80 protein-coding genes (2 of these 80 only partly in view) are annotated in these 115,343 nt (G+C 73.6%); 40 read left to right on the top strand and 40 right to left on the bottom strand.

The features are described from left to right. A protein-coding gene (locus Vau01_RS11460) for a helix-turn-helix transcriptional regulator (protein WP_203990461.1) crosses the window boundary here: on the top strand, nt 1-98 show its end. 856 nt of this gene lie to the left of the window's left edge; 98 of the gene's 954 nt are visible here — the last part of the coding sequence; its start codon lies off the left edge, out of view; the stop codon is at nt 96-98. On the opposite strand, the gene Vau01_RS11465 is transcribed toward Vau01_RS11460, so the two are convergent. Genes Vau01_RS11465 through Vau01_RS11510 form a run of 10 tightly spaced genes read right to left on the bottom strand, consistent with a single transcriptional unit; the run spans nt 71 to nt 26,929 of the window. Beyond that, nucleotides 71-865 carry a thioesterase II family protein gene (locus tag Vau01_RS11465; protein ID WP_203990463.1) on the bottom strand — a complete coding sequence of 265 codons (795 nt, stop codon included), beginning with the start codon at nt 863-865 and terminating at the stop codon, nt 71-73. The genes Vau01_RS11460 and Vau01_RS11465 overlap by 28 nt on opposite strands. Then, nucleotides 862-2,124, bottom strand: coding sequence for a beta-ketoacyl synthase N-terminal-like domain-containing protein (locus Vau01_RS11470; protein ID WP_203990465.1), 1,263 nt, complete (start codon nt 2,122-2,124; stop codon nt 862-864). The genes Vau01_RS11465 and Vau01_RS11470 overlap by 4 nt, the downstream gene beginning before the upstream one ends. Further along, nucleotides 2,121-2,357 (bottom strand): phosphopantetheine-binding protein, encoded by a 237-nt coding sequence (locus Vau01_RS11475; protein ID WP_203990467.1) that lies wholly within the window; start codon nt 2,355-2,357, stop codon nt 2,121-2,123. Before Vau01_RS11475 ends, Vau01_RS11470 begins: the two co-directional genes overlap by 4 nt. Before the next feature lie 26 nt (nt 2,358-2,383). Next, the gene (locus tag Vau01_RS11480; RefSeq protein WP_203990469.1) at nt 2,384-3,604 is read right to left on the bottom strand and encodes a hydroxymethylglutaryl-CoA synthase family protein; all 1,221 of its coding nucleotides are present in this window, start codon (nt 3,602-3,604) and stop codon (nt 2,384-2,386) included. Then, nucleotides 3,604-3,855: a phosphopantetheine-binding protein gene (locus Vau01_RS11485; protein ID WP_239151494.1), complete on the bottom strand. Its 252-nt coding sequence runs from the start codon at nt 3,853-3,855 to the stop codon at nt 3,604-3,606. The genes Vau01_RS11480 and Vau01_RS11485 overlap by 1 nt, the downstream gene beginning before the upstream one ends. Continuing rightward, nucleotides 3,852-4,757 (bottom strand): LnmK family bifunctional acyltransferase/decarboxylase, encoded by a 906-nt coding sequence (locus Vau01_RS11490; RefSeq protein ID WP_203990471.1) that lies wholly within the window; start codon nt 4,755-4,757, stop codon nt 3,852-3,854. Before Vau01_RS11490 ends, Vau01_RS11485 begins: the two co-directional genes overlap by 4 nt. A gap of 10 nt (nt 4,758-4,767) precedes the next feature. Beyond that, entirely contained in the window at nt 4,768-24,483 is a 19,716-nt protein-coding gene (locus Vau01_RS11495) for an SDR family NAD(P)-dependent oxidoreductase (protein WP_203990478.1), read from the bottom strand. Nucleotides 24,484-24,504: 21 nt separating this feature from the next. Further along, on the bottom strand, nt 24,505-25,692 hold the full coding sequence (locus Vau01_RS11500) for an alpha/beta fold hydrolase (protein WP_203990480.1): 1,188 nt from the start codon (nt 25,690-25,692) through the stop codon (nt 24,505-24,507). Nucleotides 25,693-25,705: 13 nt separating this feature from the next. Beyond that, nucleotides 25,706-26,677, bottom strand: a complete 972-nt coding sequence (locus Vau01_RS11505; RefSeq protein ID WP_203990487.1) for a chlorinating enzyme — start codon at nt 26,675-26,677, stop codon at nt 25,706-25,708. A gap of 3 nt (nt 26,678-26,680) precedes the next feature. Further along, nucleotides 26,681-26,929: an acyl carrier protein gene (locus Vau01_RS11510; protein WP_203990489.1), complete on the bottom strand. Its 249-nt coding sequence runs from the start codon at nt 26,927-26,929 to the stop codon at nt 26,681-26,683. Nucleotides 26,930-27,097: 168 nt separating this feature from the next. Here Vau01_RS11510 and Vau01_RS11515 point away from each other — a divergent pair, with 168 nt between their 5' ends. Genes Vau01_RS11515 through Vau01_RS11535 form a run of 5 tightly spaced genes read left to right on the top strand, consistent with a single transcriptional unit; the run spans nt 27,098 to nt 34,917 of the window. Then, the gene (locus tag Vau01_RS11515) at nt 27,098-28,162 is read left to right on the top strand and encodes a cysteine synthase family protein (protein ID WP_203990491.1); all 1,065 of its coding nucleotides are present in this window, start codon (nt 27,098-27,100) and stop codon (nt 28,160-28,162) included. Further along, on the top strand, nt 28,159-29,637 hold the full coding sequence (locus Vau01_RS11520) for an argininosuccinate lyase (RefSeq protein WP_203990493.1): 1,479 nt from the start codon (nt 28,159-28,161) through the stop codon (nt 29,635-29,637). The genes Vau01_RS11515 and Vau01_RS11520 overlap by 4 nt, the downstream gene beginning before the upstream one ends. Next, nucleotides 29,634-30,869 carry an ATP-grasp domain-containing protein gene (locus Vau01_RS11525; protein ID WP_203990495.1) on the top strand — a complete coding sequence of 412 codons (1,236 nt, stop codon included), beginning with the start codon at nt 29,634-29,636 and terminating at the stop codon, nt 30,867-30,869. The genes Vau01_RS11520 and Vau01_RS11525 overlap by 4 nt, the downstream gene beginning before the upstream one ends. Further along, nucleotides 30,866-34,000: a non-ribosomal peptide synthetase gene (locus tag Vau01_RS11530; RefSeq protein ID WP_203990497.1), complete on the top strand. Its 3,135-nt coding sequence runs from the start codon at nt 30,866-30,868 to the stop codon at nt 33,998-34,000. Before Vau01_RS11525 ends, Vau01_RS11530 begins: the two co-directional genes overlap by 4 nt. Then, complete coding sequence (locus tag Vau01_RS11535; RefSeq protein ID WP_203990499.1) at nt 34,000-34,917, top strand: GHMP family kinase ATP-binding protein; 918 nt, start codon at nt 34,000-34,002, stop codon at nt 34,915-34,917. The genes Vau01_RS11530 and Vau01_RS11535 overlap by 1 nt, the downstream gene beginning before the upstream one ends. A 10-nt stretch (nt 34,918-34,927) precedes the next feature. Here the strand turns inward: Vau01_RS11535 and Vau01_RS11540 are convergent, their stop codons facing one another. The 5 genes from Vau01_RS11540 to Vau01_RS11560 are packed head-to-tail and all read right to left on the bottom strand — an operon-like array spanning nt 34,928 to nt 52,111. Beyond that, complete coding sequence (locus Vau01_RS11540) at nt 34,928-35,872, bottom strand: TauD/TfdA family dioxygenase (protein ID WP_203990500.1); 945 nt, start codon at nt 35,870-35,872, stop codon at nt 34,928-34,930. Continuing rightward, on the bottom strand, nt 35,869-47,859 hold the full coding sequence (locus Vau01_RS11545) for an amino acid adenylation domain-containing protein (RefSeq protein ID WP_203990510.1): 11,991 nt from the start codon (nt 47,857-47,859) through the stop codon (nt 35,869-35,871). Before Vau01_RS11545 ends, Vau01_RS11540 begins: the two co-directional genes overlap by 4 nt. A 5-nt stretch (nt 47,860-47,864) precedes the next feature. Beyond that, nucleotides 47,865-50,111, bottom strand: coding sequence for an ACP S-malonyltransferase (gene fabD / locus Vau01_RS11550; protein ID WP_203990517.1), 2,247 nt, complete (start codon nt 50,109-50,111; stop codon nt 47,865-47,867). Next, the gene (locus Vau01_RS11555) at nt 50,108-50,881 is read right to left on the bottom strand and encodes an enoyl-CoA hydratase-related protein (RefSeq protein ID WP_203990519.1); all 774 of its coding nucleotides are present in this window, start codon (nt 50,879-50,881) and stop codon (nt 50,108-50,110) included. Before Vau01_RS11555 ends, fabD begins: the two co-directional genes overlap by 4 nt. Nucleotides 50,882-50,884: 3 nt before the next feature. Beyond that, complete coding sequence (locus Vau01_RS11560; RefSeq protein WP_203990521.1) at nt 50,885-52,111, bottom strand: hydroxymethylglutaryl-CoA synthase family protein; 1,227 nt, start codon at nt 52,109-52,111, stop codon at nt 50,885-50,887. Nucleotides 52,112-52,306: 195 nt separating this feature from the next. Here Vau01_RS11560 and Vau01_RS11565 point away from each other — a divergent pair, with 195 nt between their 5' ends. From Vau01_RS11565 to Vau01_RS11635, 16 genes are all read left to right on the top strand, one after another. Then, complete coding sequence (locus Vau01_RS11565) at nt 52,307-52,636, top strand: hydrogenase maturation nickel metallochaperone HypA/HybF (RefSeq protein ID WP_203990523.1); 330 nt, start codon at nt 52,307-52,309, stop codon at nt 52,634-52,636. Between the two features lie 2 nt (nt 52,637-52,638). Beyond that, nucleotides 52,639-53,340, top strand: a complete 702-nt coding sequence (hypB, locus tag Vau01_RS11570; protein ID WP_203990525.1) for a hydrogenase nickel incorporation protein HypB — start codon at nt 52,639-52,641, stop codon at nt 53,338-53,340. Between the two features lie 58 nt (nt 53,341-53,398). Continuing rightward, on the top strand, nt 53,399-54,454 hold the full coding sequence (locus Vau01_RS11575) for an NADH-quinone oxidoreductase subunit B family protein (RefSeq protein ID WP_239151495.1): 1,056 nt from the start codon (nt 53,399-53,401) through the stop codon (nt 54,452-54,454). A 27-nt stretch (nt 54,455-54,481) separates the two neighbouring features. Next, complete coding sequence (locus Vau01_RS11580; protein ID WP_203990527.1) at nt 54,482-56,278, top strand: nickel-dependent hydrogenase large subunit; 1,797 nt, start codon at nt 54,482-54,484, stop codon at nt 56,276-56,278. Next, nucleotides 56,271-56,813, top strand: a complete 543-nt coding sequence (locus Vau01_RS11585; protein WP_203990529.1) for a NifU family protein — start codon at nt 56,271-56,273, stop codon at nt 56,811-56,813. Before Vau01_RS11580 ends, Vau01_RS11585 begins: the two co-directional genes overlap by 8 nt. Beyond that, complete coding sequence (locus Vau01_RS11590) at nt 56,810-57,451, top strand: DUF5947 family protein (RefSeq protein ID WP_203990531.1); 642 nt, start codon at nt 56,810-56,812, stop codon at nt 57,449-57,451. The genes Vau01_RS11585 and Vau01_RS11590 overlap by 4 nt, the downstream gene beginning before the upstream one ends. Beyond that, nucleotides 57,448-58,089 (top strand): DUF6084 family protein, encoded by a 642-nt coding sequence (locus Vau01_RS11595; RefSeq protein ID WP_203990533.1) that lies wholly within the window; start codon nt 57,448-57,450, stop codon nt 58,087-58,089. The genes Vau01_RS11590 and Vau01_RS11595 overlap by 4 nt, the downstream gene beginning before the upstream one ends. A gap of 199 nt (nt 58,090-58,288) precedes the next feature. Next, nucleotides 58,289-59,797 carry a hypothetical protein gene (locus tag Vau01_RS11600; protein ID WP_203990535.1) on the top strand — a complete coding sequence of 503 codons (1,509 nt, stop codon included), beginning with the start codon at nt 58,289-58,291 and terminating at the stop codon, nt 59,795-59,797. Next, entirely contained in the window at nt 59,776-59,895 is a 120-nt protein-coding gene (locus Vau01_RS65220) for a DUF6893 family small protein (RefSeq protein ID WP_373320219.1), read from the top strand. The genes Vau01_RS11600 and Vau01_RS65220 overlap by 22 nt, the downstream gene beginning before the upstream one ends. Further along, nucleotides 59,892-60,362 (top strand): hydrogenase maturation protease, encoded by a 471-nt coding sequence (locus Vau01_RS11605; protein ID WP_203990536.1) that lies wholly within the window; start codon nt 59,892-59,894, stop codon nt 60,360-60,362. The genes Vau01_RS65220 and Vau01_RS11605 overlap by 4 nt, the downstream gene beginning before the upstream one ends. 6 nt (nt 60,363-60,368) lie before the next feature. Further along, nucleotides 60,369-60,626: a HypC/HybG/HupF family hydrogenase formation chaperone gene (locus Vau01_RS11610; RefSeq protein WP_203990538.1), complete on the top strand. Its 258-nt coding sequence runs from the start codon at nt 60,369-60,371 to the stop codon at nt 60,624-60,626. Then, nucleotides 60,623-62,968, top strand: coding sequence for a carbamoyltransferase HypF (gene hypF / locus Vau01_RS11615; protein WP_203990540.1), 2,346 nt, complete (start codon nt 60,623-60,625; stop codon nt 62,966-62,968). The genes Vau01_RS11610 and hypF overlap by 4 nt, the downstream gene beginning before the upstream one ends. 16 nt (nt 62,969-62,984) lie before the next feature. After that, the gene (locus tag Vau01_RS11620) at nt 62,985-63,230 is read left to right on the top strand and encodes a HypC/HybG/HupF family hydrogenase formation chaperone (RefSeq protein ID WP_203990541.1); all 246 of its coding nucleotides are present in this window, start codon (nt 62,985-62,987) and stop codon (nt 63,228-63,230) included. Continuing rightward, entirely contained in the window at nt 63,227-64,336 is a 1,110-nt protein-coding gene (gene hypD, locus Vau01_RS11625) for a hydrogenase formation protein HypD (protein ID WP_203990543.1), read from the top strand. Before Vau01_RS11620 ends, hypD begins: the two co-directional genes overlap by 4 nt. After that, nucleotides 64,329-65,402 carry a hydrogenase expression/formation protein HypE gene (hypE, locus tag Vau01_RS11630; protein WP_239151496.1) on the top strand — a complete coding sequence of 358 codons (1,074 nt, stop codon included), beginning with the start codon at nt 64,329-64,331 and terminating at the stop codon, nt 65,400-65,402. Before hypD ends, hypE begins: the two co-directional genes overlap by 8 nt. Further along, the gene (locus Vau01_RS11635) at nt 65,402-66,196 is read left to right on the top strand and encodes a DUF6390 family protein (RefSeq protein ID WP_203990545.1); all 795 of its coding nucleotides are present in this window, start codon (nt 65,402-65,404) and stop codon (nt 66,194-66,196) included. Before hypE ends, Vau01_RS11635 begins: the two co-directional genes overlap by 1 nt. Nucleotide 66,197: 1 nt before the next feature. Here the strand turns inward: Vau01_RS11635 and Vau01_RS11640 are convergent, their stop codons facing one another. Beyond that, complete coding sequence (locus Vau01_RS11640) at nt 66,198-66,782, bottom strand: helix-turn-helix domain-containing protein (RefSeq protein WP_203990547.1); 585 nt, start codon at nt 66,780-66,782, stop codon at nt 66,198-66,200. 146 nt (nt 66,783-66,928) lie between these two features. Here Vau01_RS11640 and Vau01_RS11645 point away from each other — a divergent pair, with 146 nt between their 5' ends. The 4 genes from Vau01_RS11645 (at nt 66,929) to Vau01_RS11660 (ending at nt 70,098) form a co-directional block, all read left to right on the top strand. Beyond that, the gene (locus tag Vau01_RS11645) at nt 66,929-67,936 is read left to right on the top strand and encodes an NADH-quinone oxidoreductase subunit B family protein (protein ID WP_203990549.1); all 1,008 of its coding nucleotides are present in this window, start codon (nt 66,929-66,931) and stop codon (nt 67,934-67,936) included. Nucleotides 67,937-67,950: 14 nt separating this feature from the next. Beyond that, complete coding sequence (locus Vau01_RS11650) at nt 67,951-68,472, top strand: NifU family protein (protein ID WP_203990551.1); 522 nt, start codon at nt 67,951-67,953, stop codon at nt 68,470-68,472. After that, the gene (locus tag Vau01_RS11655) at nt 68,469-69,113 is read left to right on the top strand and encodes a DUF5947 family protein (protein ID WP_203990553.1); all 645 of its coding nucleotides are present in this window, start codon (nt 68,469-68,471) and stop codon (nt 69,111-69,113) included. The genes Vau01_RS11650 and Vau01_RS11655 overlap by 4 nt, the downstream gene beginning before the upstream one ends. A gap of 256 nt (nt 69,114-69,369) precedes the next feature. Further along, nucleotides 69,370-70,098, top strand: a complete 729-nt coding sequence (locus Vau01_RS11660; protein WP_203990556.1) for a hypothetical protein — start codon at nt 69,370-69,372, stop codon at nt 70,096-70,098. A gap of 112 nt (nt 70,099-70,210) precedes the next feature. Here the strand turns inward: Vau01_RS11660 and Vau01_RS11665 are convergent, their stop codons facing one another. Beyond that, nucleotides 70,211-71,608, bottom strand: coding sequence for a diguanylate cyclase domain-containing protein (locus Vau01_RS11665; RefSeq protein ID WP_203990570.1), 1,398 nt, complete (start codon nt 71,606-71,608; stop codon nt 70,211-70,213). Between the two features lie 118 nt (nt 71,609-71,726). Between Vau01_RS11665 and Vau01_RS11670 the strand changes: the two genes are divergently transcribed. After that, nucleotides 71,727-72,152, top strand: coding sequence for a hypothetical protein (locus Vau01_RS11670; RefSeq protein WP_203990573.1), 426 nt, complete (start codon nt 71,727-71,729; stop codon nt 72,150-72,152). 30 nt (nt 72,153-72,182) lie between these two features. On the opposite strand, the gene Vau01_RS11675 is transcribed toward Vau01_RS11670, so the two are convergent. From Vau01_RS11675 to Vau01_RS11690, 4 genes are all read right to left on the bottom strand, one after another. Then, nucleotides 72,183-72,371, bottom strand: coding sequence for a hypothetical protein (locus tag Vau01_RS11675; RefSeq protein ID WP_203990576.1), 189 nt, complete (start codon nt 72,369-72,371; stop codon nt 72,183-72,185). Between the two features lie 63 nt (nt 72,372-72,434). Then, nucleotides 72,435-73,376: a nucleoside hydrolase gene (locus Vau01_RS11680; RefSeq protein WP_203990579.1), complete on the bottom strand. Its 942-nt coding sequence runs from the start codon at nt 73,374-73,376 to the stop codon at nt 72,435-72,437. A 259-nt stretch (nt 73,377-73,635) separates the two neighbouring features. Next, nucleotides 73,636-74,469, bottom strand: coding sequence for a hypothetical protein (locus Vau01_RS11685; protein ID WP_203990582.1), 834 nt, complete (start codon nt 74,467-74,469; stop codon nt 73,636-73,638). A 4-nt stretch (nt 74,470-74,473) separates the two neighbouring features. Continuing rightward, entirely contained in the window at nt 74,474-75,067 is a 594-nt protein-coding gene (locus Vau01_RS11690) for an RNA polymerase sigma factor (RefSeq protein ID WP_239151497.1), read from the bottom strand. A 112-nt stretch (nt 75,068-75,179) separates the two neighbouring features. On the opposite strand from Vau01_RS11690, the gene Vau01_RS11695 reads away from it, so the two are divergent. The 3 genes from Vau01_RS11695 (at nt 75,180) to Vau01_RS11705 (ending at nt 76,583) form a co-directional block, all read left to right on the top strand. Beyond that, nucleotides 75,180-75,515, top strand: coding sequence for an STAS domain-containing protein (locus tag Vau01_RS11695; RefSeq protein ID WP_239151529.1), 336 nt, complete (start codon nt 75,180-75,182; stop codon nt 75,513-75,515). Nucleotides 75,516-75,573: 58 nt separating this feature from the next. Then, complete coding sequence (locus tag Vau01_RS11700; RefSeq protein ID WP_203990591.1) at nt 75,574-76,074, top strand: GNAT family N-acetyltransferase; 501 nt, start codon at nt 75,574-75,576, stop codon at nt 76,072-76,074. Between the two features lie 92 nt (nt 76,075-76,166). Further along, nucleotides 76,167-76,583 carry a hypothetical protein gene (locus Vau01_RS11705; RefSeq protein WP_203990594.1) on the top strand — a complete coding sequence of 139 codons (417 nt, stop codon included), beginning with the start codon at nt 76,167-76,169 and terminating at the stop codon, nt 76,581-76,583. Here the strand turns inward: Vau01_RS11705 and Vau01_RS11710 are convergent. The 4 genes from Vau01_RS11710 to Vau01_RS11725 form a co-directional block, all read right to left on the bottom strand. Continuing rightward, complete coding sequence (locus Vau01_RS11710) at nt 76,526-77,509, bottom strand: endonuclease/exonuclease/phosphatase family protein (RefSeq protein WP_239151498.1); 984 nt, start codon at nt 77,507-77,509, stop codon at nt 76,526-76,528. The genes Vau01_RS11705 and Vau01_RS11710 overlap by 58 nt on opposite strands. Nucleotides 77,510-77,540: 31 nt before the next feature. Then, nucleotides 77,541-82,916, bottom strand: a complete 5,376-nt coding sequence (locus Vau01_RS11715) for a diguanylate cyclase (RefSeq protein WP_239151499.1) — start codon at nt 82,914-82,916, stop codon at nt 77,541-77,543. A 69-nt stretch (nt 82,917-82,985) separates the two neighbouring features. Then, nucleotides 82,986-84,077, bottom strand: a complete 1,092-nt coding sequence (locus Vau01_RS11720) for a Gfo/Idh/MocA family protein (RefSeq protein WP_203990612.1) — start codon at nt 84,075-84,077, stop codon at nt 82,986-82,988. Between the two features lies 1 nt (nt 84,078). Next, a complete protein-coding gene (locus Vau01_RS11725) occupies nt 84,079-86,946 on the bottom strand; it encodes an AfsR/SARP family transcriptional regulator (protein ID WP_203990615.1) in 2,868 nt (955 codons plus the stop codon). Nucleotides 86,947-87,065: 119 nt separating this feature from the next. Between Vau01_RS11725 and Vau01_RS11730 the strand changes: the two genes are divergently transcribed. Further along, the gene (locus Vau01_RS11730; protein ID WP_203990618.1) at nt 87,066-89,000 is read left to right on the top strand and encodes a hypothetical protein; all 1,935 of its coding nucleotides are present in this window, start codon (nt 87,066-87,068) and stop codon (nt 88,998-89,000) included. Here the strand turns inward: Vau01_RS11730 and Vau01_RS11735 are convergent. Beyond that, complete coding sequence (locus Vau01_RS11735) at nt 88,985-91,807, bottom strand: AfsR/SARP family transcriptional regulator (RefSeq protein ID WP_203990620.1); 2,823 nt, start codon at nt 91,805-91,807, stop codon at nt 88,985-88,987. The genes Vau01_RS11730 and Vau01_RS11735 overlap by 16 nt on opposite strands. Nucleotides 91,808-91,857: 50 nt before the next feature. Next, complete coding sequence (locus Vau01_RS11740) at nt 91,858-92,865, bottom strand: FUSC family protein (RefSeq protein WP_203990622.1); 1,008 nt, start codon at nt 92,863-92,865, stop codon at nt 91,858-91,860. A gap of 50 nt (nt 92,866-92,915) precedes the next feature. Between Vau01_RS11740 and Vau01_RS11745 the strand changes: the two genes are divergently transcribed. Beyond that, entirely contained in the window at nt 92,916-93,356 is a 441-nt protein-coding gene (locus Vau01_RS11745; protein ID WP_239151500.1) for a MarR family winged helix-turn-helix transcriptional regulator, read from the top strand. On the opposite strand, the gene Vau01_RS11750 is transcribed toward Vau01_RS11745, so the two are convergent. Beyond that, nucleotides 93,333-93,731: a DUF6069 family protein gene (locus Vau01_RS11750; RefSeq protein WP_203990623.1), complete on the bottom strand. Its 399-nt coding sequence runs from the start codon at nt 93,729-93,731 to the stop codon at nt 93,333-93,335. The two genes, Vau01_RS11745 and Vau01_RS11750, sit on opposite strands and share 24 nt — an antisense overlap. A gap of 93 nt (nt 93,732-93,824) precedes the next feature. Between Vau01_RS11750 and Vau01_RS11755 the strand changes: the two genes are divergently transcribed. The 6 genes from Vau01_RS11755 (at nt 93,825) to Vau01_RS11780 (ending at nt 102,146) form a co-directional block, all read left to right on the top strand. After that, nucleotides 93,825-94,514 (top strand): hypothetical protein, encoded by a 690-nt coding sequence (locus tag Vau01_RS11755; RefSeq protein WP_203990625.1) that lies wholly within the window; start codon nt 93,825-93,827, stop codon nt 94,512-94,514. A 14-nt stretch (nt 94,515-94,528) separates the two neighbouring features. Further along, a complete protein-coding gene (locus tag Vau01_RS11760; RefSeq protein ID WP_239151501.1) occupies nt 94,529-97,054 on the top strand; it encodes a glycoside hydrolase family 2 protein in 2,526 nt (841 codons plus the stop codon). Between the two features lie 138 nt (nt 97,055-97,192). Beyond that, a complete protein-coding gene (locus Vau01_RS11765; RefSeq protein WP_239151502.1) occupies nt 97,193-98,779 on the top strand; it encodes an ABC transporter substrate-binding protein in 1,587 nt (528 codons plus the stop codon). A gap of 6 nt (nt 98,780-98,785) precedes the next feature. Further along, nucleotides 98,786-99,727, top strand: a complete 942-nt coding sequence (locus Vau01_RS11770; protein ID WP_203990629.1) for an ABC transporter permease — start codon at nt 98,786-98,788, stop codon at nt 99,725-99,727. Then, nucleotides 99,724-100,584 (top strand): ABC transporter permease, encoded by an 861-nt coding sequence (locus tag Vau01_RS11775; protein WP_203990631.1) that lies wholly within the window; start codon nt 99,724-99,726, stop codon nt 100,582-100,584. Before Vau01_RS11770 ends, Vau01_RS11775 begins: the two co-directional genes overlap by 4 nt. Before the next feature lie 26 nt (nt 100,585-100,610). Further along, nucleotides 100,611-102,146 (top strand): dipeptide ABC transporter ATP-binding protein, encoded by a 1,536-nt coding sequence (locus Vau01_RS11780; RefSeq protein ID WP_308440451.1) that lies wholly within the window; start codon nt 100,611-100,613, stop codon nt 102,144-102,146. A 4-nt stretch (nt 102,147-102,150) separates the two neighbouring features. Here Vau01_RS11780 and Vau01_RS11785 read toward each other — a convergent pair whose 3' ends face one another. Then, nucleotides 102,151-103,356, bottom strand: a complete 1,206-nt coding sequence (locus Vau01_RS11785) for a hypothetical protein (RefSeq protein WP_203990649.1) — start codon at nt 103,354-103,356, stop codon at nt 102,151-102,153. 107 nt (nt 103,357-103,463) lie between these two features. Here Vau01_RS11785 and Vau01_RS11790 point away from each other — a divergent pair, with 107 nt between their 5' ends. Then, nucleotides 103,464-104,012 carry a CHAT domain-containing protein gene (locus Vau01_RS11790; protein WP_239151530.1) on the top strand — a complete coding sequence of 183 codons (549 nt, stop codon included), beginning with the start codon at nt 103,464-103,466 and terminating at the stop codon, nt 104,010-104,012. A 4-nt stretch (nt 104,013-104,016) separates the two neighbouring features. On the opposite strand, the gene Vau01_RS11795 is transcribed toward Vau01_RS11790, so the two are convergent. From Vau01_RS11795 to Vau01_RS11820, 6 genes are read right to left on the bottom strand one after another with little or no spacing between them, the layout of a single operon-like run. Next, a complete protein-coding gene (locus Vau01_RS11795) occupies nt 104,017-104,865 on the bottom strand; it encodes a phosphogluconate dehydrogenase C-terminal domain-containing protein (protein ID WP_239151504.1) in 849 nt (282 codons plus the stop codon). Continuing rightward, nucleotides 104,862-105,647 (bottom strand): sugar phosphate isomerase/epimerase family protein, encoded by a 786-nt coding sequence (locus tag Vau01_RS11800; protein ID WP_203990655.1) that lies wholly within the window; start codon nt 105,645-105,647, stop codon nt 104,862-104,864. Before Vau01_RS11800 ends, Vau01_RS11795 begins: the two co-directional genes overlap by 4 nt. Beyond that, nucleotides 105,644-106,381 carry a triose-phosphate isomerase family protein gene (locus Vau01_RS11805; protein ID WP_239151531.1) on the bottom strand — a complete coding sequence of 246 codons (738 nt, stop codon included), beginning with the start codon at nt 106,379-106,381 and terminating at the stop codon, nt 105,644-105,646. Before Vau01_RS11805 ends, Vau01_RS11800 begins: the two co-directional genes overlap by 4 nt. A gap of 5 nt (nt 106,382-106,386) precedes the next feature. Continuing rightward, nucleotides 106,387-106,869 (bottom strand): ribose-5-phosphate isomerase, encoded by a 483-nt coding sequence (locus Vau01_RS11810; protein WP_203990666.1) that lies wholly within the window; start codon nt 106,867-106,869, stop codon nt 106,387-106,389. Then, nucleotides 106,866-108,644 (bottom strand): dihydroxyacetone kinase family protein, encoded by a 1,779-nt coding sequence (locus Vau01_RS11815; RefSeq protein WP_203990668.1) that lies wholly within the window; start codon nt 108,642-108,644, stop codon nt 106,866-106,868. Before Vau01_RS11815 ends, Vau01_RS11810 begins: the two co-directional genes overlap by 4 nt. An 11-nt stretch (nt 108,645-108,655) precedes the next feature. Continuing rightward, nucleotides 108,656-110,026 (bottom strand): MFS transporter, encoded by a 1,371-nt coding sequence (locus tag Vau01_RS11820; RefSeq protein ID WP_203990671.1) that lies wholly within the window; start codon nt 110,024-110,026, stop codon nt 108,656-108,658. A 117-nt stretch (nt 110,027-110,143) separates the two neighbouring features. Between Vau01_RS11820 and Vau01_RS11825 the strand changes: the two genes are divergently transcribed. Continuing rightward, nucleotides 110,144-110,878, top strand: a complete 735-nt coding sequence (locus tag Vau01_RS11825; RefSeq protein WP_203990674.1) for a FadR/GntR family transcriptional regulator — start codon at nt 110,144-110,146, stop codon at nt 110,876-110,878. Between the two features lie 10 nt (nt 110,879-110,888). Here the strand turns inward: Vau01_RS11825 and Vau01_RS11830 are convergent, their stop codons facing one another. The 5 genes in view from Vau01_RS11830 to Vau01_RS11850 are tightly spaced (at most 26 nt apart) and all read right to left on the bottom strand, a layout consistent with a single transcriptional unit that may run on beyond the window. Continuing rightward, a complete protein-coding gene (locus Vau01_RS11830) occupies nt 110,889-111,989 on the bottom strand; it encodes an LLM class flavin-dependent oxidoreductase (RefSeq protein WP_203990679.1) in 1,101 nt (366 codons plus the stop codon). A gap of 21 nt (nt 111,990-112,010) precedes the next feature. Then, complete coding sequence (locus tag Vau01_RS11835; RefSeq protein ID WP_203990690.1) at nt 112,011-112,877, bottom strand: TauD/TfdA dioxygenase family protein; 867 nt, start codon at nt 112,875-112,877, stop codon at nt 112,011-112,013. A 10-nt stretch (nt 112,878-112,887) separates the two neighbouring features. Beyond that, nucleotides 112,888-113,697, bottom strand: a complete 810-nt coding sequence (locus Vau01_RS11840; RefSeq protein ID WP_203990702.1) for an ABC transporter ATP-binding protein — start codon at nt 113,695-113,697, stop codon at nt 112,888-112,890. Continuing rightward, on the bottom strand, nt 113,678-114,718 hold the full coding sequence (locus Vau01_RS11845) for a taurine ABC transporter substrate-binding protein (RefSeq protein ID WP_203990704.1): 1,041 nt from the start codon (nt 114,716-114,718) through the stop codon (nt 113,678-113,680). Before Vau01_RS11845 ends, Vau01_RS11840 begins: the two co-directional genes overlap by 20 nt. Before the next feature lie 26 nt (nt 114,719-114,744). Next, a protein-coding gene (locus Vau01_RS11850; protein WP_239151505.1) for an ABC transporter permease crosses the window boundary here: on the bottom strand, nt 114,745-115,343 show its 3' portion. The gene runs 259 nt beyond the window's last position; the window shows 599 of its 858 coding nt (coding positions 260-858); the start codon falls outside the window, past its right edge; the stop codon is at nt 114,745-114,747.

The raw sequence follows: 115,343 nt of genomic DNA on the forward strand, positions 1-115,343 counted from the left end.
GCACCGTGCGGCGCATCGTCGCCGACATCATGGTCCGGGCGGAGGTCGATTCCCGGTTCGCGCTCGGTGCCTACGCCACGGCGCACAACTGGATCTGACCCGCGGCGCGCTGCACGTCCTGTCGCACCGCGGCGAGCACGTCGGCGCGCCCGTCCTTGAGATAGAAGTGGTCGCCGTCGAAGACCCGCATCGTGAACTCGCCGCCGGTCTCCTCGTGCCAGCCGAGCAGTTCGCGGTGGTTCACCTCCGGGTCGGCGGCGCCCATGTAGGCCGCCACCGGGCAGTGCAACCGCGGCCCCGGAAGCGGTTGGTACCACTCGTTCAGCTCGAAGTCGGCCCGCAACGGCGGCAGCAGCGCGCGCAGCAACGCCGACTCCTGCAACACCTCCGGCGGCGTCCCGCCGAGCCCGCCGATCTCGCGGAGGAACTCGGCGTCGGGCAGCGTCGAGAAGAGACGCCGGTTGGTCGGCAGGCGGGGCGCGCGGCGTCCCGACACGAGAACCGCCGCCGGGCCTTCGGCAAAACCCATATGGGACGCACGTGAGCGCGCGAGCCGCCGGCCCACCTCGTACGCGAGCACCGCTCCCATGCTGTGCCCGAAGAGGACGTAGGGCCGGTCGAGGTGGGGCAGCAGGGCCGCGCACAGGGGGTCCAGCACCTGCTCGATCCGCCGCGCCGGCGCTTCCCGGATGCGCGACTCGCGACCCGGCAGCAGCACCGGTCGCACGTCGATCTCCGGCGCGAGAGCGGCCCGCCAGCGCCGGAAGAACGCCGGCCCGCCGCCGGCGTGCGCGAAGCAGAACAGCCGCACGGCCGGATCGGCAAGGGCCGGCACCGGCTCGACGATCCACCGTTCCCCGGTCATGACGGTGCTCCGTTTCTCGCCACCACGACGCTCGTGTTGAAGCCGCCGAAGCCGAACGCGTTCGACAGCGCGAAGTCCACGTCGGTGTCCCGCGCCACCGGGCCGACGAACCGGCTGGTGTCGTCGAGCGGGCGGGTCAGGCCGGCGTTGGGATGCAGGAAGCCGTGCCGCAGCTGGACGAGCGTCGCCACCGCCTCCACGACGCCGGCCGCGCACAGGCAGTGCCCGACGAGTCCCTTGGTGGAGTTCAGCCACGGCGTCGCCGCGCCGAACACCTCGCGGATCGCGCGCGCCTCGGTCTCGTCGCCGATCCGCGAGCCGGTCCCGTGGGTGTTGACGTAGCCGACGCGGTCCGGGGCGAGCCGGGCGTGGCGCAGCGCCGCGGCCATCACGGTCGCCTCGGCCGCGACGCTCGGCTCGGCGAGCCGGGTGGCGTCGAGCCGTTGGGCGTAGCCGGCGATGTGGCCCAGCGCCGGCACGCCGCGCTCGGCGGCCGACTCCGGGCTCTCCAGGACGAGACAGGCGGCGGCCTGACCGGGCACGAACCCCTCCCGGTCGACGTCGAACGGCCGGCACGTCGTGGTCGCCATCGCGCCGAGGTTGTAGAAGCTCTGCCGCTCCATGCCCGACAGGTCGGTGAGCGCGCCGAGCACGAGGCACACGTCGACGGCGCCGGACGTCACCAGGCGCATGCCGTTGATGATGGCCACGTTGCCGCTCGCCGAGGCGCCGCCGACGGTGTAGCCCTCGCCGGTGACGCCGAGCACCTCGCTCACCGTGCCGACGTGGTCGGTGTCGAGGAAGTGCAGGGCGTAGCGGGCCGGCAGGTGCACCGGGCTGGTCTCGTAGCGGGGCTGGACGTCGTCGGCGTACCGGCCGCCGAGGTTGTGCCCGGCCACCACGATGCCGACCCGGTCGCTCGGCACCGCCTTGCGGTGCAGGGCCGCGCGGTCCCAGCCCTCCAGCGCCACGACGACGGCCGCCCGCACCGCCAGCGGGGCCCGGGCGGCCACCCGGATCGCGGTGCGGCGCAACGGCTCCGGCAGGTCGGTGCGGGCGGCCACGGCGGCGACGACGTCGAACCCGGCGAGATCGGCGCTGACCCGGGGGCTGAGCCCGTCCTCGGTTTCCGGCCGCAGCCCGATGCCGACCGTGCCGGCGCGCAGCGCCCGCCGGAACCCGTCCGTGTCGCCGGCCGTCGCGCACAGCACGCCCGTTCCGGTGACGGCGACCCGGTCGGCCGGTCGGTCCTTGTTCACCGGACGTGCCGACGGAACAGTTCCGCGAGGGTGCCGATGTCGCGCACCGGGCCGAACTCCGCCACCGGGACGCTGATCTCCAGCGCCTCCATCGTCAGCGTGACGACCTCGGCCCGGTCGATGCTGTTGCAGCCGAGCTCGGTCAGCGACCGGTCGGGCGCGACGAGCGTGGGGTCGAGGTCCGGCAGGACCACGCAGACGTTGCGCCGGATGGTTTCCAGGACGGGGTCCATGGCTCTTCCTCTCTTGCGGTTGGATCTCACAGCCACTCGTAGCGGCGGTGGTACTCCTTGATGCCGGTGTGCACGAGCCGGTTCCGGGCGCCGTCCAGGTAGCCCGCCCAGCGGTCGAGGTCCACCGTGCGGTCGCGCTCCGGGACCAGCACCGCCAGCGCCTCACCGAGCAGGTCCTCGTACTCGCCGAAGGTGAGTTCCCGGCGGGCGTCGAGGTGCGCGCCGATGCCCATCGCCCGCACCGCCGCCCGGGAACCGGCGTCGACGACGCCGCTGAACAGCTCCGCCGAGCAGCCCGAGCCGTACGAGTACAGGCCGACCCGCGCGCCGTCGTCGACCGAATCGTGGTCCAGCAATGACGCCAGCGCCAGGTACACCGAGCCGGAGCACAGGTTGCCGACCCTTGACGGGTAATGCAGAGACGGCTGGACGCGGCGCTCGAAGTCGGCGTCGACCGCCGCGGCGGACACGCCCGCCGCCCGCATCATCCTGCGGTGGGCGGCGCGCACCAGCCCGGCGAACGGGGTGTGGAACGCGAGCCGGTCGAACGTCGTGGCGAAGTCGGCGTCGGCGACCCGGCCGGCGTAGTCGTCGAATGCGTTCGCGAGGCAGTCGAGGTACGCGAACAGCGAGCGGTCGACGTCGGCGACGTCGAACGTCGGCGTCGGGCGGGCCGAGTCGAGCGTCTCGTAGCAGTACAGCCCGAACGCGCCCGGATCGATGGTCAGCACCCGGGGGTCCGCCCCCACGAGCACCGCGGCGGCGCCGTGGCCGGTGGCCGGTTCGGCGTAGCCGGCGCGGGCGTCCACCAGCGCCACGTCCGTGGCGATCACGAGCGCCCTCGCGCCGGGCGCCGCACCGGACGCGAGGTAGCCGGTGGCGAGCTGGACGGCGGCGGTCGCCGCGTAGCAGGCCTGCTTGACCTCCAGCAGGCGGCACGTGCGGGACAGGCCGAGGTACTCGTGCACGTACGAGGCGACCGACTTGCTGAGGTCCACCCCCGACTCGGTCGACGTCACGAGCAGTTCGACGCTGTCGCGGTCCGCTGTGGACAGTGCGTCGAGCAGCGGCCGGGCCGCGTTGACCGCGTTGGTCACCGGGTCCTCGAACGGCAGGCCCACGGAGCGCTCGGCCATCGCGAGGTTCGCCAGCCGGTCCGGGTCGAGGCCGCGCCCGGCGAACAGCTCCGGCACCGCGATCCGCGCGATCCCCGCGTAGACGTTCAGCGCCTCGATGCCGTACCCCATCAGGGCCGCCGGTCGGCGAGCAGCGCGACCAGTTCGTCGAGGTCGCGCACCGAGCTGAACGTCGACAACGGCTCGTCGACGCCGAGCCGCTCGGTCAGCGACACGATGATCTCGACCCGGTCGACCGAGTCGGCGCCGAGGTCGCGCAGGTGCTTGTCACCGGTGACCTCGGTCCGCCGGACCGTGGGCAGGATCGTTGCGAGGACGTCGTGGACGGCCGTCCAGACCTCGGTTGTCAGCGCGGGCATCATGGGTGTCTCCCGTCGGATGGGGTCGTCAGCAGGTGCAGCGTGCAGACCGCGAGGAGCCGGTCGGTCCGGCTGTCGCGCAGGACCACGTCGACCACCTCCCGACCGGGATCGGCCCGGTCGGTCCGGTGCCGCACGTCGATGGCGATCACGCAGTCGGCGTCGGCGTTGCCGAGGTAGCACAACTGCTGGTCGACCACGACGCGGTCGAGGAACGCGGTGTCGCCCCGGCCGAGCCCGCGATAGAGGTCCAGCAGCGCGCGGTCGACGATCGAGAAGTACGACGCGAAGTACAGCAGCCCGACGCCGTTGAGGTCGCGGCTCGGGTCGACCGGGTAGCGCAGCCGCCGCGGCGGCGAGGCGTCGACGTAGCGGGTGTCCGGGAGGAACGTGAGGGCCGTGCGGGCGGTGCCGCAGGCGACCCGGGGCGAGCGGTCGGCGGGCAGCGTCGGCAGGTGCCGGTGCGTGAACCCGACCGGCGACGCGCGCACGAGCGTCTCGTTCGACGTTCCGCCGCCGCGCGAGATCCACCGGTTGAGGTTCTCGACCCGCAGGCTGTCGTCGCCGCGGTCGATGCGGTGCAGCGCGAGGACCGACTCGGAGCCGAAGTCGTAGAGCCGGGTGGTGATCCGCAGCGTGTCGCCGAAGCTCGGCGTGCGGAGGTGGAACGCCCGCCCGCCGCGGATGCGGTAGTAGTAGAACGACAGGTATGTGGGGTCGCCGGCCGCGGTGCGGGCGCGGAGCACGTCGACGCCGCAGAGTTCGCTCACCGCGTCCCAGGTCCAGTCGCCGATCTGGCCGGCGAACAACGAGTTGTGGCCGCACATCGCCGGGCGCACCACCTCGGTCCGGGTCACCGACGACGGATCGAGCACCGTCGGGGCGGGGCGTTCGAGGATTCGCATCGGTCCTCCGTCACCGGTTGGTGGGGGTCACGGCCGGCAGGTGCCGGGCCAGGAACGGCAACAGCGCGTCGTGCACGTCGTCGGGGTGCGACAGCGTCGGGAAGTGCCCGGCGCCGGGAAGCTCCACATAGGACGCGTCCGGGATCGCGCCGTGCAGCAGGTGCGCGGTCTTGCCGGGGATGACGGTGTCGTGGCGGCCCTGCACGATCAGCGTCGGCACGGCGATCTCGGGCAGCCGCGCGAGCAGCGTGGGCTCGGCGGCGAACACGTCGAGGTAGCGCAGCCCGAGTTGCGGGTCCATGCTCTCGCAGCGCAGCAGCGTCCGCTCCAGCTCCGCGCGGTCGCCGCTCAGGTGCCCGCCGCCCGCGACGACGCGGTCGAAGTCCTCCCGCGCCACCACCGACAGGCGGTTCACCTCACCGTTGCGGTTGCCCACCTTGTACGAGCTGCCGATCAGCGCGAGCGCCGCCGTCCCCTCGGGGTAGCGCAGCGCGTAGGACTGCGCCACCAGGCCGCCGAACGACGCGCCGACGACGGCCACCGGTCCGTGCCGGCCCTCGCGGTCGAGCACCTCGCGGTAGAGGCCGGCGAGGCCGTCGAGCGTCAGGTCCGTCGCGGCCGTGGTGGCGCCGACACCGGGGTGGTGCACGGTGACCACGCGGTACCGCCGGGCCAGCGCGGCGAACTGGTGGGCGAACACGCCGGCGCCGATGTTGAACGGGTGCATCAGCAGCACCACGGGTCCGTCGCCGGCGCTGAACACCTCGACGTCGCCGCCGTCGACGGTCAGCACCGTGCGGGTGGCGATTCCCCGCAGCACGGCCGCGTTGTCGTCGGTGGGCCGGTGACCCTCGCGCATCGCCTGCTCCACGTCGTCGGGAAGCGCCTCGGCCGGGTGGAAGCGGCCGGGCGCTCCCGCTGTGCCCGGCACCGGGATCAGGTCCGGAATGTGGCCCGGCCGGTGCCACAGGTCGGCGAGCGCCGCACCGATCCCGCCCGCCGCGTCGACGCCCAGGCCGACCGGCACGGCCAGCCGGATCCGGCGGCCCGGGCCGAGGTGCGGCGCGGCGCGCACGCCGGTGCCCGCGTAGATCCAGGCGAGGCAGGACTCGACCGGATGCTCGAGCGCGACGAACGCCGGCACCGCGTCGACGTCGAGCACCACGCAGTGTCCACCCGGGACGGTCCCGACCGGCGCGCCGGCGTCGGCGAGGGCGGTGTGCACGGCCGCCACGGCGGCCATGCGGTCCCGGACGGCGCGTTCGACCCACTCCCGGTCGGCGAGCGCGGCGGCCATCCGGCGCCGCTCCCGCAGGCCGACCTGCGCACCGCGCAGCGCGAGGTGTTCACGCAACCGGGCGGCGAGCGCGGGGTGCCGGGTGGCGAGCAGGCCGCCCGCGGCGACGCCGAAGTCCTTGGACAGGCTCATCGTCACCACGTCGGCGACGTCGAGCAGGTCGCGGACGACGTCCCACACGTCGGCGCCGCGGTGGCCCTCCTCGTGGGTCGCGATGAAGACGGCGTTCTCGACCACGCGGGTGGCGTCGAGCACCAGCGGCACCCGGCGCACCGCGGCCGCGTCGCGCACGGCGCGCAGGTTCGCCAGCGAGACGGGATGACCACCGCCGGCGTTGCCGCTCAGCTCGACGCAGACGAACGCCACGGCGCCGTTCTCGATCGCCAGCCGCTCGCGCAGCGCCGGGAGGTCGAGGTCCCCGCCGAACCTGCCGCGGCCGGCGGTCGGTACGGCCTTGACGTCGAAGGTGGCGTCGGCGAGGTTCACCAGCCAGGAGGAGAACAGTCCATTGTGGATGACCACTGTGGACGGTGCTGGCCAGGACCGGCACAGCAGCGCCTCGGCGGCCCGGCCGGAGCCGGTCGGCACGACCAGGTCGAACGGCAGCCAGTCCGCTCTGATCTCGGTCTGCGTTCCGGTGAGCTCGCTCTCCCTTGTCGCGACCACCGGGTGATCCCACTCGGCCCACGAGTCGGTGAACAGGTCGTGCCCGATCGCTTGTGTCGGCACGGCCAACGGGTTGTAGCCGGCGGCGGCGAGCGCGCTCACGCGGTCCCCTTGTATCGGCTTTTCTGTTGTGGCTTTCACTCCGGGGACGTCGGCGCCGATGTCCGGGTTCGCGATCATCAGGATGACGTCGGGGACGGCCGTGCGCTCCCCCTCCGCCGGCTGGCACAGGTAGATCGGCACGTTCGTCGGCCGGAACTTGTTCTTGAACTGGAAGTTGCCCGCGCCGAAGATGCCGCCGGAATGCAGCTCCTCCAACGCGGCGAGCACGACCGGGTCGGCGGTGGGCGACTCGCAGATCGTCACACCGAAGCTGGCGCCGAAGCTGAAGACCGTGGCGCCCTCGTCGCGCAGCCGGGCGAGGATCTCGCAGATCGCGTACTCCAGCCCGCCGCGCGGCGCCTTGCGCGGGTAGAACTCCAGATCGAGCAGCCAGCCCGGTTCCGACGGGATCTTCGTGACGATGACGACGTTCACCAGTTCGCCGTCGACCCGCGTGAGGAACATCCGGTGCCGCTCGGCGAGCACTCCGCGTTCCAGCTCCGCCCGCACGACGCCGACGTACGGGTTGACCATCTGCTTGCCGTCGCCCCAGCGTCCGATCATGTCGGAGATCTCACGGTCGGTCGCGGGGTCGGAGCCGACGGCGTACTCGGTGGTCGCGCACCGGCCGGCCTTCCCGAACTTGTGGACCATCTGGCGCAGCCGGATCATCTTCCCACCGGCGAGCGTGAAGTCGGCGAGGTCGGTCAGCCGCTGCACGGCGCCGAACGGCGTTGCCAGCAAAGGGATCCCGGCCGCGTCCGGCAGCGGCAGCAGCGAAAGGAAGCTGGCCCGCAGGCCGTGCCGCCGCGCGTAGGCGAGGTACTCGCCGGCCACCTCGGCGAAGTCCTCCTCCGACCCGGAGTAGCTCCAGGCGAACACGTTGTCGTCGCGGCGGGAGAAGTTGAGGTACGCCGTGCGCCGGCTGCCGACGAACACGAGCGGCGCGATGTCCCGCCCGGCGAGCCCGCCCTCCTTGGCGTGGGCCGCGTCGATCGTGGCCATCAGGTCGGCGAGTTCCGCGGGCAGTTCCCGCTTCCGCGCGATGGTCGGCCCGTCCCCGGCGTCCGTCGTCGCGACGACCACCGGGCCGTCCGCCCGGACCGGCGCGGCCGCCAACCGTTCCACGACGGTGGCTTCGCCGTACTCGGCGGCGAGGTGGTCGCCCAGGTCGCCGAGCGTGGGGTGGTCGAACAGGAGCGTCTTGCGCAGGGCTCCGAGGCGGCGCTCCAACGCGCTGACCGAGCGCAGCATGTCGAACGAGGTGAACCCGTTGTCCGCGAAGGAGAGCGCGGGGTCGAGCCCGCGGTCGAGCACACCGCGCAGGAACTCGCCGAGCAGGCCGGCCAGGTCCCCGGCCGGCTCCGGTTCCGGTTCCGTGGCCGGCTCCGGTTCCGTCGCGTTCCCGAGGAAGGCCGCCAGCCGGGCGACGGTGTCGTGCTCGTAGAGCTCGGCCGCCTGCAACGCCACCGGGAAATGACCCGCGATCCGGCGCGCCAGGTCCATCCGGAAGATGGAGTCCAGCCCGAGATCCGCGAACGGCGCATCGATGTCCACGTCCTCCGCCCGCATCCCGACGATGTCCGCGACCGCCTCCCGCACCACCGTCACTGCGTCCACCGTCGTCGCCGGCTCTGCTGCCTTCACCGGCTCTGCTGCCTTCACCGGCTCTGCTGTCTTCACCGGCTCCGTCTGCCTCGGTTCCTCGACCACCAGCGGCGCCCGCCTGCCCACCGCGGCGAGCGTCACCTTCGCCCGCTTCTGTCGACCGGCATCGCTGTCCGCGATCGGTGCGGGCGCGGTGTGGCGGGTGTCGAACCAGTGCGGCTCCGGCGACAGCGGAACGCCGGGCACCGGGGTGCGGCGCGGGGAGCCGCCGGCCCACAGGACCGTCCAGTCGACGGTGCCGCCGGCCAGCCAGTCCGCCGCGAGCGCGGCCAACGCCGGGTCGGCACCGTCCGGTGTGGACGGTCCGCCGGCGCGGAGCCGTTCGGCCGCCTCGGCGGGATCGGCGACGACGACCGCCATCCGGTGCGCCAGCGCGACGCGTCCGACCTGCAGGGTGTACGCCACCCGGACGAGGTCGACCTCGGGCTCGCGCACGAGGTGATCGGCGAGCGCGGTGGCGTAGCGGCGCACCGTGTCCGGGTCGGCGGCCGAGAGCACGAGGAGCTGCGGCCCGGACGGCACCGCCGCCGGCTCCGGGTACGACTCCAGCACCACGTGCGCGTTGCTGCCGCCGAACCCGAACGAGCTGACGCCCGCCCGCCGCACCGGTCGCCCGTCGGCTCCGGGTACGCCGTCCCACGGCACCGCCCGGTCCCCGACCACGAACGGCGTGCCGTCCAGCCGGACGTACGGGTTCAACTCTCCGAAGTGGACGGTCGGCGGCAGCACGCCGTGCCGCATCGCCAGCACCATCTTGAGCACGCCCGCGATGCCGGCCGCCGCCTCCAGGTGGCCGATGTTCGTCTTCACCGAGCCGAGCACGGTGCGGCCGGGTACCACCGGTTCGTCGCCGTGCAGCCGCTCGAACGCCTTCTTGAGCCCTTCGACCTCCACCGGATCGCCGAGCCGCGTGCCCGTCCCGTGCGTCTCCACCGCCGTGACCGTGCGCGGATCGACGCCGGCGGCGCGGTGGGCGTCGACGATGACCCGGGCCTGGGCCTCCGGGTTCGGCGCGGTGAGCGACGGCGTGCGGCCGGTGTGGTTGACGGCAGTTCCGCGCACCACGGCGTAGATGTGGTCGCCGGCCGCCCGGGCCGCCGCGAGCGGCTTGACGACCAGCGCGCCGACGCCCTCGCCGCGCACGTACCCGTCGGCGTTCGCGTCGAACGTGCGGCAGGCGCCGCCGGCGCTCAGCATGCCGGAGCGGGTGAAAGCCGTGAACAGCCCGGGGCTCAGCAGGACGTTGACGCCGCCGACGATCGCCGCGTCGCAGTCACCCGCCGCGATGGCCCGCACCGCGCGGTGCAGCGCGACGAGCGAACTGGAGCAGGCGGTGTCGACGGACTCGCTCGGGCCGGTCAGGTCGAGCAGGTGCGAGACCCGGTTGGCGAGGATCGAGTGGGCGATTCCGCTCGCGGTGTGCGCCTCCACCGGCACGCCGGCCGTGCGCAGCAGGTCGGCGTAGTCCGTTGTGGACACTCCGACGAACAGCCCGGTGGCGGTGCCGGCGAGGTCGTCCGGACGGTAGCCGGCGTCCTCGATCGCGCGCCAGGCGGCGTGCAGGAACAGCCGCTGCTGCGGGTCCATCAGGGCGGCCTCGGTGCGGGAGATCCGGAACCGGGTGGCGTCGAACCCGGCCACGTCGGCGAGGAAGCCCGCCCGCACGCCGGCGGTCTCCGGGTCGCCCAGCAGTTCGAGCCGGTCGGCCGGCACCGGGCCGACGAGGTCGGCGCCGGAAACGAGATTGTCCCAGAACGTCGCGAGGTCCGGGGATCCGGGCAGCACGCCGGCGATCCCGACGATGGCGACGGCGTGGTCCGGCAGGTCGTCGGTCGCCGCCGACCGTTCGTCCACAGTGGACCGCGCTGCCGGCGTTTCCGTGGCGCCCAGCGCGGCGGCGTGGTGCCGCACCAGATGGGCGGCGAACGCGCCGAGGGTGGCGCACTCGAACAGCACGGTCGGGAGCAGGTCGAGGTCGTACCGCTCGTTGACCCGGTTGATCAGCTCGGTCAGCGAGACGGAGTCGAAGCCGACCTCGATGAGGTCGTCGTCGAGCGTCACCTCGTCGGCCGGCACCAGCAGGAACGACGACGCCAACTGCCGCAATTGGTCCTCCACCGCTGCCCGCACTTCACCCTCCGGAAGCTCCACCGGTTGCTCCAGCGGTTGCACCGCTGCGGTCTCCGTGCCGGCTTCCGTGGTGGCCACGACGCAGAACGCCGGCTCCCCCGCCGCGTACCCGCGCACGAGCGCGGACAGGCCGGCCGTGGTGTCCATCGGTACCATCCCCCAGTTCCGTGCGAAGAGCCGGCGGGTCGCGTCGTCGACGGTCATCCCGCCGTCCGTCCACAGTGGCCAGCCGACCGCGACCGTGCGCCCGCGCCGCTCGCCGCGGCCCACCAGGGCGGCGCGGTGCCCGGCGAACGCGTGCAGGTAGGCGTTGGCGGCCGCGTAGTCGACCTGGCCCGGGTTGCCGGTCTCGGCGACGACCGACGAGAACAGCACGAAGAAGTCCAGCGGATCCTCGCGCGTGGCGGCGTCGAGCAGGTCGGTGCCCGTCACCTTCGGGGCCAGCACGGCGTCGAGGTCCGCGCGTCCCTTGCGCGCCGCGAGCCCGTCCCGGGTGACACCCGCGGCGTGCACGACACCGCGCAGCGGACCGTGGGCTCGTGCCGCGTCGACGAGCCCGCGGACACCGTCCACGGTGGACACGTCGCACCGGTGGTACAGGACCCGGGTGCCGGCCCGGGAGAGGTCGGCGAGTTCGGCGTCGAGTTCCGGTGCCGGCGCCGACCGTCCGGCGAGGATCAGCGTGACACCGTCCACCGTGGACAGGAACCGCGCGACATGCCGGCCGAGCGCACCCGCACCGCCGGTGATCACGTACGTGCCGCCGGGGCGCACCAGCGCGGCCGGGTCGGTCGCCACGCGCGGCGGTTCGAACCCGGCGAGGGCGCGGACCTCCCGGACGCCGTCCCGGTAGCGCACCACCGCGTCCGTCGCGGCGAGTTCGGCGTTGATGCGTTCCGCGCGCACGGCGGGCGACGCCTCTCCGGTACCGACCAGCGTCGCGGTGATCCGGCCGTGCTCCATCGCCAGCGTCCGGAGCGCGGCGGCGACCGCCGAGTGCGCGGGACGGTCGACGGTGTGCGTGGCGAGCACGCGCAGCCCGGCGTCCGGGTGGGCCGCCAGCCCGTCCCGTACCGCGTCGAGAAGCCGTTCCAGGTCCGTCGCCAGGTCCCCGGCGAGATCGACGACGACGTGCGGGCCGTCCCCAGCTCCGCGCGGCGGCGCCACCGACTCCGTCCACACGGGACGGTGGAAGGTCAGCGGCTGGGCCGGGGCCGCCTCGGGCGCCCCGATCCAGTAGCGCCTGCGGGTGAACGGGTACGTCGGGAACGCCACCCGCCGGGGCGCCGGCACCGGGCCGGGCCAGTCGACCGGCGCGCCGGTCACCCAGGCGGCAGCGAGGTCCGCGGGCGTCGTGCCGGTGCCGGGGGCCGAGCCGGAGCTGGCGGTACCGGTCCACGTCCCGTCCGCCGGGTGACCGTCCACGATGGACCGCAACCGGCGGGCGAGCTGGCCGTGGTCGGCGGCCAGCACGGCCAGCCGCTCCCGGAACCCGCGCCGGCCGACGCGGCTGGTGTGGCAGAGCCCGGCGAGATCGGGGGCGACCGGGCCGGCCACGAACCCGGCGACGCGGGCGGCGTGGGCCAGCAGCTCGTCGCGGGTGCGGGCGGACAGAACGAAGACGTGCTCGCCGGCGGCCGGCGGCACCGGCGCGTGCACGTACTCCTCCAGCACCACGTGGACGTTGGCGCCACCGGCACCGAACGAGCTGACGCCCGCCCGCCGGGGCACCGGCACACCGTCCACGGTGGACTCCGGCCAGTCCGTCAGCGCGGTCGGCAGGTCGAACCGGTCCGCGTCCAGGTCGATCTTCGGGTTCAGCCGGTCGAGGTTGACGCACGGCGCGATCCGGCGGTGCCGCAGTTGCAGCAGCGCCCGGGTGAGCCCGGCGATCCCGGCCGCACCCTCGAGGTGGCCGACGTTCGCCTTCACGGATCCGATCGCGCACCGGCCGCCCTCAGCCGTCATCGCCTTCCGCAGGCCGGCGAGCTCGATCGGGTCACCGAGGCTGGTGCCTGTCCCGTGCGCCTCGACGTAGCCGACGGTCGCCGGGTCGACGCCGGCCCGGCGCAACGCCGCGCCGACGACGGCCGCCTGCGCGGTCGGGTTGGGAACCGTGTAGCCGCCGGTCTTCCCGCCGGTGTTGACGGCGCTGCCGCGGATGACGCCCCAGATGTCGTCGCCGTCGGCCTCCGCGTCGGCGAGCGACTTGAGGAGCACGGCGCCCACGCCCTCGCCGGGGACGAAGCCGTCGGCGCGCTCGTCGAAGACCTTGCAGCGCCCGTCGGCGGCGAGCATGTTGAACGCGCTCAGCGAGACCAGGTGCGCCGGGTGCAGGATCACGTTGACGCCGCCCGCGACCGCCATGCGGCACTCGCCGCGCCGGATGCTCTCCGCGGCCAGGTGCACGGCGAGCAGCGACGAGGAGCAGGCGGAGTCGACGGCGAAGCTCGGCCCGCTGAGGTCGAGCAGATACGAGACGCGGTTCGCGATCGACCAGTACGCCGACGTCGCCCCGGCGAGGGTGCCCTCGGCCCAGCGGGTCGCGCCGAGTTGGCCGTAGGAGCCGTACATCGTCCCGACGAACACGCCGGTCTCCGCGACGCGCGTGTGCTCGCCGAGGTAGCCGGCCGTTTCGAGCAGCTCCCACGCGGTCTCCAGGAACAGCCGCTCCTGCGGGTCGATGTTCTCCGCGTCGCGCGGCAGGATGCCGAAGAACCCGGCGTCGAACCGGTCGACACCGTCGAGGAACCCGCCCCAGCGGCCGTAGGTGCGCTGCGGCGCGGCGGGGTCCGGGTCGAAGTGCTCGCGCCAGTCCCACCGGTCGGCGGGGACCTCGGTGATCGCGCTCCGGCCCTCGGCGAGCAGCCGCCAGAACGCGTCCACATCGGACGCTCCCGGGTAGCGGCCGGCGACCGCGATCACCGCGATGTCGTCGGTGCGCCGTTCGACCGGCGGCGTCTCCGGCGGTGCGGCCGGAGCCGGCTCGGCTGCGCCCGGCAGGGTGTGGGTCGTTCGCAGGTGGTCGGCCAGTTGCTCGATGGTGATGTGCTCGAACAGCAGGGTCGCGGGCAGCGGGCCGAGGTCGCGTTCGAAGCGCGTCACGATGTCGAGGCTGACGAGCGAGTCGACGCCGAAGTTCTCGAACGTCACCCGGTCCCCGAGGTCGTCGGGCCGGAACCGGAGCACCTCGGCGAAGACGCCCCGCACGTAGTCGCGGGCGGTGTCCGTGCTGCTGTCCGCGCTGCTGTCCACGCTGCTGTCCACGCTGCTGTCCACGGTGGACGGTCGGGCCACGAGGAGGCACTGTTCGAGGTCCTCGGGAGCGGTGCCGGGGAACCCGCGCACCTCCACCGGGCCGAGCCCGGCCGCCGCCAACGCGTCGCGCCACTGCACCGGTCCGAGCAACGGCGCGTGCGGCAGGCGCGCGCCGGCATCGGTGAAGCGCCACCAGCCGGGGGTCAGCCCGAACGTGAGCGTCAGGAAGTCCGAGGCGCGGGTGACCTCGTTGAGCAGCACCACCCCGCCGGGTGCGAGCAGGGTCCGCACGTGGGTGAGCGTCGCGCCGATGTCGGCGGTCGCGTGCAGCACGTTGGTCGCGAGCACGATGTCGAATCCCCGCGCGGGGAAGCCCTGCGCCACCGGGTCGCGTTCGATGTCGAGCCGCTCGAACCGTGCGAACGGGTACCGGCCGGCGAACCGGTCGCTCCCCCGGCGGAGGAACGCCGTCGACACGTCGGTGTAGCGGTACTCGACGTCGGTCCCGGCGGCGCATGCGGCGAGCGCGAACCCGCTGCCGCTGCCGGTTCCGGCGCCGATCTCCAGCACCCGCACCGGTCGGCCACCGGCGGCCGTCACGACCGCGGTCACCTCGTCGGCCAGGAGTCGGTGGTAGAAGTCGGCGGACGCGTCGCCGTGGTACACCCGCTCCACGAGCTCCGCGCTCCCGCCGGGGAACAGGACCTCCGTCGCGCGGGTCGACCCGGAGAGCACGCCGGCCAGCGCCGTCACACACCGGTCGAGCAGTTCGACGTGCGGGGCCAGGGATCCGGTCACGTCGGCCGGTTCCACCGCGTCGGCGGGGCGGCCGGTGCCCGTCACCCATTCGCCCTCGCGGTGGACGGCGCCGGAGCGGACGAGGACGTCGATCAGCGCGTCGACGAGCGGGTGCGACGCGGGCACGGTCGCCAGCCGGTCCCGCACGTCCGCGACCGTGATGCGTTCGCCCGGGCCAGGGACGGCGCCGAGACGGTCCAGTTCGCGGTGGAGCATCACGGCCGCGAGCCGCTCCAGGTCGACGAACGACGCACGGGCGGCCGCGACCGGATCTTCCGTCTCTTCAATGGGAATTGCCGCGCCGAGGCGGGCCATGGCGGCCCGGTCGGCCTTGACCACCAACGCCTGCGGCACACCCGCGCGCACCACGGCGGCGAGCGCGGCGAGTCCCTCGGCCGGTTCGATCGAGCCGACGCCGATGCCGGCCATCCGCGCCGCGTACTCCCCACCCGCGACGGCGCCCACGCTGCCCCAGTAGCCCCAGTTGACGACGTGCACCGGGAACGCACACCGCGGGCGGAGTCCGGCCGCGTAGGCGTCCTCGAACGTGCTCGCCGCGGCGTAGTTCGCCTGCCCCGGCGCGTCGGTGAACGCGACCGCCGACGAGAAGTAGACGAGGAAGTCGAGCGGTTCGGCGCGCAGCGCCTCGCCGAACGCGACGGCCCCGGCCACCTTCGGCGCCAGAACATCCGCGAGGTCCTCGTCGCTCATCCGGACGACCGTGCGGTCGCGGAGCACGAGCGCGGCGTGGAAGGCACCGTTCGGCGGGCCGAGTTCGGCGCGGGTACGGGCGAGTGCCGCCGCGACCGCGTCGGGGTCGCTGACGTCGGCGCGGCAGTAGATCGCCGTGCCACCGAGGCGACCGATCTCGGCGAGCTGGGCGGCGATCGCGTCGTCGTACGGTCGGCGCCCCACGAGGGCCAGCCGCGCGCCGACCGTGCGGGCGAGGTGACGGCACAGTTCCGCGCCGATGCCACCGGTTCCACCGACGACGACGTACACACCGCCGGCTCGGAACGGCGTCGGCCCGTCGGCGAAGCTCAGCGGCTCGACCGTCCGGACCAGCGCCCGGCCGTCGCGCAGGGCGACCGTTCCGGCCGGCGCCGCCCGCAGGCCGGCGAGCTCCAACGGCCTTGCCGGATCGAGGTCCACGCACCGGACCGTCCACTGTGGATGCTCTGCGGCGACGGACCGGGCGAACCCGTGCACACCGGCGGCAGCCGGACGGAGGGCCGGCTCGCCGTCGACCGCGACGGCTCCCGTGGTCACCACGGTCAGGGTCAGCGGGCGCCGGGCACCGAGGGCACGCACCGTGCGGTGCAGTTCGCCGACCGCGTCGGCGGCGTCGGCGGCCAGGTTCGACGGCGTGCCGGTCGCCCTGGTGAGAACGTAGACGGTGTCCGGGTCACCCGTGAACGACTCCCCGGCGGCGGGCGGCCGCGCGGTGGCGACCCGGTCGCCGGCGGTCAGGTGGGTGGCGACGAGTGCCGCGGCCAGCTCGGTCGACTGTCCATCATGGACGATCAGAACATCCGTACCGGCCGGTGCCGCGGCCGGCGGCGCGGGTGTCCACACCGGACGGTACAGCAGCCCGGCGGGCTCGCGGACGGCGCGCAGCGCCAGCCCGGTGAAGCGGACGCACACCCGGCCGGCGTCGTCGGTCAGGAGCACGGAGTAGGTCCCGTCCGTGCGGGTGACGATCGCGTGACCGGTCGCCGGAACGGTGTCGAACACGTCGCACGACGCGAGCGCGAACGGCACCAGCGTCCCGTCGCCGGACCCGCCGGCGAGCACGGCGACGGTCTGCAGCGCGGCGTCCAGCATCACCGGATGCGCCCACCGCACCGGATCGTCCCGTCGCGACGCGGGCAGCACGAGCCGGGCGATCGCCTCGTCGCCGCTATGCCGCACCGACGACAGCGCCCGGAACGACGGCCCGTACCCGATGCCGGCATCGGCGAACGCCCGGTAGATGCTGACGCCGTCCCGGAGTTCGGTGCACCGGGCGAGGATCGTCGCGAGGTCGACCGTCCCCTCCACGGTGGACAGTGGCCGCACCCGGCCGCGCACGGCCGGCGCACCGGCGGCGCCGATCTCGAAGCGGGTCGAGCCGTCCGGCCGCACATCGAGCCGGACCGGCGGCCGCGCCTCGGTGACCGGCCGCAGCCACTGCACGCCGCTCACGCTCACCGGCCCGGCCGGCGCGCCGGCGGCGTCGATCGCGAGCAGGAGTGCGGCAACGCCCGGCAGCACGGGAGTCCCGGCCACCCGGTGCTCGGCGAGCAGCCAGCCCGCATGGTCCGGCTCAGCCGGCGCGGTCGGCACGGCATGCGCGGTTGTCCAGTGGCGGTCCGGCTCGAACGGGTACGTGGGCAGGCTGATCCGTCGCCCGGACCACCCGGGCCGGTCGAGCCGTTCCCCGGCCAGGTATGCACGCGCGGCGACCGCGGCCGCGTCGTCACCGATGGGTTTCCCGGTGGGGGCGCGCAGCCACTCCACCAGGCCGGCGATGTGGGTGGCCACCGTCGCCGCGCGCACCGCGAGGTGGCTGCGCCCGACGGCGAGCGTGAAGGCCACGTCGGCCAGGGCCGGACGTTCCGCGGCCAGGTGGTCGGCGAGCCTCTCCGCCAGGCGCGCCAACGCCTCCGGGCTCGCCGCCGACAGCACCACGGGGTACCGGATTCCGGCTTCGGGCTCCGCGCGGACCCGCGCCGGCGGCGGTTCGACGACCGTGAGGTGCGCGTTGGTCCCGCTGAAGCCGAAGCTGCTCACGGCCGCCGCGAGCCGGCCGGAGCGGCCCGGCCGCCACGGCTGCGGTGCGGTCACCGGGCGCAGCCGGCCCGTGGTGAAGTCGATCTCCGGGTTGGCGGTCGTGTAGTTGACCGTCGGCGCGAGCGTCCGGTGCCGCAGGCTCAGCAGAACCTTCAGCAGACCGGCGATGCCGGCCGCCATCGTGGTGTGGCCGATGTTGCTCTTGACCGAACCGAGTCCACAGGGGACGGTGCCCGAGCCGAGGGCACGTTCCAGCGCCCGCACCTCGATCGGGTCGCCGAGCGGGGTGCCCGTGCCGTGCGTCTCCACGTAGGTCACGTCGTCGGGGTGGAGACCGGCGCGGCGGTGCACGCGCGTGATGAGGTCGGCCTGCGACGCGGCGCTGGGCGCGGTGATGCCGTTGGTGCGGCCGTCGCCGTTGATCCCGCTCGACGCGATGACGCCGTACACGTGGTCACCGTCCGCCAGCGCACGGTCGAGCCGCTTGAGGAGCACCGCGCCGACGCCCTCACCGAGCACGATCCCGTCGGCCGACGCGTCGAACGGCGCGGACCGTCCGGTCGGCGAGAGCATCCCGGTCTTGCTCGTGAGCACGTGCATGCGCGGGGTCAGCATGAGTGCGACCCCACCCGCCACGGCGGCGTCGCACTCGCCGGCCCGCAGGCTCTCGCACGCCAGGTGCACGGCGACGAGCGACGACGAGCAGGCGGTGTCGAGGGCGACGGTCGGCCCGGTAAGGTCGAGGGCGTAGGCGATCCGGGCGGCGAGCACCGAACCGGAGTTGCCGAGGAACGCGTGTGCCGACTCGCTGTCGTCGGTCGCGCGGAGCAGGTCGAGGTAGTCGCCGGTCGCGCAGCCGACGAAGACACCCCAGCGGCGCGCGCCGTCGGCTCCGGCGTAGCCGGCATCCTCGATGGCGGTCCAGGCGGTCTGCAGGAACAGCCGCTGCTGCGGGTCCGTCGCCGACGCCTCCAGCGGCGACATGCGGAAGAACCGGGCGTCGAACGCGTCCACATCGGACAGCAGGGCGGCCCACTTGCTGTACGTCCGGCCCGGAGCCCGCCGGTCCGGATCGTAGTGGACGGCCGGGTCCCATCTGTCGGCCGGCACTTCGCGGACGCTGTCGCGCCTGGCCACCAGGTTGGCCCAGAACGCGGCGAGGTCGGGGGCGTCCGGGAAGCTGCCGGCCATCCCGATGACCGCGATCGGCTCGACGGTGTCCGTAGAGGCGGCGTCCGCGGCCGGTCCCGGCTCGATCGAACGCAGGGTGACCGCGGCCGGCGCGGCGACCGTCGATTGTGGACGGTCGTCCAGCGGCCGCAGCGTCACCGGCCGGGCGTCGTCCACCATCGTGGTGGGACCGGCGTCCGCCGCGGGCACCGGCTCGGGAGCCGGCTCTGGTCCGGCGGCGGGAGCCGGCTCTGGTCCGGCGGCGGGAGCCGGATGCGGTTCGGCGGGGGCGACCGCCGCTTCGAGCAGGGCGCGGGCGCCGGCGACGAGGGTGGCGACGTGGTCCGCGAGGCGCGGCACGGTCGGGTGGTCGTAGACGGCGACCGAGTCGATGTCGAGGTCGAACTCCCGGTTCAGGACGCGGGTCAGCTCGACCGCGCCGATCGAGTCCAGGCCCATCTCGCTGAAGCTGGCCGCGACGTCGATCTCGGACCGCTCGATGTACAGCGTCGAGCAGAGCACCCGCTCCACCGCAGCCGTCACGGCCGCCACGTCCTCCGCCCGAGACCCCGTCACGACCGCTGCATCCGGCATCACGGGCGCGGCCGGCGCGACCACCGGCTCGGGCGATGCCGGATCCGGTGCGGGTTCGGTGACCGCGCGGGTGAACTGGCGGGCGATCGACGCGACCGCGGCCGGGCCGAGGACGGTGTCGTGCATCGCCGACTCGCGGGCGATCACCGGCGCGAGCCGTTCCAGGGTGCGGTCGGCGAGGTCGCGCTTCAGCACCGCGACGACGTCGGCGCGCTTGTCGGCCACCGAGCGGGCCAGGCCCAGTGCGGTCGCCAGCACGTCGGCGTGGCCGGCGAAGGCGACGTCGGCGCCACGGCGTTCCAGTTCCGAGCCCAGGTACGCGCGGCCGGTCAGGAACATCTCGGCCGCCAGCGACCGGCCCAACCGCTGCCCCACGATGTACGTCGCGCCCATGCCGGGCGTGATGCCGTACCGGGTGAAGTTCGCGCTGTAGCTGCTCTCCCGGTCGAGCACGACGATGTCGGCGTAGAGGCCGAACGCCAGCCCGCCGCCCGACGCGTGACCCTGGATCGCGGCCACCACGGGCTTGCCGCACCGCAACAGCCCCTCGTACACGAACGGGACGTCGGTGAACCGGCTGCCGCCGCCCGCCAGGGTCTCCAGCCCGTCGGGGGTGGCGCCCATGCTGAACGTGGTGCCGGTACCGGTCAGCACGACGACCCGGACGTCGTCGCGGCCGTCGAGGTCGTCGAACGCTCCGCGGAGTCCGTCCATGAGCTCGGGCGTGAACATGGTCGCGCTCATGGTGACGAGTGCGATCCCGCCGTCGAGGACGCGCGTCCGCACCGGCGGACCGTCCACTTCGGACGCCGCAGCCGGAGGCGGGGACGCGGACGACGACTTCCAGTGACCGATCCAGCAGCGTTCCTCCGCGAACGGGTACGCCGGCAACGGGATCCGCCGTCCGGGCTCGCCCGCGCACACGGCGGTCCAGTCGACGTCCGAACCGGCGGCCCAGGCGGCGCCGGCTTCCGACAACCGACCGGCGCGGTAGGCGGCCGCGAGGTCAACGCCGTCGACCGCAGGGTCCGGATCCGGCGTGCCGTCGAGGAAGCGGGTCAACGCACGCCGCAGCTCCGCCACGTCGGAGACGACCGCGGCGAACCGAGTGGCCATCGCCGTCCGGCCGACCCGCAGCGTGTAGGTGAGGTCCGCGAGGAACCGGTCGTCCACCGGGCCGGCGTCCCGCGCCAGCGCGGCCAGCGTCGTGTCGGGACCGATCGCCGGCCGGCGCCCGGAACTCTCCCCGAGCCGGTCGGCCAGCTCGCGGGCCATGTGCGCCGAGAAGCCGAGGTCGAACAGCGACTCGTTCGGGTCGAGGGCGTCGGCGGGCACGCCGAGGAGGCCGGCGGCGAGGTCGGTCAGGTGGTCGGGATCGGCCGACCGCGGACGGCTGTCGATCAGGTCGACGAACCGCCGCGCGTACGCCCGCAGCACCGGGGCGGTGCGGGCCGAGAGGACGAACAGGTGCGGACCGTCCACAGTGGAGGAGGTGACGACCCGGGGGGCCTCCTCGACGAGTACGTGCGCGTTGGCACCGCCCGCGCCGAAGGCGCTCACCCCGGCGCGACGGCGACCGCCGGCCGGCGCCGGCCACGGTTGGCGCACCTGCTGCACCCGGAACGGCGTGTCCTGCACGGAGATCTGCGGGTTGATCCGCTCGGAGTGCAGCGAAGGCACCAGTTCTCCGTGCCGCAACTGGAGCAGCACCTTGGTCAGTCCGGCCACGCCGGCCGCGCTCTCCAGGTGCCCGATGTTCGACTTCACGGATCCGATGGCGCAGTCAGCAGGAGCCGAACTGGACGCGAACGCCCGTCGCAGCCCGTCGATCTCGATCGGGTCGCCGAGCGAGGTGCCCGTGCCGTGCGCCTCGAGGTAGCCGACGCTCGACGGGTCCCAGCCGGCCCGGTCGAGCGCGGCGCGCACCAGGTCGCCCTGTGCCACCGGGCTCGGTACGGTGAACCCGCTCGTGCGGCCGGTGTGGTTCAGCACGGTCGCGGCGATGACGCCGTACACGTGGTCGCCGTCGGCCACCGCGCGGTCCAGCGGCTTGAGGAGCAGGGCGCCGACGCCCTCACCCGGCACGTATCCGGTGCCGTCGGCGCCGAAGCTGCGACATCGGCCGTCGGCCGACAGGAACTGTCCCTGCGCGAGCTGAAGGTACTTCTGCGGGTGGATCGTGACGTTCACGCCACCGGCGAGCGCCATCGTCGCCTCGCCCCGCCGCAGGCTCTCCACCGCGAGATGCACGGCCGTCAGCGACGACGAGCACGCGGTGTCGACGGCCATGCTCGGCCCGTGCAGGTTCAGGCAGTACGACACGCGGTTCGCCACCGACGCGTGCATCGCGGTCGGCGCGACGCCGTCGGACCCGTCGGTCACCAACTGGTAGTGGTTCCACATGACGCCGACGAACACGCCGACCGTCTCGGCGCCGAGGGACTTCGGCGGGCGGCCGGCGTCCTCGAAGGCACGCCACGCGGCGGTGAGGAAAAGCCGTTCCTGCGGGTCCATCCGTTCGGCGTCGCGGCGCGAGATGCCGAAGAACGTCGGGTCGAACAGGTCGACGCCGTCGAGGAAGCCGCCCCACCGGCTGTAGGTGCGACCGGGTGCGGCGGGATCGGTGTCGAAGTAGCGGGCGTGGTCCCACCGGTCGGCGGGTACCTCGGTGACGCAGTCGCGACCGGTGGAGAGGTTGTGCCAGAACGCGTCCAGGTCGTCCGCACCGGGATAGCGGCCGGCCATCCCGATCACCGCGACGGCCATGTCCCCGGCCGGAGCGCGCGGCGCGGTCACGGCCGACGGGACCGTGGCGGGAACCGCCGGGAGGACGTCGACGGTGCGGGCCGGATCGCCGTAGACGACGGCGACCCCGGAGTGCGCGGCGGCCAGCGCCCGCTCCAGCACGTCGATCCCGACGCCGGTGGGCAACGGCGCCATGCCGGTGGAGGCGGTCGAGCGGGCGAGCGCGTCGGCGCCGGGGCGCATCCCGCCGTCGGCCCACAGCGGCCAGGCGACCGCGAGCGTCCGACCCGGTCCGCGCCGCTGCTCGGCGTACGCGTACTGGTACGCGTTGGCGTGGGCGTAGTCGGCCTGGCCCGGGTTCGGCACGACGCCGGCGAGCGAGGAGAACAGCACGAACATGTCGAGGTCGTCGTCGCGGGTCGCCGCGTCCAGGTGCGCGGTTCCGTCGACCTTGGCGGCACCGGTGACGGCGAGGTCGGCCGGGTCGCGGTGGAAGAACAGTCCATCGTGGACGCTGCCGGCGCAGTGCAGCACCCCGTCGATGCGACCGAGCACCGTGCGCGCCGCGGCCGCCACCGACCGCGCACCGTCCACCCGGGACACGTCGCCGCGCACGTAGTGCACCTCGGCGCCGTCGGCGCGCCAGCGGCCGATCCGCTCCGCCAGCTCGGGCGGGCAGTCGCCGCGTCCGGCGAGAACGACGCGGGCCCGGCGGGTCACGGTCAGGTGCTCGGCGAGCAGCCGGGCGAGGCCGCCGGTGCCGCCCGTGACGAGGTAACCGGCGCCGGCCCGGAACGGCGGGGCCGCCGGTGCCGGCAGGTCGACCGGCGTCCAGCGCCGCACCTGGCGGGTGCCCGCGCGGTACCGCACCCACGGTCCCGCCTCGCGGTCGCCCGACTCCGCGAGCAGCCGGTCGGCGCGGTCCGGCGCCTCACCCGCCTCCACGACCCGGCAGCGCAGCGCGGGCACCTCGGCCCCGATCGTCGCGGCGAGCGCGGCGACGGCGGCGGCGCGGGCCGGGTCCGCCGGCGCGGCGACGACCACGGTCACGGACCGGTCGGGGCGCCGCCGCACGAGCGCGGTGGCCACCGTCCACAGTGTCCACGCGGGGTCGTCGGCGTCGACGACCACGCGCGACGGCAGCCCGTCCGACGCGAACCGGCGGTCGAGGGCGGCGGCGAGGTCAGCGGTGACGGGGACGGTCGGCGTCGGGCCACCGATGAGGAGGACGTCGTCGGCCGGCGCCGGCGACGCCGGGTCGATCGGCACCCACACGTCCCGGAACGTGCCCACCGTGTGTTCCACCGTGTGTTCCACGGTGTGTTCCGGAGTGGGCTCCACTGTGGACGGCGGCGCGGACGGCCCGGCGACGGCGGTCGACAGCGTCACCGGGTACGTGGCCGCCAGGTGCCGGGCGAGGCTCGCGATGTCGCCGAACTCGAACAGCAGCGTCGGGTACAGCGTGGCACCGACGACCGCCTCCAGGTCGCCGCCGATCCGCAGCAGGCTCACGGAGTCGAGCCCGAGGTCGTAGAAGCCGGTGTCGACGGGGATGTCCGCGGCGTCGCGGCCGAGGATGCCGGCGATCATGCCGCGCAGGTGCGCGACGAGGTCGTCGGCACCGGCATCGACGCCGGCATCGGCATCGACGCCCGGCGCCGGGTCGGCGGCGGCGGCGTCCACATCGGACAGCAGCCCGGTGATCAGCTCGGGATGCCGGATCCGCTTGCACGACAGGCCCTCGAACTCCGCGACCACGCCGCCGTCGGCGTCGAGCAGGAGGTAGCTGTTGCGCAGGAGCTCGCCCGACTCCGACGCGGTCTCCGGACGCGGCACGTACGTGTGGAACGCGTCGCGGAGCGGGCGCGGGGCGCGGAACCGCTCGACGAAGAACGGGATGAAGCCGCGGTCGTCGGCGTAGTCGGCCCGACCGAACGCGACCAGCGTCGACGCGTCGAGCTTCGCCGGGTGCAGATGGAATTCCGCCTCGTGCCCGCGCGTCGACGGGTGCAGGCGCAGCTCGGCCAGCAGCGACTCGTCGCCGTGGAAGAGCGTGCCGAAGCAGCGCATCGCGGTGCCGTGCACGATGTCCTCGCGCCGCGTGCGGGCGTAGATGGCGTCCATGTCCTCGGTGCGCACGGCCGCGGCCTTCAACGCCGCGACGTCCACGGGCGCCGGGGCGACGGCGTCGACCTCCACCAGCTCGGCGCGGACGTTCTCGCGCCACGGCGATCCCTCGGCGTCCCAGCGGCTGTCGATCCGCACCGGCCGGACTCCGCCGGACGCCGTGCCGATCGTCACCCGCAGTTCGCGATCGCCGCCGGGCCGCGTGACGACGGCCTCGGCGAACAGGACGTTGCGCAGTTCGATCCGCCGCACGTCGATCCCCCGGGCCAGCAGGATCCGGTAGACCACGTCGAGGAACGTGACGCCGGGAAGCACGCTGACGCCGTGCACCCGGTGGTTGGCCATGACGAAGTCGGCGTGGGTCAACCTGACCCGACACTCGATCTCGGAGTCGGACATGGGTGCGGATCCCTTCGCACGTCAGGCGGTCAGCGGGGCCGGAACCGGGCGGGTGAGGAGGTCGGTCATCAGCCGGGTCAGCCGTTCGTTCGCGCCGAACACGGAGATGTGGTCGCCGTGCGGCTCCACGGTGAGGTGACCCGCGACGAGCGCGCCGGCGACGTGGTGCGATCCGGCCGGGTGCGCGGTCGTGTCGTCCCCGCTCGTCACCACGAACGCCGGCTGCCGCACCGCGTCGAGCAGCGCGGCCACGTCGTGCGCCATGATGGCGCCGGTGAGCACGCAGTAGCGGTAGAACAGTTCCGCCGTCACGTACGGGTACACGACGAGGTGCGCGACGTCGGCCGGGACGGTCGACATCGCGGATCCGGCGAGCGCGGTGGTGATGGCGGCGGCGTCGGTACGCCCGCGTGCGGCCATCGCCATGAGCGCCTTGAGGTTCTGCTGATGTGACGTCTTGGGCACCGCCGGGCCGAGCTCGTAGTCGCCGTGCCACAGGCTCAGCGCCGAGATCCGGTGCGGGGCAAGGCCCGCGGCACGCAGCGCGACGACGGCGCCGCCGCAGAGCCCCATCACGTGCGCGGTGGGCACGCCGTGGTGGTCGAGGACGGCGAGCAGGTCGCGCGCCTGCGCGTCGACGCCGTGACCGAGCGCGTCGAAGTCCGCGGGCGTGCCGAGGTCGCCGAACAGGCCGCGGGTCTCCCACGTCAGCACGTGGTGGTCGCGGCCCAGGAAGCGCATCCAGTGCTCGCACAGCTGTGCCGGCATGCCGCACGCGGAGGCGAGGACGACGGCCGGCGCACCCGGCCGCCCGGCGGCGTAGGTGCGCAGCCGCGCGCCGTCGGACGTGACGACGTCGACGGGCGCGCGCCACACGTCCACCGTTCCGGTGCCGGCCGCGCGGGCCGTCGCCTCGACGGCGGCCCGGTCGACGGCGGGCACCGACGCGAGCGCGGGGCGGGAGACGGCGTCCCGCAGCCGGCCGGTGACCACGCCGTCGAACGGGCCGCCGCCGGGGCCGAGGAGGCTCACGCCGGTGACATCGGCGACGGTCGCCACGATCTCCGCCGGGCTCACGCATCCGGCCGCGGCGGGGGCGGCCGCCTCGATCGGCGCGCGTACCGGTTCGCCCGCCTCGGCGAGCGGCCGCAACGACACGGCGGCGTGGACGAGGTCGCTGATGGCCGCGCGGGCCTCCCCGGTCAACATCGACGTTCCCCCGTCACCGGGTCGAGAACGGGTAGCCGGTGGTGGTGTGGGTCGCGATCACGTTGTGGTCGTTGTCGTTGCGACCCGCGACGACCACGGAACCGAAGCGGTCCAGGCTGACCCGGCCGCCGTACTCCTCGACCACGTCGGTGTCCGGGTACACGTTCACGCACGTGGGGACGTAGCGGTTGGCGAAGCCGAGCCGCATCTCGTCGGTCCTGCCGTCGTGCGGCAACGACGCGTGCATCAGCGTCGACCAGAACAGGATCGCCTCGCCGGGACGCATCACCATCGGGACGGCCAGCGACTCGTCGGGCTCCCAGTCCTCGTCGATCTGCAGTTCCCGGTAGTCGTAACCGAAGAAGCCGCGCCGGACGCCCTTCTTGTCCGCGTTGTTGATGCGGTCCGGGTCGTAGTGCATCTTCTTGGTCTCGTCGTAGTTCATGGTGCGGTGGGTGCCGGGCATGAACTGCAGGCAGCCGGTGTCGAGGTTCGCCTCGGTGAACGCGGTCCAACACGTGAGCGTGCCACCGAAGTCGGCCGCGTCGCCCGGCCACAGGATCTGCGGCTTGCCGGACGCGTTGGCGAACGTGTCGGCCTGGTGCCAGTCGGTGCCCTCGTCGCCCGGGTACTTCGGGAAGAACTCGGTGCGCCAGCACAGCACGTTCGGGCCGAGGATGCTGGTGGTCTTGTCGACGATCGCCGGGTGCGACACGTGGTCGGCGAGGAAGTCGATGTCCATGTGCCGGTCGTAGTTGGAGATGTTGGTGTTGCCGGACGCGGCGAAGTCCTCGGTGTAGATGGCGTTGCTACGGTCGAGCAGCCGCAGCCGCTCGACGCGCCAGCGCGCCTTCATCTCCTCGACCTCGTAGACCTTGAACGGGCCGTGGAAGCCGCGTTCGTGGAACCGGGCCAGCTCCTCGGGCGTCAGGGCGAACTCGCGCCGCGTCGGGCTCTCCGCCGGGCGGTGAACGGTCTGTGACATGGTTCAGGCTCCAATGTTGGTCGGGACGGTCACGACGTGCGCGGCCAGCGCCCGCGCGGTCGCGGAACCGGCCAGTTCGGCGACCGGCACCATCACGCCGTACCGTTCGTTGACTAGCGCGAGGATGCGCACGAACGCCAGCGACGTGGCACCGTGGTCGAAGACGTCCTGGTCAGCACCGAGCGTGGGCTTGTTCAGCACCTCGCGCACAAGGCCCAGGATCGCGGCGGTCGTCTCGGATTCTCTGTCCATCACCCAACTCCCGTACACCGGAACTGACTGTCGGGGTGGACGTTAGGCACGGCCACGACCTGCGTCTGTGCAGTGTTGAGCAACGGGTCGTTGCCCAGAACTGAGCAGACACAGGGGTTCCCGGCCGCGCACTGTGGGTCGTCACACGACGGCGAATGGGGACCCGGCATGTCCGTAGGCGCGTTCGACGAGATCACCGAGGCGCAACTGCTGCCGCGGGTCGTCCGGCTGACACCGAACCTGTACGGCGCCGCGTTCACGTTGATGAAGCTGGTTCCGGCGCGGTACATCCTGCGGCGGGCGATGGCGTCCGGCGAACTCGGTCCGGCCACCACGATCGTGGAGACGACGTCGGGCACGTTCGGGCTCGCGCTCGCGATGCAGGCGGCGTTGCTGCGCCGGCGGTTCACGCTCGTCACCGATCCGGTGATCGACGCGAACCTGCGGCGGCGGCTCACCGACCTCGGTGCCCGCGTGGTGGTGTGCGAGCGGCCGGCGGAGACCGGCGGCTACCAGGAGGCACGGCTGCGCCGCCTCGCCGCGATCCGGGCCGCCGACCCGGACACGTTCTGTCCGGAGCAGTACGCCAACCCCGACAACCCGGCCGCGTACGCGGTCGTCGCCGAGCACCTGCGGGCGACCGTCGGCGCGGTCGACTGCGTGGTCGGCCCGGTCGGCTCGGGCGGCTCGATGTGCGGCACCGTGCGGGCACTGCGCTCGCACGACCCGTCGGTGCGGGCGATCGGCGTCGACGCGCACCGCAGTGTCCTCTTCGGACCGCCGGACGGGCACCGGGAACTGCGCGGCCTCGGCAACAGCCTGATGCCGGCGAACCTGGACCACACCGTGTTCGACGAGGTGCACTGGTGCACCGCCGCCGAGGCGTACGCGGCGACCCGCCGGCTGCACCGCTCCCACGCCCTCTTCCAGGGACCGACGAGCGGCGCGGCCTACCTCGCGGCGCGGTGGTGGGCCGACCGCAACCCGCAGGCGCGGTGCGTCGTGCTGCTCCCCGACGAGGGGTACCGCTACCAGGCGACGGTGTACGACGACGACTGGCTCGTCCACAATGGACACACCGGGACGGTGTCGGCGGACGGGCCGGCGGTCGTGGCCGCACCACCGGCGGACGGCGACCGGTGGACCCGGCTGGACTGGAACCGCCGCACCTACGCCGAGGTGGTCGGTTCGGCGCCACCGACCCGCGGTCCGGAACTGGAACCGGCCCGATGAGCGCTCCGGGCACCGCACCGGATACCGGCCGGCTCGTCGCGACCGTCAGCCGCCGGACGCAGCGGATCGTCTACGGCGAGCCGGCACCGGCCGAGATCGCCGACGAGCTGCGCTGGACGTCCACAGTGGACCTCGCGCACGTCCTAATGCTCCTGGACCGCAAGCTCGTCGAGCCGGCCGAGGCGACCCTGCTCCTCGACGGGATCACGCGGCTGCGCGCCGCCGACTTCCGGCCGGTGACCGGACGCCCCGCGCCGCGCGGGCTGTACCTGGCCTACGAGCAGTACCTCATCGAGACGCTCGGCGCCGACGTCGGCGGCCGGCTGCACACCGGACGCTCGCGCAACGACCTGAAGGCGACCACGACCGCGCTGCGATTGCGGGCCGAACTCGTCGGGCTCGCCGGCGAACTGGTGCGGCTGATGGCCGTGCTGCTGTCGCGCGCCCGCGCGCACCGCGACGTGGTGATGCCGGTGCACACCCACTTCCAGGCGGCGCTGCCGATGACCTACGGCTACTACCTGACGGGTGTCGCGCTCGCCGTCGGGCGCGACCTCACGGCGGTCACGGTGGCGGCCGACGAACTGCGGCGCTGCCCGCTCGGCGCGGGCGCGGTGGCCGGCACCGACCTGCCGATCGATCCCGCCCGCACCGCCGCGTTGCTCGGGTTCGCCGCGCCGCCCGCGCACGCGCTCGACGCGATCGCCAGCCGGGACACGCCGTTGCGCGCCCTCGCGGCCTCCGTCGTCGCCGGGCTGACGCTCAGCCGCCTCGCGACCGACCTGCAGCTGTGGAGCACCGTCGAGTTCGGCTACGTGACGTTCCCGGACCGGCTCGTCAGCGGCAGTTCGGCGATGCCGCAGAAGCGCAACGCGTTCCTGCTCGAACACGTCAAGGGCCGGGCAGCCGTCGCCACCGGCGCCTGGACCGCGGCGGCGAGCGCCACCCGGTCGACGCCGTTCAGCAACGCGATCGAGGTCGGCACGGAGGCGGTGGGTTCGGTGTGGCCCGGCCTGCGGGCCGTCCTCGACGCCGTGCAACTGGCGCAGAGCCTCGTCAGCGGCGCCCGGCCGGTCCCCGACCGGATGCTGCGCGGCGCGCAGGAAGGATTCGTGACCGCCACCGCGCGCGCCAACCGCCTCGTGCTCGCCGGTGTTCCGTTCCGTACGGCGCACAGCCTCGTCGGCGCGGCCGTGCGCCGGGCCGTGGCGGTCGGCCGGACCCGGCTGACCGGTCCGGAACCGGACGGCGGCCCGCCGCGTCCGGACCCGCCGCTCGCCGACCTCGTCGCCGCCCAGCGCGCCGGCGGCGGGCCGGGCGCGTTCGGTGACGCGTTCCGCGAGGCGCGCGCCGAGTACGGGCGTCACGACGCGTGGTGCCGCGCGACCCGGGACCGGCTGCGGCGGGCCGACGCCGAGCTCGCCGCCGAGGTCCGCGCCGCGACCGGACCCTCCACACAGGACGGTTCCCGGTGACCGCACCCGTGCTGGCTCTCGTGGAGAGCAACACCACCGGATCCGGCCGCGAGTTCTGTGCCGCGGCACGGGCCCGGGGCATCCGCCCGCTGCTGCTGACCCGCGATCCCGGCCGTTACCCGTACGTCGCCGAGGACCACGTGGACGTTCTCGACGTCGACACGTCCGATGACACCGCCGTGTTGACCGCGTGCCGTGGTATGGGCGCCGCCCTGGTGGGCGTCATCTCAAGCTCTGAGTATTTTCTGGTCGCGGCCGCAACCGCGGCCGCGACGCTCGGCCTCGGCGGCGCCGATCCGGCCGCGTTGCTGCGGTGTCGTCACAAGGACCGGCAACGACGCACGCTCGCGGCGGCCGGCCTGCCGGTGCCGGCGTTCCGCGCCGCGACGGAGGTCGACGAGGCCGTCGCCGTCGCCACCGACCTCGGGTATCCGGTGGTCGTCAAGCCCACGACCGGTTCCGGATCGGTGGGGGTGCGGCTGTGCCGCACGGCCGCGGAGGTCTCCTCGCACGCGGAAGCGTTGCTGGGCCGCACCTCCAACGAACGCGGCATCGCCGGGCCGCGACTGGTGCTGGTCGAGGAGTACGTGACCGGGCGGGAATTCTCGGTGGAGACGCTCGGCGCCACCCCGATCGCCGTGGTGGGTAAGCGACTCGGGCCGGAGCCGTATTTCGTGGAGACGGGGCACGACGTTCCCGCACCGGTCGAGCGGCACCGGTCGGCCGAACTGGCAACGGTTGCGATGCGCGCGGTGGCCACGCTCGGCGTCGGGTGGGGCGCCGCGCATACCGAACTGAGGTGGACCGCGCGCGGTCCCGTCCTCATGGAAGTCAACCCGCGACTCGCCGGCGGGATGATCCCCGCGTTGGTGCGGCTGGCGACGGGCGTCGACCTCGTCGACGCCGTCGTCGCGCGGGCGACGGGTCACGTGACGACGACGGTGCCGCGCGCCCGTGGTGCCGCGTCGATCCGCTTCGTCCGCGCCGGCCGGTCGGGGACGGTGATCGCGACGCACGGCACCGCTGCCGCCCGCGCCATGCCCGGCGTCGCGGCCGCCGTCGTGACGGTGCGACCGGCCGACACGGTGACGCTCAGCCAGTCCTTCACCGACCGGATCGGGTACGCCATCGCGTCCGGACCCGACCCGGCGACCTCGGCACAGCGGGCGACCGCCGCCGCGGCGGCGCTGCACATCGACATCCGACCGATTCCGCTTGGGAGTGAGCCATGACAGATTCCGCCACGCCGGTTCCCCGGTGGACCGCGCACGGCGCGGGCGGCACCGGCTTCGCACGCCTCGACAGCACTGTCGCCGCACCGGTCGTCGACCGCATCGTCGACGTGTACGGGCCGGACCTCCGCGGCCCGTTGCTCGCCGCCCACGCCGCGGTGGTGGCCGCGCTCGCGTCGACACCGCGCGTCGTCACCGGGGTCCGCGACCTCGACGGCACGGTCCGGACGCGCGCGCTCACCGTGAACGCCGGCGGCTGGCCGACGCTCGTCGTCGCGGCCTCGCGGCCGACCGCGACCGCCGGCGGTCCCCCGCCGGAGACCGTGCTGGACCTCGGATCGCCGTGCGCCGAACCGGATCCGGCCACCGTGCTGCACGTCTCTCTCACACCGGCCGGCGACGGTCTCGCGTTGTGCCTGCGCTACCGGCGGGACGCCGTCGACGACTCCTGGGCGGCCCGGGTCGCGGGCTACCTCCACGCCGCCCTCGACGCGCTGACCGGCACCGGCTCGCCCCGCGACGCCGGGTCCCTCATCGGCGCGGACGAGCGGCACGCGTTGCTGCACATGGGCGGACCCGTCCGCGACCTGCCGGACCGGCGGTTCACCGAGATCTTCGAGGAGCTGACCGTCGAGCATCCCGACGCGGTCGCCGCCATCCACAATGGACAGCGGTGGACCTACCGGACGCTGAACGCCCGCGCCAACCAGATCGCGCACGCGTTGCTGCGCCGCGGAATCCGGGCCGAGGACCCGGTCGCCGTCGTGATGGACCGCACGCTCGACTGGCTCGCCGCCACGATCGGCGTCCTCAAGGCCGGTGGCGTGTACCTGCCGGTGCGACCCGACTTCCCGCCGGACCGCGTCGCCACGCAGCTGACGAGGAGCGGGTGCCGCTTCGCCGTCACCGAACCGCGGAGCGCGCCGACGCTGCGGGCCACCGTGGAGCGCGCCTGCGCGACCGTCACGGTCGCCGAGGCCTACGCGTCGGATTCCGTCGGCGATCCGGCGGTGCCGGTGGGGCCGGACCAGCTCGCGTACATCTACTTCACCTCGGGCTCGACCGGCGCGCCGAAGGGCGCGATGTGCGAGCACGCCGGCATGCTCAACCACCTCTACATGAAGGTGGAGGACATGCGGCTCGGCCCGGGCGACGTCGTGACGCAGACCGCCTCGCAGTGCTTCGACATCTCGCTGTGGCAGTTGCTGGCGCCGCTGCTCGTCGGCGGCGCCACCCGGATCGTCGACACCGACACGCAGCTCGACGTCGGGAAGTTCCTCGACCTGCTGGCCGCCGGCGGCGTCCAGGTGATCCAGATCGTGCCCGCCTACCTCGACGTCCTGCTGTCCACAGTGGAGCGTGACCCGCGCGCGCTCGGCGACCTGCGCAGCGTCTCGGTGACCGGCGAGGCGTTGCGGTTCGAGCTGGTGCGGCGCTGGTTCGCTACCTACCCGGACATCCCGCTCGTCAACGCCTACGGCGCCACCGAGGTCAGCGACGACACCATGCACGCCATTCTCGACCGCGCGCCGGAGCGCGGTTTCGTCTCGGTCGGACGCACCTTGCGCAACGTCGACACCTACATCCTCGACGAGCACCTGCGCCTCGTGCCGACCGGCGCGCCCGGCGAGATCGTGTTCTCCGGCGTGTGCGTGGGGCGCGGCTACATCAACGACCCGGAGCGCACCGCCGCCGCGTTCGTCGAGGACCCGTTCCGGCCCGGCACCCGGCTCTACCGCACCGGCGACTTCGGCCGGTGGCTGCCCGAGGGCACCATCGAGTTCCTCGGCCGCCGCGACGAACAGGTGAAGGTGCGCGGGTACCGCATCGAGCTCGGCGAGATCGAGAGCCGGTTGCTGCGGATGCCGGGGGTCGGGCAGGTCGCCGTGGTCATCACGGGATCCGACGAGCAGAGCCGCAACCTCGTGGCGTTCTGCACCGGACCGGACACGCCGCAGCCGGCCGACATGCGTGACTTCGTGGCCGCCGCGGTGCCCGAGTACATGGTCCCGTCGTACTTCCACCGCCTCGACGAGCTTCCGCTCACCGAGAACGGCAAGGTCGACAAGCGACGCCTGATGGCGCTCGCGGAGACGCTCGGACAGGGCGCGGCGGCGTTCGTGCCACCGGCCACCGGTGCCGAACGACGCCTCGCGACCGCGTGGGCCGAGGTGCTCAACGTGCCGGTCGGCCGGATCGGGCGCGACGACAGCTTCTTCCGGCTGGGCGGCACGTCGCTCGCCGCCGTGCGCCTGGTGGTCAAGCTGGACCGGCGGGTGTCGCTGCGGCAGCTGGTCAGCACACCGGTGCTGCGCGATCTCGCCGGGCTGGTGGAGTCGGCGGACGCACCGGACGGGTCGGCGTCGTCCCTGCTGCAGCCACTGTCCACACCGGACCTCGACCCGGTGGCGACCCTCGTCTGCTTCCCGTACGCGGGCGGGAACGCGGTGAACTTCCAGCAACTGGCGCGGGCGCTGGAGCCGTCCCGCATCGCCGTTTCCGGCGTGGAGCTTCCGGGCCACGACATCGCCGGCACCGACGGCGACCTCGCCGACGTCGCCGCGATCGCCGAGCGCGTCGACCGCGAACTGGCCGGCGTGTCCGGGCCCGTGCTGCTGTGGGGTCACTGCGCCGGCGCCGCTTTCGCGCTGGCGGTCGCGCGCCGGATGGAGGACCGCGGCGCCGCGCCGGCCGGGCTGGTGCTCGGCGCGATGCTGCTCGACGAGCCCGCGGTGCTGGACGCCGAGAACGCCGCCGTGTCGGCGATGAGCAACGCCGAGATCACCGCGCAGTTGCACCGCGACAGCGCCTACATCGAGCTGGACCTGCTGCGGTCGGAACGCGCCGACGTCGTGGGCGCGGCGTACCGCCACGACGTGTGCACCACGAACGCCTATCTGCGGAACGCCGTCCCGGCACGCCTGGCGACGCCGGTCGACGTGGTGGTCGCCGCCGACGATCCGTCGACGTCGGGGTACGCCGAGCGGTACGGGCGGTGGCGGCTGCTGGCCGACACGGTGCGGCTGCACGAGGTGGCGGAGGGCGGCCACTACTTCGTCCGGACGCGGGCCGCGGAGGCCGCCGCTGTCGCCGTCGCCGTCCTCGAAACCGTCACCGCGGCCGTCCGCTGATGCTCATCCGTGGCGGTTCCGACGTGCTGCTCGCCGCGCCGCGCTACCACGGTGCGGCCGGCGTCAGCACCGCGTTCGGCACGTTCGGCGAGCTGCTGCAGGGCGTGCTGCCGGAACCCGACGCGGACTTCCTCGTGACGCTTCCGGTCGCCCGCTGGACGACGGCGCAGTTCCGCGCCGACCCGTGGGCGACCGACGTCGACGTGCGCCCGGCACACAAGCACAAGGCCCGCCGCCTCGCGCGGATGCTGCTGACGGCGGCCGGCGCGCCGGGCGGCGGCGTGGTCACCATCGACTCCAGCCTGCCCGAGGGGAAGGGCATGGCCAGCTCGTCGGCCGACCTGGTGGCGACGGCCCGCGCCGTCGGCAACGCGCTGCGGCTGGACCTGGCCCCGGACGTCATCGAGGGCTTCCTCCGCGAGATCGAGCCGACGGACGGCGTGCTGTACCCGGCGATCGTCGCGTTCGACCACCGCGCGGTGCGGCTCCGGTCGTGGCTGGGATCGCTGCCCACGCTGACGATCGTCGGCGTCGACGAGGGCGGCACGATCGACACCGTCGAGTTCAACCGGATCGAGAAGCCGTTCTCGGCCGCCGACCGCCGCGAGTACGCGCGCCTGCTCGACCGGCTCACGGCCGCCGTCGCCGCCCGCGACGTGGCGACCGTCGGCGCGGTGGCCACCCGCAGTGCGGAGATGAACCAGATCCTGCGCCCGAAACGCCTCCTGGCGGCCGTCACCGGGATCTGCGGTGCGGTCGGCGGGCTGGGCGTGGCCGCGGCACACAGCGGCACGATGCTCGGTGTGCTGCTGGACACCCGTCACCGGCGTTACGTCGAACAGGTCGCCGAGACCGTCCACCGCTGCTCCGCGCTGCGCGCCGAGGTGTCGCTGCACCGCACGTTGAGCTTCGACTGAGCCTGCGTTCTCAGGCGGCGGTGGGGACGGCGGGGACCGGGACCAGCGGCTCGGCGAACGCCACCACGACCTCGCGGTCGCCCGTGTAGGGGTCGCGGCTGTGGGCAGTGCGGAGGTTGTCCACGATGGACAGGTCGCCCGCCCGCAGTGGCTCCCGCACGGTGTGCGCCGCGTAGACGTCGTTGATCAACGCCACCGTCGCCTCGTCGAGCGGGTCGCCATTGCCGTACGTGGTCGTGTACGGGAGGCCCTCCGGGCCGAACTCGGCGACGAGGTACTCGCGCACCGCCGGCTCCATCGTCCACTCGTTGAGGAACGCGATCTGGTTGAACCAGACCGGTTCCCCGGTCTCCGGGTGCGCCACCACGGCCGGGCGGCGGCGGCTCGTCCGCACGGTTCCGTCGGGGGTCAGGGTCAGCTCGATGTCCTCGGCCCGGCAGTGGTCGGCCAGAGCGTCCAGCTCCGTGACGCCGTAGGCGTCCTGCCACCCGACGCCGATGAAACCGTTGTGGTTGCGGATCAGCCGCCAGCCCTCGCGGGCGAACCGGTCGACCAGGGTGGGCGGCAGGTCGCGCAGCACGGCGGCGCCGTCGGCGAGCGCGATCGCGCCACCGCTCGCCGGCGCGACGAGGCAGCCGAACAGCATCAGGCCGGGCACCTCACGGCCGTACGAGCCCTCGTGGTGCATGCACATCGGTTGGTCCGGCGGCCACGCGGCCGACGAGTGCGCGATCCCGGCACCGGGCCGCGGTTCGCGCGGCGCGAACGGCTCGCGCTCCCGCACGGTCGTATCGGTGACGGCGTGGCAGGCGGCCGCGAACGACCCGTCGTCGACGATCGGCAGGCCGCGGACGACGACCGCGCCGGTGCGCGTCACCACCGACCGGACCGCCTCGCGGTGGGCGCGCAGCCAGTCCGGACCGGCGCCGTCGGGAACGGTGATCACAGCGGTCATCTCACACCCTCGAATCTCAGCTCCAGCAGGGATGCCACGAGCGGTTCGGGCGCCGGCTCCGCCGGGACCGCTGCCTCGTGCCACAAGCGGCGGCGCTCGAAGCGGGGACGTGGGCGTGGTTCCCGCGTCACCGGATGCCCGCCGTCGTAGGCGCTCGCGATCAGGTGGGCGTTCGTGCCGCCGAGGCCGAACGCGCTCACCCCGGCCACGCGCGGGCCGGTCCACGGCCGCAACGCGGTGTTCGGCACGAACGGCGACGCCGCGAAGTCGAACCGCGGGTTCGGTTCGGCGCAGTGCAGCGTCGGCGGGATCTCGCCGTGCTCCAGCGCCAGCAACGCCTTCACCAGACCGGCGATTCCGGCGGCGCTCAACAGGTGACCGACGTTGGACTTCACGCTGCCGATCGCGCAGAAGCCGGTGCGGTCGGTCTGTTCGCGGAAGGCGTCGGTCAGCGCGCGCAGCTCGATCGGGTCACCGATCATCGTCGCGGTGCCGTGCGCCTCCAGCATTCCGACGTCGGTGGCGGCGCGGCCAGCGAGCCGCAGCGCGTCCCGGACGACCTTCGCCTGCGCACGCGGGTTCGGTGTCGTGAGGCCCATCGTGGCGCCGTCGTTGCCGACGGCGACCGCCTCGATGACGGCGCGGATCCGGTCGCCGTCGCGCCGGGCGGCGTCGAGTCGCTTGAGCAGCAGCACGCCGCATCCCTCGCCGGGAACGAAGCCGTCGGCGTCGCGGGCGAACGTCGCGCACCGGCCGCGCGGCGACAGCGCCCGGGCGGCGCTGAACTCCAGGTACGGCTCGGCGTCGAGCAGAACCTCGACACCACCGGCGAACGCGAACTCCGACTCGCCGGACAGCAGGCTCGCACAGGCGAGCCGCACCGCGACGAGCGCCGACGAGCAGGCGCTGTCCACCACGAGATTCGGCCCGCGCAGGTCGAAGTGGTGCGCGAGCATCGCGGCGATGAAGTTCTGGTCGCCGCCCAGGCCGAGGCCGCCCGCCGCGCCGATCCGCCGGCGGTAGCCCGACATCCGGGCACCGACGAACACGCCGACGTCGCGCCCGCGCACGTCGATGTCGTCGTATCCGGAGTCCGCCAGGCAGGTCGCCGCGCCCTCCAGCACGAGACGGATGGCGGGATCGAGGTCGCGCGCCTGCCCGTCGGTCATCCCGAACCAGTCGGGATCGAAGTCCTCGACGCCGTCGACGAACCCGCCCCACCGGCTGATCGACCGGTCCGGCGCGGGTTCCGGGCTGTATACCGCGTCGACGTCCCAGCGACCGGCCGGTACCTCGCCGATCCCGGAGCGGCCCTCGCGCAGCAGTCGCCAGAACGCGTCCACGTCCGGCGCGCCCGGCATCCGCGCGGCCACACCGATCACGGCGATCCGCCGGTCGTCGCGATCGGGTTCCACCACGGTCGTCCGCGCGGGTTCCGCGCGGATCTCCAGGCCCGTGTCTCCCAGAAAAGCGTTCAGCCGACGCAGTGTCGGGTGCTCCAGCACCGTCGCCGGTTCGAGGGGACGCGCGATGCGCCGCTCGATCCGCGACACCAACTCGGCCAGCAGCACCGATTCCACGCCCAGATCGCCGAACGTGGCGTCGACGTCCAGGTCCGGAACGGGGATGCCGAGCAGGTCCGAGAACAGGTCCAGCAGCCACGGGGCGACCGGTCCGTCCACGGTGGACGGTCGGTTCACGGTGAGGGCCGTCACCGGGTCGAGCCGGCCGGGAGCGGGAAGCACCGTCGCCGACCCGACGCCGGCGAGCACCCGGTCGAGCACGGCCAGACCCTCCCGGTCACCGATCGGGTCCAGGCCGGCCGGCGCCGCGGCGTCCGGCCGGGCCGTGCCGCCACCGGTGTCCCGCCACACCGGCCAGTCGACGGCGCGCACCGGGCGGCCGGCCGCGGTGTGGTGGGCGGCGGCGTAGTCGAGGTAGGCGTTGGCCGCGGCGTAGTCGGCGACCCCGGCCGCGAGCGCCGGCACGGCCGCCGACACCGACGAGAACAGGACGACGGCGTCGAGGTCGTCGGTCGCGGAGAGGTCGAGCAGGACGTCGAGGCCGTCGCCCTTGGGCTCGAACACGGTCGCGACGTCGGCGAGGCTCTTGTGCGCCAGCGGCGCCGGGCCGAGGCTCCCGCGCCCGGCGCAGTGCACCACCGCGGCGAGGGCGCCGAGACGGCTCCGGACGTCGGCCAGGAATCCGCCGACGGCGGCGCGGTCGGTGAGCGGTCCATTGTGGACCATCACCCGGGCGCCGAGCGCGGCAAGGTCGTCGACGCGGGCCGTCGTCTGCCGGCCGAGCACCGCGATCCGGCGCGCGCCACGGTCGACGAGGTGACGCGCGACGAGCGCGCCGATCCCGCGCGTGCCACCGGTCACCACGTAGACCCGGTCCGGATCGGGCCGGAAGTCGACGTTGTCCGACGCCGGCACGGGCACGAGGCGGCGCCGGTACCGGACACCGGCCCGCACGCAGATCTCGCCCTGCGGATCGGCGGTGCGCCACTCGGTCGCGATGCGGTCGGCGAGATCGGGTCCCGGCTCGACGTCGACCACGGTGGCGCACACGCGCGGGTGCTCGGCACCCAGCGACCGCACGAACCCGGCCAGGCGGGCGCCGCGCGTCGTCGGTGCCATCGTGCCGGAAAGCGTGCCGGGGAGGTCGAGCAGGCCGCTGGTCACGTGCAGCACCCGCAGCACCGACGGGCGGCGCCGGAGCAGGTCCTGCAGCGCGGCCAGGTGCGCGGTCCACGGTCCGGCGTCGTGCTCGGCCGGCCCGTCGGCCAGGGCGTGGAGGTTCAGCCATCCGCTCACCGGGCCGGCGGGCAGCGCGGCGACCGGATCGCCGGTGTCGAGGGTGACCACCGTCGCCGGTCGCAACGCGGCGGCGACGGCCCGGGCCAGGCCGGCCAGCGCCGGCGGGTGCAGGCAGACGACCGTGCCGCCAGCGGTCGGCGCGGCGGCCGCGTCGGTGACCGGCTCCCACACGGAGGTGAAGAGCGGGACCTCCACTGTGGACAATGGCGCGGCCGGGGTTCGGGGGGATGACGTGGGTGGCACGCATCGTGTGCGGGCGAACGGGTAGCCGGGCAGCGCCACGAACCGCGGCCGGACCGGGTACAGCGCGTCCCAGTCGACCGTGCCGCCGCGGACCCAGTGCAGCGCGAGGTCGTCGAGCCCAGCTCCGGCCGGTGCCGGTGCGGCGCCCGTGCCGTCGCCGCGCAGGACGGCGGACTCGTCGCCGTCGGCCGCCCGGCGGAGCGCGGCGCGCACCGTGTCCGCGTCACCGACCACGGCCAGCCGTTCCCGCATCGCCTCGCGACCGACCTGGAGTGTGTAGGCGATGTCCGCCGCCGGCGCGGTGGCGGTGTCCAGGGCGTCGGCGACGCTGCCGCCCAGTTCCCGCAACTGGGCGGGGGTGCGGGCGGACAGCACGAGGAGGACGGGGCCACCGTCGGACCCGGGGGCGGGATCGTCCACATGCGACTCGACGACGATGTGGCCGTTGGCACCGCCGGCGCCGAAGGCGCTGATGCCGGCCCGGCGCGGCACGCCTCGCCACGGTGCGGCGGTGCGCTGCACCCGGAACGGCACGGCGTCCCAGTCAATCGCCGGGTTCAGGTCGTCGGCGTGGATCGACGGCGCGAGCATCCGGTGCCGGAACTGCAGCACCACCTTGGTGAGCCCGGCGATCCCGGCGGCCGCCTCCAGGTGACCGATCGACGACTTCACCGAGCCGATGGCGCAACGCGCCGGCGCGCCGCCAGCCGACTCGAACGCCCGCGCCAACCCGTTGATCTCGACGGGATCGCCGAGGGCGGTGCCGGTTCCGTGCGCCTCCAGGTATCCGATCGTGGCGGCGGGCAGGCCGGCGTCGCGCAGCGCCGCGGCGACGAGGTCGCCCTGCGCCACCGGGTTCGGCACCGTGTAGCCGTTCGTGCGGCCGTCGTGGTTGACCGCCGTCCCGCGGATGACGGCCTGGATCCGGTCGCCGGCGGCGATCGCGGCGGCGAGCGGCTTGAGGACGACCGCACCGACGCCCTCCCCCGGCACGAACCCGTCACCGCCGGCGCCGAAGCTGCGGCACCGGTGGTCAGTGGACGCCATGCGCAGCTGCCGCAGTTGCCGGAACTTGTTGGGGTGCAACGACAGGTTGACGCCGCCGGCGATCGCCGCCGCGCACTCCCCGCGCCGCAGGCTCGCCACGGCGAGATGGATCGCGGTGATCGACGACGAGCACATCGTGTCGACCGTGAGGCTCGGCCCGTTGACGTCGAGGAGGTACGACACCCGGTTGGCGATGCCGGCCACCGCCGAGCCCGTGGTGGGGCCGCCGTCCAGCCCGAAGAACGGGTACTCGTTGTACATCGAGCCGACGAACACGCCCACCCGGCCGGCGTAGTCGTCGCGCAGCCGCCGCCGGGTGTGCGCGGCGTCCTCCAGCGCGTGCCACGCGGTCTGCAGGAACAGCCGCTCCTGCGGGTCCATCAGCGCGGCGTCGCGCGGGGTGATGCCGAAGAACAACGGATCGAAGTCGTAGACGCCGTCGAGGAACCCGCCGATCATTCCCTCGCCGGCCCACTCCGGGCGGTGCCGGTCCTCGGGCAGCGGCCCGATCACGTCGCGGCCGGCCACCAGGTTGCGCCAGAACGTGTCGAGATCGGGCGCCTGCGGGTACCGGCCGGCGATCCCGATGACGGCGATCGCGTCTCCATCCATCACGGGTTCGGGCTCGGGCTCGACGACCGCGACGCGAGCCGGCTCCGGTCGGGACGACGGCAGCGCCGAGGCGACACCCGCCAGGTCGCGGTGTTCGAAGAACAACGTCTGCGGGACCGGTCCGAGGTCGCGGATCAACCGCTCGTTGAGCCGGGTGATGAGCAGCGACGTGAGCCCGTACGCGTCCAGCGGCACCGTCGGGTCGAGCCGCTCGACCGGGATGCCCGACAGTTCCGCGTAGACGCCGCGCAAATAGTCCACCCGGTCACCCGTATCGACAACGGGCGCGGGCGGCGGGCCGTACGTGCCGGTGTCGAACGGGTACGTCGGCAGGGGAATGCGGCGGCCGGTCGGGTGTGCGCTCCAGTCGACGGTCTCACCGGCGAGCCAGCGCGCCGCGTCACCCTCCACAGTGGACGGATGCGGGCGGCCCGACGCCACCCCGTCGAGCGCGGCGTCCAGGTCGTCGAACCCGGTGCAGACCATGACGGCCCGGTGGGCGAGCGCGACCCGGCCCGTCCGCAACGTGTGCGCCACGTCGACGAGGGCCGGCAGCCGGCGGTGGCGACGCCGCTCGGCGAGGTGCCGCCGCAGGCGTCCGGCGAGCTCCGCGAGCTGCGCCGGGCTCGCGGCCGAGAGCGGAACGACCTGAGCCTGGCCCGCCGCCGGGAGCGGGACGACCTGTGGACCGGCGGGGCGGTCGTCCGCCGGCACCGGTTCCGGCGACCGGAGCACGACGTGGCCGTACGATCCGGTCGCGCCGACCGCGTTCACCAGTGCCCGCAACGGCTCTCCGGCCGGCGGCGTCCAGTGCGTGAGCGTGTCGGCCACCGCGACCGCGGTGCCGCGCGCGTCGGTCACCGGGCTCGGCTGGGCCGACACGATCGTGGGCGCCAGCTGGCGGTGCCGGAACTGCAGCAGCACCTTCGCCACCTGCGACAGCCCGGAAGCCGCCTCGAGGTGACCGATGTTCGGCTTGACCGTGCCGAGCGGCACCGGCGCCGCGCGTCCGGCGAAGACGCCCGTGAGCGCCTCGACCTCGGCCGCGTCGGCGAGCACCGCGCCGGCGGCGGCGCACTCGACGTACCCGATCCCGTCGGCGGTCAGGCCGGCACCGGCGAGCAACGCCGTCATCGACGCGGTCAGCGCCGCCGCGTCCGGCGTCCCGAACCGGCCGGAACCGCCGACGTGACCGATCCGGCTCGCCTCGACGAGGGCATGGACGGTCTCACCCGACCGGTCCGCCGCGGCCCGCGGACGCAGCAGCAGCGCGACGATCCCCTCGCCGGGCGACCAACCCACCGCGGTCGCGTCGAACGCGCCGTCCGGACGCTCGCGGGCCAGCAGCCCGAGGTCGTCGAGGAGGGCGACGTGGTACGGGTGGCTCACCAGGTTCGCCGCCGCCACCACCGCGGCGTCGCACTCGCCCCGGCGCAGGCTCTCCACCGCCAGGTGCAGCGCGGTGAGCGACGACGAGCACGACGTGTCGACCGCCACGCTCGGACCGCGGAAGTCGAACGCGTGCGAGATCCGGTTCGCCGCGTCGGAGGCGGTGGCCGACACGGTCGCCGGTGCGCCGGCGCGCCATCCGTCGGTGCCGGTGTGCTGGTGGTCGTTCCACATCGCGGCGAGGAACACGCCGACCCGGCCGGCCGCGTTCACCGACGACGGGCTGTGGCCCGCGTTCTCCAGGCATTCCCAGACGGTGTGCAGCAACAGCCGCAGTTGCGGGTCGAGGTCGGCGGCGTCGACGGGCGCGATACGGAACAGCAACGGGTCGAACGCGTCGATCGCGTCGAGGTAGCCGCCGACGGGACGCGGCGCGCCGGACGGCCAGCCGGTCCGGTCGGCCGGCACCGGGCGCAGCGCGCTGGCGCCCCGGCTGAGGTTGTGCCAGAACGCGTCCAGGTCGGGCGCGTCCGGAAAACGGCCGGCGGCACCGACGACAGCGACCTCACCGCTCGGGATCACACGCTCGGTGACGGCGGGACGCGCGAACGGCGGCACCGCGTCGATCGGGGCCGGCGTGTCGTCCGGAACGAGCGGGCCGGCGAGGAAGGCGTGCAGGTACCGGTGCCGGTCGTCGAGGCCGAACGCGGCCCGCACCGGGTCGAGCGCGACCGTCCCGATAGGACAGAGCGCGACGCCGGTGGCCGCCTGACCGAGCATCAGGACCTGCCCGAGGTAGCCGGCCTCCAGCAGCATGAACCGTTCGCTGTCGGCGCCGTACAGCGGCTCGATCGCGTCGAGGCAGCCGAACAGGAAGATGCCGACGCCGGCCGCGTCGAACACCGGCCGGTTGTAGACGAAGTGGACGGTGCGGTCGACGGCGGCCGTCGCGTCGACGAGGTGCAGGCAGTGGTCGACCGGATGGTGGTAGTACAGGCCCGCCGGCAGGCCCTCGACGGCGCCCGGCTTGACGTGCAGGTACACCCGCACGGCGTAGGTGTCGCCGGCGGAGGGATAGAGCCGCCGCCGGTCCGGCGTCTCGTGGAGCAGGCCGAGCAGCGCCGACAGCTCGGCGTACGTCAGCGGACGGTCGCCGAACCGGCGCCGGCTGGCGCGCCAGTCCCGGTACACGGCGGGCACGTCGGACCCGTCCAGCGGGAGGACGGGCGTGCCGGGGGCCGCGATCCGCAGGTCGGGACGGGCGCTCTTGAACGCTTCCCGGCTGCCCGGATCGAAGAAGTCCACATCGGACGGTGGGACGTCCGGGACCGGTTCCGGCGTCGCCGCCTCGTCGACGACGGGTTCCCCGCCGCCGATCGCGGCCGCGATCCCGGCGACCGTCGGGTCGGCCAGCAGTACCGAGACCGGCACCCGCTGCCCGTGCCGCTTCTGCAGTGCGGCCGACACCTGGACCATCGTGAACGAGGTCGCGCCGAGGTCCCATACGTCGTCGTGGACGTCCACGGTGGACACTCCGAGCAGCTCGGCGAAGATGACCGCGATCTCGGCCGTCAGGTCGACACCGTCCGGTGTGGACGGAGCCGACACCGACCCGAGCGTGTGGCTGCTCCCCGGCTCGACCGGCCACGGCAGCGCGTCGCGGTCGAGCTTGCCGTTCGCGGTCGCCGGGAACGTGTCCACGAACGCGACGACGTTGGGCACCATGTAGTCCGGCAGCGCCGCCGCCGCGTGCCGGCGCAGCTCTCCGACCGGTGGCGGCGCACCGTCGGGAACGACGTATGCGACGAGCTTCCGGTCGCCGGAGTGGTCGGGGCGGGCCAGCGCCACGACGTCACGCACGGCGGGATGCGCGCGGAGCCGGTGCTCGATCTCGCCGAGCTCCACCCGGAACCCGCGGATCTTCACCTGCCCGTCGGCGCGGCCCTGGAACGACAGCACGCCGTCGTCGAAGTACAGCGCCCGGTCACCGGTGCGGTAGAGCCGCGCGCCCGGGCGCCGGTCGAACGGGTCCGCAATGAACCGCTGCGCCGTCAACTCCGGCTGGCGGTGGTAGCCGATCGCCAGGCAGTCGCCGCCGATGTACAGGTCACCCTCGACACCGGGCGGGCACGGCTGCAGGTGCTCGTCGAGGACGTGGTACCGCGCGTTGTCGATCGGGCGGCCGTACGGAATGCTCCGCCACGCCGGGTCGACGACGTCGACGTCGAACCAGTTCGACCAGACGGTCGCCTCGGTGGCGCCGCCGAGGCTGACGATCCGGGCGCCGGTGAACACCGCGCGCACCTCGTCGGGCAGCGGCAGCGGCGTGTAGTCACCGCTGAGGTAGACGAGCCGCAGCGCTCCCGGGCCGGTGACGGCCGGCAGCAGCGGGGCGAGCTGGTTGAGCGTCGTCGGTGCGGAGTTCCAGAACGTCACCGGCTCGTGCACCAGGAGGTCCAGCAGGCGCTCGGGGTCGCGCTGCTCGGCGGCGTCGGCGACGTACAGCGAGGCGCCGAGGCCGAGCAGGCCGAGGATGTCGAACACCGACAGGTCGAAACCGAGCGAGGTGACGCACAGCCCGACGTCGTGCGGGCCGAACCCGTGCGTCCGCGCGCACCACGCGAACAGGTTGCGCAGCGGCCGGTGCGCCACCGCGACGCCCTTCGGCTTCCCGGTGCTGCCGGACGTGAAGATGACGTATGCCGTGCTGTCGCCGGTGGTCCGCGGCGCCGGATCGCCGATGTCCGGCCGGTCCGCGTCGGCCGGGTCGAGGTCCATTGTGGACACGGCGGGGGTCCAGCCGACCCGGTCGGCGGTGGTGAGCACGAGCGCGACGCCGGAGTCGGCCAGGATCGTCGCGGCGCGCTCGCCGGGCAGCCCCGGTTCGAGCGGAACGTAGAAGCCGCCGGCCTTGAGGATGCCGAACACCGCGGCCACCATCGCCGGTCCGCGCGGCACCGAGACGCCGACACCGACCTCCGGCCCGACGCCCCGGGTGGTCAGGTCCCGGGCGATCCGGTTGGCCCACCGGTTCAGCGCCGCGTACGTCATCGTGGCAACCTCGCGGGAGCCGTCCGGCGCCACCGCACGGGTCCAGCGCAGCGCCACGGCGTCGGGCCGGATCCGGGCCTGCGCCTCGAAGTCGACGTGCACCGGCGCGGACCCGTCGAACGCGCGTGCGGTGTCGTTCCATTCGTCGACAATGCGCACCCGGCGGCGGGCGTCTGCCGGCAGTCCGGCCAGGATCTCGGCGTAGCCGGCGAACGCCCGCTCCAGCACGCCGTCGGCGAAGTGCGTGTCGACGGTGTCCCAGGAGTAGCGCAGTTCGTCGCCCTCCTCGATGGCGACGCAGTCCAGCGACACGTCGGGGGTGCAGGTGCGCCACGGGCCGATCCGCACGCCGGCCGGCAACGGTTGCGCGTGCAGGTCGAGCACGCCGGTGTAGACGACCGGCAGGTCGAACTGGCCGCCGCGGCGCTCGCGGGCGACGCGCTTGCGCAGCTCGGTGAGCCCGCTCACCGCGTCGGCCGGGACGTCGGCGTCGAGCACGGCGCGGAACGCCGCCGCCTGCGCCCACAGCGGCAGGCCCGCGTCCTCGCGGACGATCCAGCTCAGCGCCGTGTACTCGCCGGGCCGCAGCGCCGCCGTGGCGTCGGTCCACCGCACCACCGGCACCGCGAACGGCGTCGGCACCTCGCGCGCGAGCACCTCCGTGAGCGCGGCGGCGAGCAGGTCGTCGGTGCGGACGCCGAACCGCTCGGCAGCCGCCCGGACGGCGGCCCAGTCCGTCACCCGGCCCTCCCGGCGGGTGCGGGCGCGGTCGGTCGATTGCGCGAGACGCGGGCCGGACGGCAGCGCGGCGATCCGCTCGCGCCAGTGCGCCGTCGCGGTGGCGTCGCCCCGCGCGCGGGCCGCCCGATGCTCACTGTCCGACGTGGACGGCGTGGGCGTGGCCGACGGGTCCGCGTACACCCGGAACAGCTCCCGGTACAGGAAGTGGATGCTGCGCCCGTCGATGATGTTCAGGTCGAGGGTGACGTGCACCGTTTCGCCGGTCACCCGCAGGTCGTTCTGCGGCCCCCGGCCGAGCGGGAACGCCCGGCTCACGAGGCGCTCACGGGCGCCGGCCGGAAGGGCGTCGGTCACCGGGATCTCGCGCCGGTCGGGCACGTGCGGGCTCACCAGCAGCCGGCCGTCGTGCGTCACCACCGTGCGCAGCACGTCGTACGCGGCGACGAGCCGCAACCACGCCGACTCCAACCGGTCCCGGTCGAGACCGGTGACGTCGAACGCGTGGTACACCTGGCACCCGTCCCACGGCGCCGGACCGTTCACCGCCCGCGGAACGTGGTACGCCTGCTGCAACTCGTTCATCGCGCGGTACGCCGGCTCGTCGGTCGTCACCTCGTTGAGGGCGTTGACGAACACCGCGAACAACTCCCGCACGACGCCGGGCTCGAACGCGTCGTCGACCACGTCCCAGCGGACGTGCAGTTCGCCGTCGCGCTCCCACATCTGGTGGTCGAGCGACACGCCGGTCGTCTGGCTCACCGCGTAGGTCACCTGTGACGCGAACCCGGAACCGGAGGACGGTCCGGTGCCGAGCAGGCTGGTGAACACGACCGGCAGCCGGGCCGGGCGGCCCCGGCGGCGGCGCAACGCCGTCACGCCCGACACCACCGCGTGGTCGAGCGCGCTCCACAGGAGACCGTGGTTGTGGGTGACCGCCTCGGCGAGCGGCCGGTCGAGCGTGTCGTCCAGCGGCAGCACGACGCTCGACGTGAACGGCCCGACCACCTCGTCGGCAGCGCGCGGCAGCCGGCCGCGGTGGCTGGTGGTCAGCACGATCGACGCCGGGCGCGGGTCGCGCTGCCACGCGAACGCCTCGGCGAACAGCGTCAGCACGACCGCCGTGGGTGAGGCGTCGCAGGCGGCGGCGAACCGCTCGATCCGTTGCCACTGCGGCGCGCTCACGGTCGCGGTCAGCGCGCTGCGCCGGCGGACATGCTCCGACGCCGCAGGGGTAACCGCCAGCGCCGGCGAAGGGCCGTCGGGGAGCTCCGCCAACCGCTCCGCCCAATGCTCCAGGTGCGTCCGGTAGGTCGGACCGTTCCGTTCGGCCGCGATCGCGGCCAGGCACGCGCCGGGCTCCGTCACGGGCGCCGGCGGGTCGTACGCCGGGTCGGTGTAGAACAGCCACCAGTCCCGGAGCAGCAGCGCGAGCCCGTGCCCGTCGACGATCAGCACGTCGATGCTCAGGTGGACGACCGCCGGCCGGCCCGGCCGGAGCGACACCTCGACGGTGTACATCGGTTCCGTCCCCGGCTCGTACCGCCGGTGCGACAACCGTTCCCGCACCTCGGCCGGGTCGTGGCCGACCGCGATCGGTGCCGGTTCCCCGTCGTCGGCGACCCGCTGTCCGTCAGGAGACACCACCGCGCGCAGCATCGGGTGCCGCCGCACGACGCTGCGCCACGCGGCGTCCAGCCGGTCCACGTCCAGGTCGTCGACCTCGAACTCGCGGTACACGTGGCAGCCGACCGGGTCGTCGCCGCCCTGCTTCGCGACCAGGTACGCCTGCTGGAGGTCGGTCAGCGGCCCGAGGTCCACTGTGGACACCGGCACCGGCACCGGCGTCAGAGCCGCCCCGTCGGCCTCCGCCGTCACCCGGGCGATCAGGTCCGCGACGGTCGCGCCGCCGCCCAGCCACTGCACCGGAATGTCGACGCCGAACTCCGACCGGAGCTCGAACCACAGCCGCGTCGCCGCGAGCGAGCCGAGCCCGCCGTCGCGCAACGGGCTCTCGGTGCCCAGCTCCGCGTCCGGCAGGACGCCGGCCAGGATCCGCAGGACCGGTCCGCTGAGTCCGGACATCGCTGTCACCCTTCCGTTCGGCCGACCGTGGAGAGCTGGCGGGCCACCCCGTCGAGATAGGCGGCGGCGCCGGTCATCAGCAGCTCGGCGATGTCGTCCGGGTGGCGGGATCGCCAGTCCGCCAGCGCCGTGCCCGCCACCACCCGGTTGAACGCGCCGAGCGCCGGTCCACAGTGGACCTGGTAGTTGACGGCCGCGTCCGGCGTGCCCGCCAGCGCGACCCGGTTGGAGTGCGTGAAGTACCAGCGGAAGACGCGGGCCATCTTCGCCTTGGGGCTGCGGGCGACGAGGTCCATCTCATGTGGACGGTGCTTGCGCAGATACCGTTCCGTCTCGGTCCACACCTCGTCGAACGAGCGGCGGAAGTACCGTTCCTCGATGGTGCGCCGGGTGGCGGCGTCGATGTCGTCGAGCCCGTCGAGCTGCCGGTAGAGCTGGTACAGCTTGTTGGCGCGGGCCGCGAACAGGGTCCCCTTGCGCACCACCTGCACGCGGGCGCCGAGCTCGAACATGTCGCCGGCCGGCGCGTAGGCGGTGTCCTGCACGTCGATGCCGGCGAGCAGGTCCTTGACCGCGTCCGACGTGCCGGCCTCCACCGTGCACTGGTTCACCGATCCGGTGACCACGAAGTCGGCACCGAGCACGAACGCCGCCGCCACCGACTCGGGCGAGCCGAGCCCGCCGGCGGCACCGACCCGGATCCGCGTCGGGTACCGGTGCGTGGCCATCCGCTCGTCGCGCAGCCGGGTGATCGCCGGCATCAGCGTGTACGGGTTGCCGGCGTCGGTGTGCCCGCCGGAGTCCGCCTCCACGCACACATCGCCGGCGACCGGCAGCCGCGACGCGGCGCGGGCCTCGTCGGGCGTGAGCGACCCCTCGGCGACGAGGCGGTCCAGGACAGCCGCCGGCGGCGGATCCATGAACGCGGCCGCCACCTCCGGGCGGGACACCTTGGCGAGCACGTGCCGCACCGCCCGCGGTGTACCGGCCCGGTCGTGCCCGGCGCCGCTGAACCGGAACCGCACGACGCCGGGCGTCACGGACGTGTACGCCGCCGCCTCGACGTAGCGCACGTCGTGGTCGAGGTAGCGGGCGACGGTCTCCCGTTCGGCCGCCGGGTCGTCGGCGGTGGCGATCAGGTTCATGCCGAACCGGCCGGCGAGCCCGGGCTCGGCCCGCAGCCGCACGAGCGCGGCCGTCACCTCGTCGAGGCTGAGCCCGCCGGCGCCGAAGAAGCCCAGCAGGCCGGCCCGGCCCATCCGGGCGACCAGATCGACCGAGGCGATCCCCTTGTACATCGAGCCGGCCACATACGCGTACCGCACGCCGTAGTCGCGACGGAACTCCGCCGACCCCAGAACCTCAGGGGAGACGGAGCGCGGAGGAGCCGCGACCGGCGCCGGCGCGGGTGCCGTCCGGATCGCCTCCCACAGTCCGGTGAGGACCTTTCCCGGCCCCACCTCCACGACCTCCGACACTCCACTGTGGACGAGCCGGCTCATCGACTCCCACCACCGCACCGGACACCGGATCTGGCGCACGAGCAGCTCGCGGATCCCGTCGGCCGGATACGGCGCGGCGGTGACGTTCGCGATGACCGGGATCCGCGGCGGCTCGAACCGCACCGTGTCGAGGAACGCGGCGAACCGGTCGGCCGCGTCGGACATGTAGCGGGAGTGGAACGCGGCGCTGACGCGCAACGGCACGCACCGGCCCGCCTTCGCAGCCCGGATCGCCTTACCCGCCGCGGCGAGCGACGCCTCCGGACCGGACAGCACCACCTGGTCGGCCGAGTTCCGGTTGGCCACGTCGATGCCGGTCAGGCCGTCGGCGGCGAGCAGGTCGGCGATCCGGTCGACGTCGGCGCCGACGACGGCGAGCATCCCGCCACCGCTCGCCGCACCCATCAGCTCACCGCGCCGCTGGACCAGGCGCACGCCCGTACCGAAGTCGAAGCACCCGGCGGCGAACAGCGCGACGTACTCGCCGAGACTGTGCCCCGCGACGACATCGGGTCCGGGGCCGGCGGCCCGGCGAGCCAGCATCGACAACGCGCTCACGACGAACAGCGCCGGTTGCACCACCGACGTGTCACGCAGCCCCGGTGGAGAGTCGGTCAGGCACACCTCGCGGATGTCGTAGCCGAGGATCGCGGACGCCTCGGCGCACTCGGCCGGGAACCGGTCGAACAGGTCGGCGCCCATTCCGACGTGCTGGGCGCCCTGTCCCGGGAACACCCACGCGACCGTCATGACCGGCTCTCCCACGGCAGCACCTGGTTGCTGGCGAAGCCGGCGATCCGGTCGCGCACCAGCCCGGTGGACATCAGCCGGGAGAACTCCGTCACCGCGGCCCGTTCCATGTCGTCGGACAGCGCCCACATGCCGCGCAGGTACGCCTTCATGTCGGCGATGGTGTCCGGGTCGATGCGCCGCAGCCGCATCCGCAACCGGCGCAGGGCCGGCTCGGCGTCGTCGGCCAGCTCGTCGACGAGATGGAGCTGGTGCGCCCGCTCGGCCGGCACCGGCAGCGTCGACATCGTCATCGCGCTCGCCGGCTGGAAACCGACCCGCCGCACGAGGAACGGCAGGACGCAGCACGGCAGCAGGCCCCACAGCGCCTCCGGGAGACCGAATGTGCTGCGCCCGCTCGCGTACACGAAGTCGCTCGCGGCCGCGACCCCCACCCCGCCGCCGGCGACGCGTCCGTCCACGATGGACACCACCACGCGGGGAACGGTCGTGAGCCGTTTCAGGAGACCGAGGAACTGCCGCCCGCCGCGCTCGGCGAGATCGTCGGTGGCGGCGCCGGTGCTCGTCGCGTCGGCGAAGTCCATGCCCGTACAGAACACGCCCCCGTCGCCGGAGAGCGTCACGATCCGGCAGTCCGGTGACCGCTCGGCGCGGTCGAGCACCGCGTGCAGCTCGGCCAGCAGCACGTCGTTGATGGCGTTCTGCCGGTGCGGGCGGTCGAACACCACACGCAGCACGTCGCCGTCGTCCCGGACCCTGAGTGTCTCCATCGGTCAGCTCCAGCGGTAACGGCGGTGGAAGTTCTCGACGCGGTCGAGCACGAGCAGCGAGCGGCCCTCGAACTGCTTGCGGTACACCGCCTCGTAGGGCGTCACGTCGTACTCGTGGTCGCGCACGCCGCACATGCGGTGCAGGCTCAGGTCGCTGACGAGTTCGTACTCGTCCATCGCCAGCGCGTACCGGTCGTCGATCGCGGCACCGATCCCGCGCGCGGCGACGGCGGCCGACGACGCCGGCGTCACCACACCGCTGTAGAACTCCGACGCGCAGCCCGACCCGTAGGAGAACAGGCCGATCCGCTCCGGGCGCCGCAGGTCCGCGTGGGACAGCAGCGAGCACAGCGCGAGGTACAGCGCCGCCGAGTACACGTTGCCGACCTGCTGGCAGAAGCGGAGACTCACCGCGACGCGGGCGTCGAAGTCTCGGTCGATGTCGGCCGGCGCGGCCCGCTTGTGCCGGCGCAGCAGCGTGCGGTGCGCGCCGCGCACCATCCCGGCGAACGGGGTGTGCAGCACGAGATGGCCGAACGAGTCGACGATGTCCGCGCCACCGACGCGGGCGGAGTAGTCCCGCCACGTCTCCTCGAGGCAGTTCATGTACGACAGCACGGACAGGTCGGAACTGCCCGCCTCCAGGTCGGGCCGGGGCCGCAACGTGTCCATCACCTCGTGGCTGTGGAAGCCGTTCGCGCCCGGGTCGAGATCGAGAACGTCGGGACGGTCACCGACGATCATCGCGACCGCGCCCGCGCCCTGCGACGGTTCCCAGTACGTGTCGCGCGCGGCGACGCTCGCCGCGTCGGTGGCGATCACGAGCGCCCTGGCACCCGGGCGACCCGCGACGATCGCGGCGGCCGTCTGCAGCGCCGCCGTGCCGCCGTAGCACGCGTGCTTCACCTCGAACGACCGGCACCGCCGCGACAGTCCCAGATGCTCGTGGATGTAGGTGCTGATCGGCTTGCCGAAGTCGAGCCCCGACTCGGTACCCACCACGACGAGTTCGATCGCGTCGCGCTCGGCCGGCGTCAGCGCCTCGACGAGCGGCCGGGCCGCGTTGACGCCGTTGGTGACCGGATCCTCGTTCGGCAGGTTGACCGACTTGCGTTCCATCATGAGGTTGCCCATGCGGGCCGGGTCCAGCCCGCGGGCGGCGAACAGGTCGCGCACCCCGAGGCTCGCCCGGCCCACGTACGCGTTGATGCTCTCGATACCGACGGCCATCCGCGCGTCACCTCCCACAGTGCTACGGAAGGTATGCCGCCGCGACCGCCTGCTGCTGCTCAGATCTGTGCAACCCGATCACCCTCCCGGGGGACCGGACGAGGTCCGGGGTTTCACATCGTTGCCTCCGGTGCGGCCGGCCTCTAGCGTGAGTGGACGCCCGGTACCTCCGGGTGCGTCGAGCCGAGGCCGCCGGTGCACGAGTTGTCGATCACCCAGAGCATCGTCGATGCCGTCACCGATCATGCCGACGGCGCCCGGGTGATCGGCATCCGCCTGACGGTGGGCCGCCTGTCGGGTGTCGTGCCCGACGCGATGCGGTTCTGCTTCGAACTGATCACCGAGGGGACGCCGTTGCAGGGTGCCCGGTTGGACATCGACGAACCGGACGGGCGTGCGCACTGCGCCTCGTGCGGCGACGACTTCACCGTGCCCGACTTCATCCTGTTGTGTCCGTGCGGGAGCGCCGACGTGAGACTCCTCGCCGGCCGGGAACTGACGATCACGTCGCTGGAGGTGGCCTGAGCATGTGCGCCGAATGCGGCTGCGGGGGCACCGGACACGACACCGGACACGATCACCCGCACGGCAGCACCCGGACGATCACCGTCGAGCAGGCCGTCCTGGCCGGCAACGACGCCCTGGCCGCCCGGAACCGCGAGTGGCTCGGCGCCCGCGGCATCACCGCCGTGAACCTCATGAGTTCGCCCGGCTCCGGCAAGACCACGTTGCTGGAACGGACCATCCACGACCTGCGCGGCGGCCGCGACGTGTCGGTGATCGAGGGGGATCAGGAGACGGCGCTCGACGCCGAACGGATCCGCGCCGCGGGATGCCCGGTCGTACAGATCAACACCGGCGGCGGCTGCCACCTGGACGCCGGAATGGTCGCCGGTGGCCTGAGCGCACTCGATCCACCGAACGGGTCGTTGCTTTTCGTCGAGAACGTCGGCAACCTGGTGTGCCCGGCGCTTTTCGATCTCGGCGAAACGAGCAGGGCGGTGATCGTTTCGGTCACCGAAGGCGACGACAAGCCGCTGAAATATCCGCACATGTTCGCCGTGGCGGATGTCGTGCTGATAAACAAGATCGACCTGCTGCCGTACGTCACATTCGATCCTGATCAATGCGCTGAGCGGGCCCGGAGCGTCCGGCCCGGCGTCGAGGTGATGTTGGTTTCCGCCACGACCGGCGCGGGAATCGACGCGTGGTTCCGGTGGCTTCGTTGACAGTGTTCGCGCCGGAAGCGTATACCGAGATGTACGTCACACCCGGGAGGTGGAGACGGTGCCTACTGCCGAAACACTGAAAGCGGAAGAGACACTCATCCATGTCCTGTGGATGAACGCGGGTCTCAGCTGCGACGGTGACTCCGTCGCGCTCACCGCGTCGACCCAGCCGAGCATCGAGGAGATCGCGCTCGGCGCGCTACCGGGCCTGCCGAAGGTCGCCGTGCACTGGCCGCTGATCGACTTCGAGTGCGGCCCCCGCGGTGGGGCCGACGACTTCCTCGAGTGGTTCTTCAAGGCCGACCGGGGCGAACTCGAACCGTTCGTCCTCGTCGTCGAGGGCTCCATCCCGAACGAGAGTCTCAAGGACGAGGGCTACTGGTGCGGGTTCGGCAACAACCCCGACACCGGCCAGCCGATGACGACGAGCGAGTGGCTCGACCGGCTCGCGCCCAAGGCGACCGCGGTCGTCGCGGTGGGAACCTGCGCCACGTACGGCGGCATCCACGCCATGGCCGGCAACCCGACCGGTGCCATGGGGGTGCCGGACTACCTCGGGTGGGAGTGGCGGTCCAAGGCCGACGTGCCGATCGTCTGCGTGCCCGGTTGCCCGATCCACCCCGACAACCTCTCCGAGACGTTGACCTACCTGCTGTACATGGCCACGGGACAGGCGCCGATGATCCCGCTCGACGAGGCGCTGCGGCCGACGTGGCTGTTCGGCGCCACCGTCCACGAGGGCTGCGACCGGGCCGGCTACTACGAGCAGGCGGACTTCGCCACCGAGTACGGCTCCCCGAAGTGCATCGTCAAGCTCGGCTGCTGGGGACCGGTCGTCAAGTGCAACGTGCCCAAGCGGGGCTGGATCAACGGCGTCGGCGGCTGCCCGAACGTCGGCGGAATCTGCATCGGCTGCACCATGCCCGGCTTTCCCGACAAGTTCATGCCGTTCATGGACGAGCCGCCCGGCGGGCACTTCTCCACCGGAGTGATCGGCCTGTACGGAACGGCGATCCGCAACCTCCGGCGGATCACCGGCCGGACCGTCGACAAGGAACCGAAGTGGCGCCAGCCCGGTAAGGAACTCACTACCGGAGCCACCCGCACCTGGTGAAAACACCAAACGCTCGGAGAGGTCGTCATGACGTCGACACGACCCGGCCCCACTCACCGTGCCGCCGGCAACGACGGCCTGGTCGAGATGGCCTGGGACCCCATCACCCGCATCGTCGGCAGTCTCGGGATCTACACGAAGATCGACTTCAAGCAGCGCGAGGTGGTCGAGTGCCGCAGCACGTCGTCGATCTTCCGCGGCTACTCGATCTTCATGAAGGGCAAGGATCCGCGCGACGCCCACTTCATCACCAGCCGGATCTGCGGGATCTGCGGCGACAACCACGCGACCTGCTCGTGCTACGCCCAGAACATGGCGTACGGGGTCAAGCCGCCGCACCTGGCCGAGTGGATCGTGAACCTCGGCGAGGCCGCCGAGTACATGTTCGACCACAACATCTTCCAGGAGAACCTGGTCGGGGTCGACTACTGCGAGAAGATGGTCGCCGAGACCAACCCCGGTGTGCTGGAGCGGGCCAACACCACCGAGTCGCCGCACGCCGGCGAGCACGGGTACCGCACCATCGGCGACATCATGCGGGCCCTCAACCCGTTCACCGGTGAGTTCTACCGCGAGGCGCTGCACGTCAGCCGGTACACCCGGGAGATGTTCTGCCTGATGGAGGGGCGCCACGTCCACCCGTCGACGCTGTATCCCGGCGGCGTCGGAACGGTCGCCACCATCCAGCTCATGACCGACTACCTGACCCGCCTGATGCGCTACGTCGAGTTCATGAAGAAGGTCGTCCCGATGCACGACGACCTCTTCGACTTCTTCTACGCGGCGCTGCCCGGCTACGAACAGGTGGGCCTGCGCCGCACGCTGCTCGGCTGCTGGGGATCCTTCCAGGACCCGGAGTTCTGCAACTTCGAGTACAAGGACATGACCGACTGGGGTCGCAAGATGTTCGTGACACCGGGCGTCGTCGTCGACGGCCGGCTGGTCACCACCAACCTCGTGGACATCAACCTCGGCATCCGGATCCTGCTCGGCTCCTCGTACTACGAGGACTGGGAAGGGCAGGAGATGTTCGTGCGGCGCGACCCGCTGGGCAACCCGGTCGACCGCCGGCACCCGTGGAACCAGCACACCAACCCGCGCCCGCAGAAGCGCGACCTCGACGCCAAGTACAGCTGGGTGATGTCGCCGCGCTGGTTCGACGGCACCGATCACCTGGCCCTCGACACCGGCGGCGGTCCGCTGGCCCGGCTCTGGACGACCGCGCTCGCCCGGATGGTCGACATCGGATACGTCAAGGCGACCGGCACCGGCGTGCAGATCAACCTGCCGAAGACGGCGTTGAAGGGCCCGGTGACGCTCGAGTGGAAGATTCCACAGTGGAGCAACACGATCGAACGCAACCGGGCCCGCACCTACTTCCAGGCGTACGCGGCCGCGTGCGCGCTGCACTTCGCGGAGAAGGCGCTGGCGGAGATCCGGGCCGGGCACACGAAGACGTGGGAGCCGTTCGAGGTTCCCGAGGAGGGCATCGGCTGCGGGTTCACCGAAGCCGTGCGCGGGGTCCTGTCGCACCACATGGTCATCCGGGACGGGAAGATCGCCAACTACCACCCCTACCCGCCGACCCCGTGGAACGCGAGCCCCCGCGACAGCTTCGGCACCCCCGGCCCGTACGAGGACGCCGTGCAGGGCCAGCCGATCTTCGAGGAGAACGACCGCGACTCGTTCAAGGGCATCGACATTATGCGGACCGTCCGCAGCTTCGACCCGTGCCTGCCGTGCGGCGTCCACATGTATCTCGGCGACGGTAAGACCCTGCAGACGACGCACTCCCCCACCCAGTCGGTCACCGGCGATGGATGACCGCGTCGATCTGCGGGCGGTCGGTGAACGGATCGACGCGTTGCTCGTCGCCAGCGCGGCGCACGGCGCGGTGGCCCGCGAACGCGCCGAGGAACTGGTGCGCCTGGTGACCGACCTGTACGGCGCGGGCCTGGAGCGGCTCCTGGAGATCCTGCACGACGCCGGCCGGCTCGACGCGGGCGTGCTGGCCCAGATCGCCGACGACGACGTGGTCGCGAGCCTGCTGCTGGTGCACGGGCTGCATCCGTACGACCTGCCGACCCGGGTGGAGCGCGGGCTGGCGGCCGTGCGGCCGGAGTTGCGGGCGCAGGGCGTCGACGTCGAGTTGGTGGCGGTCGACGACGACGCCGTGCGGTTGCGGCTCGTCGGGTCCGTCGGCGGATGCTCCGTCGCCGCGCTGCGCCGGGCCGTCGAGGAAGCCGTCGACGCCGTCGCGCCGGACGCGGCGGCGGTGCGGGTCGAGGTCGCCCCGGCCGGTCCGGCGATCATCCCGGCCTCGGCGCTGCGGAGCCGGCTCACCCGGGCCGCGCAATGACCGCCTCCCGGCAAGCGCCCCTCGCGACCCTGCGGCGCATCGCCAACTCCCGCCCGGCCCCGGTGACGGCCGAACGGTGCGAGATGTGCGCCGAGACCGTCGCCGAGCGGCACCAGCACGTCGTGAACCTGCGCAGCCGGGCGCTGATGTGCACCTGCCGCGCCTGCTACCTGTTGTTCACCGACCCGGCCGCGGAGCTGCGCTACCGGGCGGTGCCCGACCGGTACCTGTCCTTCCCGGACTTCCGGCTCGACCCCGCGCGGTGGGACGAATGGCAGATCCCCGTGGGTCTGGCGTTCCTGTTCACCAACTCCGCGGCGGACCGCACGGTGGTGTTCTATCCCGGGCCGGCGGGCGCCACGGAGTCCGAACTTCCGGTGGACGCGTGGGAAGCCGTCACCGCGACGAACCCGGCGTTGCGCGTGCTCGCCCCCGACGTGGAGGCGTTGCTCATCCGTGCGCCCGGCGCCCGCGTCGGGGACGGCTTCGCGTGCCATCTCGTGCCGGTGGACGTCTGCTACGAGCTCGTCGGCCTGCTGCGCCGCACCTGGCGCGGGTTCGACGGCGGTCAGGAGGCGCGCGCCCGCCTGACGGAGTTCTTCGCGATGGTCGCCGCCCGCAGCCGGCCCGCGTCATGACCGAGTTGCGGTTCGTGGTGCGCGAGATCGTCGCGGAGCCCTATGCCGTCACCCCGAATCTGTTGGCCCGGCTGCGGATCTCCGAGACCACCGGCGCCACCGTGCACGCGCTCGCCCTGCGCTGCCAGGTACGGATCGAACCGCACCGGCGCCCGTACGACGACGCGGAGGAGCAGGGGCTGCTCGACCTGTTCGGGCCCCGGGAGCGCTGGGCCCAGACGCAGAAGTCGTTCTCCTGGCTGCACACCAACGCGATGGTGCCCGGCTTCACCGACGCCGCCGACGTGGATCTCGTGCTGCCCTGCACCTACGACGTCGAGGTCGCCGGGGCGAAGTACCTGCAGGCCCTCGACGGCGGCCACGTGCCGTTGACGTTCCTGTTCAGCGGCACCGTCTTCACCCGGGGCGACAGCGGGTTCGGCGTCGAACAGGTCCCCTGGCAGCACGAGGCGGGCTACCGGCTGCCCGTCGACGTGTGGCGCGGCCTGATGGACACGCACTTCCCCGGCCAGGGCTGGCTCCGCCTCGACCGGGACACGCTGGCCGCCCTGGCCCGGTACCGCTCGGCGCACATGCACACCAGCTGGGAGGAGACGGTGACCGCCCTGCTCGCCGCCACCGAGGCGGTGGCCGAATGACCCGCTCGCCGCTGTTCGCCCGGCGATCTCCTGACCGGGCACTCAGGCACCTCGCACCCCGCGAAAACGGTGCCTCAGTGCCCGGTCAGGAGATCAACAGCCGCTCGGGTGCGCGATCTCCGCGATCTTGGACTGCACGAGGTGCCATAACCCCTACAGGAGTCCAAGATCCGCGAACCGCGACGGGGATGGAACCGGCATGATCGGGATGGACGCGGTCCGTGCGGTGGCCGATGCCGTGCTGTACGAGGGGTACCTGCTGTACCCGTACCGCTCCACCTCGGCCAAGAACCAGGTCCGCTGGCAGTTCGGGGTGCTGGGCCCACCGGGTGCCGCGGCGGCGGGGGTCGGCGAGGAGCCCGACCTGTCCGTGCGGTGCCTGCTCGACCCGGCCGGTGACGCGACTCCGGAGGTCACCGTTCACCTGCGGTTCCTGCAGTTGCAGCGGCGGAGCGTCGAGCGGGCCGGTCCGGCCGGCGGATTCACCCCCGTTCCGGACCTCACCGTGGCCGGGCGCACCTGGCTGGCCTGGGACGAGGCGGCCGAACGGGAGGTGGTGCTGGGCCCGGACGTGCCGGCGGCGGACCGGGAGCACCGGGTCGAGGTGGCCGGCGGCGACGACGTCGAGATCCTGCGGGACCCCGACGGGCGTCCCGTCGGCCGGTTGGTCCGGCGGCGGCGGCCACTCACCGCGTCGGTGACCGTCTCCGCGCGGCCGGCCGGCGGCGGCCTGCTGCGCCTGGGCGTCGACGTCCGCAACGTGACGCCGTCGCCGCTCGACGACCGTGCCGCCGCCACCGCGGGATCCTTCCTCGGCGCGCACCTCATCCTGGTGGCCGACGGCGCGACGTTCCTGTCGCTGACCGACCCGCCGGACCGGGCACGGGAGGCCGCCGAGGCCTGCGTACAGCACCGCTGCTGGCCGGTGCTGGCGGGCGAGGGCGCTGTTCTCGCGTCACCGATCATTCTTTACGACCACCCCGAGGTGGCGCCGGAGAGCGCCGGCGGACTGTTCGACTCGACCGAGATCGACGAGATCCTGACCCTGCGGGTCATGACGCTCACCGACGACGAGAAGGCCGCCGCCCGCGCCACCGACCCGCACGCCGCGGCGATCATCGACCGCTGCGACCGGCTCACCCCGGCCGACCTGCAACGCCTGCACGGCGCCCTCCGCGACCCACGCGCCGGCGGCGGCCTCCGCGGCGACAGCAATCGCGCCGGCGGCGGCCTCCGCGGCGACAGCATTCACGCCGACAGCGGCCTCCGCGGCGACAGCAATCGCGCCGGCGGCGGCCTCGGCGGCGACAGCGTTCACGCCGACAGCGGCCTCCCGGCGGCCCCGCCGGAAGCCGACGCCGGCGATTTCGGCGGTGGCCTGCCGTGGTGGGACCCGGCGGAGGACTCGTCGGTCAGCCCGGACACCGACCACGTCCTCGTGAACGGTGTCGAGATCCGGCGCGACAGCCTGGTCCGGCTGCGGCCGAGCCGGCGGGCCGACGCGCAGGACCTGTTCTACGCCGGGCGGGTGGCCCGGGTGACGGCGGTGCTCGGCGACGTCGACGGCGGCCGGCACGTCGCCGTGGTGATCGTCGACGACCCCGCCGCGGACCTGCACGACTGGTACGGCCGGTACCTGTACTTCGCTCCGGACGAGGTGGAACCCATCGGGAAGGAAGGTCGATCGTGCGAACCATCGGAGTCCTGACGACGATCCTGGGCGGGCTGGTGCTTCTCGGCGCCATCGTGCTGGGTCTCAAGTCGATCCCCGACATCCAGCGGTACCTCCGCATCAGCCGGATGTGAGAGTCCTGATCGCCGGCGTCGGCAACCTGTTCCTGCGCGACGACGCGTTCGGCACCGAGGTCGTGCGGCGGCTGGCCGCGGGCGACCTGCCGCCGCACGTGCGCGCGGTCGACTACGGCATCCGGAGCACGCACCTCGCCTACGACCTGCTCGACGGGTGGGACGTGCTGGTGCTCGTCGACGCGCTGCCGGACCGCGGCGAGCCCGGCGCCCTGCGGACGCTCGAGGTCCACCCGGAACCGAACAACGTCCTCCCGGACGCGCACGGCATGGATCCCGGTTCCGTCCTGGCCGGCCTCGGTTCGCTCGGTGGCCGGCTCCCCCGCACCGTGGTGGTCGGCTGCCAGGTGGCCGACGTCAGCGAGGGGATCGGGCTCTCGGCACCGGTGGCGGGCGCCGTCGACCGCGCGGTCACCACCGTCCGCGATCTTCTGGACGCCCTGAGCGTCGACGCCGGAACGGGGTGAACCGACATGTGTCTCGGCATTCCCGGACAGGTCATCGAGATGATCGACGGCTACGGCGGCCAGCTCGCGCTCGTCGACGTCCACGGCGCGCCCAGCAGGATCAACATCGGCATGCTCGACGGCGACCCGCCGGCGCCGGGACAGTGGGTGCTGATCCACATGGGCTTCGCCGTCGAGCTGGTGACCGCCGAGGCCGCCGAGGAGGCCATGCGCGGCCTGGAGCTGATGGGACGCCCGCGGGACGCCGATTTGGGGCCGCCGTGACGGGTGACCGCGAGCGGCGGCGGTTCGACGTCCACGGCGTGGTGCAGGGCGTCGGGTTCCGGCCGTTCGTCTACGTCACGGCGTCGACGCTGTCGCTGACCGGGTGCGTCTCCAACGACTCCGGCGGCGTGGTCGTCGAGGTCGAGGGCGAGGCCGGCGCGGTCGCCGAGTTCGCCGTGCGGTTGCGTACGGAGGCCCCACCGCTCGCCGCGATCGAGTCGGTCCGGTCCCGCCCGTTGCCCGTGCGCGGCGGCACCGGCTTCACGATCGCGGCGTCCCGGCACGGCCGTGAACCCGGTGGCACCCGCACCCTCGCCGCGCCCGACGTGGCGACCTGCGCCGCCTGCCTGGGCGAGCTGACCGATCCGGCCGACCGCCGCCACCGGCATCCGTTCATCACCTGCACCAACTGCGGTCCACGGTTCACGATCATGACCGGCCTGCCGTACGACCGGCCCGCCACCACCATGGCCGGCTTCCCGATGTGCCCCGCGTGCGCCCGCGAGTACGCGGATCCGTCCGACCGCCGGTTCCACGCCCAGCCGATCGCCTGCCACGACTGCGGTCCGACCCTGTCCCTCGTGCGGCCGGGCGCGCCGACCCGGACCCGTGCGGCCGCGCTCGCCGGCGCCCGCGCCCTGCTCGCGTCCGGCGCGATCCTGGCCGTGAAGGGGCTCGGCGGCTACCACCTGGCCTGCGACGCCGCCGACGAACGGGCGGTGGCCCGGCTGCGCCGGCGCAAGCGCCGGGTCGCCAAGCCGTTCGCCGTGATGGCGCGCGACCTGGACACGGCCCGGACGCTGGCCGCGATCGGACCGGCCGCCGCCGCGCTGCTGTCCGGGCCACGCCGGCCGATCGTGCTGCTCCCCCGCGCCGGCGGCGTTCTCGCCGGCGGGATCGCCCCCGGCAACCCGGACCTCGGCGTGCTGCTGCCGTACACGCCGCTGCACGTCCTGCTGTTCGGCCTGCCGGGCGACCCGGACGGCCCGCCCGTCCTGGTCATGACGTCGGGAAACCTCGGCGGCGAACCGATCGTCACCGATGACGCCGACGCCCGGACAAGGCTGGCGCCGCTGGTGGACGGCTGGCTGACGCACGACCGTCCGATCCAGGTGCCGTGCGACGACTCGGTCGTGCGGGTGGTGGACGGCGACGAGCTGCCGGTCCGGCGGTCCCGCGGGTACGCGCCGCTACCGGTGGCGCTTCCGGTGGACGTGCCGGCGACGCTGGCCGTCGGCGCCGACCTGAAGAACACGTTCGCGCTGGCCCGGGGCCGGTACGCCTGGCTCAGCCAGCACATCGGCGAGATGGACGACCTGGCCACCCTCGACGCGTTCACCGGTGCCGAGCGGCACCTCGAGATCCTCACCGGGGTCGACCCGACGCAGTTCGCCGCCGACGCGCACCCCGCGTACCGGTCCGTCGGCTGGGCCCGGCGGCACGCCGGCGGGCGGCCGGTGCACGCGGTGCAGCACCACCACGCGCACGTGGCGGCGGTCATGGCCGAGCACGGCCTTTCCGGCGGGTCACCGGTGATCGGCGTCGCGTTCGACGGCACCGGCTACGGCACCGACGGCGCGATCTGGGGCGGCGAGGTGCTGCTGGCCGACTACAAGGGTTTCCACCGGTTCGCGCGGCTGCGCTACGTCCCGTTGCCCGGCGGCGACGCCGCGGTCGAGCGGCCGTACCGGATGGCACTTGCCCACCTGGCCGCCGCCGGGGTCGCCTGGGATCCCGCGCTGCCGCCGGTCGTGGCCTGCCCGCCCGCCGAGCTGACCGTGCTGCGCCACCAGGTGGACACGGGCCTGAACTGCGTACCGACGTCGAGCATGGGCCGGCTGTTCGACGCGGTCGCCTCGCTGGCCGGCGTCCGGCACGTGGTCGACTACGAGGCCCAGGCGGCGATCGAGTTGGAAGGCCTGTCCCGTGCGGTGGTGCCGTCGGACGGCTACGCGTTCGCCGTCACCTCCGAGGGCGCCGACGCGGTCGTGGCCGACGCCGGCCCGGTGATCCGCGCCGCCGCTGCCGACGTCGCCGCGGGGGTGCCGGCCGCGGTGATCGGCGCGCGCTTCCACCGGGCGGTGATCGCGCTCGTCGTCGCCCTGGCGGTGCGGGCGCGCGACCACGGTGCCGGAACGACCGTGGCGCTCACCGGCGGGGTGTTCCAGAACGCCCTGCTGCTCTCCGGCGCGCGCGACGCCTTGACGAGCAACGGTTTCACGGTGCTCTGCCACCGGCAGGTGCCACCGAACGACGGCGGGCTCGCCCTCGGCCAGGTGCTCGTCGCCGCCGGCGGCCCGACAGCCGCCGGCGACGCGACAACCGCCAGCGGCCCGACATAGGAAGGGGGACGCCGACATGTGCCTCGCCGTACCCGGCCGGATCATCCGGCTGGACACCCGCGACGACACCCTCATGGCGGAGGTGGACTTCGGCGGCGTCCGCAAGGACGTCTGCCTGGAGTACATCCCCGACGCCACGATCGGGGAGTACGTCATCGTCCACGTCGGCTTCGCGATCCAGCGGCTCGACGAGGAGTCGGCGAAGCGGACGCTGGAGAATTTCGAACGCATGGGGATCCTCGAAGAGGAGTTGGGTCCGTGAAGTATCTCGACGAGTTCAGCGATCCCGACCTGGCCCGGCACCTGCTCGACCAGATCCACGCCGTCACCACGAGACCGTGGGCGATCATGGAGGTCTGCGGCGGCCAGACACACTCGATCATCCGGCACGGGATCGACCAGTTGCTGCCCGACGGCATCGAGATGATCCACGGCCCCGGCTGCCCGGTCTGCGTCACCCCGCTGGAGATCATCGACAAGGCGCTGGCGATCGCGGCCCGCCCGGACGTCATCTTCTGCTCGTTCGGTGACATGCTCCGGGTACCGGGCAGCAGCAGCGACCTGTTCCGGGTCAAGAGCGCGGGCGGCGACGTCCGCGTGGTCTACTCGCCGCTGGACGCCCTGAAACTGGCCCGGGAGAACCCCGACCGCGAGGTGGTCTTCTTCGGCATCGGCTTCGAGACCACCGCACCCGCTAACGCGATGACCGTCTACCAGGCCCGGCGGCTGGGCATCGGGAACTTCTCGCTGCTGGTCTCGCACGTACTGGTGCCGCCCGCGATCGCGGCCATCATGGAGGCGCCGGCCTGCCGGGTGCAGGCGTTCCTGGCCGCGGGCCACGTCTGCAGCGTGATGGGCACGGCCGAGTATCCGCCGCTGGCCGAGCGGTACGCCGTCCCGATCGTGGTCACCGGGTTCGAGCCGCTCGACATCCTGGAGGGCATCCGGCGCACGGTGCTGCAACTGGAGAGCGGCCGGCACGAACTGGAGAACGCGTACCCGCGGGCGGTCACCGCCGGCGGCAACACCGCGGCGACGGCGATGCTGCGCAGCGTCTTCGAGGTGACCGACCGGACCTGGCGCGGCATCGGCATGATCCCCGCCAGCGGGTGGCGGCTGTCCGACGCCTTCCGCGACTACGACGCCGAGACCCGCTTCGACGTCGCGTCGATGCGGACGGCCGAGTCGTCGGTCTGCCGGTCCGGCGAGGTGCTGCAGGGCCATCTCAAACCGCACGAGTGCGCGGCGTTCGGCCGCGAGTGCACGCCCCGCAACCCGTTGGGCGCCACCATGGTCTCCTCCGAGGGCGCCTGCGCCGCCTACTACCTGTACCGGCGGCTGGAGCTCGTGGAGGCACCTCGTGGTTAACCTGCTGCCGGGCCCGATCGAGGCGGAGGGCTGGGTGTGCCCGGCGCCGCTGCGCGACTCCCCCACGATCGTGATGGGTCACGGCGGTGGCGGGGCGCTGTCGGCCGAACTGGTCGAGCACCTGTTCCTGCCCGCCTTCGGGCCGGCCGCCCGGGGCGCCGGGCTCGGCGACGCGGCGGTGGTGCCGGTCGGCGGCGTCCGGCTGGCGATGTCCACCGACTCGTACGTCGTCAAGCCGCTGTTCTTCCCCGGCGGCTCGATCGGTGACCTGGCCGTGAACGGCACCGTCAACGACCTGTCGATGTCCGGGGCGCGGCCGCTGGTGCTGTCGACCGCGTTCATCCTGGCGGAGGGGACCCGCCTCACCGACCTCGCCCGGGTGGCCGGAGACATGGGACGCGCTGCGCTCGCCGCCGGCGTCCGGCTCGTCACCGGCGACACGAAGGTCGTGGACGCGGGCTCCGGCGACGGCGTGTTCGTCAACACCACCGGGCTCGGGCTCGTCGCCGACGGCGTCGACATCCGGCCCGAGCGCGCCCGTCCCGACGACGTCGTGATCGTCAGCGGCGACATCGGGGTGCACGGCGTGGCGGTCCTCAGTTGCCGGGAGGGGCTGGAGTTCGGCACCGCGGTCCGCAGCGACACCGCGCCGCTGCACGGGCTGGTCGCGGACCTGCTGGCCACCGGCGCCGACGTCCACACGCTGCGGGACCCGACCCGGGGCGGGGTCGCGGCCACGCTCAACGAGATCGCCCGCGCCGCCGGGGTGGGAATCGAGGTGACCGAACGGGCGCTGCCGATCCCGGCGGCGGTCCGCGACGCCTGCGGCCTGCTCGGCCTGGACCCGCTGTACGTCGCCAACGAGGGCAAGCTGGTGGCGTTCGTCCCGCCCGGGCACGCCGACCGGGTGCTGGCCGCGATGCGGGCGCACGAGTACGGCCGCGACGCCGCCGTCATCGGCCAGTGCGTGCCGGAGCATCCGGGAATGGTGGTCGCCCGGACAGGACTGGGTGGCACCCGGGTGATCGACATGCCGCTCGGCGAGCAGCTGCCACGGATCTGCTGATGCCGGTGGACACCCGTGGCGACGTACTGTTCGCCCGCTACGCCTTCCCGCCCAACGCGCTGGGCTACTGCGGTCCGGACGATCCTGACGTGCTGCTGCGGCACGCGACGTCCGCGGGTGAACCGGCGGACGAGATCGCCCGGCGGGCCCGGCTGTTCGACGGGGCCTGGGTCTACCTGGAGCTGATCGCCGCGGCCGCCGGGATCCCGGACCCGATGGACGCCCGGGTGGTCGAGGCGTACTGGATCGGCAACGACCTGCTCGACGCCGTCGACCCGGACGTGTTCCTGGCGACGCTGCGACAGCGATTCGCCGGGCAGCTCGGTGGGCCGATCGCCCGCCGCTGGCGCTCGATGCCGCCCGCGCACGCCCTGGCCCACCACAGCTTCCACGTGTTCGCCGTGTATCCGTGGACCGGCCTGCTCACGGCCGCAAGCGGAGGCCGCGCCGGCACCGCCCTGTCCGTCCTGGACAACTGCCGGATCCGCTGGGGCACGGTGACCGGCCCGGAGACCGGCCCGGGGACCGGCCCAGTGACCGGCCCAGTAACCGGCGAAGACGGCGCCCGGGTGCGGGTCCGGTCGCGGCCACTGACCTGGGACGGTCGCCGGCTCGGGCTGGGCGCCGACCGGATCGAGTCCGTCCGCTGGTCGACCGCCGGCATTTCCCGGCCTCCGCCCGCGACCGGCGATCTCGTCGCCTGCCACTGGGACTGGGTCTGCGACCGGCTGACGCCGGCCCAGGTGGCACAGCTCGACGCCCGCACCGAACATCAGCTGCGCGCCGCCGGCTGAGCTACGGGAACGGCAGGTCGCCGAGGATCTCGCGGATGCGGGACAGGTCGCGCAGCCGCGGCTCGGTCGTCCCGCCGACCCACCGGCTGACCGTCTTCACCGACACCTGCAGGTGGCGGGCCGCCGCCTCCATGGTCATGCCCTCCCGCCGCAGCGCACCGGCGAACCAGTCGGCGAAGGAGGCCGCGTCGGACCGGTCCGCTGCGGGCGTCACCGATGGCCCGGCGCGTCCGTTCGGTCCGGGACCACCGTTGCCGTTGACCGGCGCCGGCGCACCGACGGCGCCCCCGCCGCCGGGCGGATCGACGCGGATCGCCGGTACCACGTCGATCTCCGCGTAGTCGGGGAAGATCCGCAGGGACACCTGGATCGCCCCGGTCGGGCCGGCGACCTCCAGCAGCAGTTTCAGCACCTCCTCGCCGAGGGTGCGCAGGTCGTCTTCGGAGAACGGGGTCTGGCTCAGCCGCCGGCGCACGAAGTCGCGGATGTCCGGCATCGACGACGGCCGGGCCGGAAACTCCCGGACGACGACGACCAGCGGGAGGACCTCGATCGTCCCGCCGTCGACGGCGCGCAACGCTGGCATCGCGCTCCCTTCGACCGGCGGTCAGAGACCACCTTCACTGAGCCTAAGTGCCTAACGTCCGCCGGGCGGCCCGGCGGCGCACACCATGTGCGACTCGCGCCATCGCATCCACCTACGTTGGGGTCCGATCGGGGGTCGGGCGGGCGATGGGCGGTTCGGTGTCACTGAGCGGCGAGGTTCTGCACATCCTCTGGATGAACGGCGGGCTCAGCTGCGACGGCGAGTCCGTCGCGCTGACCGCGGCCGCCCAACCGAGCATCGAGGACATCGTCCTCGGCTCGCTGCCGGGCCTGCCGACGGTCGCCCTGCACTGGCCCTTCTTCGACGCCGCGTCCGGACCCGACGGTGGCCCGGACAGCTTCATCGAGTGGTTCCACCGGGCCGACCGGGGCGAGCTGGACCCGTTCATCCTGGTCGTCGAGGGCTCCGTGCCGAACGAGGCGAACAAGCCGGAGGGGTACTGGTCCGGGTTCGGCAACGACCCGCGGACCGGCCAGCCGATCACCACCACCGAGTGGCTGGACCGGCTGGCACCCCGGGCCACCGCGATCCTCGCCGTCGGCACCTGCGCCACGTACGGCGGCATCCACGCGATGGCCGGCAACCCGACCGGCGCGATGGGCGTACCCGACTACCTGGGCTGGGACTGGCGGTCAAAGGCCGACCTGCCGATCGTGTGCGTCCCCGGCTGCCCGACCCACCCGGACAACCTCTCCGAGACCATCCTCTACCTGCTCTACCAGATGGCCGGCCAGGCACCGCCGATCCCGCTCGACGAGGCGCTGCGACCGCGCTGGCTGTTCGAGGTGACCGTCCACAACGGCTGCGACCGGGCCGCCTACTACGACCAGAGCGAGTTCGCGTCCGCCTACGACGCGCCGACGTGCCTGGTCAAGGTGGGCTGCTGGGGGCAGGTGGTGCGGTGCAACGTCGCCAAGCGGGGCTGGATCAACGGCGTCGGCGGCTGCCCGAACGTCGGCGGGATCTGCATCGCCTGCACGATGCCCGGCTTCCCGGACAAGTTCATGCCGTTCATGGAACAGGCGACCCCGGTGACGGCGGACGCCGGACCCGGCGACTCCGTGAACAGCATGGTCCGCACGCTGCGCGGGTTCACGGTGCGCAAGCACCGGGCGCCGGTACCGACGCAGTGACCCGGGAGGTGGGCATGAGCGACGAGCCGGACGCGCACGCGGCGGCCGGACAGGTCAACCGGCTGCTGGACCAGTTGCGGTCCGGGCCCGACCCGCGTGCGGCCCTGGTCGCCGAGGAGCTGGTCCGGTGCCTGGTGCGGCTCTACGGCGCCGGGCTGGAGCGCATCATGGCGACCGTCGGCGCGGACCACGGCCGTGACCTCGCGGCCGACCCGCTGGTGGAGAGCCTGCTGCTGGTCCACGACCTGCACCCGCTCGACGTCGACGCCCGGATCCGGCGGGCCCTCGACCGGATTCCGGCCGGCTCAGCTTCCGGAACCGCGGAATACCTCGGCATCGACGGCGACGGCGTCGTCCGGGTGCGCATGACCGGCGGCCGGGGCTGCGCCGACCGGTCGCTGCGCCAGGCGATCACGACGGCGGTCCGGGACGCGGCACCGGAGACCACCGGCGTCGAGTTCGACGTCGCCGCCGCGCCGCCCGTGCTGCTGCAGATCTCGCGGCGCCCGGCCGGCCTGGTCGACGCCGGACCATGAGCCTGGACGGTTTGCGGCGGTTCGCCCGAGCGGCGCCCGGTTCTGTTGCCGGTGCGGTTGCCGCGCCGGCCGAGCGTTGCGACCTCTGCGCCACGCCGCTCGACCCCCGGCACGGACACGTCGTCGCCCTGGACCAGCGCTCCCTGCGGTGCGCCTGCCGCCCCTGCTACCTGCTGTTCGCCCCGAGCGGCGCGGGCGGCGGACGGTTCCGCGCGATACCGGAGCGCTATCTCCACGACCCGGACCGCCCACTCACCGACGCCGACTGGGACGAGCTGGGAATCCCGGTCTCGACGGTGTTCTTCTTCGACAACAGCGACCTCGGCCGGACGATCGCCTGCTACCCGAGCCCGGCCGGAGCCACCGAGTGCCTGCTCGACCTGGACTCCTGGGACCGGCTCCGGCACACCCACCCGTTGCTGGCGGCGCCGGCGCCGGACGTCGAGGCGGTGTACGTCACCCGGAACGCCGCCGGCCCGGAGGCGTTCCTCGTGCCCATCGACGCCTGCTACGCGCTGGTCGGCGAGGTCCGGACGGGGTGGCGCGGGATCGACGGCGGACCCGCGGTGCACCGCGCGCTGGCCGGCTTCGTCGCCGATCTGCGCCGGCGCAGCCGGTCGTTGCGCCACGGCGGTCCGTGAACCGTCCGTGAGCCGCCCTCGCGACCGGACAGAAGTGTCCGGTCGCCCTGGTGAACCCGCACCGGATCGGCTCGGTTGATCATGATCGTGAGCGTGGCCCGCAGGTCATGAGCCAGAATTGGCCGGACAAGTCTGGGGCTGGTGAAGGGTCCGCGTTCTGGGGCAGGCTTAGTCACCGGATGGGTGCGCGAAACCGCGAAGCGTGACACCCGCTGCGTTTGCGCAGCACCCCTGACCACGGATGGATCAGAAACCCATGACGTCTCTGACTGAACAGGTCCCTGTGTGCGCCGGCCCCCCGGCCCCCCGGTCCCTGGCCGCGTTGATCCCGTCGTCACTGGTCTACACACTCCTGTGGCCGGTCGCCGCGGCCAGGTCCCCGGGCGCCTTCCGGGCGGTGGGCCGCCGCGCCGTGCGGCGGCTCGTCGCGGCATTCGCGCCGCGGGCCGCGCAGACCCGGACGCGGCGGTCCCGGCCGATCGAGCGCCGGCCCGAGCCGGCGCGTTCGCGGTACCTGCCGGTGACCGCCGCGACGGCGCTGACGATCGTGATCGTCGACCATTGGGACGTCCACTGGGACGCGACGGCGGTGGTGACCCGCCTCGCCGAGCTGGCCGTCAACGACGAGCTGGTCGTCGTCTTCGGGTCGAACGAGCGCCGGTCCGGTCCGCACGCCCCGATCGTGACGGCCGGCCTGCGCGACCGCCTGCCGCGCCACGACGTCGTTTCGCTGCACGTCGCGGCGGCGCAGGAGAACGCGCTGCGGCGCGGCGCGGCCCTCGTCGGGGAGTTCCTGGAGATCGGCAGCCTGCCGATCGTCGTGACGCCGGCGGCGGTGGTGTGCGAGGTCGCCGAGCGGCTGTCCGCCCACCTGCGTGCCGACCGCGTCCTGACGGTGTCCTGCACGACCGGCGGCGCCGACCTGTACCACGTGTGGCCCCGGCCCGTCGCGGCCGGCGCCGAGCCCGCCTGTCTGGCCCGCTGATGTCGCCGAGCAACGCGGCCCGGACCGCGTACCGCCGTGGTGACCCCACCTCGAACTGCTCGCCGTCCCATCGCTACGGCCCCCGCCAGGGCGGCTGGAACGCGCTCCGCGCTCAGACGCTCGACGAGTTCATGTCCGCGAAGACCGGGTCGCCGCCGAGCGCCTTCGCCATGTACATGGCCTGATCGGCGGCGGCCAGCAGGTGGTCGGGTCGGTGCGTCTCGCCGTCGGGGTGGTGCACCGCCGCGACGCCGACGCTCGGACGCACCGTCACGGTGACGTCGCCGAAGACCATGGGCACGCTGACCGACTGGACGATCCGGTTGGCCACCGCGGAGATGTTCTCGTCGGTGCCGGTGTCCTCCAGAATCACCAGGAACTCGTCGCCGCCGAGCCGGCCGACGGTGTCGGTGCGTCGCACGGCGTTGACCAGGCGCTGGGCGGTGAGGCTCAGGACCTCGTCGCCGGTCGCGTGCCCGTGCCGGTCGTTGATCGGCTTGAACCCGTCGAGGTCGATGAACAGGACCGCCACGGTCCACCCGGTGCGGCAGCCGCGGGCGAACGCCTCGTACAACCGGTCGTTGAGCATGCGACGGTTGGGCAGGCCGGTGAGCGAGTCGTGCGTCGCCAGGTGCTCCTCCCGGCGCTGCATGGTGACGTCGCGGTTGACCAGCACCAGGCCGCTGTGCCGGCTGCCCGTCTCGCCGGCCGCGCTGATCGACGCCATGATGACCAGCGACGCGCCGCTGGCGTGCCGCTCGTGCAGCTCGCCGTCCCACAACCCGTTCTTGTCGACGGTGGTCAGCACCTCCTCGACGTCCAGCGGCAGGCCGTCGGCGCTGAAGCACTCCGACGCCAGCAGCGCGAACAGGTCGCAGCCGATCGCCTCGCTCTGCGAGTAGCCGTAGACCTTCTCCGCGGCGGCGTTCCAGCTCAGCACCCGGTGCTCCTCGTCGCAGGTGATGAGCGCGTCGGAGATCTGCTCGAACACCTCGGCCTGCGCCCGGAGCTCCTCCACGGTGGCCGTCGTGTGCGCGAGCATGCGCCGGCCGACCGCGGCCACGCCCAGGAGCGCGGCCACCGCCGCGCCGAACGCGAGCTCGTCCTCGGCGAACTCCGGCCGGTCGGCGGCCCGCGTGACGGCCAGGACACCCACCGGACGGTTGTTGCCGACGACGGGGAACGTGGCGTACTGGCGCAGCCCGTGCCCGGTCAGCCAGCCACCGACCGGATCACCGGCCGACACGACGGTCTCCTCGGCATCACACGCCGCCATGATCGCTTCCAGGTCCGTCCGCACCGCGTCGGAGTGGTTGCTGGCCCTGGGTTCGCCGTCACCGGTGAGGGCGATCGAGGTGTGGTCGCCGAGTACGGTCAGGATCTCGTCGACGATGCCGCGCAGCAGCTGGTCGTCACTCCCGTTGACGTCCATGGCCGCGGCGATACGGCCGAGCGCGCGCAGCCCGGACGACGGACCCGCCGCGCGGGCGCCGGACGTATACCCCTCCACGTCGGTGTTATCGGCGCAACGCGACCGGAACTGAGGCACAGTCGGACAGCAACTCGTGCCCCGGCCGGAGGCACGGGTCCCGGTGGGGCGCAGCCGTCCCATCCGTACACTCACCGTCGTGTATGCGCTGTACGCGTGGGGAAACTTCATCCACGAGGTCGGGCTCGACCGTGACGCCGGCTGGCTCGCCCCGGCACTGCTGCGCGGCGAGCGGAGCGTCCTGAACGACCACCTGACGATCATCGACGAGGGGCCGCTGCCGATCGACGGGCCCGGCACGCTCTTCGAGGTCGGCGGCGAGCGGATCGCGGGCCGCGACCTGGCCGGACGCGACCTGACCGGCCAGGAATGGCGGGTGGCGCGGATCCGGATGGCGACGGACGGCACCCGCGAGGACGCGCTCCGGATCACCTCGGAGATCGAGGACGCGGGCGACATCGACGTCGACAAGGATCCCGACAGCAATCCGGTCGGTATCGGCGAGATCGTGACCGTCTGGGAGGACCAGCACGGCCAGTGGGACCTGGCCCTGATCCGCCTCTGACCGGCTGCGGTCACTCCTCGATCGGGATGATCAGGTCCCCGTCGAGGAGTCGAGACCGAGCTGGCGACGCACGGCAATCAGGCGTTCCGGCGTGCGACGCTCACGCGCCTCGGCCAGCCGGCGACGGGCCCGCTCGAGGCCCTCATCGGTGACAGGGATGCCGACCGCAGCGAGCTGGGCCACGGTGTCACCGTGGATGTGCGGATCGGGCGGCGGCATGACCACAGGGTAACTCCAAACTCATCGCGATGTCGCGAACACGTCTCTGCTTGTCCATAGACATCATAGCCGTGACCGGTCGTACTGGGCGAGGGCGGTGGTGAGCAGGTCGAAGAAGCGGTCGGCGTCGGCGGTGACCGCCACGTCGACGTTGGCCGAGCGGCCGGTCAGCCGGCGGGCGTCGCATGTCGTGCGTCCGAAATTCTGGCCCTCGTTGGTGTCGACGCTCACGTGCATCGGCCGCAGGGTGAACAGCGTCGGATCGAGCAGGTGGGCGATCGTGCACGGGTCGTGCAGCGCGGCACCGGGCCAGCCGTAGGTGGCGCGGTAGGACTCCGCGTAGAAGCCGAGCATGGTGGCCGCCGCGTCGGCGACCGGGTTCCCGAGGCCGCGGATCCGAGCGATCCGGTCGGGCGTCGCGAGGACCTGGTGGGTGACGTTGAGGCCGAACATCGTCAACGGGATGCCGCTCTCCAGCACCACGCGCATCGCGTGCGGGTCGGCGAACGCGTTGAACTCCGCCGCCGGCGTCACGTTGCCCGCCTCGGTCGACCCGCCCATGAACACGATCCGCTGGATGCCGGCGGCGATCCCCGGGTCGAGCCGCAGGGCGAGCGCGACGTTGGTCATCGCACCGGTGACGACCAGCGTGATCTCACCCGGGAACCGGTTCACGACGGCCCGGATCGCGGTGACCGCGTGGCCCGACGCCACGGCCCGGGCGGGCGGCGGCAGGTCGACGCCGCCGAGACCGGTGTCGCCGTGGAACGTCCGGCCGCCGATCACGTCGCGTACCAGGGGACGGTCGGCGCCGGCGTACACCGGCACGTCGAGCCCGACCAGTTCGCAGACGGCCAGGGCGTTGCGCGACGTCCCGTCCAGCCCGACGTTGCCGAACGTCGCGGTGACCGCCTGCACCGAGACCGCGGGCGTGGCCCCCGCCACCATCAGCGCCACCGCATCATCGATACCCGGATCACAGTCGATGAGGATGCGTTGCACCACGCCCCCGATGCTAAGCCGTGTCGGTGCCCGCGCACATCCCACAAGATCACCTTTTGAGGAAGAAAACTGAAGTGTGGCTTCAGGTTCTTTCCGCAAAAGGTGATCTTGAACGCGCGCCGGCCGGCCCAGCCGCTCCCGGAGCGGCACGGGGGGAGAGAACGACCGCTCCGGGAACGGACCGGGGACGGTCGGGCGGCTCGCGGACCGCCCGATCGTCCGGGGAACGCACGATGAAGGAGCGGAGCGGGTCGCTCCCGCGTTACTTGCCCTTGTCCTTCTTCTCCTGGCCCGGTGGCGTCGCGGGCGGGCCGCCGGGGTTCTGGTTCCCGGGCCGGCCGGGCGTCGTGGTGACCGGTGCGGGCCCCGCCGGTGCCGACGACGACGGCGTCGCGCCCGGCGCGGTGGCGACCAGTGCCGCGCAGAACGCCTCGATCCGGTTGGCGCCACCGGCGGCCTCGACCAGGGCGCGCTTGTCGTCGGGACGCGGTTGCGGCGCGCCGGGGGCGGCCCGGGCGGCCTGCCATGCCCGGCACAGACCGAGTAGGCGCACGTCGGCGGGCGAACTGCCCGACGGCACGGGCGACGCCGACACCAGGGTGCGCGTCGGGGTGTCGCGCGGGTCCGGCGGGGGGACGCCGACCCCGGCGAGCGCCTCGTGGAGCTGACGCTGGACCGGGTCGGGCAGGCGCCCGGAGCCGGCCGCGTACGCCGTCCCCCCGACGAGCGCCACCACCGTGGCGAGCGCCGCGACGACGACCCCACGCCCGGGCAACCGCCGCGGACCCGGCCGATGTGTCGCTGGCCGCCGCGCCGTCGATCCCCGCCGCCCGGTCGCCGACCCCGCCGCGACGCCCGCCGCAGGCACGGTGCCCGGCGCGGGCGCGGTGCCCGTATCGGCCGGGCGGTACTCCCGGCGGAACGCGGCCACGGCGGCCCGCTCCCCCGCCACCTCGTCGGACCGGGCCGGAGCGGTGGCGGCGGCGAGCAGGTCGGCGAGGCCCGGGTGCTCGTCCCCGATCGGCGACCGGTCGAGCAGGTGAGCGGCCTCCCGCCGGGAGATCCGGCTCGATCGCAGCCAGCGCAGCACGTCCACGACCTCAGGCCCCTTCCAGGCGGGTGCCCGAGAGCCCGCCGGCCGGCTGCCGCCGCTGCCGGACCTGGGGGTGCTCGGCGAGCCGGCGCAGACCGCGCATCGCCGCGACGCGCACCGCGCCGGGACGCTTGCCGAGCACCGCGGCGGTGCCGGCGACGTCGAGGCCGACCACCGCCCGCAGCATCACCGCTTCGGCCTGGTCGGCCGGCAACGACGAGATGACGTCGAGCGCCCACGCCGTGCCCGACCGCTCGACCACGTCGTGCAGCACGTCTCCGACGGCCTCGCCCGCGGCCGGCTCGACGACCTCGCTGACCTCCTCGCGGCGGCGCCAGGCCCGCCGGCGGTCGTCGATTCCGCGGTGCCGGGCGATGCGGAACAGCCACACCCGGAACGCCGTCGCGTCACCGGTGAACGAGGACAGGTCGCGGGCCGCCTGGAGCCAGGTCTCGGAGGCGACGTCCTCGGCCGCGTCGGCGCACACCACGCGGAGGTAGCGCAGCAACGCCGGTTGGAGAGCGCGCCACAGCACCGCGAAGCCGCTCTCGTCGCCCCTGACGGCCGACCGTAGCGCGACGTCGAGTTCGTCATCGCTCACGGTTACCGAGTCCCATCCCCATGGCCCGCACACCTTAGCCGTGTGTAACGCGGTGACGCACGGCAACGCCCCTTCCCTGAGAAGAGCCGACCCGAAAGGACCATAGGTGACGATGACCGTCGAGATCACGACCAACCGGGTGGGGACGACCGCGATCGTGACACCGCATGGCGACATCGACCTCGTGACCTCGCCGGAGTTCCGGACGGCCGTGCACGCGGCCATCGACGACGGCGCCGACGCGATGGTGATCGACCTGTCCGACTCGGAGTTCCTCGACTCGACCGCGCTCGGGGTCCTCGTGTCGGTGCACCGCCGGCTCGGCGAGCGGGTCGTGGTCGCCGGCACCCGCCCGGCCGTGCAGCGCCTCTTCGAGATCACCCGCTTCTCGACCGTGCTGCGCCTGTACGCATCGGTCGACGAGGCACTCGCCGCGCTCAAGAACTGAGTCACGTCGGAAGAAGCGACCCGCCCGGTCCCCGCGTTACCCATGGCACCATGACCCCGTGCTGACGCTCGTCCGCCCGAACCTGCCGCCGCCGGCACCGGTGCTGCCCGCCGGGTACCGGCTGCGGCCCTGCTCCGCCGACGACGTCGAGCCGCTCGGCCGCCGGTACTTCGACAGCTACGACCCCGGCGTGGCCGGCGCGACCGTCGACGAGGCGATCGCCGACATCCGCGCCGCGTTCGCCGGGGAGTACGGCGAGCTGTGGCCGGCGGCGTCGCTGGTCGCGACGTCCGGGGAGGCCGGGGAGGCCGGGGAGGGCGGCATCGCGGCGGCCGTTCAGGTGGTGCGGCGGGCGCCCTGGCCGGACACCCCGGACTGCCCGTTCGTCATCGAACTGTTCACCGCGCCCGGCCACCGGCGGCGCGGACTCGCCCGCGCGCTCCTCACGGGCGCGCTCGCCGTCACCGATCGGCGGGAGGTGGCCCTGCGCGTGGCCGCGGACAACGGACCCGCCCTGGCCCTGTACCGGGAACTCGGATTCCGCGACTGGCGCCCCTGACCGGCGCGGAGGTGCAACCGGAGGCCCCACCCACGCGTCCAGTGGACGCGCCGGCAGTTTCCGGCCGGCGGTGGGGGGATCCGGGAGGGGTCGTGTCGATCATCATGAGCAGCGGTCGCGCCGTGCGGGAGCGACCGAGGCAGGAGAAGAGGCCGCTCGTCGCCGTGCTCAGTGACGGGCACCGGCACCGGCACGGGGTCGGCTCCGCGGTGCTGCGTCAGCTCGACGGGCTCGGCGTCGACCTGACGCTCATCGGGTGCGACGCCGAGGACTCGGCCCTGCTCGAATCGTGGCGCAACCGCGACCTGGTCATCGTCGTCGACCCGATCCGCGCCGACCCGGCCCGCCCCGGGCAGGTGCACCGGCACGCCGTGGCCCGGCCGGGTCGCGGCCGCCTGGTGGTCCTCGCGGTCGAGGCGGGCGACGGCGATCACGCGTCGGCCGCCGCCCGTCAGGTCGTCGACGCGATCGCGGCCGAGGTCGGCGCCGGCAGGACCAGGTCCGCGTAGAACGCGCGGTGGTCGGTGCCCGGAATCCGGTAGGGACGGGCGGCGCGGACGCCGACGCGACGGTCGGCCAGCACCCGGTCGAGGGTGACGCCGGGCATCAGCCGCCCGTCGGCGGGCCAGGTCGAACGCAGGCCGGTGCCGGCCACCTCGGCGGCGTCGCGGTAGCCGGTGCCGATCAGCCGGCGCAGCGTCACGTGATCCAGCGTGGAGTTGAAATCGCCGACGAGGATGCGCACCACGCCCGCGGGGGTCGCCTTCGGCTGGTGCGCCAGGTCGTGGTGCCACAGCGGCATCGACCCGCGCTCCACCGGCGCGTTCGGGTGCACCGACTCCAGTTCCACCGGTGGCGCACCGGGCACGTCCGCGACCGCGTGTGCCTGCGGGAACCCGTCGGTCCGCAATGACACCTCGCGCAGCGGGAACCGGCTGAAGATGGCGGATCCGCCGGCGCCGTCCATCGGATACCAGGCCCGGTGCGGGAGATCGCGGGCGATGCCGGCCGCGTCGAGCGCCGCGGCGTCCGTCTCGGAAAGCTCCTGGACCGCGAGGACGTCGACCCGCAGCCGCCGGGCGAGGGCGAGCACCGCCCCCTCGTCACCCCGGCCGGCGAACAGGTTCGCCGACAGGACGCGCAGCGCCGGTCCGTCCGGTAGCGGTCCCCCGTCCGGAAGCACGCGCGGCACGACGACCGCGACCAGCGCGAGCGCCGCGACCGCACCGACCGCGCCCGCGATCCACCGGCGGCACAGCAGCACGGCGCCGCTCACGAGTACGCCGGCGACGGCCGCGTACGGCGTCCAGGCCATCAGTTGCACCACCGGCCAGCCGCGTTCCAGGCCGAGGATCCGGCACGCCGCCCACGCCACGAACGGAACGACGGCCAGCGCGCACCCGCCCTCGAACACCCACCGTCGATACCCCCGCACGCCCGGCACGGTAGGCCACCGGGCCAAGGAATCAGTAGATCTCGACCCGGTCGCGGCCGGCTTCCTTGGCGCGGTAGAGCGCGTGGTCGGCGCGGGCCAGCAGCTGGTCGAGGGCGTCACCGGCCGGCAGGAGCCGGGCCAGGCCGACGCTGATGGTCACCGGCACCGGACCGGCGCGGGTCGGGACCGGCTCGTCGGCGATGGCCAGCCGCATCCGTTGGGCCAGGTCGGCCTCGGGTCCGTCCGAGTCGGGCAGGATGACCGCGAACTCCTCGCCGCCGTACCGGCCGAGCACGTCGTCGTGCCGGAGGCAGGCGCGCAGCCGCGCGGCCACCTCCCGGATCACGTCGTCCCCGACGCCGTGCCCGTACGTGTCGTTGATGTTCTTGAACCGGTCGATGTCGAGCATCGCGGCGACCAGGTCGCGGCCGTTGCGCGCGGCGGCGGCGACCAGCGTGCCGGCCAGCGAGTAGAAGTGCCGCCGGTTGTGCTGCCCGGTCAGCTCGTCGGTGATCGCCAGCTCCTGCACCCGGCTGAACAGCAGCGCGTTGTCGTACGCGCTCATGCCCTGCCCGGCGAAGGCCGCGGCGATCTCCCGCCCGGCGTCGTCGAACGCGGTACCGCCGAGCACCACCAGACCGACCCGTCCGTCGCGGGCCGACAGCGGCACCGCCAGCGCGGTACCTCCGTGCCCGGCGAGCAGCTCGCGCAGCGCGGCGGGGCTGTCGGCCACGGTCAGCACGGTCGGTGACGGGGCGTCGCACAGCGCGGCCAGCGCGGCGTCGGTGAGCGGGATGCGGTGGCCCCGGACCGCACCGTCCGCCTCCCCGGCCGTGGCGACGACGGTCAGCTCGGCCCCGGCGCCCTGCAGCAGCCAGCCGGCGGGCGCCCCGAGCTGCCGGTCCAGCGTGGTGAACAGCTGGTGGAGCACCTCGGACGGGTCCAGCACCCGGCTCAGCTCCGCCAGGCTGGCACGCAGGCTCTCGGCCAGCCCCTGTGCCCGCCGCGCCGTCCGCACGGCGACGTCGAGCTGGGCCGCCCGGGCCGTCTCCAGCGACACCGCCACGTGGCTGGTGACCGCGGTGAGCACCGCGACGTCGTCCTCGGTGAAGATGCCCTTGGCGACCCGGCTGTCCAGGTAGACCACCCCGCGCAGCTCGCCCTTGAACTGGACCGGCGCGACCATGATGCTGCGCAGCCCGTGCGCCACGACGCTCTGCGAGCCCAGCGCCGCGCCCTGCTCGGTGCCGGTGACCACCAGCGCGCGGCCGGACTCCACCACCCGGTGCAGCAGCGTGGAGCCGTACCCGGTGGCGGTCGCCACGTCGTTGCCGCTGGCGTCGCGCCCGACGAACGGGCTCAGTTCGCCGCGCTCGTCGACCAGGAACAGCAGCGCCCGCTCGGCCCCGAGGATGCGCAGCGTCTCGTCGAGGGCGACCCGGGTCAGCCGCTCCGGGTCCAGCACGGTCGAGGCGGCGGCACTGACCTGCTGCAGCGCCTCCAGCCGCCGGTTGCTGCGGGTCTTGTCGCCGCGGTCCGCGGCGTGGGTGAACAGGGACGAGGAGGCGTCGTCCACGCCGAACTCCGCCCGGACCTGGCGCCGCCGGTGCTCCCAGCCGTGCCGGGTGGCCAGCAGGTACGCGTTGCGGGCCTGCCGGTCGGTCTCGCCGGTCAGGCCGAGCTGCCGCATCGCGCGGGCCCGGATGCGGGCCACCTCGAACGACACCTGCGGGGCGTCCAGCACCCGCGCGTCCCGGTCGATCCGGTCCACCAGCTTGATCGCCTTCTGCGTCCGGCCGGTCTGCTGCAGCAGCGCCGCCCGGGCGAGCCGGTACGCGGCCTTCGACAGCGGGGTCCGGACGACCCGCCCCAGGTCGCGGACGGCCGCCTCCGCCGCGGCCAGCCGGGCCGGGCGCTCGTCGTCGGGCGCGAACCGCACCTGCGCCATCCGTCCGTGCGCCCGGTACGCGTAGAACCAGGCGTGCTGGGCCATCAGCTCCGACCGGCGCAGGCCCAGCGCCTCGAACTCGGCGACCACCTCGTCGAACGGCGCCCCGAAGTCACCCTGCTCGACCACCGCGCAGGCAGCCGCCGTGGCGATGTTCGCCCGCTGGGTCGATGTGCCGGTGCCGGGCGGGAACGACGCCCGCATCGCCGCCAGCGCGGCCGCGGCGTCGCCCGGGCGCCCCAGCTGCGCCGGCACCATCACGGTCAGCATCGCGAACGACGTGCCGTGCGCCTGCTCCGGATCGGGCAGCAGCGCCAGGCCGCGCTCCAGCACCGCCTTCGCCTCCCGGGTGTAGCCGCGCACCACCTGGCGGATGCCGGTGGTGGCCAGCCCGGTCATGTGCTGGGCGGGCGCGAGCCAGCGGGCGTGCCGGGTGACCGCCCGCTCCCACGTGCTGCCGTCGTCGTAGCCGCCGAGCAGCAGCGCGCCGCCACGTACCCAGTCCACGTACGCGGTCAGCGCCGGGTCGTTGAGCGCGGTGGCCGCGGCGCCGGCCCGCGCGAACGCCTTCTCGGCCCGGCGGCGGAGCCGGACCATCGCGGCGACGTAGCCGAGCATGGCGTGCACCCGCACGTACTCCGGGCACAGGCCGAGCCGGTTGACCGGGTACAGCGCCCGCAACGCGAACACGGCGGCCTCGCGGACCCGCATGGCGTTGGCGGCCGCGTAGGCGCCGGCGTCCAGGACGGCGGCCGTGGCGGCCAGGTACGCGCGGCGGCGCTTGCGCGGCGGCGGGAGCAGCCCGCCCAGCCGGCCCACCAGCCCGCCGAGCGCGGCGACGGCCAGCGTGGACACCAGCAGCACGAGCCGGCGGCGGGGCAGCGGGCAGCCCAGTTCGGCCAGGGCGGCACCGGCCTCGGCGAGCGCCGCCCCGTCGGCCCACCGGGTGTGGTGCAGCTCGATCAGGATGGTGCGCAGCTCGGCCCGGCGACGGGGATCGGACTCACCGGACAGGGCCCGGTCCAGCGTCTGATGCGCGTCGCCGAACCGCCCGCTGCCCAGGTACGCCACGGCGAGCGGGTGCAGCAGGTCCGTGGTCGCCGCGGTCACGGCGTCCCGGGCCTGTTCGAGGTGGGTCACGGCGTCCGCCGGCACCTGGTCGCGCAGCGCCTGCCGGCCGGCGGCCAGCGCGGCCGCGTACCGGGCGTCCGGGTCGGCGTCCGGGCCGGCCAGCCCGACGTGCCGGGCGACGGCGTAGACGTGCCCGGAGTCGCGGAGCCGGTCGGGCAGGTCCGCGAGCGCGGCGGCGATCGCCAGGTGCAGGCGGCGCAGCGCGTCGGCGGGCACGTCGGCCAGCAGCGCGTCGCGCAGGCCGGGGTGGACGAAGCCGTACCGGCCGCCCTCCCGCGCCTCCACGAGGCGTGCGGCGACGGCCGCGTCCACGGCGTCCACGACCCGCTCGGCCGGCAGGTCGCAGGCGGCCATCACCAGGTCCAGCCGGAACCGGCCACCCACGGCGGCGGCCACCGCCAGGACGGGCCGGTGCTCCGCCGACAGCTCGCCCAGCCGGACGAGGAACAGCTCCTCGGCGTCCGCGGCGAAGCTCAGCCCGTCCACGCCGGCCTCGTCGAGCGACCAGGCACCCCAGTGCGGCACCAGCAGGCCGGCGTCGACGAGTTGCCGCAGGTACTCGACCACCACCAGCGGCAGGCCGCCGCTGCGGGTGTACACGTGCGCGGCCAGCTCGGCGGGCACCTCGGCACCGGGCAGCCGGGAGGCGATCAGGGCGGCCGTGGCCGGACCGTCGAGCGGGCCGGCCGTCACCTCGGTGTCCAGCGCCGGGCCGAGGTCGGCGGCCAGCGGCGCCGGGGTGTCGTCACTCTCGGTGAGCACGATCAGCAGGGGTGTGTCCCGGAGGTCCGGTGCGAGCAGCGCGAGCACCCGCCGGGTGGCCGCGTCCAGCCACTGTGCGTCGTCGAGCTCCAGCAGCATGCCGCCGTGCCGGCGCGCCAGTTCGGCCAGGAAGCCGGCGACGACGAGGAAGAACCGGTCCCCGCCGCCCTCGCCGGACACGCCGGGGACGCCGCTGAGCAGCTCGGCCAGGCGCGGCGACAGGTTGCGCAGCGCGCCGGCGCCGGCCGCGGCGGCCGCGGCGCGCAGCCGCTCCTCGGCCCCGGCCCGCTCGTCGGCCGGCAACGCCCGGACCCGGTCCAGGTGGTGTTCGACCGCGGCCCGGACGGCGGCCAGCGGCACCGACTCGTCCCGGGCGCCGCGCGCCCGCAGCACCGGTACCCCGTCGGCCGCGGCGGCGGCCGCCACCTCGGCCGCCAGCCGGCTGCGGCCCCCGCCGGCCGGGCCGCGCACCATGGCCGCGCCACCACCGCCAACCGCGCCACCGCCAACGGTGCCGCCACCAACCGCGCCACCGCCAACCGCGCCGCCACCACCAGCCCCGCCGCCACTACCGCCAACCGCGCCGCCACCGCCAACCGCGCCGCCACCGCCAACCGCGCCGCCACGGGCGCGGCGCCAGCGGAAGAGCAGCACCTCCCGCTCGGTGTCCCGGCCGCACAGCGGCCACCCGCCCGGGCCCGCCGGCGGCCGGTGGCCGAAGCGGCGGGCGAGGTCGGCGCCCAGCTCGGCGGCGCCGGGGTACCGGTCGTCCGGGTCCTTGGCGAGCAGCCGGTACACGACCTCCACCAGGCCCGGGTCGGCGTCCGGGCGGAGCGCCCGCAGGTCGGGCGGCGTCGCGACGGTGTGCAGGCGGAGCAGTTCGCCCACGTCGTCGGCGGCGAACGGCGGGAACCCGGCGAGGCACTCGAACAGCACGACGCCCAGCGAGTACAGGTCGGATCGTCCGTCCACCGGCCGGCGGAGCATCCCGGACTGCTCCGGGGACGTGTACGCGAACGTCCCGACGGCGGGCGACTGGTCCCCGTCCGCCGGCACGGGGCGCGGCCGGGCGCCACCGGCCGGGCCGCGGCCGACGATGGCGAGGCTGAAGTCGATCAGTGTGGCGGGCCGGTCCGGCGGCAGCATGATGTTCTGCGGCTTGATGTCGCGGTGGACCAGGCCGACCCGGTGCACGGCCGCCAGGGCGTCGGCCAGCTCGCCGGCCAGCCGGATCACCGACGGGTTGTCCAGCGGCCCGCGGAACAGCCGGTCGGCCACCGAGCCGCCGTCGATCAGCTCGACGACCACGGCGGGCCGGCCGTCGTGGAGGCCCGCGGCGTAGGTGCGCAGCACGCCGGGGTGCTCGACGCACGCCAGCAGGGCGGCCTCGCGGCGCATCGCGGTCACCGTGGCCGCGGAGTTACCGGCGTCGTCGCGGGCCTGCTTGAGCGCGTACCGCTCGCCGCCGCGGCTGGCCCGGTACACGGTGGTGTCCGCGCCCCGGCCGAGCTCGGCCTCCAGCCGCAGCCCCGTCAGTTCGGCCGGCCGCCCGCCGCGATCGTCCACCACGCTCCCCCGCTGTTCCGTTTGTCTGTCCCGGACGCCGATCGGCGGGACGACGCACGGCCTGAGGGGTTACCCCGGGTGGACTTGCCGGGCGCCGGCGGCGGTCGGCGGCAGCGTCGACCAGGACCGCAGCCGGTCGCGGACCGGGCCGACCGCCCGCCGGCACGCCTCCTCGTGGGCGGCGGCGAGCACGTCGGCCACCCGCACGTGCCGCCGCTCGCGGGCCGACCCGACGGCCGCGTGCACCATCGCCAGCGTCGACAGGTTGTCGTGGCACTCCCCCGTCGGCGTCGACCCGGTGCGCAGCGCGGCCAGGAACTCGTCGAGGACGCCGCGGATGCCGTAGGGCCCGCCGTCCGCGTCGGACGGGGTGACGCCGAGCGGCGGCCCGTCGCCGTCCCACAGCACGGAACCGGTGGCACCGCTGGCCCGCCACTCGCCGTTCCACGAGGTCTCGTGCCCGGGGCTGCACCAGCTTCCGGTGTAGACGAAGCGCGCGCCGGTCGTCATCTCGAACGTCGCCGACGCCGCGGCCGCGCCCCGGTACCAGCTCCAGGTCGGGTTGAACTCCTCGCAGTACACCCCGACCGGGTCGGCGTCGAGGAACCACCGGGCGGCGTCGAACGCGTGCACCGCCATGTCCAGCAGGAGCGGATGGTCCATGACGTCACGGAAGCCGCCGAAGCGGGGCGCGCGGTACATCGCCGCGGTGAGGATGCCGACCGGTCCGGCGCCGGCGACCAGCTCGCGGAACCGGGCGGCGTGCGGCTCGTACCGGCGGCTCTGGCCGACCATGAACAGCCGCCCGTGCACCTCCGCCGCCGCGACCAGTTCCAGCGCCTCGGCCAGCGTCGCCGCGAGCGGCTTCTCGCCGAGCACCGGAAGGCCCAGGCGCAGGGCGGTCATCGTCACCGGGTGGTGCGCCGCCGGCGCGGTCACGTCGACGACGAAGTCGGGCCCGGCACCGTCCACAATGGACTCGATCGCCGGACCCGACGCGGCCGCCGTGAGCCCGCGGGCGTCGAGCGCGGCGCGGGCCGCCGCCTCGTCGAGGTCGACCAGGCCCACCACCTCGACGTCGTCGCGCTCGGCGAGGGCGCGCAGCCACTCCCGTCCCATCGGACCCGCGCCCACCAGGAGCGCCTTCTGCTGAGTCGTCACGTTACGAGTGTGGCGGCAGCGCCGCGATCCGCCGGCGGACCTCCTCGGCGCCGTCGTGCTTCAGCTCCTCCAGCAGCCGCAGGGAGGCCCGCCACGCGTCGCCGGCCGCGGCGTCGTCGCCCGCCGCGTGGTGGCACTCGCCGAGGTGACGCAGCGCCTCGGCCTCGTTCAGGCGGTCGTCGATGTCGCGGAACAACGCCAGGGCCCGCCCGTAGCAGGCGATGGCGGTGGCGTACCGGCCCAGCCGGTGGTTGGCGAAGCCGAGGCTGTCCGACGTGGCGGCCTGGCCGTACCGGTCACCGAGCTTCTCCAGCAGGTCGAGCGCGCGCTCGCAGTACGACAGCGCCCGCTCGTACGCGCCGAGCTGGGCGTACCGCCAGCCGACGGCGTTGAGCGCCTGCGCCTGCCCGAACCGGTGTCCGGCCGACTCGAACAGGCGCAGCGCGTGCTCGGCCTCGACGACGGCGTCCTCGTCCTCGCCGAGCTGCTCGTACAGCCACGAGTACGTGAAGTGGACGTGCGCCTCGCCGACCTCGTCGCCGAGCACCCGGAACAGCTCGAGCGAGCGGCCCAGGTGCTCCGCCAGCTCGGGGTAGCGGCGGAGCGGGCCGTAGGCGAGGGCCAGCCCGCGGTGCGACGCCGCCCGGCCCGCGAGGTCACCGGTCGCCTCGGCCGCGGCGATGGCGGCCTGTTGCAGCGCCGCCCAGTCGGTCCAGTAACCGCGCCGGTTGAAGAAGTCCCACGTCGTCCAGGCCAGCCGCCACACGGCGGTGCGCGCCACCTCGGGCCGGCCCGGGATCGCGAGCAGGACCCGGTACTCCGCCTCGAACCAGACCATGGCGTCCTCGGCGGTCGGCACCGGTGGGACGGTGACGCCGGCGCGCGGCGGGTCCAGCGGGATCGGGTCGCGGTTCGGATGGAGCCGCATCGCGGCGGCGAACGCGGTGTGCAGGTAGTGGTCGAGCAGGCGCTCCACGGCCGCGGCGCGGTCGGCGGCGGCGTCGACGTCGGCGGCCAGTTCGGCGGCGTAGGCCCGGAGCAGGTCGTGGACGGTGTACCGGCCGGGGGCCTTCTCCGTCAGCAGGTGCGCCCGGGTCAACTCGGTCAGCAGCAGCCGGGTCTCCGCCTCGTCGACCCCGGCGAGGCTGGCCGCCGCCGGCCCGGCGAACTCCGCCCCGAACGCGAGGCTCACCAGGCGGAACAGGCGGGCGGCCCCGTCGCTGAGGGTGCGGTACGACCAGGAGAAGACGGTGCGGACGTCCGACCGCACGTCGTCGTCGACGGTGAACGCGCCGAGCCGGTCGCCGCCGACCCGCAGCGTCGCGAGGATGGTGGCCACCGGCCGGTCCGGCTCGGTGGCGGCCCGGGCGGCGACGATCACCAGCGCCAGCGGCAGCCGCGCACACCGGGTGACGAGCTCGCGCAGCGCCGCCTGCTCCCGCGCCACCCGGTCGCCGCCCAGCCGGCGCCGCAGCAGGTCCATCGCCTCGGCGTCGGTGAGCAGGTCGAGCACCAGCGGCCGGGCGTCGTCGATGGCCACCAGGCCGGTGAGCCGGTGCCGGCTGGTGACGATCACCGCGCAGCTCCGCGTGCCCGGCAGCAGCGCACGGACCTGCTCGGCGTTGCCGGCGTTGTCGAGCACGATGAGCATCCGCCGGTCGGCGAGCAGCGTCCGGTACAGCGCGGTGCGCGCCTGGAGGTCCTGCGGCACCTCGGCCGGTGGCACGTCGAGCGCCTCCAGCAGGACGTGGACCGCCTCGGCCGGTGGCACGGCCGGCCCGGTCGGGTCGAACCCGCGCAGGTTCACGTACAGCTGACCGCTCGGGAACCGCTCCCGGACCCGGTGCGCCCAGTGCACGGCGAGCGTCGTCTTGCCCACCCCGGCCGTGCCGGACAGGACCGCGACCCCGGTCGGCTCCGGGTCGGCGTCGGGCGTGAGCGTCGCGTCCAGCCAGGCCAGTTCGGCGGTGCGGCCGGCGAAGCCGGGTACGTCACGGGGCAGGGCGGCCGGCCCGACGCGCGCGGGCAGCGACCCGGCAAGCCCGGCGGGCACCGGATCGGGCCGGTCGAGCCGGGGGTCGCGCCGCAGCACCGCCTGCTGCAGGTCGGCGAGGCCGGAGCCGGGTTCGACGCCGAGGTCGCCGCGCAGCGCCGCCCGGGTGCGCCGGTACACGTCCAGCGCGTCGACGTGCCGGCCGGACCGGTACAGCGCGAGCATGAGCTGTTCGACGAACCGTTCCCGGTACGGGTACTGCGCGACCAGCGTGGTCAGCTCCCCGACGAGGTCGGCGGCGGCGCCGGCGCGCAGGTCGGCCTCGATGCGACGCTCGACGGCGAGCACCCGGCTCTCCTCCAGCCGGGCGGCCTCCAACGCCAGCGCGGGTACGTCGCCGAGATCGGCGAACGGCGGGCCCTGCCACAGGCCGAGCGCCTCGCGCAGCCGGCTGCCGGCGGTCACCGGATCTCCGGCGGCCAGCGCCCGCTCGCCCTCGGCCGCGAGGGCGAGGAACTCCGTCGCGTCGACGGTGAGATCGTCGGTGGTCAGCCGGTACCCGATGCGGCCGTTGCCGCCGAGCAGCGCGCTGCCCAGCACCCGGCGCAGGCCGTGCACGTACGAACGGAGGTTCTCCGCGGCGGACGGCGGCGGCGACCCGCCCCACAGGGCCTCGGTGAGCTCGCCGACCGGCACCGTCTCGCCGCCCCGGCCGACCAGCACGGCCAGCAGCAGCCGCTGCTTGCGCGGCCCGACCGGGAGCGGGGTTCCCTCGACGGTAGCCCGAACACGGCCGAGGACCGTGATCCGTACCGGCCGATGATCCGACGCTCCCCATCCACCTTCGGCTATGCGGCGAGAGTATCCGACCGGCACGACCCGTCCCGACGGTGACGGATGTCCGACCCGCCGGTCCGCGCCGGGTTCACCGGCGTTTCAGCGGGATTTCCGTGTCCGTCGGCACGCTGGCCGTCGACGGACGATGCGGAGGACCGATGCTTCAGGCTCTGACGGCGGTGCCGGTCCACGACCCGGCCGCGATGCTCGCGGCGGGCGCGCGGGCGCTCGACGAGGACGGCGACCTGACGGCCGCACGCCGGTTCTTCGACGCGGCCTACACCACCGCCGAACGCGACGACCGGCCCGACGCGATGGCGGAGGCGGCGCTCGGCCTCGCCGGCCTGTGGGTGCACGAGCAGCGCACCGGGGTGGCGTCGGCGCTGGTGGAGAGCCGCCTGCGGTGGGCGCTCGCCCGGGTCGGGTTCGACTCGCCGCTCGCCGGCCGGATCCGCGTCCGGCTCGCCGGCGAGGCGGACTACCGGGCCGGCACCAGCGCCGGCATCCTGGCCGCCCTCGCCGCGGCCCGGTCCGGCGACGACCCGGTCGCGACCGCCGACGCGCTGAACCTCGCCCACCACTGCCTGCTCGGGCCGGAGCACGCCGCCGCCCGGCACGCGCTGGCCGTCGACCTGATCGGCACGAGCGCCCGGACCGGCCGCCGCCGCGACCTCCTGATGGGGCTCCTCTGGCAGACGGTGAACCGGTTCCTCGACGGCGACCGGCACGCCGAGCGGCGGCTGGCCGAACTCCGCGCGCTGCTGGCCAATGACGATCACCTGGCCATCGGGTTCGTGGTCGCGGCGATGGACGTGATGCTGCTGCTCCGCGCCGGCCGGTTCGACGACGCCGAGGCCGCCGCCACCGCGTGCGCCCGGCGCGGCCACGAGGCCGGCGACGTCGACGCGACCGGCTGGTTCGGCGCGCAGCTCGTCGCGATCCGGTGGTACCAGGGCCGGCTCGGTGACCTGCGGCCGATGCTCGACGACCTGGTCCACTCGTCGACGCTGAGCGCGGTCGACAACGCCTGCTTCGCGGCGCAGGCGGTCGCCGCCGCGCTGACCGGCGACCCGGCCGCCGGGTCCGACGCGCTGGCCCGCCTCCGCGGCCGCGACCTGGCCGACCTGCCGCGGTCGAGCAGCTGGCTGGGCACGATGGTCGGCGCGGCGGAGGCCGCCTACCTGCTCGGTGACGCCGACACCGCCGCGACGGTGTACGACCTGCTGGCGCCGTTCGCCGACCGGCCCGCGGTGACCGGCCTCGGCGTCGCCTGCTACGGATCGGTGCACCACGCGCTGGGAACCGCGGCACTCACCACGGCAGGGCTCACCACGGGTGCCGCCGACCGCGCGGTGACCCACTTCGCCGCCGCGGTCGCCGCGAACCGCGCGCTGGGCCACCGCCCCGCCACGGTCCACTCCCGCTGGCGCCACGCCACGGCGCTCACCCTGCGCGGCGGCCCGGACGACTACGCCCTCGCCCGGCGGGAACGGGAGACGGCGGCCGCCGCGGCCGCCGCGCTCGGCATGGCGCCGACGACCGGGGACGCCGAGACGGCGGCCGTCGAACCGCTGCGGCTCAGCCGCCAGGAGAAGCGGTGGCGGATCGACTGGGGACGGCGGAGCGTCGTCGTCGACGCCCGCGTCGGCATGCTCCACCTGGCGGTGCTGCTCGCCAACCCGAACACCGACGTCGCGGCCGTCGACCTGGCCGCCGGCGTCTCCGGGCTGGCGTCCGCCGCCGGTGCGGGCATGTCCGACCAACCGGTGCTCGACGACGCGGCCCGGCGGCAGTACCAGCGCCGCATCGCCCACCTCCGCGCCGACATCGACGCGTCGACGGCCCGCGGCGAGCACCGCCGGGCCGACCGGGCCCGGGACGAGCACGACCGGCTCGCGACGGCGCTCACCGGTGCGCTGGGCGTCGACGGGCGCAGTCGCCGGTTCACCGACAACGCCGAGCGGGCCCGGGTCGCCGTGGGCAAGGCGATCCGGCGGGCGATCGACCGCGTGGCCGAGGTCGACCACCCGATCGCGCAGCACCTGCGCAACACCGTCCACACCGGACTGCGCTGCAGTTACCGGCCGGAGTAGGCACCGAGCAGGGCGCGGGCCCGCTCGGCGCCCGGGTGCTTCAGCGTTTCGAACAGCGACGCGGCGGCCCGCCACGCCTCGACGGCCGCGTCGTGCCCGCCCGTGGCGGAGTACGCGTCGCCGAGCCGCAGCAGCGACTCCGCCTCGCACGTGCGGTCACCGGCCACCCGGTTGAGCGCGATCGCCCGCTCGAAGTACGCGATCGCCGGGGTCCAGTCCCCCAGGCCGGCGTGCGCGGCGCCGAGCGTGTCGAGCGCGCCGGCGAGCCAGTTCGCGTCCTCGCCGGCGATGGCGACCGCCTCCTCGGTGTACCGGATCGCGGTCCGGTGGTCGCCCAGCCGCACGTGGCACCAGCCGAGGACGTTGAGCAGCCGCGAGCGCACCCCGGCCGCGGAACCGGACCCCGCCGGGCCCGTCGGCGGCACGAGGTCGTACACCGATGCGGCCAGGTCGTACGCGGACCCGGCCGCCCGCAACGCGTCGTCGAGCCGGTCCTGCCGGTCGTACAGCAGCGTCTGCCGGACCCGGACGTCGATCAGGTTGTCGACGTCGCCGAGCTCCTCGAACAGCGCGGCGGCCCGGTCGAGGTGCGGCCCGGCGGCGGGGAACCGGCCGGACAGCACGAGCCCGAACCCGAGCCCGCTGTGCGCGTGCGCCGCACCCACCCGGTCACCGGTCCGGCGGGCGGCCCGCAGCGCGGTCTCGTGCGTCCACTCCTGGTCGGCCCAGTACCCGGACCGCACCAGGTACCCGCTGACCGCCCGCGCCAGTCGCCACGCGTGCCCGTCGAAGCCCCGCTCGTGGGCCCGGCGCAGCACGCCGAGCACGGCGATCCGCTCGGCCGCGAACCACGCCAGCGCGGCCTCGGCGGTCTCGAACCGGCACACGGTGACGCCGTCGGCCGGCACCGGCACGTCGATCGCCGGCACGAACGGCTCCAACCGCCGCGCGGCCGCGCACGCGGTGGCCAGGTAGTGGTCGAACAGGCGCCGCTCGGCCGCGGCCCGGTCGGCGGCCGGGTCGAGGCGCAGCGACAGCTCGGCCGCGTACGCCCGCAGCAGGGCGTGGACGCTGTACCGGCCCACGGCCCGCTCGTCGACGAGGTTCGCGCCGGTCAGCTCCGCGAGCGGCCCGGCGACCCCGTCCACCGGCCGGCCGGCGAGGCTCGCGGCCACGGTCACCCCGAAGTCCGTCTCCGGGTGCAGCGCGATCCACCGCAGCAGCCGCGCGGCCTCCCCGCCGAGGGCGCGGACCGACCAGCACAGGACCGCGCGGACGTCGGTGCCGTCGTCGCCGCCGCTCAGCGCGTCCAGTGCCCGGGTCTCCTCCCGGAGCTCGGCCGCGAACGCCGCGAGCGGGAAGCCCGGCCGCACCGCGGCCCGGGCCGCCGCGACCACCAGCGCCAGCGGCAGCCCCGCGCACCGGCGCACCATCTCGTCGACGGCGTCCGGTTCGGCGGCCAGCCGCGCGGCGCCGAGACGGTCGGCGAGCAGCCGCTGGGCGTCCGACCGGTTCAGCACGTCGAGGCGGACCGGACGCGCGCCGGCGCCGGCCACCAGCGCGGTCAGCTCGACGCGGCTGGTCACCAGCACGAACGCCGACCGCGACCCGGGCAGCAGCGGACGGACCTGCGCGGAGTCGCCGGCGTTGTCGAGCACCACGAGCACCCGGCGCCCGGCCAGCAGGCTGCGGTACAGGGCGGTCTGCGCGGCGGCGCCGGCCGGGATGCGGGTGGTCGGCACCCCGAGCGTCTCCAGCAGTTCCCGGGTCACCTCGGCCGGGTCGCGCGCCGGGCCGTCCGGGTCGAACCCGCGCAGGTCGACGAAGATCTGACCGTCGGGGAAGCGGCCGGCGACCCGGTGCGCCCAGTGCACGGCGAGCGTCGTCTTGCCGACGCCGGCGGTACCGACGACGGCGGCGAGCCCGGCCGCCTCACCCATGACCCCGTCGAGCTGCGCCAGCTCCGCCGCCCGCCCGGTGAACGACCCGACGGCGAACGGCAGCTGGGCGGGTGGAATCCACGGCCCGCCGCCGTTCCGCGGCGCCGCCGACGCGTCGAGGGCCGGGTCGCGGCGCAGGATCGCCGCCGCGCGGTCCCGCACCTCCGGACCGGGATCGAGCCCCAGCTCGCCGACCATCGCCCGGCGCAGCCGCTGGAACACCTCCAGCGCCTCGGCCTGCCGCCCGCCCCGGTACAGGGCCAGCATCAGCTGACCGTGCAGCCGCTCCCGCAACGGGTACCGGGCGGCGAGCCGCTCCAGGTCGGCGATGACCGTGGCCGGCTCGCCGAGGGCCAGCCGCGCCTCGGCGAGGGCCTCGTTCGCGTCGAGCCGCAGCTCCGCCAGCCGGCCGGCCTGCGCCGCCAGCCACCCGTCGGCGGCGACGTCGAGCAGCGGGTCGCCGCGCCACAGGTCCAGCGCCGCCGCCGCGTGCCGGGCCGCCTCCGCCGGTTCCGTCGCCGCCCGCGCGGTGCGCACGTGCCGCTCGGCCCGCACGACGTCGACCCGGTCGGCCGGCAGGTCGAGCACGTACCCCGACGGGCGGGAGGCGATCGCGTCGGGGCTCCCGACCGCGCGTCGCAGATACGACACATGGTGCTGCAGCGCGTTGGCCGCGCTCGCCGGCGGGTCACCGTTCCACACGACGTCGATGAGCCGGTCGGTGCTGACGACCTCGCCCGGATGCAGCGCCAGCACGGCCAGCACCGCCTTGCGGCGCAGCCCCGACACCGGCCGCGACACGTCGCCCGCCCGGACCCCGACCGGACCGAGCAGGTCGACGTACAGGCCATCACCCGCGCGGATCACGGTCACCCACCCTAGCCGCCGCGCCGGAGGGCGGCTGTCGGCTGTTTATCTCACCGGCGCACCGCGTCCGCTATCTCCGTGACCGTGCGGGCGAGCCGCCGCCGCGCCGCGAGGCCCGGCAGCGCGCGCAGATCCGGCACCGCCGCGGTGAGCCCGTCGACCCACGCGACCTCCGGCCGGAGGTGCAGCCACCGGATCGCGAGCAGCGGACGCGCCGCCTCGCGCAGGGCGACGATGTCACGCTCCGCCCGGCCGCTCCCATCGCCGCTCTCCTCGCGCAGCGCGGCGCCGATGCTGCGCAGCGCGGTCGCGGCGCGCTTGCGCACGAGCGCCCCGGTGCGGATCGGAGCGAGGAACACCGCGGGCAGAATCGCGGCGGCGCCACCGAGCAGCCCGGCCAGAATCCGGCCGCCGAGCACCGCGGCGTCCGCGCGTCCGTCCAGGCCATACAGCAGGGCAAGAATCGAGGTGACGCACACAGCCCACCCCGTGTACGTCGCCTTCCTCAGGTACAGGCCCGCGGCCAGCAGCACCAGGATCAGCCCCACCGTCGGCGCGCCACGTCCGGCCACCACCGCGGCCAACGGGGTGCCGACGAGCGTGCCGAGCACTCCCCCGAGCGTCCGCTGAACCCCCCGGAAGACGGCCTCGCCGCGCGAAACGGTGCCGGCGCCGACGACGAACGCCGCGACGACCGCCCAGGACCGGTGGTCGGGAAACAGCGCCCGGCCGAGAACGAGCGCGATCCCCACCGACAACGCCGCCCGAACCCCCCGCCAGACGTGCACCCTCGTGTTCGGCGCCGCCGCTTCATCAACTTCACGCCGCCGTCCGGTCATGGACGCCAAGCCGTACGCCCCCACCACGACGACCACCGCCCAGCCGACGGCGGCACCGGGCCGGCCGACCGGCACCGGCACGACGACCAGCGCCAGGAACGCGAACATCACCGTCCGCGCCGTCGACGCGGTCCGCCGACCCGCACCGGCGCGCGCGGCCGTGCCGACGAACACCGCGACCACGAACAGCGCGTCCACGACCAAAGAAATACTTCGCACCTACGTAGTGTCTGCCCGCCGATCCGGCGTTCGCAAGGCACAATCTGCAGGTGCCCGAACCCGACGAACTCGCGGCCGCCCGTGCGGTGCGCCGCGCCACCCTCCGGCTGTCCCGCCGCCTGCACGCCGAGCGCGACGAGCACGCCCTGAGCCTCACGAAGATCAGCGTGCTGGGCCACCTCACCCGGCGCGGCCCGCTGACGGCCGGCGCCCTGGCCGCCGCCGACCGACTGAAACCACAGTCGCTCACCCGCGTGCTGGCCGAGTTGGAGGAGGCCGGCCTGATCGCCCGGACGCCGGACGTCGACGACCGCCGGCAGCGCCGGTTCCGCCTCACCGGTGCCGGCCGCCGGGCCGCGGAGGCGGACATGCGCGCCCGCGACGAATGGCTGGCCGCGGCGATGTCCCGCACCCTGACCCCCACGGAACGCGACCTCCTCCTGCTCGCGGCCACGCTGATCGACAAACTAGCCGACGACAGTACTTCGTAGCTCCGTACCATTAACCGACCGCCCGAACACCGGAATGAGCGCCGCGGCGACGGCCAGGTGCATCGCCGCGAGCACGGCCCGCGTCCCACCCGACGCCCCGACGGTGAGCACGGGCAGCAACGACACGACGAGCACCAGCCCGGCCGACCCGGCCCAGATCGCGGCCGAACGCCGGGCCACCCGGTCGAGCCCGGCGCGAACACCCCACCCGGCCATCGACACGGCGAACGCCACCCCGGCGGCGAGCGGCAGCCCGATCCGGTCCGGTCCGCGGCCCTGGTCGACCACCAGGTCGACGTCGAGGAGCCGGGCCAGCACCCACAACACGACGGCCGCCCCGACGGCGGCGGCGACAGCGAGAATCCTGTTTCTCATGCCCCGGAACGCTAGGGACCGACCACCGGCCGAACCACCGACCAAGGTCTGAACCTCGCAGCCGCGTCAGCAGGTGGGCCTACGCTCGACGTCGTGACCGTGGACGCGCTCGCCGAACACGCCGACCACCGCGACACCGAACGCGCGCTCCGGGCGGCCGGGTGGACGCCGTGCGGCGCCGGCGACTGGGCGATCGCGCTCCGCTCCCCCGACGGCGCCACCGCCGCCCGGATCAGCCCGTTCGACCCGACCGGCCCCTACACCGCGGCGCTGTACCGGGAGGCCGCACACACCCGGCAGGTGCCGGCGCTGTTCGCGCACCGCCGGCTGGCCGGCGGCGGCGACCTCCAGGTGATGGAATGGCTGCGGCCCGTCCCCGCGGCGGAGGCGGCCGCGTTCCACCGGGCGATCGCCGGTCGCGCTCCGGAGGTCGTCGGTCTGGTCGACGTCGTGCGCCGCGTCCACGAGCGGGCCCGGCGGGAACTGCCCTGGTGCGGGCCGCTCGACGACAACCCGTCCAACGTCATGCGCGCCGCCGACGGCCGCCTCGTCGTCGTCGACCTGTTCTACGCCGACGGCCCGGACCTCTACCGGACCGCCGCCACCGACCCCGACCTGGTCGTGGCGCGGATCCCGCCGTCGGAACGCCGCTTCATGACCGAGATCCCGCTGTCCGCCTCCGGTCCGTGGGACGAGGCCGAGCGCGCGGCGATGCGCGCCGGCCTGGCCGCCGCCGACGCCCGCGCCGACGCCCGCGCCGCTGCTCGCGCCGCCGGACGGTGACGGATCATGGACCCATGAACCTGGACACCTTCTCGCTCGCCGAGGCGCCCACCGGCAGCGGGCCGGCCGATCTCCGCGACGCCGACTGGATCCCGGCCGTCGTGCCCGGGGGCGTGCACGAGTCGCTGCTGGCCGCCGGGCGCATCGAACATCCGTACCACGACCGCAACGAGGAGTCGATCCGCTGGATCGAGGAGCGGGACTGGTGGTACCGCGCCCAGTTCGAGAGCGGGACCGGCGACGAGCGGACGCGACTGGTCTTCCACGGCCTCGACACCGTCGCCGACGTGTGGCTCAACGGCCGGCACCTCGGCCACCACGAGAACATGTTCCGGCCGGCCGAGTTCGACGTCACCCACGCCCTGACCGGACACAACGATATCCTCGTCCGGTTCCGGCCGCCGCTGGCCGGCCTCACGCCACCCGCGGCGGCGGTCACGATGGCCGAACGGATCGCCACGGCCTTCAGTACGTCCACAGAGGACAGTGAGGTCGGCCTCCCCGAGGCGCTCCCCCTCGCCACGCTCCGCCGCAAGGCCACGTTCTCGTGGGGCTGGGACTTCGGCCCGCGCGTCCCGTCGATCGGCATCTGGCGCCCGGTCGAGCTCGTGCGCGGGAACCAGGCCGCGATCACCGGTCACCACCTCCGCACCGACGCGATCACCGCGACCACCGCCGACCTCACCGTGACCGTCGAGGTCGACGCTTTCGCCGGAAATCCAACGGGTCTGTCCGCGCGGGTCACCCTCGTCGCGCCGGCGGGCGGCGCGCACTCGGTCACGCTCAAGATCGAGGGGACGGAGAGCAGCGCGCCGATCCACATCGACAACGCCGAGTTGTGGTGGACGCACGACCTCGGTACGCCGGCGCTGTACGACGTCCACATCGAGCTTCTCGCCGACGACGGCCGCACGCTCGACCGCCGCACCGACCGGGTGGGCCTCCGGACGATCGAGCTCGACCGGTCGCCGGATCCCGAGGGCGGGCGCCAGTTCCGGTTCCGGCTCAACGGTGTGCCGCTGTTCGCGCGCGGCGCCAACTGGATACCGGCCGACATGCTCGTCGGGTCGGTGGACGAGGCGCGGTACCGCGCCCTGATCGGGCTCGCCCGCGACGCCGACATGACGATGCTGCGGATCTGGGGCGGCGGCGTGTACGAGCACGACGCCTTCTACGCCGTCACCGACGAGCTCGGCATTCTCGTGTGGCACGACTTCATGTTCGCGTGCATCGACTACCCGAGTGCGGATCCGGTGCTGCAACGCGAGGTGACGCTCGAGGCGGAGTACCAGGTGCGGCGGCTGCGCAACCGGGCCAGCATGGCGCTGTGGTGCGGCAACAACGAGGTGCAGCTGGTGCACGGCTTCGCCTACCAGAACTACGAACCGGGCGACTGGGGCTGGGACTTCTTCCACCGGATCCTGCCCGCGGCTGTCGCCCGCCACGACGGGTCCGTGCCGTACTGGCCCGGCAGCCCGTGGGGCGAGGACCCCGAGGAGGGGTGGATGGCCTGCAACGGCGTGCGCGACGGCGACCGGCACGCCTGGGAGGTCTGGCACGGGTTCGACTTCGGCGCCGGCGGCGGCCCGTACGACGACCCCGGGCAGGCCCGCCACCACCGCCGCTACGCCAACGACCGGGGCCGGTTCATCAGCGAGTTCGGCATCCACGCATCGCCCGAACTGTCCACTCTGGAGCGTTGGATCCCGGCGTCGTCGTTGACGATCCACAGCGAATCGTTCGACGCGCACAACAAGGACAACCCGAAGAACAAGGGCGACGCGGTGCTCGCCATCGTCACCGGCCTGCCCACGACGATGGAGCAGTACGTCGACTTCACGATGGCCGCGCAGGCGGAGGGCCTGAAGTTCGGCGTCGAGCACTACCGGCGGCGGCAGCCGCACTGCGGCGGCACGCTCGTGTGGCAGTTCAACGACGTGTGGCCGGGCTTCAGCTGGTCGGTCGTCGACCACGACGCGGTGCCGAAGGCCGGCTACTACGCGCTGCGGCGGGCGTTCGCCCCGGTGCTCGCGTCGTTCGCCGAGACCGCCGGCGGGTTCGAACTGTGGGTCAGCAACAGCACCCCGCGCCCGGTGACCACCGCGGCGACCGTGACGCTCACCGACGTCCACGGCGTTCCCGGTTCGACGTTCGAGGTCGCCGTGTCCCTCGCCGCCGACGAATCGCGGTGTGTCTGGGCCCGCTCCGAGCGCCCGCGGACCGGCGAATGGGCCTGGGTGCACAGCGCCGACGGCGCGTTCCCCATCAACCGCTTCTTCGCCGGCGAGGTCCGCGACCTCAGCCTCGGCGCCGAGGCTCCACAGTGGACGGTCGAGCGCACCGGCCCCGCCACCGCGACGGTCACCATCCGCGCGACGGCCCTCACCTACCAGGCCCGCGTCACCACCGGCGTGCCCGGCGTGCGCTACAGCGACAACTACGTCGACCTGCGACCCGGCGACCGGGCCACGATCGTGCTGGCGAACCTGCCCACCGACTTCGACCCGGCGACCGTGACCGTGCGCGGGTACGCCCATTGAGAGCGGGCCCGGTCACATTGACTGCTTACCCGATCTGGTTACTATGAATTGAACCGGTGCACCGCATCGGTGCACCGGCGTCACCGCTGACCCGTTGCCCTGGCCGCGATCCCGCACGCCCGTCGGCAGGAGAAGCACGTGATCCGAACCGTCTCCCTCGTCACCGCCGCCGCGCTGGTGCTCGCCGCCTGCGGCGGACCGAACGGCGACGCGCCCGGAAGCGGCGCGCCGAAGGAGGGCGGCACGCTCACCTTCGCCGTCGGCTCCGACGCCGGCTGTGTCGACCCGCAACAGGTCGGCAGCAACGACACCATCTACTCGCTGCGGCAGATCGTCGACTCGCTGACCGACCAGGACCCGTCGACCGGGAAGATCGTGCCGTGGCTGGCCGAGCGCTGGGAGGTCAGCCCGGACGCGCGGAAGTTCACGTTCCACCTCCGGTCCGGCGCGACGTTCAGCGACGGCACCCCGGTCGACGCGCAGGCGGTCAAGGACAACTTCGACACCGCGCCGAAGCTGGGCGTCAAGGCGACGCTCGCCATCGGCTACCTCAGCGGGTACGCCGGCTCCACGGTCGTCGACGAGCACACCGTCGAGGTCGCGTTCACCCAACCCAACGCGCAGTTCCTGCAGGCGACGTCGACGTTCTCGCTCGGGCTGGTGTCGTCGGCGAGTACACGGAAGACGCCCGACCAGCGCTGCACCGAGGGCGTGGTCGGGTCCGGCCCGTTCGCGCTCGACAAATACGTGGCGAACCAGTCGATCACGCTGTCGAAGCGCGCGGGCTACAACTGGGGCTCGTCGCTGTGGAAGAAGCCCGGCGAGGCGTACCTCGACAAGGTCGTCTTCAAGGTGGTGCCGGAGGCCGGCGTGCGCACCGGCAGCCTGCAGTCGGGTCAGGTCGACGCGATCGGCAGCGTCGGGCTCGCCGACGAGAGCGCGCTCAAGGCCGGCGGCGTCACCCTGCAGGCCCGCGCGAACCCCGGTGTGGTGTTCAGCCTGAGCTTCAACAACTCCCGCCCGTTCGCGCAGAACGCGGCCGTGCGGCAGGCGATCGTCGCCGGGATCGACCGCCAGCAGATCGTCGACACGATCTGGCCGACCGGCACCAAGCCGGCCACGAGCGTCCTCGCGCACACGACCCCGTTCTACGAGAACCTCGGCGCGAAGCTCGCGTTCGACGCGGGCCGGGCCAAGTCGTTGCTCGACGGCGACGGCTGGGCACCGGGCGCCGACGGCGTGCGGGCGAAGAACGGCACCCGCCTGAGCCTCACCGTCACCTGGTTCGCCAACGCCGCCACCAACCAGCCGACGCTGGAACTGATCCAGCAGCAGCTGAAGGCGATCGGCGTCGAGATCAAGCTGCAGCAGCTGCAGATCCCGCAACTGCAGCAGATCACGACGTCGGGTGCCTTCGACATCCTGTGGGGCAACATCACCCGCGCCGACCCGGACATCCTGCGCAGCAACTACTCCACCAAACTGTCCAACTACTACCGGATCCCGCCGACCGAGCTCGACGCCGCGCTCACCGACCAGGCCGCGACGGCCGACACCGCCCAGCGGCAGGCGCTCGTAGCGCAGGCCCAGCGGCTCATCGTCGACAACGCCTGGGTGGTGCCGGTGGTCGAGCTCACCACCGAGCTCGGTGTCGCGAAGACGGTGCACGACCTCGCGTTCGAGGCGTCGAGCCGGATCCAGTTGCACGACACCTGGAAGGAGTAGCCGGCCGTGCTCCGCTACGTGCTGCGCCGGCTCGGCCAGGCGGCGGCGGTCCTGGTGGCCACGTACACGGTGTCGTTCCTGGTGCTCGACCTCCTGCCCGGCGACCCGGTGTCGGCGATGGCCGCCGGCGGGCTCGACCAGGGCGCGATCGACCAGGCCCAACTCGACGCGATGCGGCACGAGTACGGGTTCGACCAGCCCGTGCTCGTGCAGTACCTGGAGTACCTCGGCCGGGCGGCGACCGGTGACTTCGGCAACTCCGTGGCCACCGGCCGGCCGGTCACCACGATGCTCGCCGACGCCCTGCCGCAGACGCTCGCCCTCACCGCGGCGGCGTTGCTGCTCGCGGTGACGCTGGGCGCGGGGATCGCGATCCTCGCCACGTACACCCGTCGACGGTTCCTGCGGCACCTGCTGTTCTCGCTGCCGCCGCTGGGGGTGTCGCTGCCGACGTTCTGGATCGGGCTGATGCTCGTGCAGGTCTTCTCGTTCCGGCTGCGCCTGTTCCCGGCGTTCGGCAACGACGGTGTCGCCGGGCTGGTGCTGCCGGCGGTCACCCTCGCGATACCGACCAGCGCGCTGCTGGCGCAGGTGCTGGCGAAGAGCCTGCTGTCCACATTGGACGAACCGTACGTCGACACCGCCCGCGCGAAGGGTGCCGGGCCCGCCCGGATCCACTTCCGGCACGCGCTGCGCAACGCCGCGCTGCCGGCACTGACCGTCGCGGGGCTGCTCGTCGGCAACCTGGTGGCCGGGTCGGTGGTCGTCGAGTCGGTGTTCGCCCGCAACGGTCTCGGCCGGGTGACGGTGAGCGCGGTGACCGTGCAGGACATCCCGGTCGTGCAGGGGGTGGTCGTGTTCGGCGCGCTGGTCTTCGTGGTGGTCAACCTCGCCGTCGACCTGATCTACCCGCTGCTCGACCCGCGCATCGTCAGGGTACGCACATGAGCCTGGTGCTGGAGAAGGTCGCTCCGTCCACAGTGGAGCCGCAGGAGCCGCGTCGCCGGTTCCGCTCGCTCATCAGGCGTCCCGGCCTCGTACTGTCCATTGTGGTCGTCGTCCTCGTGGTGCTGGCCGCGTTCTGGCCGGAGCTGTTCAGCTCGCGTGACCCGCTGACCGGCGTGCCGTCCGAACGGTTCCAGGCGCCCGGCGCGGCCCACTGGTTCGGCACCGACGAGCTCGGGCGCGACGTCTACACCCGCGTGGTCCACGGCGCGGCGCTGTCGCTCAAGGCGACGCTCATCGCGGTCGCGGTGGCGTTCGTCGTGGGCGGCGGCGTCGGCCTGGTCGCCGGGTTCGTCGGTGGCTGGGTCGAGGACGTGCTGATGCGCGTCGTCGACGTCCTGTTGTCGATTCCCGCGCTGTTCCTGTCGCTGGCGCTGGTGACCGCGCTCGGGTACGGCACGGTGAAGGTGGCGGTCGCGGTGGGAGTGGCCAGCGTCGCGAGCTTCGCCCGGGTGATGCGCGCGGAGGTGCTGCGGGTGCGCCAGGCCACGTACGTCGAGGCCGCCCACTCGCTCGGCACCCGCTGGTACGCCATCCTGTTCCGGCACGTGCTGCCCAACGCGATCGGGCCGATCCTCGTGCTCGTCACGCTCGACTTCGGGACCTCGATCCTCGCGGTGTCGTCGCTGAGTTTCCTCGGCTACGGCGCGGCGCCGCCCGCACCGGAATGGGGGACGCTCATCGCGAGCGGCCGCAACTACATGGCCAACGCGTGGTGGCTGACCACCCTGCCCGGCCTGACCGTCGCGGCGACCGTGCTCGCCGTCAACCGCATCGCCCGAGCCCTGGACGAACGATGAGTCTTCTGAACATTCAGGGATTGGCCGTGTCGTACCGGACCCGGTCCGGCGCGGTGCGCGCCGTCGACGGGGTCGACCTGAGCATCGAACCGGGCGAGACCGTCGCGCTCGTCGGGGAGTCGGGCTCGGGCAAGAGCACGACGGCGCACGCCGTCATCGGGCTGTTGAGCCGCACCGGTCGCATCGAGCGGGGCAGCGTGGAGTTCGAGGGCCGCGACCTCGCCACGCTCTCCGAACGGGACCTGCGCGCCGTCCGCGGCGCCCGCATCGGCCTCATCCCGCAGGACCCGACGGTCTCCCTCAACCCGGTGACGCGCATCGGCGACCAGGTCGCCGAGGTGTTGCGCCTGCACGGCCTGGCCGACCGGCGCTCGGCCGCGATCGACGCCGTCGAACTGCTCGACCGCGCCGGCCTGCCCGACCCGGCCGTCCGCGCGCGGCAGTACCCGCACGAGCTGTCGGGCGGCATGCGGCAACGGGCGCTCATCGCGGTGGCGATCGCCGCGAAGCCCGCGCTCGTCATCGCCGACGAACCCACCAGCGCCCTCGACGTCACCGTGCAGCGGCTGATCCTGGACTACCTCCAGCAGCTCACCGCGGACCTCGGCACGGCGATGCTCCTGGTGACCCACGACCTCGGCGTCGCCGCCGACCGCGCCCAGCGCATCGCGGTCATGTCGCGGGGCCGCATCGTCGAGACCGGCCCGACGGCGGCGATCCTCGCCGCGCCGGCCCACGCCTACACGCGTCACCTCCTCGACAGCGTGCCCGCCCGCACGCCGCCGCCGGTCCGCACGGTCCGCCCGGATCCCCTGGTGGTCGTCGACGGGCTGCGCAAGGACTTCCGGAGCGTCCGGGCGGTCGACGACGTCAGCTTCACCATCAACCGCCACGAGACCCTCGCCCTCGTCGGTGAGTCCGGCTCCGGCAAGACGACGACCGCCCGGCTCGTCCTGCGCCAGCTCGATCCCGACGCCGGTACGATCACGTTCGACGGCGACGACGTCACCCGGGCCCGGGGACGGGCGCTGCGGGCGCTACGCCGGCGCGCGCAACTGATCTACCAGAACCCGTACGCGTCCCTCGATCCCCGCTTCACCATCGCCGAGGTGATCGTCGAACCGTTGCGCGCCTTCGGCGTCGGCGACCGGGCCACCCGGCTCGCCCGCGCCCGCGACCTGCTCGACCGGGTCCGCCTCCCCGCGTCGACGCTCGGCAGACGCCCGGCCGAACTGTCCGGCGGCCAACGGCAACGCGTCGCCGTGGCGCGCGCCCTGGCCCTGTCCCCCGAACTCGTCGTCTGCGACGAACCCGTGTCGGCGCTGGACGTCTCGGTGCAGGCCCAGGTGCTCGAACTCCTCACCGACCTGCAGGCCGACACCGGCGTGGCGTACCTGTTCATCTCGCACGACCTGGGCGTCGTGCGCCAGGTCGCCCACCGGGTGGCCGTCATGCGGTACGGCCGGATCGTCGAGACCGGCCCGACCGGCACACTCTTCACCGAGCCGGCCCACCCGTACACCCGGGAGCTGCTGGCCGCCATCCCCGGCCAGCCGGTCTAGAGAGTCAGGGCTGCTTCTCCACGTGGACGATCTCCCAGCGTTCGCTGCACGATCCCAGGTCCTGGCCGATGACTCCGGCGTTGAACTGGTGGCTGGCGATGACGTCGCCGTCGCCCGGTTCCCACGTGTCGATCCGGGCGGTCGGGTCCGGTGAACCGTGTGCCGCCCGGAACGCGATGATCGCGTTGCGACCGGTCCGCGTCTGCCTGGTGCTCGGGCACGGCCCGGCGGTGACGACCCAGGTGTCCTCGAGGTCCTCGGCCACGGCGTCGAGGGTGAACTCGAGGTCCAGCGGCGGCAGGCCGGCCGGGTTCGCCGGATCGCGCGGGCCGACGGTCAGCCGGACCCGCGCGCTGCCCGGGCGGAAGCCGACCGCCACGATGTCCCGCGTGTAGTCGCACTGCGTGTCGGTGGGAATCTCGTAGAACCAACCGGTCTCGTGCACGGTGATCTCGCTGTTGGGACCCCACTTGATCGGTCCCTCACCGGTGAACACGCCGGGCTGCCCGCTCGGCGTGAGCGGCACCTCGCCGGTCAACCGGATCACGAAGTGGTTCGTCCAGTCCGCCCAGCCCTTCGGGAAGTTGGCGCCGGAGCCCGCGATGTCGTTACGGAACAGGCCCGCGTACCGCAGCGCCACCGCGCACCGGCGACAGTCGAGCGGCTTCACCCACTCCCGGCGGTCGAGTTCCGCGAAGCCCGTCTCGATCTCCTTCACCACCAGGGCGTGCTCGCTCACCAGGGCCTTGGCGATCTTCACACCGAGCAGGCGCTGGACCTCGGCGGGCCTGCCGCTGCACGCCTGGAAGACGCGGCGCCGCCACCGGCTGTTCGCCGCGTCGACCGCCTTCTCGACGATCGCGACGTGCTTCGGCTCGTGGCGCTCGATCACCTCGACGCGCTCCCGCCACACCTCCTCGCAGCCCAGCGTCGGCGGCCATTCCAGCCGCGTCATCTCGGTCTCGGAGTCGAACTTGATTCCGATCCGGGACGCGGCCCAGCAGGTCCGGCTGCCCGGCAACGGGCGCAGGTCGTAGTCGACCCCCTCGGCGCTGAACTCGTCGATGAACTGGCCGTTGACCAGCACGTTGTACGTGGTCGCGCCCCAGAACGTCGGATAGTTCCTGCCGGCCTCGTCGCGCACGCCGACGGTGGCGACGTGGGTGTTCAGTTCGCCGCACGACATCGCGGGAATCCGGTCAAGCCGCATCGCGATCCCTCCGAAGGTCGACAGCCGCCGGTCAAGCACACCGTGCTCCGGCTGACGGTACAGTCGGGTTTCTTGCGGTACCCCGTCGAGATTCGAGGGCGGTGCGCATGCACCTGCTGGGCATCGACTTCGGCACGTCGAACACGGTCGGGATGCTGCGGCTTCCCGACGGGCGGGTGCGCCCGCTGCTCTTCGACGGCTCGCCGTTGCTGCCGTCGGCGGTCTACCTCGACACCGCCGGAACGCTGCTGGTCGGCCGCGACGCCGGGCGTCGGTCCCGGCTGGACCCGCGCCGGTTCGAGCCCCACCCGAAGTCCCGGATCGACGACGGCGGCATCCTTCTCGGCGACCGCGAACTGCTGATCTTCCTCAACGCCTGCCGTAGCGCGGGAATCGCGCCCTACTACACGCGGATGATGGGCTGGGCCGAACAGTTGATGTCCGCCGGCGCCGGCGCGTTCATCGGGACGCTGTGGCCGGTCGAGACCACGAAGGCGGCGACGTTCGCGGAGGTGTTCTACGCGGCCCTGCTCGCCGGCGAGTCCCTCGGCGCCGCCGGCCTGAAGGCCCGCCGGACGATCGAGGACACCGCCGATCCGAGCTGGCTCGCGTACACGACCTACGGCAACCCGAACGCCGTCGCCACCCGCATCTGAGACCTCAGCGGTGGATGTGGTCGAGATGGAGCATCTGCTTGAGGACGCTGTCCAGCTCGGCGTCGTCGAAAATGCTCTTCCAGTCGTCCTTGATGAGCTTGCGGCGACCGTAGTCCATCGCGATCAGGCAGGCGTCGGAGAACGGGTTGTCGCCGCGCAGGCCGTTGGCCAGGGCGACCTGCACGTGGCCCATCAGCATGGCGCGGGCCGCCGGCTCCGGCACGCCGACCGTGTCGACGGTCTCGCGCAGGGCGTCGTTGAGCAGGTCGCCGATCATGCAGGCGACCACCTCGACCAGCGTCGGCTCCAGGTAGGCCAACTGCTTCACGGTGACCCAGTGCACGTCCAGAACCGGCGCGTACATGAGCCGGATGACCTGCTCGGCGGTCGCGATCGCCGCGGAGTTGCCGGATTCGAGCGCGGCCACCACGTCCTGCGGCGCGGCGATGCCGCCGAACGTGTCGTCGAGCTCGGCCTGCGTCTTCCGTTGCAGGAACACCGACGGGTGGCACGGGTGGGCGACGGCGTACTCGACGTCGTCGCGCTGGTAGAGCAGGTTGGCGTAGGCGGCGGCCGGGTCGAGCGTCAGCACGATCGTGCCGGGACGCACCCGCGGCACCACCGCGGCCGACACCGGCCCGAGCGCGATGTCGGGCACGGACAGGATGACGACGTCGGCCGTGGCGACCGCGGTCTCGGTGTCGGTGACGGTGCGGCCGGCGTCCACCGTGCGTTGAATGCCGGCGGAACCGCTCTCGCAGTAGAAGACGGTGTGGTCGCTGCGCTGCAGGTTGTTCGAGATGCGCAGGCCCATCTTGCCGCCCGCGCCGACGACCGCGATGGTCAGTGTCATTGGTTCCAGCTCCTCAGGGTGTCCAGGTTCGTTGCGGTCCAGTGGTTCTCCAGGTCGCGGGTCGTGCGGCTGTCGCCCTGCCAGGGCAGCCAGTGCTCGATGACCTGGTTGACCCCGTGCTCGGCCGGCCGCACGGCGGCGACCATCGCGGGGTAGTCGAGCAGGCCCTCGCCCAGCGGGCAGCCGGCGAGGGTGAAGCCCACCCAGCCGTCCTTCCGCGTGAACGCGAAGTCCTTGACGTGGATGTTGCGGACCCACGGCGCGGTCTTCTCGACCGTGTCGGTGGGGTGTTCCAGCGCGGCGACGCAGTTCGCCGGGTCGAGGCAGATGCCCAGCGCGGGCGAGTCGACGGCGACGACGACGTCGACGAGGGTGGCCGTCGGTACCTTCTCGTAGGTTTCCAGCGCCACGGTGACGCCGGCCTTTTCGAAGGCCGGCAGCGCCTGCCGCAGCGCGCTCACCGCATTGTCACGGTCCGTCGTGAGCATGCTTCGAACCAGGGTGACGTCGAGCGCGCGGGCGAGGTCGAGGTACCGGGCCAGGTGATCCGGTGCCACGCCGCGGGTGCCGAGTTCGAGTTCGACGTCGCGCCGCTCGGCCCGCGTCCGCAGGGCGCGCAGCGCCGCCGCGTCGTACTCCTCGACGAGCGGGTAGTCGCAGATCTGGAACAGCGTCGCGCCCAGGTCGGCGGTGCGGTCGATCATGTCGGCGAGGTCGATGGGTTCGGGGCTGGTCGGGTGCCACTGCCAGAAGAACGCGTACGTGCTCAGGCCGATCGTCATGCCGGGCTCCCCATCGTGCCGGCCTCGTCGAGGACGTCGGCCAGTGCCGCCGGGTCGTGCGCGAACCGGCCGAGGAACAGGCCGTCGACCGCCGGTCCGAGCCGGGTCAGCAGTCCCGGCCCGGCGCTGCCGCCGTAGATGACCGAGAGGTCGGGGCGGCGGTCGCGGAGTTCGGCGCAGACCGCCGCGATGTACGGGACGTCGGCGGGCTTGTCCGCGCCGATCGCCCAGACCGGCTCGTACGCGACGGTGACCGGCCCGTCGGGCGCGGTCCGCAGCGCGGAGGCGAGCTGACGCGTGCACTCCGACGCGGCGTCCAACGCCGGCGCCGGTCGCGGTTCGCCGACGCAGAGCACGGGCACGAGACCGTTGCGCAGCGCGGCCGCCGTCTTGCCGGCGACGGTCGCCTCGTCCTCCCCGTACATCGCGCGCCGTTCCGCGTGCCCGACGGCCACGTACCGGGCGCCGGACTCGCGGAGCATCGCGCCGCTCACCTCACCGGTGTGCGCCCCACCGTCCGCAGTGGACAGATTCTGCGCGCCGACCGCGATCGGCGTCCCCGCGAAGATCTCCGCCGCCGCGACGATCGCCGGGAACGACGGCAGCACGAACAGCCGCACGGTCCGCAGGGCTGGGTGGTCGCCCACTCTGTCCACAATGGACCGGCACCACGACAGCGTCTGCCCGTACCCGAAGTACATCTTCAGGCTGACGCCGATCACCGGGCCGTTCATGGGGCTCACGCCGCGCTCCGCGTCTCGTACGCGGTGATCCGCCCGACCTTGCCGGCGGACGCCGACGCGTCGTCGAACTCGTAGGTGAGCCACTCCTGCGCCAGCCGGCGCGCCAGTTCCAGCCCGATGACCCGCTGGCCGAACGTGAGCACCTGCGCGTTGTTGCTCAGCACCGACCGCTCCACCGAGAAGCTGTCGTGTGCGGTGACGGCGCGGACGCCGGGCACCTTGTTCGCGGCGATGGCCACGCCGAGACCGGTGCCGCACACCAGCAGTGCCCGGTCGGCCCGTCCGCTCGCGACGAGTTCCGCGGCGGCGATCGCCACATCGGGGTACGGCCGGTCCGAAGCACCGACGAGGTCGGCGACGTCGACCACGGACTCCACCCGGTCGCTCTTCGCCAGGTCGGCCTTCAGGGACTCCTTGTACTCGTAGCCGGCGTCGTCGGCGCCGACGACGATACGGAGCCGGCTGATGGGCTTGCTCATCGGGTGTTCCTCTCGATCAGTACACTGTGGACGGTCCGGGCGATGAGGCTCAGCGACACGGCCCCCGCGTCGGGCGTCCCGAGGCTGCGCTCCGCGTGCGGCCGGGCGCGGCCCTTGCGCGGCAACAGGTTCCGGGTGGCGTCGGCGGCCTTCTCCGCGGCTGACGCGGCCGCGTCCCAGGCGTCGGTGGCCGAGGCCCCGTCGCCGGCCGCCGCCGCGTAGGCGACGTCGAGCGGGATCAACGCGTCCACCATGGTCTTGTCGCCGGGCCCGGCACCGCCCGCGGCGCAGATGCCGTCGCGGGCCGCGCGGAGGGCGAGCGCCATCGTGACGGGCGTGGGCCCGCCCGCGTCGCCGAGCGTCTCGCCGATGCGCCGCAGGGCGATGCCCCACAGCGCTCCGGACGTGCCACCGGCGCGCCCCGCCCACGCCTCCGCGGCCGCCGTGAGCAGCGACCCCACCCCGGCGCCCCGCTCGTACGCCACCCGCGCGGCGGTAGCGGCCGCCGTCGCGCCGCGCTGCATGCCGATGCCGTGGTCCCCGTCCCCGGCAACCGCGTCGATCCGGCCGAGCTCGTCGGCGTGCGCGTCGATCGTCCCCTCGATCGCGGTCAGGACCTCGACGGCGGTCGCCGCGGCCAGCCGCGACGCCGCGTCCGCAACGGGCGTCTCCGCGGGCTGCACAGCCAGGAACCTCCACTGTGGACCGTGCTGCTCGGGCTCGGCCCCGGCGGTGGCCACCGGACCGGCTTCGACCGGCCCGAGCGCGACCGTGCCGCGGTGGAAGCCGGCCGCGTCGGCCGGTGCGAGCCAGAGCCGCTCCAGGTCGTCGTCGAGCCAGGCGAGCGTGAGCGAGACGCCGGCCATGTCGAAGCTGGTGCACAGCTCGCCGACCTCCGGCGCCACGACGGCGACGCCGGCCGCGGCCAGCCTGCGGGCCACCCGCCCGTAGACCACGAACAGCTCCTCGTTCTTCACCGAGCCGAGCCCGTTCAGCAGCACCGCCGCCCGGGTCCCCGCGTCGGCGGGACGCTCGTCGAGCAGGCGGTCGACGAGCAGGTCGGCCAGGCCGTCGGCGGTGGGCAGGTCGACCTCGGCGAAGCCGGGCTCGCCGTGGATACCCAGGCCGATCGCCATCCGGCCGGCCGGCACGTCGAACAGCGGCGTGGACGCACCGGGAAGAGTGCAGCCGGAGAACGCGACGCCCATCGTGTAACAGCGGTCGTTCGCCCGGCGGGCCAGCGCGGTCACCTCGGCGAGCGTCCGGCCCTCGGCGGCGGCCGCCCCGGCGATCTTGAAGACGACCAGGTCGCCGGCGATGCCGCGGCGCTTGTCGCGCTCGGTCGGCGGGGCGCTGAAGATGTCGTCGGTGACGCGGACGGTCTCGACGGCCAGGCCGGCCGCGCGCAACTCGTCCTGCGCGGCGTCGAAGTTCAGGCAGTCACCGGCGTAGTTGCCGTACGTCAGCAGGATCCCGCCGCCATCACCGGCGGCACGGTCGACGGCGCGCGCGACGGTCGTCACCTGGCGCGCCGACGGCGAGGCGAAGACGTTGCCGACGACCGCGCCGTCGGCCAGGCCGGGACCGACCAGGCCGGCGAACGCCGGGTAGTGCCCGGACCCGCCGCCGACCACCACGGCCACCCGGCCGGGCGGCGTGGCAGTACTGCGCACCACCCCACCGGGCACCGCACGCACGCGGTGGGCGTGCGCGGCCACGAAGCCGTCGGTCATCTCGTCGGCGAAGGCCGCCGGGTCGTTGAACAGGCGAGTCATTGTCGAACCCTTCAGTGCGCGACGGGCGCGGGGATGCGGGCGGCGACGGCGACCCGGTCGCGTCGACCCAGTGCCACCATCAGGACGGCGGACAGCAGCATCAGCGCGCCGACCGCAAAGAACGCGACCTTGTAGTCGCCGCCGTTGGCGTCGGCGAGCCAGCCGGTGACGTACGGCGCGGCGAAGCCGGCCACGTTGCCCATCGTGTTGATCAGCGCGATGCCGGCGGCGGCCGCGGCACCGGCGAGGAACTGGGTGGGCACGGTCCAGAAGTTCGGCAGCGCCGCGAAGATCGAGCAGGCGGTGATCGTGATGATGAAGACGGTCATCGCCGGCGACCCCGCGAACAGCGCGAGCGGGATGCTGATCCCGCCGGTCACCGCCGGGATCGCGATGTGACCGGTCTTCACGCCGTGCCTGGTGGCGTGCCGGGTGGCGAGGAACAGCACGACCGCGGCGGGCAGGTACGGGATCGCGGTGATCAGGCCCTTCTGCACCAGGTTGAACGTGGTGCCGAACTGGTCCTGGAAGCCGGCGATCACGGTCGGCAGGAAGAAGGCCAGCGCGTACAGGCCGTAGATGAAGCCGAAGTAGATGAGGCTGAGCGTCCACACGCGTCCGCTACTGAAAGCGGCCTTGAGGGCGCCAAAGCCGTGCGCCTGCGCGGCGGCCGGCTTCTCCGCGTGCTCGCGGGCGATCTCGTCGGTGAGCCAGTCGCGCTCGGCCGGGGTGAGCCACTTCGCCTTCGCCGGCGAGTCGACCAGGTAGAACCACGCGATGACGCCGACGACGATCGCGGGTGCGCCGACGCCGAGGAACATGAAGCGCCAGCCCTCCAGCCCGAAGAAGACGCCGTCGTGGCTCAGCAGCCAGCCGGCCAGCGGGGCGCCCAGCACGGTGGTGAGCGGCTGGGCCAGGTAGAACAGGCCGAGCACCTTGCTGCGGTAGCGGCCCGGGACCCACAGGCTCAGGAACAGGATCGCGCCGGGGAAGAACCCCGCCTCCGCGACGCCGAGCAGGAAGCGCAGCCACGACAGCTGCGTGTACGACCCGACGAACGTGAACAGCACCGCGACGATGCCCCAGGTCACCATGATCCGGGCGAGCCAGCGGCGGGCGCCGAACCGGTGCAGGGCCAGGTTGCTTGGCACCTCCAACAGGATGTAGCCGATGAAGAAGACACCGGACGCGAAGCCGTACTGCGCGGCGGTGAGGCCGAGGTCGTCGTTCATGCCGTTCGGGCCGGCGAACCCGATGGCGGTGCGGTCCAGGTAGTTGATGAAGAACATCAACGCGACGAACGGAACCAGGCGCGTGGCGATCTTGCGGATCGCGGATCTCTCGACGGTCTGTGTGGGCGGCGCGGCGGGGGCGGCGGTCATACGAACTCCTACATCGAAAACTCTCAGCAATCGAGCTGTGGCTAAATAGTCACCATGATTGGTCGACCTGTCAACCGGTTGACCAATTTTGGTTGACCGGTTGCTAGGATTTGGCACATGACGAGTACCGACGGCACCCAGACCCTCAGCGCCGCGCTCGGTGGAACGATCAAGAGTTCCACCGCGATGGCCGAGGTCACCCGCCGCCTGCTGGACTACATCGCGAGCGGTGCCGTCGCGCAGGGCGACCGGTTACCGCCGGAACGCCAGCTCTCGTCGCTCATGGGCGTCGGCCGCTCGGCCGTCCGCGAGGCCCTCGCCGCGCTGGAGATCCTCGGGATCGTCACCGTGCGCCCGGGTTCCGGGACCTACCTCAGCGGCGGCACGTCGGAACTGCTCCCGCAGACGCTGTCGTGGGGCATCCTGTTGCACTCCGACAAGACCCGCGAGCTGATCGAGGTGCGCCACGGGCTGGAGATCCAGGCCGCCCGGCTGGCGGCGACGCACGCGTCCGACGCGGCCCGGTCCCGCCTCACCGAACACACCACGACGATGGAGCGCAGCGTCGACGACTTCGACCGCTTCGTCACCGCGGACATGCTGTTCCACCAGGAACTCGCGCTCGCCGCGAACAACGTCCTGCTCCGCGACCTGCTGCAGAACGTCCGGTCGCTGATCCGCATCTGGGTGGAGCGCGCCCTCGACGACGCCGACCACGCGAAGCTCACCATCGCGGAGCACCGCGCGATCCTGGCCGCCATCGAGGCCCGCGACCCGAAGGCCGCCGCCGACGCGATGGACCGGCACATGCACAGCGCCGCCGCCCGCCTCCTGTCCACCCTCGACGGGTAACCGCCCGTGGCTAGGCCGCCGCGGCGGCGCGATCGCGCTTGGCGACCTCTTCGCGGACGAGCGGGATGACGTAGCGGCCGAAGTCGACCGTGTCGTCGTAGATGTCGTAGCCGCGGGCCGACAGGATGTCGACGCCGAGGTCGACGTAGTCGAGCAGGGCCCGCGCGACGGTCTCCGGCGTGCCGACGAGCGCGTTGGAGTTGCCCGCACCGCCGGTCGCCTTCGCCGTGGCCGTCCACAGTGCACGGTCGAACCGGTCGCCGCGCTCGGCGACCGCCAGCAGCCGCTGCGACCCGGTGTTCTCCGGTGCGGTGGCCGGGTGCCGGCGGCTGAGCGGGCCGGCGGCCTTGCGCGCCTCGATCCGCCCGAGGATCCGGTGCGCCTTCTCCCAGGCCAGTTCCTCGGTGGGCGCGATGATCGGCCGGAACGCCACCTGGATGCGCGGGACGTCGGTGCGCCCCGCCGCGCGGGCCGCCGCCCGCACGGCGGCGATCTGTTCCGCGGTCTCGGCCAGCGGCTCGCCCCACAGGCAGTAGATGTCCGCCTCGGCGCCGCCGGCGGCGTACGCGGCCGGTGACGAGCCGCCGAACGACACCCCGATCCGGGGCTGCTGCACCGGGAAGATGTCGGAGACGAAGTCGGCGAACCGGTAGTGCGTTCCGGTGTGGTCGAACGGTTCCCGCGACGTCCAGGCCTTCTTCACGATCCCGATGTACTCGCGGGTGCGGTCGTAGCGTTCGTCCTTGGTGAGGTAGTCGCCCTCGCGCTGCTGCTCGTGGTCGTTGCCGCCGGTGATGAAGTGCACGGTCAGCCGGCCGTCGCTGATGTGGTCGAGGGTGGCGAACGTCTTCGCCGCGAACGTCGGGTACGACACGTTGGGCCGGTGCGCGAGCAGGATCTGCAGATCCGGGACCTTGCTCGCCACGAACGCCGCCACCTGCGCGGGCTCGGGCGCGCCGGCGCCGTAGGCGAAGAGCACCCGGTCCCACCCGTTGTCGGCGTGGGCGCGGGCCAGCTTGAGGGTGTAGTCGCGGTCGAAGGCGGCGGTGGTGCGCGGGTTGGTCTCCGACCCGTCCTGCGTGCCGCCGATGCCGAGAAACTCCACGGGCATGATGCTTTCCCTTCTACCGCTCTACCGCGCGGAACCGGGCCCGACCGGGCGGTCGCCGCGGAGCGTGATGCGGTGCATGACGCGCCGCTGCGTGCCGTAGTCGCGGTTGGCGTAGTGGGCGGTGCTGCGGTTGTCCCACATGGCGACGTCGCCGGTCTGCCAGCGGTGCCGCACGACGTGTTCGGGCTTGGTCAGGTGCGCGTAGAGCAGGTCGAGGATGGCCCGGCTCTCCGCGTCGGACACGCCGACGATGTGCGACGTGAAGCCCGGGTTGACGAAGATGCCCTTGCGTCCGGTCTCCGGGTGCACCCGCACCACCGGGTGCTCGACCGGGTCGAGCCGGGTCACCACCTCGCCGTCCCAGACGTTGCCCTGCCCGCCGCGGCGCTGCGCCAGGTAGTAGCCGAACTCGCGGTTGCCGTCGTGGACGGCGACGAGCCGGTCGGCCAGGTCCCGCACCGGCGGCGACAGCGACTCGTACGCCAGTTGGCTGTCGGCCCAGCTCGTGTCGCCACCGACGGGCGGGAGCACCACGGCGCGCAGGATCGATCCCAACGGCGGACGCGGCATGAACGTCACGTCGGTGTGCCACACGTCGGCGAACCCGTTGTCGGCACTGTCGAGCGCGTACACCTCCGGATGCGACTCGTCGACGCCGCCGACGACGGGGTGCGAGGCGGTCAGCTCGCCGAGCCGGCGGCCGAGCCGTACCTGCCCGTCGTCGTCGAGGGTCTGGTCGCGGAAGAACAGCACCTTCCGGTCGACGAGGGCCGCCCGCACCTCGGCGAGCTCCGCGTCGGAGGCCCGGTCGAGGTTCAACCCGACCACCTCGGCGGCGAAGCCCGGCCCGAGCGGCCGTAGCGGTAGATCGACCAACGTGTCGCTCATGATTTCCCCCTCAGGTGGACGCGGCTTCCCGCACGGCGTGGCCGACGGTGGCGCGCAGCGCGGCGTACTCGGGCGAGCCGCGCAGCTCGTCCGGTTCGATCCCGGTGCGCGGCAGGTCGATGTCCAGATCGAGGGCGACGCGACCGGGCCGGCTCGTCAGCACCACGACGCGGCTGCCGAGGAACACCGCCTCGTCGACGCTGTGGGTGACGAACACGCACGTCCGCCCGGCCCCGGTGCTGACCCGGCGCAGGTCCTCCTGCAGCCGTTCGCGGGTCAGCGCGTCGAGCGCGGCGAACGGCTCGTCGAGGAGCAGCAACGGGTTGTCGACCGCGAGCGCGCGGGCGATCGCGACCCGTTGCTGCTGCCCGCCGGAGATCTGCCAGGTGCGCCGGTGCGCCACGTCGGACAGCCCCACGCGGGTGAGCAGTTCGGGCACCCGGCGCGCCTGCTCCTCCCGGCCCAGGCCGGCGTAGCGCAGGCCGAGCGCGACGTTGCCGCCGACGGTCTTCCACGGCAGCAGCCGCGGCTGCTGGAACACCAGGCCGGCGCCGCGGCCCGGTTCGGGCTCCGCTCCCCCGGCCAGCACCGTGCCCTCCGTCGGCCGTTCGAACCCGGCGATCAGCCGCAGCAACGTCGTCTTCCCGCAGCCGGACGCGCCGACCAGCACGAGGAACGCGCCGGCCGCGACCGACAGCGAGACCGGGCCGAGGGCGGTGACCGCCGCCGCGCCGGTGCCGTACCGGTGGGTGACGTCCCGGACCTCGACGGCCGCCGTCGCCTTCTCGACGGAGACGGCCTCAGGTCTGCTGGAGGACATCCGGCAGGCCCTTGGTGTAGATGGCGCGCTCGACGGCCGCCCGGTCGGGAACCGCGTCGATCTTGTTCTGGGCCTTGAGGAACTGCGCCGCCGCGAGGAGGTTCTGCGCCAGTCCGCCGACCTTCCCCGGCGTGCCGAGCCATTCCGCGCTCGCCAGGTCGGCGGGCTTGAGGAACACGCCCTGGCTCAGCTGGTGCTTCGCGTCGGCGGTGCCGATGTTGAGTTCCTTGCCGACGGCCGTGGCCGCGGCCTCGGGGTCGCTCGCGATCAGCTCCAGGGCGCGCGCCTCGACCTTGCGCCAGGCGTCGACCGCGTCGGGGTGCGCCTCGGCGAACGCGGTCGACACCACACCGAGGTCGAGGGTCGGCTTGCCGGCGGTGGCCAGTTCGCGGCTGGTCACCAGCACCTTGCCGGTCTTCTTGAGCTCGTCGAGCGACGGCAGCCACGTGTAGGCCGCGTCGAGGTCGCCGCGGGTCCAGGCCGCCAGGATGTCCTGCGGTTCCAGGTCGACGATGGTGACCTCGGACTCCTTGACCCCGGCCCGGTCGAGCGCGGCGAGGAGGCTGTAGTGGGCGGTCGACGCGAACGGGGTGGCGACCTTCCTACCCCGCAGGTCGGCGATCGCGGTGACGTTGCTGCCGTTGCGCGCCACGAGCGCCTCGTTGTCGCCCGCGACGTCGAGCACGAACGCGACCTGGTACGGGATGTTCAGCGGGGCCGACAGCCCGCGCGCCACCGGGCTCGACCCGATCGCGGCGATGTCGACGCTCTTCGCGACGAACGCGGTGTTGATGCTGGCGCCGGAGTCGAACTTGGTCCACGTGATCTTGTAGTCGGGCAGCGCCTTCTCCAGCCAGCCCTGGTTCTTGACGACGAGGTCCCCGCTCGGGAACGCCTGGTACGCGAGGCGGATCGTCTTGTCGCCGGCGCTCTTGTTGCCGCTCGCGGCCCCGTCGCCGCACCCGCTCAGGGCGGTGACGGCGAGCGTGAGCGCGGCGACGACGGCCAGTGGTTTGCGCATGACGTCCCTTCTCGTTGTGCTGACGGTCATCCGCGCCCCCGCCACGGAATCAGGCGGTTCTCGGCGAACCGGAGTGCGGCGTCGATCGCCAGTCCCGACAGGCCGATCGCGAACAGGCCCAGCACCACGACGTCGGTCTGCGAGTAGCGCTGCGCGTCGCGGACCATGCCGCCGATGCCGGGAACGCCGTTGATGGTCTCGGCCGCCACCACCGAGGAATAGGCGATGCCCACCGCGAGCCGGATACCGGTGAAGATCTCGGGCAGGGCGTGCGGCAGCACGACGTCACGGGTCACCTCGACGCGGCCGGCGCCGAGCGCCCGGGTCGCCTCGATCAGCGTCGTGGGTGCGGCCTGGACCGCCGACGCGGTGGCGACCGCGACCGGTGGCAGCGCGGCGATCGACAGCAGCCACAGCTTGGGCGTCTCGTCGATGCCGAACCAGATGATGAACAGGCTGAAGTACGCCAGCGGCGGCAACGCGCGGACGAACGTCACCACGGGTTCGGTGACCACCCGGATCCACGGCACGGTCCCCATGAGCACACCGATCACCAGCCCGGCGGCGACGCCGATCAGCGAGCCGACGAGGATCCGGCGCAGGCTGATCCCGAGGTGTTCGTACA

Origin of the sequence: Virgisporangium aurantiacum (assembly GCF_016863635.1) — a bacterium.
Lineage (GTDB): Bacteria > Actinomycetota > Actinomycetes > Mycobacteriales > Micromonosporaceae > Virgisporangium > Virgisporangium aurantiacum.

Coding starts and splice junctions, on each gene's coding strand:
- Vau01_RS11820 (WP_203990671.1), bottom strand. CDS start 110,026: ATGACCGCCGCCCCCGCCGCGCCGCCCACACAGACCGTCGAGAGATCC.
- Vau01_RS11505 (WP_203990487.1), bottom strand. CDS start 26,677: ATGTCACAGACCGTTCACCGCCCGGCGGAGAGCCCGACGCGGCGCGAG.
- Vau01_RS11500 (WP_203990480.1), bottom strand. CDS start 25,692: ATGTTGACCGGGGAGGCCCGCGCGGCCATCAGCGACCTCGTCCACGCC.
- Vau01_RS11750 (WP_203990623.1), bottom strand. CDS start 93,731: ATGAGAAACAGGATTCTCGCTGTCGCCGCCGCCGTCGGGGCGGCCGTC.
- Vau01_RS11560 (WP_203990521.1), bottom strand. CDS start 52,111: ATGGCCGTCGGTATCGAGAGCATCAACGCGTACGTGGGCCGGGCGAGC.
- Vau01_RS11805 (WP_239151531.1), bottom strand. CDS start 106,381: ATGAACGGCCCGGTGATCGGCGTCAGCCTGAAGATGTACTTCGGGTAC.
- Vau01_RS11635 (WP_203990545.1), top strand. CDS start 65,402: ATGCCGGTGGACACCCGTGGCGACGTACTGTTCGCCCGCTACGCCTTC.
- fabD (WP_203990517.1), bottom strand. CDS start 50,111: ATGACGGTCGCGTGGGTGTTCCCGGGACAGGGCGCCCAGCACGTCGGA.
- Vau01_RS11540 (WP_203990500.1), bottom strand. CDS start 35,872: ATGACCGCTGTGATCACCGTTCCCGACGGCGCCGGTCCGGACTGGCTG.
- Vau01_RS11545 (WP_203990510.1), bottom strand. CDS start 47,859: ATGTCCGGACTCAGCGGACCGGTCCTGCGGATCCTGGCCGGCGTCCTG.
- Vau01_RS11810 (WP_203990666.1), bottom strand. CDS start 106,869: ATGAGCAAGCCCATCAGCCGGCTCCGTATCGTCGTCGGCGCCGACGAC.
- Vau01_RS11655 (WP_203990553.1), top strand. CDS start 68,469: ATGAGCCTGGACGGTTTGCGGCGGTTCGCCCGAGCGGCGCCCGGTTCT.
- Vau01_RS11845 (WP_203990704.1), bottom strand. CDS start 114,718: ATGCGCAAACCACTGGCCGTCGTCGCCGCGCTCACGCTCGCCGTCACC.
- Vau01_RS11535 (WP_203990499.1), top strand. CDS start 34,000: ATGCTCATCCGTGGCGGTTCCGACGTGCTGCTCGCCGCGCCGCGCTAC.
- Vau01_RS11660 (WP_203990556.1), top strand. CDS start 69,370: ATGACGTCTCTGACTGAACAGGTCCCTGTGTGCGCCGGCCCCCCGGCC.
- Vau01_RS11650 (WP_203990551.1), top strand. CDS start 67,951: ATGAGCGACGAGCCGGACGCGCACGCGGCGGCCGGACAGGTCAACCGG.
- Vau01_RS11830 (WP_203990679.1), bottom strand. CDS start 111,989: ATGCCCGTGGAGTTTCTCGGCATCGGCGGCACGCAGGACGGGTCGGAG.
- Vau01_RS11815 (WP_203990668.1), bottom strand. CDS start 108,644: ATGACTCGCCTGTTCAACGACCCGGCGGCCTTCGCCGACGAGATGACC.
- Vau01_RS11585 (WP_203990529.1), top strand. CDS start 56,271: ATGGATGACCGCGTCGATCTGCGGGCGGTCGGTGAACGGATCGACGCG.
- Vau01_RS11730 (WP_203990618.1), top strand. CDS start 87,066: ATGCTTCAGGCTCTGACGGCGGTGCCGGTCCACGACCCGGCCGCGATG.
- Vau01_RS11590 (WP_203990531.1), top strand. CDS start 56,810: ATGACCGCCTCCCGGCAAGCGCCCCTCGCGACCCTGCGGCGCATCGCC.
- Vau01_RS11480 (WP_203990469.1), bottom strand. CDS start 3,604: ATGGGGTACGGCATCGAGGCGCTGAACGTCTACGCGGGGATCGCGCGG.
- Vau01_RS11530 (WP_203990497.1), top strand. CDS start 30,866: ATGACAGATTCCGCCACGCCGGTTCCCCGGTGGACCGCGCACGGCGCG.
- Vau01_RS11610 (WP_203990538.1), top strand. CDS start 60,369: ATGTGTCTCGGCATTCCCGGACAGGTCATCGAGATGATCGACGGCTAC.
- Vau01_RS11490 (WP_203990471.1), bottom strand. CDS start 4,757: ATGCGAATCCTCGAACGCCCCGCCCCGACGGTGCTCGATCCGTCGTCG.
- Vau01_RS11825 (WP_203990674.1), top strand. CDS start 110,144: ATGACGAGTACCGACGGCACCCAGACCCTCAGCGCCGCGCTCGGTGGA.
- Vau01_RS11840 (WP_203990702.1), bottom strand. CDS start 113,697: ATGTCCTCCAGCAGACCTGAGGCCGTCTCCGTCGAGAAGGCGACGGCG.
- Vau01_RS11760 (WP_239151501.1), top strand. CDS start 94,529: ATGAACCTGGACACCTTCTCGCTCGCCGAGGCGCCCACCGGCAGCGGG.
- Vau01_RS11645 (WP_203990549.1), top strand. CDS start 66,929: ATGGGCGGTTCGGTGTCACTGAGCGGCGAGGTTCTGCACATCCTCTGG.
- Vau01_RS11800 (WP_203990655.1), bottom strand. CDS start 105,647: ATGACGATCGGCCTGAGCACGTACGCGTTCTTCTGGCAGTGGCACCCG.
- Vau01_RS11485 (WP_239151494.1), bottom strand. CDS start 3,855: ATGATGCCCGCGCTGACAACCGAGGTCTGGACGGCCGTCCACGACGTC.
- Vau01_RS11835 (WP_203990690.1), bottom strand. CDS start 112,877: ATGAGCGACACGTTGGTCGATCTACCGCTACGGCCGCTCGGGCCGGGC.
- Vau01_RS11555 (WP_203990519.1), bottom strand. CDS start 50,881: ATGGAGACACTCAGGGTCCGGGACGACGGCGACGTGCTGCGTGTGGTG.
- hypB (WP_203990525.1), top strand. CDS start 52,639: ATGTGCGCCGAATGCGGCTGCGGGGGCACCGGACACGACACCGGACAC.
- Vau01_RS11580 (WP_203990527.1), top strand. CDS start 54,482: ATGACGTCGACACGACCCGGCCCCACTCACCGTGCCGCCGGCAACGAC.
- Vau01_RS11640 (WP_203990547.1), bottom strand. CDS start 66,782: ATGCCAGCGTTGCGCGCCGTCGACGGCGGGACGATCGAGGTCCTCCCG.
- Vau01_RS11595 (WP_203990533.1), top strand. CDS start 57,448: ATGACCGAGTTGCGGTTCGTGGTGCGCGAGATCGTCGCGGAGCCCTAT.
- Vau01_RS11465 (WP_203990463.1), bottom strand. CDS start 865: ATGACCGGGGAACGGTGGATCGTCGAGCCGGTGCCGGCCCTTGCCGAT.
- Vau01_RS11795 (WP_239151504.1), bottom strand. CDS start 104,865: ATGACACTGACCATCGCGGTCGTCGGCGCGGGCGGCAAGATGGGCCTG.
- Vau01_RS11675 (WP_203990576.1), bottom strand. CDS start 72,371: ATGCCGCCGCCCGATCCGCACATCCACGGTGACACCGTGGCCCAGCTC.
- Vau01_RS11600 (WP_203990535.1), top strand. CDS start 58,289: ATGATCGGGATGGACGCGGTCCGTGCGGTGGCCGATGCCGTGCTGTAC.
- Vau01_RS11520 (WP_203990493.1), top strand. CDS start 28,159: ATGAGCGCTCCGGGCACCGCACCGGATACCGGCCGGCTCGTCGCGACC.
- Vau01_RS11695 (WP_239151529.1), top strand. CDS start 75,180: ATGACCGTCGAGATCACGACCAACCGGGTGGGGACGACCGCGATCGTG.
- Vau01_RS11620 (WP_203990541.1), top strand. CDS start 62,985: ATGTGCCTCGCCGTACCCGGCCGGATCATCCGGCTGGACACCCGCGAC.
- Vau01_RS11790 (WP_239151530.1), top strand. CDS start 103,464: ATGCACCTGCTGGGCATCGACTTCGGCACGTCGAACACGGTCGGGATG.
- Vau01_RS11495 (WP_203990478.1), bottom strand. CDS start 24,483: ATGTCCGACTCCGAGATCGAGTGTCGGGTCAGGTTGACCCACGCCGAC.
- Vau01_RS11475 (WP_203990467.1), bottom strand. CDS start 2,357: ATGGACCCCGTCCTGGAAACCATCCGGCGCAACGTCTGCGTGGTCCTG.
- Vau01_RS11775 (WP_203990631.1), top strand. CDS start 99,724: ATGAGCCTGGTGCTGGAGAAGGTCGCTCCGTCCACAGTGGAGCCGCAG.
- Vau01_RS11515 (WP_203990491.1), top strand. CDS start 27,098: ATGTCCGTAGGCGCGTTCGACGAGATCACCGAGGCGCAACTGCTGCCG.
- Vau01_RS11785 (WP_203990649.1), bottom strand. CDS start 103,356: ATGCGGCTTGACCGGATTCCCGCGATGTCGTGCGGCGAACTGAACACC.
- Vau01_RS11510 (WP_203990489.1), bottom strand. CDS start 26,929: ATGGACAGAGAATCCGAGACGACCGCCGCGATCCTGGGCCTTGTGCGC.